The sequence below is a fragment of the Rhizobium sp. NFR07 genome (genome assembly GCF_900111905.1).
Classification (GTDB): Bacteria; Pseudomonadota; Alphaproteobacteria; order Rhizobiales; family Rhizobiaceae; genus Neorhizobium.
In genome coordinates this window covers 110,110-223,805 of sequence record NZ_FOKM01000008.1, presented here as the reverse complement: position 1 = coordinate 223,805, position 113,696 = coordinate 110,110, and the positions used below count along the sequence as shown (strand labels likewise).

Annotated in this window: 112 protein-coding genes and 6 tRNA genes (2 of these 118 only partly in view); 43 read left to right on the top strand and 75 right to left on the bottom strand. The window is 61.3% G+C overall.

Going from position 1 to position 113,696, the window contains the following annotated elements:
- The 6 genes from BM216_RS18595 to BM216_RS18570 all read right to left on the bottom strand — a co-directional run.
- Nucleotides 1-657 carry the 5' portion of a cysteine desulfurase gene (locus tag BM216_RS18595; RefSeq protein ID WP_093000692.1) on the bottom strand. Its footprint begins 588 nt before the window's first position, so 657 of the gene's 1,245 nt are visible here — the first part of the coding sequence; its start codon is at nt 655-657; the stop codon falls past the left edge of the window.
- Between the two features lie 211 nt (nt 658-868).
- Nucleotides 869-2,152, bottom strand: coding sequence for a Fe-S cluster assembly protein SufD (gene sufD, locus BM216_RS18590; RefSeq protein ID WP_093000691.1), 1,284 nt, complete (start codon nt 2,150-2,152; stop codon nt 869-871).
- A gap of 19 nt (nt 2,153-2,171) precedes the next feature.
- Nucleotides 2,172-2,927, bottom strand: coding sequence for a Fe-S cluster assembly ATPase SufC (gene sufC / locus BM216_RS18585; RefSeq protein ID WP_093000690.1), 756 nt, complete (start codon nt 2,925-2,927; stop codon nt 2,172-2,174).
- 39 nt (nt 2,928-2,966) lie between these two features.
- Nucleotides 2,967-3,191, bottom strand: a complete 225-nt coding sequence (locus BM216_RS18580; RefSeq protein WP_093000689.1) for a hypothetical protein — start codon at nt 3,189-3,191, stop codon at nt 2,967-2,969.
- Entirely contained in the window at nt 3,191-4,660 is a 1,470-nt protein-coding gene (gene sufB / locus BM216_RS18575) for a Fe-S cluster assembly protein SufB (protein ID WP_093000753.1), read from the bottom strand. Before sufB ends, BM216_RS18580 begins: the two co-directional genes overlap by 1 nt.
- Before the next feature lie 148 nt (nt 4,661-4,808).
- Entirely contained in the window at nt 4,809-5,975 is a 1,167-nt protein-coding gene (locus BM216_RS18570; RefSeq protein ID WP_093000688.1) for a cysteine desulfurase family protein, read from the bottom strand.
- A 236-nt stretch (nt 5,976-6,211) separates the two neighbouring features.
- Here BM216_RS18570 and BM216_RS18565 point away from each other — a divergent pair, with 236 nt between their 5' ends.
- The 4 genes from BM216_RS18565 to BM216_RS18550 all read left to right on the top strand — a co-directional run bounded on the left by BM216_RS18565 (nt 6,212) and on the right by BM216_RS18550 (nt 10,541).
- Nucleotides 6,212-6,889, top strand: coding sequence for an alpha/beta hydrolase (locus tag BM216_RS18565; RefSeq protein ID WP_093000687.1), 678 nt, complete (start codon nt 6,212-6,214; stop codon nt 6,887-6,889).
- 112 nt (nt 6,890-7,001) lie between these two features.
- On the top strand, nt 7,002-7,406 hold the full coding sequence (locus BM216_RS18560; protein ID WP_143102796.1) for a hypothetical protein: 405 nt from the start codon (nt 7,002-7,004) through the stop codon (nt 7,404-7,406).
- An 82-nt stretch (nt 7,407-7,488) separates the two neighbouring features.
- Nucleotides 7,489-10,020, top strand: a complete 2,532-nt coding sequence (secD, locus tag BM216_RS18555; protein WP_093000685.1) for a protein translocase subunit SecD — start codon at nt 7,489-7,491, stop codon at nt 10,018-10,020.
- Nucleotides 10,021-10,103: 83 nt separating this feature from the next.
- The gene (locus tag BM216_RS18550; protein WP_093000684.1) at nt 10,104-10,541 is read left to right on the top strand and encodes a YqaA family protein; all 438 of its coding nucleotides are present in this window, start codon (nt 10,104-10,106) and stop codon (nt 10,539-10,541) included.
- Here BM216_RS18550 and BM216_RS18545 read toward each other — a convergent pair.
- Complete coding sequence (locus BM216_RS18545) at nt 10,522-11,190, bottom strand: class I SAM-dependent methyltransferase (RefSeq protein ID WP_244530226.1); 669 nt, start codon at nt 11,188-11,190, stop codon at nt 10,522-10,524. The genes BM216_RS18550 and BM216_RS18545 overlap by 20 nt on opposite strands.
- Nucleotides 11,191-11,373: 183 nt before the next feature.
- Between BM216_RS18545 and BM216_RS18540 the strand changes: the two genes are divergently transcribed.
- Entirely contained in the window at nt 11,374-12,744 is a 1,371-nt protein-coding gene (locus BM216_RS18540; protein WP_093000683.1) for an APC family permease, read from the top strand.
- Between the two features lie 7 nt (nt 12,745-12,751).
- Here BM216_RS18540 and BM216_RS18535 read toward each other — a convergent pair whose 3' ends face one another.
- The gene (locus tag BM216_RS18535) at nt 12,752-13,447 is read right to left on the bottom strand and encodes an HAD-IA family hydrolase (protein ID WP_280141688.1); all 696 of its coding nucleotides are present in this window, start codon (nt 13,445-13,447) and stop codon (nt 12,752-12,754) included.
- Nucleotides 13,448-13,584: 137 nt separating this feature from the next.
- On the opposite strand from BM216_RS18535, the gene BM216_RS18530 reads away from it, so the two are divergent.
- Nucleotides 13,585-14,355 carry an SDR family NAD(P)-dependent oxidoreductase gene (locus BM216_RS18530; RefSeq protein ID WP_177230832.1) on the top strand — a complete coding sequence of 257 codons (771 nt, stop codon included), beginning with the start codon at nt 13,585-13,587 and terminating at the stop codon, nt 14,353-14,355.
- 51 nt (nt 14,356-14,406) lie between these two features.
- Here BM216_RS18530 and BM216_RS18525 read toward each other — a convergent pair whose 3' ends face one another.
- The 3 genes from BM216_RS18525 to BM216_RS18515 form a co-directional block, all read right to left on the bottom strand.
- A complete protein-coding gene (locus BM216_RS18525) occupies nt 14,407-17,589 on the bottom strand; it encodes an efflux RND transporter permease subunit (protein WP_093000681.1) in 3,183 nt (1,060 codons plus the stop codon).
- 137 nt (nt 17,590-17,726) lie between these two features.
- The gene (locus tag BM216_RS18520; RefSeq protein ID WP_093000680.1) at nt 17,727-18,911 is read right to left on the bottom strand and encodes an efflux RND transporter periplasmic adaptor subunit; all 1,185 of its coding nucleotides are present in this window, start codon (nt 18,909-18,911) and stop codon (nt 17,727-17,729) included.
- A gap of 247 nt (nt 18,912-19,158) precedes the next feature.
- Nucleotides 19,159-19,956: an alpha/beta hydrolase fold domain-containing protein gene (locus BM216_RS18515; protein ID WP_093000679.1), complete on the bottom strand. Its 798-nt coding sequence runs from the start codon at nt 19,954-19,956 to the stop codon at nt 19,159-19,161.
- Nucleotides 19,957-20,095: 139 nt separating this feature from the next.
- Here BM216_RS18515 and BM216_RS18510 point away from each other — a divergent pair, with 139 nt between their 5' ends.
- The gene (locus BM216_RS18510) at nt 20,096-21,031 is read left to right on the top strand and encodes a LysR family transcriptional regulator (protein ID WP_093000678.1); all 936 of its coding nucleotides are present in this window, start codon (nt 20,096-20,098) and stop codon (nt 21,029-21,031) included.
- A gap of 25 nt (nt 21,032-21,056) precedes the next feature.
- Here BM216_RS18510 and BM216_RS18505 read toward each other — a convergent pair whose 3' ends face one another.
- The gene (locus BM216_RS18505; RefSeq protein WP_093000677.1) at nt 21,057-21,797 is read right to left on the bottom strand and encodes a BA14K family protein; all 741 of its coding nucleotides are present in this window, start codon (nt 21,795-21,797) and stop codon (nt 21,057-21,059) included.
- A 271-nt stretch (nt 21,798-22,068) separates the two neighbouring features.
- On the opposite strand from BM216_RS18505, the gene BM216_RS18500 reads away from it, so the two are divergent.
- On the top strand, nt 22,069-23,445 hold the full coding sequence (locus BM216_RS18500; protein WP_093000676.1) for an aminotransferase-like domain-containing protein: 1,377 nt from the start codon (nt 22,069-22,071) through the stop codon (nt 23,443-23,445).
- Here BM216_RS18500 and BM216_RS18495 read toward each other — a convergent pair.
- Complete coding sequence (locus BM216_RS18495; protein ID WP_093000675.1) at nt 23,440-24,309, bottom strand: metallophosphoesterase family protein; 870 nt, start codon at nt 24,307-24,309, stop codon at nt 23,440-23,442. The genes BM216_RS18500 and BM216_RS18495 overlap by 6 nt on opposite strands.
- Nucleotides 24,310-24,539: 230 nt before the next feature.
- Between BM216_RS18495 and BM216_RS18490 the strand changes: the two genes are divergently transcribed.
- The 10 genes from BM216_RS18490 (at nt 24,540) to BM216_RS18445 (ending at nt 35,395) form a co-directional block, all read left to right on the top strand.
- Nucleotides 24,540-25,628 carry a uroporphyrinogen decarboxylase/cobalamine-independent methonine synthase family protein gene (locus tag BM216_RS18490; RefSeq protein ID WP_093000674.1) on the top strand — a complete coding sequence of 363 codons (1,089 nt, stop codon included), beginning with the start codon at nt 24,540-24,542 and terminating at the stop codon, nt 25,626-25,628.
- A gap of 41 nt (nt 25,629-25,669) precedes the next feature.
- Complete coding sequence (locus BM216_RS18485; RefSeq protein ID WP_093000673.1) at nt 25,670-27,004, top strand: sugar ABC transporter substrate-binding protein; 1,335 nt, start codon at nt 25,670-25,672, stop codon at nt 27,002-27,004.
- 24 nt (nt 27,005-27,028) lie between these two features.
- Entirely contained in the window at nt 27,029-27,952 is a 924-nt protein-coding gene (locus BM216_RS18480; protein WP_177230831.1) for a carbohydrate ABC transporter permease, read from the top strand.
- Nucleotides 27,949-28,773 carry a carbohydrate ABC transporter permease gene (locus BM216_RS18475; protein ID WP_093000671.1) on the top strand — a complete coding sequence of 275 codons (825 nt, stop codon included), beginning with the start codon at nt 27,949-27,951 and terminating at the stop codon, nt 28,771-28,773. The genes BM216_RS18480 and BM216_RS18475 overlap by 4 nt, the downstream gene beginning before the upstream one ends.
- A gap of 5 nt (nt 28,774-28,778) precedes the next feature.
- Nucleotides 28,779-29,927: an ABC transporter ATP-binding protein gene (locus BM216_RS18470; protein WP_093000670.1), complete on the top strand. Its 1,149-nt coding sequence runs from the start codon at nt 28,779-28,781 to the stop codon at nt 29,925-29,927.
- A 149-nt stretch (nt 29,928-30,076) separates the two neighbouring features.
- Complete coding sequence (locus BM216_RS18465) at nt 30,077-31,234, top strand: ABC transporter ATP-binding protein (protein ID WP_093000669.1); 1,158 nt, start codon at nt 30,077-30,079, stop codon at nt 31,232-31,234.
- On the top strand, nt 31,231-32,124 hold the full coding sequence (locus BM216_RS18460; protein WP_093000668.1) for a carbohydrate ABC transporter permease: 894 nt from the start codon (nt 31,231-31,233) through the stop codon (nt 32,122-32,124). Before BM216_RS18465 ends, BM216_RS18460 begins: the two co-directional genes overlap by 4 nt.
- Nucleotides 32,121-32,954 carry a carbohydrate ABC transporter permease gene (locus BM216_RS18455; protein WP_093000667.1) on the top strand — a complete coding sequence of 278 codons (834 nt, stop codon included), beginning with the start codon at nt 32,121-32,123 and terminating at the stop codon, nt 32,952-32,954. Before BM216_RS18460 ends, BM216_RS18455 begins: the two co-directional genes overlap by 4 nt.
- Before the next feature lie 24 nt (nt 32,955-32,978).
- Nucleotides 32,979-34,253, top strand: a complete 1,275-nt coding sequence (locus BM216_RS18450) for an ABC transporter substrate-binding protein (protein ID WP_093000666.1) — start codon at nt 32,979-32,981, stop codon at nt 34,251-34,253.
- A 71-nt stretch (nt 34,254-34,324) separates the two neighbouring features.
- On the top strand, nt 34,325-35,395 hold the full coding sequence (locus tag BM216_RS18445) for a uroporphyrinogen decarboxylase/cobalamine-independent methonine synthase family protein (RefSeq protein ID WP_093000665.1): 1,071 nt from the start codon (nt 34,325-34,327) through the stop codon (nt 35,393-35,395).
- A gap of 55 nt (nt 35,396-35,450) precedes the next feature.
- Here BM216_RS18445 and BM216_RS18440 read toward each other — a convergent pair whose 3' ends face one another.
- The 13 genes from BM216_RS18440 to BM216_RS18380 all read right to left on the bottom strand — a co-directional run bounded on the left by BM216_RS18440 (nt 35,451) and on the right by BM216_RS18380 (nt 48,349).
- On the bottom strand, nt 35,451-36,194 hold the full coding sequence (locus BM216_RS18440) for a tyrosine-protein phosphatase (protein WP_093000664.1): 744 nt from the start codon (nt 36,192-36,194) through the stop codon (nt 35,451-35,453).
- 2 nt (nt 36,195-36,196) lie between these two features.
- Complete coding sequence (locus tag BM216_RS18435; protein WP_093000663.1) at nt 36,197-37,057, bottom strand: carbohydrate ABC transporter permease; 861 nt, start codon at nt 37,055-37,057, stop codon at nt 36,197-36,199.
- Nucleotides 37,047-38,000, bottom strand: a complete 954-nt coding sequence (locus BM216_RS18430; RefSeq protein ID WP_093000750.1) for a carbohydrate ABC transporter permease — start codon at nt 37,998-38,000, stop codon at nt 37,047-37,049. The genes BM216_RS18435 and BM216_RS18430 overlap by 11 nt, the downstream gene beginning before the upstream one ends.
- 88 nt (nt 38,001-38,088) lie before the next feature.
- The gene (locus BM216_RS18425) at nt 38,089-39,384 is read right to left on the bottom strand and encodes an ABC transporter substrate-binding protein (RefSeq protein ID WP_093000662.1); all 1,296 of its coding nucleotides are present in this window, start codon (nt 39,382-39,384) and stop codon (nt 38,089-38,091) included.
- A gap of 19 nt (nt 39,385-39,403) precedes the next feature.
- Nucleotides 39,404-40,246, bottom strand: a complete 843-nt coding sequence (locus BM216_RS18420; RefSeq protein WP_093000661.1) for a metallophosphoesterase family protein — start codon at nt 40,244-40,246, stop codon at nt 39,404-39,406.
- 105 nt (nt 40,247-40,351) lie between these two features.
- Entirely contained in the window at nt 40,352-40,993 is a 642-nt protein-coding gene (locus BM216_RS18415) for a TetR/AcrR family transcriptional regulator (protein ID WP_093000660.1), read from the bottom strand.
- Nucleotides 40,994-41,192: 199 nt separating this feature from the next.
- Nucleotides 41,193-41,268: transfer RNA gene (locus BM216_RS18410), tRNA-Lys, on the bottom strand.
- 225 nt (nt 41,269-41,493) lie between these two features.
- Nucleotides 41,494-42,411, bottom strand: a complete 918-nt coding sequence (locus BM216_RS18405; protein ID WP_093000659.1) for a PhzF family phenazine biosynthesis protein — start codon at nt 42,409-42,411, stop codon at nt 41,494-41,496.
- 67 nt (nt 42,412-42,478) lie between these two features.
- The gene (locus tag BM216_RS18400) at nt 42,479-43,231 is read right to left on the bottom strand and encodes an NUDIX hydrolase (RefSeq protein WP_093000658.1); all 753 of its coding nucleotides are present in this window, start codon (nt 43,229-43,231) and stop codon (nt 42,479-42,481) included.
- A gap of 35 nt (nt 43,232-43,266) precedes the next feature.
- Nucleotides 43,267-44,295, bottom strand: a complete 1,029-nt coding sequence (locus BM216_RS18395; protein ID WP_093000657.1) for an ABC transporter ATP-binding protein — start codon at nt 44,293-44,295, stop codon at nt 43,267-43,269.
- Nucleotides 44,283-45,977 carry an ABC transporter permease gene (locus BM216_RS18390; protein ID WP_093000656.1) on the bottom strand — a complete coding sequence of 565 codons (1,695 nt, stop codon included), beginning with the start codon at nt 45,975-45,977 and terminating at the stop codon, nt 44,283-44,285. The genes BM216_RS18395 and BM216_RS18390 overlap by 13 nt, the downstream gene beginning before the upstream one ends.
- Nucleotides 45,978-45,988: 11 nt before the next feature.
- Nucleotides 45,989-46,969, bottom strand: a complete 981-nt coding sequence (locus BM216_RS18385) for an ABC transporter substrate-binding protein (RefSeq protein WP_093000655.1) — start codon at nt 46,967-46,969, stop codon at nt 45,989-45,991.
- 135 nt (nt 46,970-47,104) lie between these two features.
- Nucleotides 47,105-48,349: an aminotransferase-like domain-containing protein gene (locus BM216_RS18380; protein WP_093000654.1), complete on the bottom strand. Its 1,245-nt coding sequence runs from the start codon at nt 48,347-48,349 to the stop codon at nt 47,105-47,107.
- 186 nt (nt 48,350-48,535) lie between these two features.
- On the opposite strand from BM216_RS18380, the gene BM216_RS18375 reads away from it, so the two are divergent.
- Entirely contained in the window at nt 48,536-48,988 is a 453-nt protein-coding gene (locus BM216_RS18375) for an RbsD/FucU family protein (RefSeq protein WP_093000653.1), read from the top strand.
- Between the two features lie 86 nt (nt 48,989-49,074).
- Here the strand turns inward: BM216_RS18375 and BM216_RS18370 are convergent, their stop codons facing one another.
- From BM216_RS18370 to BM216_RS18350, 5 genes are all read right to left on the bottom strand, one after another.
- A complete protein-coding gene (locus BM216_RS18370) occupies nt 49,075-49,455 on the bottom strand; it encodes a cupin domain-containing protein (RefSeq protein WP_244530225.1) in 381 nt (126 codons plus the stop codon).
- A 216-nt stretch (nt 49,456-49,671) separates the two neighbouring features.
- Nucleotides 49,672-50,121, bottom strand: a complete 450-nt coding sequence (locus tag BM216_RS18365; protein ID WP_143102795.1) for a cupin domain-containing protein — start codon at nt 50,119-50,121, stop codon at nt 49,672-49,674.
- A 205-nt stretch (nt 50,122-50,326) separates the two neighbouring features.
- Nucleotides 50,327-51,346 (bottom strand): ketol-acid reductoisomerase, encoded by a 1,020-nt coding sequence (gene ilvC, locus BM216_RS18360; RefSeq protein ID WP_093000651.1) that lies wholly within the window; start codon nt 51,344-51,346, stop codon nt 50,327-50,329.
- Nucleotides 51,347-51,384: 38 nt separating this feature from the next.
- Entirely contained in the window at nt 51,385-52,044 is a 660-nt protein-coding gene (locus BM216_RS18355) for a TetR/AcrR family transcriptional regulator C-terminal domain-containing protein (protein ID WP_093000650.1), read from the bottom strand.
- A gap of 116 nt (nt 52,045-52,160) precedes the next feature.
- Nucleotides 52,161-53,066, bottom strand: a complete 906-nt coding sequence (locus BM216_RS18350; protein WP_093000649.1) for an AraC family transcriptional regulator — start codon at nt 53,064-53,066, stop codon at nt 52,161-52,163.
- A 195-nt stretch (nt 53,067-53,261) separates the two neighbouring features.
- On the opposite strand from BM216_RS18350, the gene BM216_RS18345 reads away from it, so the two are divergent.
- Nucleotides 53,262-54,311, top strand: a complete 1,050-nt coding sequence (locus tag BM216_RS18345) for an NAD(P)-dependent alcohol dehydrogenase (protein ID WP_093000648.1) — start codon at nt 53,262-53,264, stop codon at nt 54,309-54,311.
- A 56-nt stretch (nt 54,312-54,367) separates the two neighbouring features.
- On the opposite strand, the gene BM216_RS18340 is transcribed toward BM216_RS18345, so the two are convergent.
- Nucleotides 54,368-54,778 (bottom strand): winged helix-turn-helix transcriptional regulator, encoded by a 411-nt coding sequence (locus tag BM216_RS18340; RefSeq protein WP_093000647.1) that lies wholly within the window; start codon nt 54,776-54,778, stop codon nt 54,368-54,370.
- 140 nt (nt 54,779-54,918) lie between these two features.
- On the opposite strand from BM216_RS18340, the gene BM216_RS18335 reads away from it, so the two are divergent.
- Entirely contained in the window at nt 54,919-55,803 is an 885-nt protein-coding gene (locus tag BM216_RS18335) for an SDR family oxidoreductase (protein ID WP_093000646.1), read from the top strand.
- 65 nt (nt 55,804-55,868) lie between these two features.
- On the opposite strand, the gene BM216_RS18330 is transcribed toward BM216_RS18335, so the two are convergent.
- The 5 genes from BM216_RS18330 to BM216_RS18310 all read right to left on the bottom strand — a co-directional run bounded on the left by BM216_RS18330 (nt 55,869) and on the right by BM216_RS18310 (nt 59,752).
- Nucleotides 55,869-57,134: an NAD(P)/FAD-dependent oxidoreductase gene (locus BM216_RS18330; RefSeq protein ID WP_093000645.1), complete on the bottom strand. Its 1,266-nt coding sequence runs from the start codon at nt 57,132-57,134 to the stop codon at nt 55,869-55,871.
- Between the two features lie 170 nt (nt 57,135-57,304).
- The gene (locus tag BM216_RS18325; RefSeq protein WP_093000644.1) at nt 57,305-58,057 is read right to left on the bottom strand and encodes a pyridoxine 5'-phosphate synthase; all 753 of its coding nucleotides are present in this window, start codon (nt 58,055-58,057) and stop codon (nt 57,305-57,307) included.
- Nucleotides 58,058-58,505: 448 nt separating this feature from the next.
- A tRNA-Pro gene (locus BM216_RS18320) sits at nt 58,506-58,582 on the bottom strand.
- 97 nt (nt 58,583-58,679) lie between these two features.
- A complete protein-coding gene (locus tag BM216_RS18315) occupies nt 58,680-59,171 on the bottom strand; it encodes a DUF192 domain-containing protein (protein WP_093000643.1) in 492 nt (163 codons plus the stop codon).
- A gap of 2 nt (nt 59,172-59,173) precedes the next feature.
- Entirely contained in the window at nt 59,174-59,752 is a 579-nt protein-coding gene (locus tag BM216_RS18310; RefSeq protein ID WP_093000642.1) for a cold-shock protein, read from the bottom strand.
- A gap of 197 nt (nt 59,753-59,949) precedes the next feature.
- Between BM216_RS18310 and gloA the strand changes: the two genes are divergently transcribed.
- The 5 genes from gloA to BM216_RS18285 all read left to right on the top strand — a co-directional run bounded on the left by gloA (nt 59,950) and on the right by BM216_RS18285 (nt 61,717).
- The gene (gene gloA, locus BM216_RS18305) at nt 59,950-60,390 is read left to right on the top strand and encodes a lactoylglutathione lyase (protein ID WP_093000641.1); all 441 of its coding nucleotides are present in this window, start codon (nt 59,950-59,952) and stop codon (nt 60,388-60,390) included.
- Nucleotides 60,391-60,515: 125 nt separating this feature from the next.
- Nucleotides 60,516-61,085 (top strand): hypothetical protein, encoded by a 570-nt coding sequence (locus BM216_RS18300; protein WP_143102794.1) that lies wholly within the window; start codon nt 60,516-60,518, stop codon nt 61,083-61,085.
- Between the two features lie 120 nt (nt 61,086-61,205).
- Nucleotides 61,206-61,280, top strand: a tRNA-Glu gene (locus BM216_RS18295).
- Between the two features lie 144 nt (nt 61,281-61,424).
- Nucleotides 61,425-61,499, top strand: a tRNA-Glu gene (locus BM216_RS18290).
- A gap of 143 nt (nt 61,500-61,642) precedes the next feature.
- A tRNA-Glu gene (locus BM216_RS18285) sits at nt 61,643-61,717 on the top strand.
- Between the two features lie 44 nt (nt 61,718-61,761).
- Here BM216_RS18285 and recJ read toward each other — a convergent pair.
- The 5 genes from recJ to BM216_RS18260 all read right to left on the bottom strand — a co-directional run bounded on the left by recJ (nt 61,762) and on the right by BM216_RS18260 (nt 67,238).
- Nucleotides 61,762-63,594, bottom strand: coding sequence for a single-stranded-DNA-specific exonuclease RecJ (recJ, locus tag BM216_RS18280; protein ID WP_093000639.1), 1,833 nt, complete (start codon nt 63,592-63,594; stop codon nt 61,762-61,764).
- A 72-nt stretch (nt 63,595-63,666) separates the two neighbouring features.
- Complete coding sequence (locus BM216_RS18275; protein ID WP_093000638.1) at nt 63,667-63,876, bottom strand: hypothetical protein; 210 nt, start codon at nt 63,874-63,876, stop codon at nt 63,667-63,669.
- 223 nt (nt 63,877-64,099) lie between these two features.
- Nucleotides 64,100-65,419 carry a homoserine dehydrogenase gene (locus BM216_RS18270; RefSeq protein WP_093000637.1) on the bottom strand — a complete coding sequence of 440 codons (1,320 nt, stop codon included), beginning with the start codon at nt 65,417-65,419 and terminating at the stop codon, nt 64,100-64,102.
- Between the two features lie 61 nt (nt 65,420-65,480).
- Nucleotides 65,481-66,698: an LL-diaminopimelate aminotransferase gene (locus BM216_RS18265; RefSeq protein ID WP_093000636.1), complete on the bottom strand. Its 1,218-nt coding sequence runs from the start codon at nt 66,696-66,698 to the stop codon at nt 65,481-65,483.
- A 126-nt stretch (nt 66,699-66,824) separates the two neighbouring features.
- Nucleotides 66,825-67,238: a hypothetical protein gene (locus BM216_RS18260; RefSeq protein ID WP_093000635.1), complete on the bottom strand. Its 414-nt coding sequence runs from the start codon at nt 67,236-67,238 to the stop codon at nt 66,825-66,827.
- A gap of 151 nt (nt 67,239-67,389) precedes the next feature.
- Here BM216_RS18260 and phaC point away from each other — a divergent pair, with 151 nt between their 5' ends.
- The 4 genes from phaC to radC all read left to right on the top strand — a co-directional run bounded on the left by phaC (nt 67,390) and on the right by radC (nt 71,710).
- Nucleotides 67,390-69,243 carry a PHA/PHB synthase family protein gene (gene phaC / locus BM216_RS18255; protein WP_244530224.1) on the top strand — a complete coding sequence of 618 codons (1,854 nt, stop codon included), beginning with the start codon at nt 67,390-67,392 and terminating at the stop codon, nt 69,241-69,243.
- A 14-nt stretch (nt 69,244-69,257) separates the two neighbouring features.
- Nucleotides 69,258-69,965, top strand: coding sequence for a DNA/RNA nuclease SfsA (gene sfsA / locus BM216_RS18250; protein ID WP_093000633.1), 708 nt, complete (start codon nt 69,258-69,260; stop codon nt 69,963-69,965).
- An 83-nt stretch (nt 69,966-70,048) separates the two neighbouring features.
- Nucleotides 70,049-70,888: a type I methionyl aminopeptidase gene (gene map, locus BM216_RS18245; protein WP_177230830.1), complete on the top strand. Its 840-nt coding sequence runs from the start codon at nt 70,049-70,051 to the stop codon at nt 70,886-70,888.
- A gap of 3 nt (nt 70,889-70,891) precedes the next feature.
- Nucleotides 70,892-71,710: a RadC family protein gene (gene radC, locus BM216_RS18240; RefSeq protein WP_093000631.1), complete on the top strand. Its 819-nt coding sequence runs from the start codon at nt 70,892-70,894 to the stop codon at nt 71,708-71,710.
- Between the two features lie 88 nt (nt 71,711-71,798).
- On the opposite strand, the gene BM216_RS18235 is transcribed toward radC, so the two are convergent.
- The 11 genes from BM216_RS18235 to BM216_RS18185 form a co-directional block, all read right to left on the bottom strand.
- Nucleotides 71,799-72,122 carry a hypothetical protein gene (locus tag BM216_RS18235; RefSeq protein WP_093000748.1) on the bottom strand — a complete coding sequence of 108 codons (324 nt, stop codon included), beginning with the start codon at nt 72,120-72,122 and terminating at the stop codon, nt 71,799-71,801.
- A gap of 167 nt (nt 72,123-72,289) precedes the next feature.
- Complete coding sequence (locus tag BM216_RS18230; protein ID WP_093000630.1) at nt 72,290-73,204, bottom strand: SDR family oxidoreductase; 915 nt, start codon at nt 73,202-73,204, stop codon at nt 72,290-72,292.
- 29 nt (nt 73,205-73,233) lie between these two features.
- Nucleotides 73,234-73,974, bottom strand: coding sequence for an SDR family oxidoreductase (locus tag BM216_RS18225; protein WP_093000629.1), 741 nt, complete (start codon nt 73,972-73,974; stop codon nt 73,234-73,236).
- A 254-nt stretch (nt 73,975-74,228) separates the two neighbouring features.
- Nucleotides 74,229-75,137, bottom strand: coding sequence for an AraC family transcriptional regulator (locus BM216_RS18220; RefSeq protein ID WP_177230829.1), 909 nt, complete (start codon nt 75,135-75,137; stop codon nt 74,229-74,231).
- 290 nt (nt 75,138-75,427) lie between these two features.
- On the bottom strand, nt 75,428-77,239 hold the full coding sequence (locus BM216_RS18215) for an ABC transporter ATP-binding protein (RefSeq protein ID WP_093000627.1): 1,812 nt from the start codon (nt 77,237-77,239) through the stop codon (nt 75,428-75,430).
- Entirely contained in the window at nt 77,236-78,000 is a 765-nt protein-coding gene (locus tag BM216_RS18210; RefSeq protein WP_093000626.1) for a DUF1028 domain-containing protein, read from the bottom strand. The genes BM216_RS18215 and BM216_RS18210 overlap by 4 nt, the downstream gene beginning before the upstream one ends.
- Nucleotides 78,001-78,003: 3 nt before the next feature.
- Nucleotides 78,004-79,788: a gamma-glutamyltransferase family protein gene (locus BM216_RS18205; RefSeq protein ID WP_093000625.1), complete on the bottom strand. Its 1,785-nt coding sequence runs from the start codon at nt 79,786-79,788 to the stop codon at nt 78,004-78,006.
- A gap of 18 nt (nt 79,789-79,806) precedes the next feature.
- Complete coding sequence (locus tag BM216_RS18200) at nt 79,807-80,679, bottom strand: ABC transporter permease (RefSeq protein WP_177230828.1); 873 nt, start codon at nt 80,677-80,679, stop codon at nt 79,807-79,809.
- Between the two features lie 10 nt (nt 80,680-80,689).
- Nucleotides 80,690-81,637, bottom strand: coding sequence for an ABC transporter permease (locus BM216_RS18195; RefSeq protein WP_093000624.1), 948 nt, complete (start codon nt 81,635-81,637; stop codon nt 80,690-80,692).
- A gap of 79 nt (nt 81,638-81,716) precedes the next feature.
- Nucleotides 81,717-83,225, bottom strand: a complete 1,509-nt coding sequence (locus tag BM216_RS18190; RefSeq protein WP_093000623.1) for an ABC transporter substrate-binding protein — start codon at nt 83,223-83,225, stop codon at nt 81,717-81,719.
- 82 nt (nt 83,226-83,307) lie between these two features.
- Nucleotides 83,308-84,102, bottom strand: coding sequence for a FadR/GntR family transcriptional regulator (locus tag BM216_RS18185; protein WP_177230827.1), 795 nt, complete (start codon nt 84,100-84,102; stop codon nt 83,308-83,310).
- A gap of 198 nt (nt 84,103-84,300) precedes the next feature.
- On the opposite strand from BM216_RS18185, the gene sthA reads away from it, so the two are divergent.
- Nucleotides 84,301-85,794: a Si-specific NAD(P)(+) transhydrogenase gene (sthA, locus tag BM216_RS18180; RefSeq protein ID WP_093000622.1), complete on the top strand. Its 1,494-nt coding sequence runs from the start codon at nt 84,301-84,303 to the stop codon at nt 85,792-85,794.
- A gap of 25 nt (nt 85,795-85,819) precedes the next feature.
- Nucleotides 85,820-86,125, top strand: a complete 306-nt coding sequence (locus BM216_RS18175) for a hypothetical protein (RefSeq protein WP_093000621.1) — start codon at nt 85,820-85,822, stop codon at nt 86,123-86,125.
- Here the strand turns inward: BM216_RS18175 and BM216_RS18170 are convergent.
- Nucleotides 86,085-86,624: a P-loop nucleotide/nucleoside kinase family protein gene (locus BM216_RS18170; protein WP_093000620.1), complete on the bottom strand. Its 540-nt coding sequence runs from the start codon at nt 86,622-86,624 to the stop codon at nt 86,085-86,087. The two genes, BM216_RS18175 and BM216_RS18170, sit on opposite strands and share 41 nt — an antisense overlap.
- 154 nt (nt 86,625-86,778) lie before the next feature.
- On the bottom strand, nt 86,779-87,396 hold the full coding sequence (gene rpsD, locus BM216_RS18165) for a 30S ribosomal protein S4 (RefSeq protein ID WP_093000619.1): 618 nt from the start codon (nt 87,394-87,396) through the stop codon (nt 86,779-86,781).
- A gap of 336 nt (nt 87,397-87,732) precedes the next feature.
- Between rpsD and BM216_RS18160 the strand changes: the two genes are divergently transcribed.
- A complete protein-coding gene (locus BM216_RS18160; RefSeq protein ID WP_093000618.1) occupies nt 87,733-88,713 on the top strand; it encodes a TerC family protein in 981 nt (326 codons plus the stop codon).
- A gap of 82 nt (nt 88,714-88,795) precedes the next feature.
- On the opposite strand, the gene BM216_RS18155 is transcribed toward BM216_RS18160, so the two are convergent.
- The 8 genes from BM216_RS18155 to BM216_RS18120 all read right to left on the bottom strand — a co-directional run bounded on the left by BM216_RS18155 (nt 88,796) and on the right by BM216_RS18120 (nt 96,591).
- On the bottom strand, nt 88,796-90,319 hold the full coding sequence (locus BM216_RS18155) for a helicase HerA domain-containing protein (protein ID WP_177230826.1): 1,524 nt from the start codon (nt 90,317-90,319) through the stop codon (nt 88,796-88,798).
- Nucleotides 90,320-90,454: 135 nt separating this feature from the next.
- Nucleotides 90,455-91,093 carry a LysE family translocator gene (locus BM216_RS18150; RefSeq protein WP_093000617.1) on the bottom strand — a complete coding sequence of 213 codons (639 nt, stop codon included), beginning with the start codon at nt 91,091-91,093 and terminating at the stop codon, nt 90,455-90,457.
- 64 nt (nt 91,094-91,157) lie between these two features.
- Nucleotides 91,158-91,571 carry a GNAT family N-acetyltransferase gene (locus BM216_RS18145; protein ID WP_093000744.1) on the bottom strand — a complete coding sequence of 138 codons (414 nt, stop codon included), beginning with the start codon at nt 91,569-91,571 and terminating at the stop codon, nt 91,158-91,160.
- Between the two features lie 38 nt (nt 91,572-91,609).
- The gene (locus BM216_RS18140) at nt 91,610-91,861 is read right to left on the bottom strand and encodes a hypothetical protein (protein WP_143102793.1); all 252 of its coding nucleotides are present in this window, start codon (nt 91,859-91,861) and stop codon (nt 91,610-91,612) included.
- 396 nt (nt 91,862-92,257) lie between these two features.
- Nucleotides 92,258-93,058, bottom strand: coding sequence for a glutamate racemase (gene murI / locus BM216_RS18135; RefSeq protein WP_093000615.1), 801 nt, complete (start codon nt 93,056-93,058; stop codon nt 92,258-92,260).
- Entirely contained in the window at nt 93,042-93,881 is an 840-nt protein-coding gene (locus BM216_RS18130; protein ID WP_093000614.1) for an RNA methyltransferase, read from the bottom strand. Before BM216_RS18130 ends, murI begins: the two co-directional genes overlap by 17 nt.
- Nucleotides 93,882-93,943: 62 nt before the next feature.
- Entirely contained in the window at nt 93,944-95,959 is a 2,016-nt protein-coding gene (locus BM216_RS18125) for an FUSC family protein (protein WP_093000613.1), read from the bottom strand.
- A gap of 101 nt (nt 95,960-96,060) precedes the next feature.
- Nucleotides 96,061-96,591, bottom strand: a complete 531-nt coding sequence (locus BM216_RS18120) for a hypothetical protein (protein ID WP_093000743.1) — start codon at nt 96,589-96,591, stop codon at nt 96,061-96,063.
- Between the two features lie 257 nt (nt 96,592-96,848).
- On the opposite strand from BM216_RS18120, the gene BM216_RS18115 reads away from it, so the two are divergent.
- Nucleotides 96,849-98,063: an NADP-dependent isocitrate dehydrogenase gene (locus tag BM216_RS18115; RefSeq protein ID WP_093000612.1), complete on the top strand. Its 1,215-nt coding sequence runs from the start codon at nt 96,849-96,851 to the stop codon at nt 98,061-98,063.
- A 62-nt stretch (nt 98,064-98,125) separates the two neighbouring features.
- Here BM216_RS18115 and BM216_RS18110 read toward each other — a convergent pair whose 3' ends face one another.
- Complete coding sequence (locus BM216_RS18110; RefSeq protein WP_177230825.1) at nt 98,126-98,710, bottom strand: hypothetical protein; 585 nt, start codon at nt 98,708-98,710, stop codon at nt 98,126-98,128.
- A gap of 138 nt (nt 98,711-98,848) precedes the next feature.
- Here BM216_RS18110 and BM216_RS18105 point away from each other — a divergent pair, with 138 nt between their 5' ends.
- From BM216_RS18105 to BM216_RS18090, 4 genes are all read left to right on the top strand, one after another.
- Nucleotides 98,849-99,298, top strand: a complete 450-nt coding sequence (locus tag BM216_RS18105; RefSeq protein ID WP_093000610.1) for a GNAT family N-acetyltransferase — start codon at nt 98,849-98,851, stop codon at nt 99,296-99,298.
- A gap of 91 nt (nt 99,299-99,389) precedes the next feature.
- Entirely contained in the window at nt 99,390-100,025 is a 636-nt protein-coding gene (locus BM216_RS18100) for a glutathione S-transferase family protein (RefSeq protein ID WP_093000609.1), read from the top strand.
- Nucleotides 100,026-100,120: 95 nt separating this feature from the next.
- Nucleotides 100,121-100,459, top strand: a complete 339-nt coding sequence (locus BM216_RS18095) for a hypothetical protein (protein ID WP_093000608.1) — start codon at nt 100,121-100,123, stop codon at nt 100,457-100,459.
- 144 nt (nt 100,460-100,603) lie between these two features.
- Nucleotides 100,604-100,981, top strand: coding sequence for a hypothetical protein (locus BM216_RS18090; protein WP_093000607.1), 378 nt, complete (start codon nt 100,604-100,606; stop codon nt 100,979-100,981).
- A 60-nt stretch (nt 100,982-101,041) separates the two neighbouring features.
- On the opposite strand, the gene BM216_RS18085 is transcribed toward BM216_RS18090, so the two are convergent.
- Nucleotides 101,042-101,527: a hypothetical protein gene (locus BM216_RS18085; protein ID WP_143102792.1), complete on the bottom strand. Its 486-nt coding sequence runs from the start codon at nt 101,525-101,527 to the stop codon at nt 101,042-101,044.
- A gap of 180 nt (nt 101,528-101,707) precedes the next feature.
- Here BM216_RS18085 and BM216_RS18080 point away from each other — a divergent pair, with 180 nt between their 5' ends.
- Nucleotides 101,708-102,466, top strand: a complete 759-nt coding sequence (locus tag BM216_RS18080; protein ID WP_093000605.1) for a bestrophin-like domain — start codon at nt 101,708-101,710, stop codon at nt 102,464-102,466.
- A 1-nt stretch (nt 102,467) separates the two neighbouring features.
- Here the strand turns inward: BM216_RS18080 and BM216_RS18075 are convergent, their stop codons facing one another.
- The 5 genes from BM216_RS18075 to BM216_RS18055 form a co-directional block, all read right to left on the bottom strand.
- Nucleotides 102,468-102,971, bottom strand: coding sequence for a lipocalin-like domain-containing protein (locus BM216_RS18075; protein WP_093000604.1), 504 nt, complete (start codon nt 102,969-102,971; stop codon nt 102,468-102,470).
- A 138-nt stretch (nt 102,972-103,109) separates the two neighbouring features.
- Entirely contained in the window at nt 103,110-104,732 is a 1,623-nt protein-coding gene (locus BM216_RS18070) for an ABC-F family ATP-binding cassette domain-containing protein (protein WP_093000603.1), read from the bottom strand.
- An 84-nt stretch (nt 104,733-104,816) separates the two neighbouring features.
- Nucleotides 104,817-104,945: a hypothetical protein gene (locus tag BM216_RS35030; RefSeq protein WP_280141687.1), complete on the bottom strand. Its 129-nt coding sequence runs from the start codon at nt 104,943-104,945 to the stop codon at nt 104,817-104,819.
- Nucleotides 104,946-105,284: 339 nt separating this feature from the next.
- Complete coding sequence (gene tig / locus BM216_RS18060; RefSeq protein WP_093000602.1) at nt 105,285-106,763, bottom strand: trigger factor; 1,479 nt, start codon at nt 106,761-106,763, stop codon at nt 105,285-105,287.
- A gap of 155 nt (nt 106,764-106,918) precedes the next feature.
- A tRNA-Leu gene (locus BM216_RS18055) sits at nt 106,919-107,003 on the bottom strand.
- A gap of 655 nt (nt 107,004-107,658) precedes the next feature.
- On the opposite strand from BM216_RS18055, the gene BM216_RS18050 reads away from it, so the two are divergent.
- The 3 genes from BM216_RS18050 (at nt 107,659) to trmFO (ending at nt 109,782) form a co-directional block, all read left to right on the top strand.
- Nucleotides 107,659-107,805 (top strand): DUF1127 domain-containing protein, encoded by a 147-nt coding sequence (locus BM216_RS18050; RefSeq protein WP_093000601.1) that lies wholly within the window; start codon nt 107,659-107,661, stop codon nt 107,803-107,805.
- A 253-nt stretch (nt 107,806-108,058) separates the two neighbouring features.
- Entirely contained in the window at nt 108,059-108,202 is a 144-nt protein-coding gene (locus BM216_RS35200; protein WP_093000600.1) for a DUF1127 domain-containing protein, read from the top strand.
- A 170-nt stretch (nt 108,203-108,372) separates the two neighbouring features.
- Nucleotides 108,373-109,782 carry a methylenetetrahydrofolate--tRNA-(uracil(54)-C(5))-methyltransferase (FADH(2)-oxidizing) TrmFO gene (gene trmFO, locus BM216_RS18040; protein ID WP_093000599.1) on the top strand — a complete coding sequence of 470 codons (1,410 nt, stop codon included), beginning with the start codon at nt 108,373-108,375 and terminating at the stop codon, nt 109,780-109,782.
- Here trmFO and BM216_RS18035 read toward each other — a convergent pair.
- From BM216_RS18035 to yajC, 4 genes are all read right to left on the bottom strand, one after another.
- A complete protein-coding gene (locus tag BM216_RS18035) occupies nt 109,760-110,221 on the bottom strand; it encodes a hypothetical protein (protein ID WP_244530230.1) in 462 nt (153 codons plus the stop codon). The two genes, trmFO and BM216_RS18035, sit on opposite strands and share 23 nt — an antisense overlap.
- Nucleotides 110,222-110,324: 103 nt before the next feature.
- Nucleotides 110,325-111,179, bottom strand: a complete 855-nt coding sequence (locus BM216_RS18030) for a phytoene/squalene synthase family protein (RefSeq protein ID WP_093000598.1) — start codon at nt 111,177-111,179, stop codon at nt 110,325-110,327.
- A gap of 2 nt (nt 111,180-111,181) precedes the next feature.
- Complete coding sequence (locus BM216_RS18025; RefSeq protein WP_093000740.1) at nt 111,182-111,568, bottom strand: Mth938-like domain-containing protein; 387 nt, start codon at nt 111,566-111,568, stop codon at nt 111,182-111,184.
- Between the two features lie 96 nt (nt 111,569-111,664).
- On the bottom strand, nt 111,665-112,021 hold the full coding sequence (yajC, locus tag BM216_RS18020) for a preprotein translocase subunit YajC (RefSeq protein ID WP_093000597.1): 357 nt from the start codon (nt 112,019-112,021) through the stop codon (nt 111,665-111,667).
- 190 nt (nt 112,022-112,211) lie between these two features.
- Between yajC and BM216_RS18015 the strand changes: the two genes are divergently transcribed.
- Nucleotides 112,212-113,084 (top strand): ATP-binding protein, encoded by an 873-nt coding sequence (locus BM216_RS18015; protein WP_093000596.1) that lies wholly within the window; start codon nt 112,212-112,214, stop codon nt 113,082-113,084.
- Nucleotides 113,085-113,162: 78 nt separating this feature from the next.
- Here BM216_RS18015 and BM216_RS18010 read toward each other — a convergent pair whose 3' ends face one another.
- On the bottom strand, nt 113,163-113,696 hold the 3' portion of the coding sequence (locus BM216_RS18010) for a peptidoglycan DD-metalloendopeptidase family protein (RefSeq protein ID WP_093000595.1). The gene runs 1,005 nt beyond the window's last position; 534 of the gene's 1,539 nt are visible here — the last part of the coding sequence; the start codon falls outside the window, past its right edge; its stop codon occupies nt 113,163-113,165.

The window sequence follows — 113,696 nt, the reverse complement described above, 5'->3', positions numbered from 1 at the left end:
GTCGATCGGCATGTGCACAGCGCTCTGGCTGCCGTCGACGAGGACGGGAATGCCGCGCTCATGGGCAATGCGGCAGATGTCCTTGACCGGCACGACGGTGCCGAGCGCATTCGACATATGGGTGACGGCGACCATCTTGGTCTTCTCCGTCAGCGCACCCACGAAATCCTCGATATGGAAGGCGCCGTTGTCATCGACAGGCACCCAGGTGATCTTGGCGCCCTGGCGCTCGCGGATGAAATGCCAGGGCACGATGTTGGAGTGGTGCTCCATGATCGTGATGACGATCTCGTCGCCCTCGCCGATATGCGGCATGCCATAACCATAGGCGACCGTGTTGATCGCAGCCGTGGAATTGCTGGTGAAGACGATCTCGTCCACCGAGCCGGCATTGAGGAAGCGACGCACTTTTTCACGCGCTGCCTCGTAGGCGTCGGTCGCGGCATTGGAGAGGAAGTGAAGGCCGCGATGCACATTGGCGTATTCGTTGGAATAAGCATGGCTGATCGCGTCTATCACGGCCTGCGGCTTCTGCGCCGAGGCTCCGTTGTCCAGATACACGAGCGGCTTGTTGCCGTGCACCATGGTCGACAGGATCGGAAAATCCCGCCTTATGGCGTCAACGTCATAGGCGGCTAATGGTGTCTTCTGGTCCATATGAGACCCTCTTTCTAACGCCTTTGGGCGGAAGCCCGTAAAGATCGCAGTACGCGGAGACAGTCACAGTATCCACTGCGTCATCCTCGGCCTTGTGCCGAGGATCTATTCACGTTGCGACCTGATCGACGGTCGTAGATGCTCGGGAGATCCTCGGGTCAAGCCCCAGGACGAGCATGACGGAGGAGTTTACGCCCCTCCGTCACTCACATCAGGCGTGCTTTTCGAGCCAGGTCGAGATCACGTCTTCCAGCGCCTCGACCAGATTTTCCTCTTCCAGTTCCTCGACGATCTCGGCGACGAAGGCGTTGACCAGCATGGCGCGCGCCTTGTTCTCCGGCACGCCGCGGGCCATCAGGTAGAAGAGATGGTTGCGGTCGGTATCGGCCACGGTGGCGCCATGGCCGCAGATGACGTCGTCGGCGAAGATTTCCAGTTCCGGCTTGACCGAGAAATCGGCGTCGTCGGACATGAGCAGCGTGTTGCACGCCATCTTCGCGTCGGTCTTCTGGGCGTCCGGCGCGACCTTGATCATGCCCTGGAACACGCCGCTTGCCTTGTCGAACACGACGTTGCGGAAGGTTTCCGTCGAATTGGTGTGCGGCACGTTGTGGCCGAGTACCAGCGTCACGTCCGTATGGCTGTCGCCGCCGAGCAGGTTGACGCCGCGCAGCGTCAGTTCGGCGCCCTCGCCCTGAACCTCGATGCGAAGCTCCTGACGCACCAGCTTGCCGCCGGCATTGACGACATAAAGACGAAGCTTTGACTCGGCACCGAGCGTGACACGGATCTGGCCGAGATGCGTGTCCATCGGGCCCTGCTGCTGCAGGATGATCCAGGTGATGTCCGCACCGTCTTCGAGCGCGATATCGCTGACGGACGAGACAAGTGCGGCATCCTCGGTCACCGCCAGGTGACGCTCAACGATCGTCGCCTTGGAACCGGCACCGAAAGAGACCGGGAAGCGCGTGTGGATCTGGCCGGCGCCATGCAGCGCCTGCAGTTCGATCGGTGCTTCGATCTCGGCATTGGCCGCAACCGCCAGCGCCAGACCGTCGCGGACGAAACTGCCGTTGAGGCGGCCGATCGCGTCGTCCTTGTCGAGTGCGGTGAGGCCCTTGACAGCAGAGCCGTCGGCGAGCTGATCGCGATATGCAGTGACGGTGACGTCGTCGATCGATGCGCTCGCATCGGCTTCACCCTGCAGGACAGCAAGAACCTTGGATCCCTTGACCAGTGCATCGACGGAGTCGCCGGCGCCGCCGGTAACGCGCTCCGGTACGGAGCGGAACAGGTTCTTCAGGTCCGTATAGTGCCAGGATTCGATCCGACGGGTCGGAAGGCCGGCCTTTTTCAGGTCGTCGAGCAGTCTATCGCGGGTGCCGGTGACGGCGCCGTCGCCGGGCAGTTCGCCGATCTGGGCGGCGAAAGCCTCGACGAGCGCCGTTTCAGCGGCCGTGAGCCTGCTGGCGGGCTGGTTTGCTTGGATGTTCATGCCAAAATCCTTCCCGGTCTCAGGCCGCAGTCCCGATCACGTCGGCATAGCCGTTGGCTTCCAGTTCCTGGGCCAGTTCCTTGTCACCCGAACGGATGATCTGGCCCTTGTAGAGAACATGGACGGTATCCGGCACGATGTAGTCGAGCAGGCGCTGGTAGTGGGTGATGACAATCACGGCGCGATCCGGCGAGCGCAGCGCGTTGACGCCATCTGCAACGATCTTCAGGGCGTCGATGTCGAGGCCGGAATCGGTCTCGTCGAGAACGCAGAGCGTAGGCTCGAGCAGCGCCATCTGCAGGATTTCGGCGCGCTTCTTCTCACCGCCGGAGAAGCCGACATTGAGCGGACGGCGCAGCATGGCCTGGTCGATTTTCAAGCCGTCGGCAGCTTCCTTGACGCGGCGCATGAAGTCCGGCGTCGTCAGTTCTTCCTCGCCGCGCGCCTTGCGCTGTTGGTCCATGGCGACCTTGAGGAACTGCATGGTGGCGACGCCCGGGATTTCGACCGGGTACTGGAAGGCGAGGAAGATGCCCTTGGAGGCGCGTTCGGCCGGATCGAGCTCAAGAATACTCTCGCCGTTATAGGTGATGTCACCCTCGGTGACTTCATAGTCCTCGCGGCCAGACAGGATGTAGGACAGCGTCGACTTGCCGGAGCCGTTCGGGCCCATGATGGCTGCGATCTCGCCCGGCTTCACGGTCAGGTTCAGGCCGCGAATGATCTCGGTGCCGTCTTCGGCGATGCGGGCGTGCAGGTTCTTGATCTCAAGCATTTCGTTTTCCTCTGAATGTTCGTCTTGCGGCGGGCGAGCTCAATCGTCGCTCAGCTCAAGCCGCTTCTCTATGCGATCCATGCGGACCTTGAGTTCCGCAATGTCTCCGTCCTGGTTGATCTCATGGGTCATGAACCCCGCCATATGCTGTTTCATCGACCGCATTTCACTGCGGATCCCGCGTATCTCGTCGTTGATCGACGCGATGTCGGCGCGCATGACACGCAGATGCTCCAGAATGAGGTTCTCGACCTTTTCGTTCATTACCCCACGCTACCCTCTAGCGAGATGCCGATCAGCTTCTGGGCTTCGACGGCAAATTCCATCGGCAGCTGCTGGATGACGTCCTTGACGAAGCCGTTAACGATCAGCGCGATCGCCTCTTCTTCCGGGATGCCGCGCTGCATGGCGTAGAACTTCTGGTCGTCGGAGATCTTCGAGGTAGTTGCCTCGTGTTCGATCTGCGCCGACTGGTTCTTCGCCTCGATATAAGGCACCGTATGCGCACCGCACTTGTCGCCGATCAGGAGCGAGTCGCAGTTGGTGAAGTTGCGGGCGTTTTCCGCCCGGCGATTGATCGACACCTGACCGCGATAGGTGTTCTGCGACACGCCGGCGGAAATGCCCTTGGAGATGATGCGGCTCGACGTGTTCTTGCCGAGATGGATCATCTTGGTGCCGCTGTCGATCTGCTGGTGACCGTTCGACACGGCGATCGAATAGAACTCGCCGCGGCTGTCGTCGCCGCGCAGGATGCAGGACGGGTATTTCCAGGTGATCGCTGAACCGGTTTCGACCTGGGTCCAGGAGATCTTGGAGCGGTGACCGCGGCAATCGCCACGCTTGGTGACGAAGTTGTAGATGCCGCCCTTGCCTTCCTTGTCGCCCGGGAACCAGTTCTGGACGGTGGAATACTTGATCTCGGCATCATCCAGCGCAACCAGTTCGACGACGGCAGCGTGAAGCTGGTTTTCGTCGCGCTGAGGCGCGGTGCAGCCTTCGAGGTAGGACACGTAGGCGCCTTCCTCGGCGATGATCAGCGTGCGTTCGAACTGGCCGGTGTTCTTCTCGTTGATACGGAAGTAGGTGGACAGCTCCATCGGGCAGCGGACGCCCTTCGGTACGAACACGAAGGAGCCGTCGGTGAAGACCGCCGCATTCAGCGTCGCATAGTAGTTGTCGGTCGTCGGAACCACCGAGCCGAGATACTGCTTGATCAGTTCGGGATGCTCGCGAATGGCTTCCGAGATCGACATGAAGATCACGCCGGCCTTCTGCAGCTCCTTCTTGAAGGTCGTGACGACCGAGACCGAATCGAAGACGGCGTCGACGGCGACCTTGGAGGTCTGCACGCCGGCGAGAATTTCCTGCTCGCGCAGCGGAATGCCGAGCTTCTCATAGGTCTTCAACAGTTCCGGGTCGACTTCATCCAACGACACAGGGCCCGTGATGTTCTTCGGCGCGGCGTAATAATAAATATCGTTGAAGTCGATCTTCGGATAATCGACGCGCGCCCAGGTCGGCTCTTCCATGGTCAGCCAACGCTTATAGGCGTCGAGACGCCATTCCAGCATCCAGTCCGGCTCCTGCTTCTTGGCCGAAATGAAGCGAATGATGTCTTCCGAAAGGCCCTTGGGCGCCTTGTCCACTTCGATGAATGTCTCGAAGCCATACTTGTACTGATCGATATCGATCCCACGGACCTGATCGATCGTTTCCTGGACAGCAGGCATCTTTAAAACTCCCTGTGTTGCCGGTTCAAATTCCGGCAATTCCGTCATTCGAGCGGGGAAAACAATGCCTCCCCCATGTAGGCGCCAAAAGGCGGTTTTCACACCTCTTGGCAAGCGGAAATTTGCCATTCCGCAAATTTGGCGCCGCTTAAGCGGCCTGGCCCGGCGCCTTTCGGCGCATGGCAATTTTTCCGAAGGCGGTGATCGCCTTTTCTATATCCGCTTCCGTCGTATCCGGGCCGAGCGAGATGCGCAGCGCACCGACATCCGGATCACGCCCCATCGCCGTCAGCACATGGCTCTGGCCGACCTTGCCGGACGAGCAGGCGGAGCCCGCCGAGAGTGCGACGCCTTCCAGATCGAAAGCGATCTGGCCGGTCTCTCCCTTCAATCCCGGGAGGGTGAAAAAGCTGGTATTGGCGACCCGCGTCACCTCGTCGCCATAAATGACGACGTCGGGGGCGACATCCTTCATCGACCGCTCCAGGCGATCGCGCAGAGCACCGATTCGTTCGATGCGCGCCTCGATATTCTGAGACATCACTTCAGCAGCTGCGCCGAAGCCTATGATCGCATGAAAATTTTCCGTCCCAGAGCGATGGCCCTTTTCCTGTCCGCCGCCACGGATGAGGGGCTTCGGCATGAGCACCTCTCCGCGCGAAATCAGGGCGCCGACGCCCTTGGGACCACCGATCTTGTGAGAGGAGATGATCAGGAAATCCGCATCCAGAGCACTGATATCGAGCAGCAAGCGGCCGGCAGCCTGAACTGCGTCGACAACCATCAGCCCGCGATATTTATGCGCAAGCGCCGCCGCTTCCGCGACCGGCTGGACTATACCGGTTTCATTGTTGACGAGCATGACCGCCACCATCGGCATTCCGGATGCGTGGTCATGACGAGCGAGCAGATCTTCCAAAGCGGACAGATCGAGCGTTCCGGCTGATGTCACCGGCACTTCGGTCACATTTTCGGCAGAAAAGCGTCCGCCTTCGCGGATTGCCGGATGCTCGATCGCGGAGACGTAAAGATGCCAGATCGCGATGGGCGCACGTCCCATGCGGTAGTCCGGCGTCAGAACGTGGTTGGCAGCTTCCGTCGCACCGCTGGTAAAGGTCACATGCGCAGGTTCGGCGCCGACGAGGGCGGCGACCTGACGTCGCGCCTTTTCCACGCCGGTGCGGGCCGAGCGTCCCTCTGCATGGACGGAAGACGCATTGCCCGGCAGCGCCAGCGCATCGAGCATGGCAATGCGAGCCGGCTCTGACAAAGGAGCAGTCGCATTCCAGTCCAGATATGTTCGCTGCAACGCCATTGCCTGATCGCGCTTTCGTTCCAAATTAGCACATCATCAAAGGCAAGCCGCCCCAAGCCGCATTTTCCTTGAAATTTCGACCGGGCTTGCCTTAAGAGACTTCGCAACGGGCAATGCGTCTGCTTGCCCAATTTCGAATGGTTCTAAACTGAGTTCTAGAAAAGCTGAGCGAGTTCGTCAAGTCAAACCCGACGTGATGAACAGGTTGGAACCGGACACGATTGACCGGAGTACCGATGCCCGAAGTGATTTTCAACGGCCCAGCCGGCCGCCTGGAAGGACGCTACCAGCCGTCCAAGGAAAAGAGCGCCCCGATCGCCATCATCCTGCACCCGCACCCTCAGTTCGGCGGCACGATGAACAACCAGATCGTCTACCAGCTCTTCTACATGTTCCAGAAGCGCGGTTTCACGACACTGCGGTTCAACTTCCGCGGCATCGGGCGTAGCCAGGGCGAATTCGACCACGGCGCGGGCGAACTTTCGGATGCGGCATCGGCGCTCGACTGGGTGCAGAGCCTGCATCCCGATTCGAAGAGCTGTTGGGTCGCCGGCTATTCGTTCGGCGCCTGGATAGGCATGCAGCTTCTGATGCGCCGTCCGGAAATCGAAGGCTTCATGTCGATTGCGCCGCAGCCGAACACCTACGACTTCTCCTTCCTCGCCCCCTGCCCGTCCTCCGGACTGATCATCAACGGCGATTCAGACAAGGTTGCGCCCGAAAAGGACGTGAACGGCCTCGTCGAAAAGCTGAAGACGCAGAAGGGCATTCTCATCACGCACAAGACCGTGGAGAACGCCAACCACTTCTTCAACGGCCAGGTTGAGACGCTGATGGGCGAATGCGAGGACTATCTCGACCGTCGCCTTAATGGCGAACTGGTGCCGGAACCCGCTGCAAAGCGGATCCGCTAAGCCCCTCGCGCCTCTTTGATGGCCCGTTTTGTTGACCCGGATGACGCTCTCCTTTAGAAGGCGGCGTCATCCGAGGACAATTCGGACACTCTAATATCCGGAGTCGATGCGGATGGCGGTATTGCCGCTACCAAGACGGAAAAAGGGCCACCGCGCGCAGAGCGATCTCGCGCGCGTGCCAGTTCTTGCCGCAGCATTCCTCATCGCCCTCTTCGGCCTTCTCGCCGGCGCTCCGCGCAATCTGGATCTCGCCGCTGCAGCACGCCCGATCGACGATCGCTCCGACAGATCACCGACGCTCACAAAACGTGACGGCCTGCGCGCCGTCACCATTGCCGAACGCAAGGACAATTCCGGCGGCCATATCGCCACCGATGACGGCCTGCCGCCTCCGGCATTCTTCGAAATTGCGACGCATCACTATGCGGCCGCCCGGGCTCTCGACTATCGGCGCCCGTCCATCAAGCGCATCAACTGGCCGGGCGCCCTGCCCCGTGCCCCACCGCTTGTCGCCTGATTAAGGCATGTGTTGCCTGGCAGCATGAAATTTGACGGCCTTACGATCCGAGCATCGGTCGGGGCCTAACAGGATTTGAACAATGAGAAATTCACCGTGGCTGGTGGGGACCTATGTCTTCATCATCATCATCGGCATACTGGTCGCCCTGCCGAACGTGCTTCCGCAGTCGGTACTCGACCGCGTGCCGTCCTGGCTCCCGCACAGCCGGGTCTCGCTCGGTCTCGACCTGAGGGGCGGTTCGCACCTCGTGCTTGAAGTCGATCGGGCCGACCTGATCAACGAGCGCATCCAGAGCCTGACCCAGGACACCCGACGCGTCCTGCGCGACAAGAACATCAATACGTCGGCAATCCGCCGCGCAGGCGATGCCATCCTCGTCACGCTGCGTGACGGTACCCAGCGCGACGCGGCCGTTACCGAACTGCAGACGCTGGCCAATCCGGTCGGCTTCGGCACCGTCGGCGGAACCGATCTCTCGATCACCACGCCAAGCGAGAATTCCATCTCGATCGCGCAGACCGAGGCCGGCATCGACGCCCATATCACTGCGGCGGTCGAGCAGAGCCTCGAGATCATCCGCCAGCGCGTCGACCAGGTCGGCGTTGCCGAACCGACGATCCAGCGCGTCGGCTCTGACCGCGTCCTCGTCCAGCTGCCCGGCGAGCAGGATCCGTCCCGCCTTCGCCAGCTTCTCGGTTCGACCGCGAAGATGAGCTTCCACCTGCTCGGCAATCCGGGCGAACCGGGCGTCACCATGATCCCCGACGAGCGTGGCCAGGAATATCCGGTTCTCGACCGCGTCGAACTTTCCGGCGACCGTCTGACGGATGCCCGCGCCGCCTTCGAACAGCAGACCCAGCGGCCGATCGTCTCGTTCCGCTTCGACAGCGCCGGTGCGACACGTTTCGCGCAGATCACCACCGCAAATGTCGGCCGTCCTTTCGCCATCGTCCTCGACAACAAGGTGCTCAGCGCCCCAGTCATTCAGACGCCGATCACCCAGGGCTCCGGGCAGATCTCCGGCGACTTCACGCCTCAGCAGACCTCGACGCTGGCCGCCCTGCTGCGCGCAGGCTCGCTGCCGGCCAAGCTCACCGTCATCGAAGAACGCACCGTCGGCGCCGACCTCGGGTCCGACGCCATCGAGATGGGCATCTTCACCGGCTTCATCGGCTTCGTGCTCGTCGTCGGCTTCATGTTCTTCCTCTATGGCTTCTGGGGCATTCTCGCCAACACGGCACTGCTCATCAACGTCATCCTGACATTCGCAGGCCTGACGCTGATCGGATCGACACTGACTCTACCCGGCATTGCCGGTGTCGTGCTCGGTATCGGCCTTGCCGTCGACGCAAACGTTCTCATCAACGAGCGCATCAAGGAAGAAACCCGCAAGGGCAAGAGCGCCTTTGCCGCAATCGATGCGGGCTTCGCCCGTGCCTATTCGACCATCGTCGACTCCAACGTCACCGCCCTCATCGCCACCGTGCTGCTCTTCTGGTTCGGCTCCGGCCCGGTTCGCGGCTTTGCCGTGACCATGGGCCTTGGCATCATGATCTCGATGTTCACCGCCGTTTCGGTCGTGCGCGTCGCCATGATCGCGATCACCGCCCGCCGCAAGCTGAAGAAGATCGAGATCAAGCCGCTTCTGCCGATCAATCTGGTTCCGGACGGCACGAAGATCCGTTTCATGCGTGGCCGCTTCGTCGGTATCGGCGTCTCGGTCATCCTGTCGATCGCTTCCGTCTTCCTGTTCTTCAAGCCTGGCCTGAACTACGGCGTCGATTTCCGCGGCGGCATCCAGATGGAAGTCGTCACCCAGAACGAAGCCGATCTTGCGGCCTTCCGTTCCGGTCTCAGCGAACTCGGCTTCGGCGAAGTCGGCCTGCAGGAATTCGGTGCGCATAATCGCGTTCTCGTGCGCGTCGAGCGTCAGGAAGGCGGCGAAGAGGCGCAGACCGTTGCCGTCGAAAGACTGAAGACAGAGGTCACCAAGATCGATCCGACCGCCAAGGTGGAACGCACCGAAGTCGTCGGCCCGAAGGTTTCGGGAGAACTGGCGATTGCCGGCTTCCTCTCGCTCTTCCTGGCCTCCATCGCGATGATGATCTACATCTGGGTCCGCTTCGAATGGCCGTTCGCGGTCGGAGCGATCGTGACGCTGATCCTCGACATCACCAAGACCGTCGGTTTCTTCGCGATCACCGGGCTGGACTTCAACCTGACCGCCATCGCGGCCGTGCTGACGCTCGTCGGCTACTCGGTCAACGACAAGGTCGTCGTCTATGACCGCATGCGCGAAAACATGCGCATCTACAAGAAGATGCCGCTGCGTGACCTGATCGACCTGTCGATCAACGAAACGCTGGCACGAAGCCTCTACACCTCGGCAACGGCATTCCTCTGCATGCTGCCGATGGCGATCTGGGGCGGCAGCGCCGTGTCGAGCTTCGCCATCCCGATGGTGTTCGGCATCGCGGTCGCAGCTCTCTCGTCGGTCTTCATCGCTGCTCCGATCCTGCTCTTCCTCGGCGACTGGCGCACCCGTCACCAGGCACAGAAGCCGGCGGAAGATGCGGTGGCAGACGACACCAAGGGCATCAGCAAGGCCTGAGGCACGCTGACAGACACATAGAAAAAGGGCGGATCTTTTCCGCCCTTTTTTGTGATGTTTCATGGAGAAAGATACCCGGATCGATGTTCGATTTCGCAGCCTATGCCGGGCTTTTCTCGGCGGCCTTCATCGCAGCGACGCTGTTTCCGATGCAATCGGAGGCAATCCTGGTCGGGCTGATCCTCACCGGGGACTATTCGGTAGCGGCGCTGCTGCTGACGGCTTCGGTCGGCAATACGCTTGGCGCGGCGGTGAACTGGCTGCTCGGGCGCGGCGTCGAGCGGTTCAAGGATAAGCGATGGTTTCCGGTCAAGCCGCATCAGCTCGAGCGCGCGCAGCGCTGGTATGGCCGCTACGGCAAGTGGTCGCTGCTCCTGAGCTGGTTGCCGATAGGCGGGGATGCGCTGACGGTTGCGGCCGGCGTGATGCGCGAGCCGCTGCCGACATTTCTGGCACTGGTCTTTGTCGGCAAGGGGCTGCGCTACGTGGTGCTCGCCTGGATCACTCTGAACCTGAGCTGAAATCGAACGGACGTCGCCGCGAAATCCGGTAGACGGCGGCAGGCGGAATGTTGCGAACGGTTCCGCCGACGCGCACGGCCTTCAGCCCGAGCCTGTCGAGAATGCGGCGCGGCACCGGGCATCGCGGGCCATAGGTGAACTGGTAAAGCGAGGCGCCGGGACGCAGATAAGCGAATACGCCCGCAAGGATCGCCGTCTGCTTGCGCGGCGACATGGACAGAAGCGGAAGACCGCTGACGGCGGCACCGGCCACCTGTCCCTCGAATACGTTGGCCTTGCGAAGCCTGGAGGCGTCCATGCGCATCACGCGTGCCTTGGGGAAACGGCGCGTCAGGGCGGGCATGAACTCCTCGCCATATTCGATCAGCGTCAGATCTTGTTCGGCCACACCATTGGCCAGAAGCGCTCGTGTAAAGACACCGGTTCCCGGCCCAAGTTCGATGACCTTGCCCGCATCGCTACCGATTTCGCGGGTGATCAGCCTTGCCAGCGTTTCTCCGGAAGCGGCAACAGCCCCGACGCGAAGCGGGTTGCTCGCCCAGGATCGGAGGAAATGCCAGACGTCGGATCTGCCCGTGTCGGCCGCCGCGATGAGATCAGGACCATCGGCCAAGGCGGCAGTTTCACAATTGGAGCAGAACCAGCGCATAGATAACTCTCCGTCTCGAAGGGCAGCGAGCGACAGGTGGTGCGCCTGTGCGCCGAACACAATGGCAGGACCTAATTGTTGCAAAATAATGGCAGCGCGCCGGTAAACGCCCGTTACAACTGGAACAATTGAGGCCTTGCCGCCATTGATGCGTTCAATATGTGCGCATGTGGAGGAGCCGCAATGGAGAAGACGATCGATCCGGCCAAGCTTGGGGACGAGAAGGAAGGCGAGCTGAAACGGGTCATGGGACCCGGCCTGCTGCTTCTCTTCATCGTCGGCGATATTCTCGGGACCGGCATCTACGCGCTCACCGGTCAGGTCGCAGCCGAAGTCGGCGGCGTTGTCTGGCTGCCGTTCCTGATTGCCTTCATCGTCGCACTGCTGACCGCCTGCAGCTATCTGGAACTGGTAACGAAATATCCGCAGGCCGCGGGCGCAGCTCTCTACACTCACAAGGCCTTCGGCATCCATTTCGTGACATTCCTGGTCGCTTTCGCCGTCATGTCCTCGGGCATTACTTCGGCCGCCACCGCGTCGCGCGCCTTTGCCGCCAATTTCTCCACGTCACTCGGCCTCGATTTCGGTGCCTGGGGCGTGCCGCTGATTGCGGTCGGCTTCATTGCGCTGGTTGCCGCCATCAATTTCCGTGGGGTCGGCGAAAGCGTGAAGATGAACGTGGTTCTGACCATGGTCGAGCTCACGGGTCTGCTGATCATCATCGGTATCGGCTTCTGGGCCATCATGGGCGGCCAGGGCGATGTCTCGCGCGCCTGGACCTTCACCACGCCGGAAGGCAGCGGCACCTTCTGGCCGGTGATCGCGGCGACCACCCTCGCCTTCTTCGCCATGGTCGGCTTCGAGGACTCGGTCAACATGGCAGAGGAATGCAAGAAGCCGAGCAAGATCTTTCCCAAGGTCCTGTTGGGCGGTCTGCTGATCACCGGCGTAATCTACATCCTGGTGGCCATCTCGGCGATCACGCTGGTCCCGGCCAATGAACTGGGCGAAGGCGAAACACCGCTTCTGAAGGTCATCCAGGCCGGTGCGCCGGGTTTCCCGATCGGCATCTTCGCCGTGATCACCATGTTTGCCGTTGCCAATTCGGCGTTGATCAACATGATGATGGCAAGCCGCCTGCTTTACGGCATGGCCCGCCAGAACGTGCTGCCGGACGTGCTTGGCAAGGTGCATTCCGGCCGCCGCACGCCGTATGTCGCGATCATCTTCACGTCACTGCTGGCAGTAGCGCTGATCGTTTTTGCGGGCGGTGTAAAGGAGCTTGGCGGCACGACGGCACTGCTGCTGCTCTGCGTCTTTGCCATCGTCAACGTCGCCGTGCTGATCCTGCGCAAGGACAAGGTCGAGCACAAACATTTCCGCACGCCGACGATCCTGCCGGTGCTCGGTGCGCTCTCCTGCGCCTTCCTGACCGGGCCGTGGACCGGTCGCGATCCGGTGCAGTATGTGATCGCCGGCGCGCTGATCGTGCTTGGTACCGTGCTCTGGTTCGCGACGGTACAATTCATGAAGAGCGCAAACCAGCCAGCCTAACGCGCTGCTATTTGCTGCGGATCGACAAACGGCCGTCATCGCCCACGTGGGCGGCGACGGTCTGGTAATCGGCCATCCGGTACTGGCCGCCGTCGATCGGATGGCTGTGGGTCGCGGTGATGACCATGACCTCGGCACCTGCCGCCTCACCTGCCCTGATACCGGCAACGACATCCTCAAAAACAAGAACATCTTCCGGCTTTGCGCCCAGACGCTCGGCCCCGAGACGGTAACCCTGGGGATTGGGCTTGCCGATCGTCACGTCTTCGGCAGAGACCAGATATTTCGGGATGGGGATGCCGGCGGCCGCGAGCCGTGCCTTGGCAAGCTCCAGCGGCGACGATGTGACGATCGCCCAGCGCTCCTGCGGCAGGCTTGCCAGGAATTCGGCCGCGCCGCCGAGGGCAACCACGCCTTCGACATCCTCGATCTCACCCTGCAGGATCTTTTCAGCCTCAACGACCGGATCGACGCCGGGAAGGGCGAGATCCGTGATCGTGTCGATCCCGCGGCGGCCATGCATGGTCGGCAGAAAAGCTTCGACGTCCAGCCCCTTCTCGGCAGCCCAGCGCCCCCAGACGCGTTCGGCAGCGGCGGTCGAGGTCAGGATCGTGCCGTCCATGTCGAACAGGAAGGCGGCATAGTCCTTTGTCGGCAGGACTGGGGTTGGCAGGACAGAGCTTGCGGAAGACGAAGACGACAAGGGAGATCCTCTCGGAACGAGTGGCAAAGGCAGGTGTGCATGACTACCCCGCAATATCAGCAGGCGCAAACCTTCGAGTGACTTTTTCACCGGTGACAATAAGTTCGAAAGCCGAAATGGAGCGTTGGGAGGAGCATTTGACATATCCATCCGTACGGCACGCCGATCTTGAAGATACAGGCGTGCTCATCACCGGCGGAGGTTCCGGCATCGGTGCCGATCTCGTCGAAGGATTCGCCAGGCAGGGGGCCAAGGTCGCATTCATCGATATCGCGGAAGAGCCGAGCCGGGCACTGGTCGAAAGACTGGCAGCAGGCAACGTTCATGCACCGCGCTTCTTCCGTGCCGATCTCTCCGACGTCGCAGAGGCTCAAACAGCCGTAAGGGACGCGGCCGCAGCCCTCGGATCACTGACCGTGCTGATCAACAATGCGGGCTGGGACGACCGGCATGATCTGGAGGATGTGACGGAAGACTATTGGGACAGGAGCCAGGCGATCAACCTGAAGCAGATGTTCTTCGTTTCGCAGGCCGCAGCCCCCTTCATGAAGAAGGAAGGCCGTGGCGCGATCGTCAACTTCTCGTCGATTTCCTACCTGCTCAACATGGGAGGGATGCCGGCCTATACGACGGCCAAAGCTGGGATCATCGGGTTGACGAAAAGCCTCGCGGGCGCTCTCGGACCGGATGGGATCAGGGCCAATGCAATCCTGCCGGGAATGATCGTCACGGAGCGGCAAAAGCGCCTTTGGCTGAGCGATGAAGGCATGGCGGCGATGATCGACCGGCAGTGCCTGAAGCGGAATCTCGACGGAACCGACCTCGTGGGCCCATGCCTGTTCCTTGCCTCAAACGCCTCCGCCGCCATGACAGCTCAGACGCTGGTCATCGACGGCGGTGCATTATGAGATGAAGAAAAGTGCCGCGCGGGCCGGGAAACACCCGCGCGGCATTGCGCCCTATTCCGCTGGAGAGAGAGCGGGCGCAACCTCGCTGCCGTGATGCACGAGCGGGCGGTTGCCCGTCAGCAATCGCGCCAGCAAGTAGAAGACGGGCGTCATGAAGATGCCGAAGAAGGTGACGCCGATCATGCCGGAGAAGACGGCGACGCCCATTGCGGCACGCATCTCGGCACCGGCACCGGTCGAGATGACCAGCGGCACAACGCCCATGATGAAGGCCATCGACGTCATCAGGATCGGACGCAGACGCAGGCGGCTGGCTTCCACCGCAGCCTCGAAGGGCTTGCGGCCGGCAAGTTCCAGCTCTCGGGCGAATTCGACGATCAGGATCGCGTTCTTCGCCGATAGCCCCACCAACACCACCAACCCGATCTGGGTGAAGATGTTGTTGTCACCTCCCGTCAGCCAGACACCGGTCAAAGCCGCCAGCACGCCCATCGGCACGATCATGATGATCGCGATCGGCAGTGTCAGGCTTTCATACTGGGCGGCGAGCACGAGGTAGACCAGCAGCAGGGCCAGCGGGAAGACGATGATGCTCGAATTGCCCGCAAGGATCTGCTGATAGGTCAGGTCGGTCCATTCGAATTCGACACCGGACGGCAGGGTCTCGGCCAGGATCTTGGTGATCGCAGCCTCAGCTTGACCGGAGGAGAAACCCGGTGCCGGCGCTCCACTGATGTCCGACGACAGGAAGCCGTTGTAACGGGTCGTCCGCTCAGGGCCTGCCGAGGCATCGACCTTGAGGAGCGCCGATAGCGGGATCATCTCGCCAGACTGCGAACGAACCTTCAGATTGCCGATATCCTCGGCCTTGGCTCGATACTGCGCATCCGCCTGGACACGGACGCTGTAGGTGCGGCCGAAGGCGTTGAAATCGTTCACGTAGAGCGATCCCAGATAGATCTGCAGCGTTTCGAAGACGTCGGTAACGGAGACGCCCAGCTGTTCGGCGCGGGCACGATCCAGATCCGCATAGAGCTGCGGCACGTTGATCTGGAAGCTGGAGAAGACACCCGTCAGCTCCGGAGCCGTGGCGGCCTTCGCCATGACAGCCTTGGTGGCTTCATCGAGCGTCTTGTATCCGTAGCCGGCACGGTCCTCGATCTGCAGCTTGAAGCCGCCCGTCGTGCCGAGGCCGTTGACCGGCGGCGGCGGGAACATGGCGATGAAGGCATCCTGGATGCCGGCATATTTCTGGTTCAGCGCCATGGCGATGGCACCACCCGAAAGCTCCGGCGTCTTGCGGTTTTCAAAGTCATCCAGAACCGCAAAGACGATGCCGGAGTTGGAGCCGATTGTGAAGCCGTTGATCGACAGGCCCGGGAAGGCAATCGCATGTTCGACGCCCGGCTGTTCCAGCGCGATATCGCTCATGCGCTTGATGACGTCTTCCGTCCGGTCGAGCGTTGCACCGTCAGGCAACTGTGCGAAGCCGATCAGGTACTGCTTGTCCTGCGCCGGCACGAAACCGCCCGGCACCATGTTGAACATGCCGTAGGTCGCGCCGACCAGAGCCAGGTAGATCACCATGACGATGCTCTTGCGCGACAGCAGCCCGCCGACGCCGCGGCCATAGCCGTTTGCGGCGGCCCCGAAACCACGGTTGAAGCCACGGAAGAACCAGCCGAGTACCTTGTCCATGCCGCGGGTCAGCCAGTCCTTCGGAGCATGATGGTCCTTCAGGAGAAGAGCCGCAAGCGCCGGCGACAGCGTCAGCGAGTTGATCGCGGAAATGACCGTCGAGATGGCGATCGTCAACGCGAACTGGCGATAGAACTGGCCCGACAGGCCGGAGATGAAGGCGAGCGGCACGAAGACGGCCACCAGCACGAGCGCGATGGCGACGATCGGGCCTGAGACTTCTTTCATTGCACGATAAGTCGCGTCACGCGGCGAGAGCCCGTTCTCGATATTTCGCTCGACGTTCTCCACCACCACGATCGCATCGTCGACGACGATACCGATCGCCAGCACGAGGCCGAACAATGTCAGCGCGTTGATCGAGAAGCCGAAGGCATACATGACCGCGAACGTGCCGATGACCGAGACCGGAACCGCGATCAGCGGAATGATCGAGGCGCGCCACGTCTGCAGGAAGATGATGACGACGAGAACGACGAGCGCGACGGCTTCCAGAAGCGTATCGACGACCTTTTCGATCGACGACCGGACGAACTTCGTCGTGTCATAGACGATCTCGTATTTCACGCCTTCCGGCATGGCCTTCTGCAGCTCGTCCATGGTCGAGACGACTTCGTCGGCGATCTCGATCGCGTTCGAGCCGGGTGCCTGGAGAACCGGGATTGCGACGGCAGGCTCGCCGTCGAGAAGCGAACGCAGCGAATAGTCAGCTGCTCCGAGTTCGATGCGGGCCACGTCGCGCAGGCGGGTGATTTCGCCGTTGGCGCCGGTCTTGACGATGATGTTGCCGAATTCCTCCGGCGTCGTCAGGCGGCCCTGAGCATTGACGTTCAGCTGCAGGTCGACGCCGGGCACCGACGGCGAAGCGCCGATGATACCGGCAGCTGCCTGCACGTTCTGGGCACGCACCGCGTTGGTGATGTCGCTGGCGGCCAGCGAAAGCGCCGCCGCCTTCTGCGGGTCGATCCAGACGCGCATGGAATAGTCACCGGCGCCGAAGATCTGCACCTGGCCGACACCTTCGATACGGGCGAGCCTGTCCTTGATGTTCAAGGTCGCGTAGTTGCGCAGGTATGTCAGGTCATAGCGGTCGTTGCTCGAGACGAGGTTGACCACCATGATGAAGTCCGGCGAGCTTTTCACCGTCGTGATGCCGAGCGCGCGTACTTCTTCCGGCAATCTCGGCTCGGCCTGCGACACCCGGTTCTGCACCAGCTGCTGCGCCTTGTCGGGATCGGTACCCAGCTTGAAGGTTACGGTCAGCGTCATCACGCCGTCGGACGTCGCCTGGCTGGACATGTAGAGCATGTCCTCGACGCCGTTGATCTGCTCTTCCAGAGGCGTCGCGACGGTCTCGGCGATGACGGTCGGGTTGGCGCCCGGATAGGTGGCCTTGACCACCACCGACGGCGGCACGACGTTGGGATATTCCGAGATCGGCAATGCGCGCAGACCAAGCAGGCCGGCGACGACGATCAGAACGGACAGGACACCCGCAAACACGGGTCTGTCGATAAAGAAACGGGATATGTTCATCTTGAAGCCCTCTCTCCTGGGCAAAATCCAACGGGCAACAGCCCTCTTGCGCCCGCGGCACAAGGCCACGGGCGAACATCAGTGATTTCCATTGAGGCCGGTTCCCGGCCGGCTAATCAGTCAAAAGTCGGCCAATCTTACTTGGCGGCGACCTTCGCTTCGTCTTGCGGGTCGACCACGGCGCCGGGGCGGACACGCTGCAAACCGTTGACGATGACGCGGTCGCCGGGATTCAGTCCCTTTTCGACGATCCGCATGCCGTCAACCGCCTCGCCAAGGTCGACCGGGCGATAGGTGACCTTGTTGGCGTCATCGACGACCAGGACGAACTTCTTGTCCTGGTCGTTGCCGAGGGCGCGTTCGCTCACCAGCATGCGGCTCATCGGCTCAGGCTCACCCATTCGCACACGGACGAACTGGCCCGGAATCATGCGGCCACCCGGATTGTCGAATACCGCCCTCACCCGGATCGTGCCGGTTCCGGCATTGACCTGGTTGTCGATGAGCTGGAGATGCCCCTTGATGAGCGCCGACCCCGAAGCGAGCGTTGCGATCTCGACAGGCACATGCTCGATCGCCGGCTGGCCGTTGTCGAGCGGAAGCTCGGCGAGCGTACGGGTGACGAGCTCTTCACTGGCGTCGAAGCTCGCATAGATCGGATCAGAAGATACCAGCGTGGTCAGAGGCGCCGATGAGGAGCCCGCGGCCACCAGATTGCCGATGGTGACTTCGATCCTGCCGACACGACCGGCAATCGGTGCCCGGATTTCGGTGTAGCCGAGGTTGAGTTCAGCCACCCTCAGGCCGGCCTTGGCCGACTGCAGGTTTGCGACTGCTTCGCGCTGATTGCTCTGGCGCTGGGACAGATCGCTCTGCGGGATGGTGTTGCGGGCAAGAAGAGTGCGGCCACGCTCGAGTTCCGTCTCGGCATATTCGAGCTTGGCCTCCGCGGAAGCAACCAGGCCCTGGGCTTCGGCAAGAGCCGCCTTGAAGGGCTCCGGATCGATCGTCACGAGGAGATCACCGGCCTTGACCAATCCGCCTTCACGGAAATGCACCGATTGCACGGCGCCGGCCACTCTGGTGCGCACATCGACCCGGTCGACGGCTTCGAGTCGGCCGGAAAATTCCTGCCAGGTCGCGACGCTGCGCGGCTGGATGATGGCGACGGTCACGGGAATTGCAGCCGGGGCAGCCGCTTCCGGCGAGGAAGCCGCATTGGCGCCTTGCGGCAGATCCAGATAGATCCCTGCGCCCACGATGAGCACAGACGTAGCCAGGCCGGCGCCCCACAGGGCCCAGCGGTTAGATTTCGCAGTCATGTTGTTCTCTCCTGGCGGTCTATCGCCCGCCGATTGGCTCAATTCAGAAACGCAATATGCTCAAACGCATTGTTGGCAGTGGTTCGCCGGGGAAGACCGAGTGAAGCTGCCGCACCTGCGGATGCCTTTTACCGCCCCGTCTTCCCGAATCCCCGTCAAACTTTCTCATCACAGACCATACAACTGCTCCCTGTGAACTGGTTATGATCCTGTAGTTGCAGATGTATCCGACTTCGAAGCCTTCGTATTACAATCGTAACCCGGCCACGAATTCCCTGAATTCCGAACAGAGAGAGGGCAGCCATCTGCCGACACCCTGACGGTAGACATCCGTCCAGCCGCATTCGGCCGAAAAGATGCGCTGGCGCACCGCCACGCCGGATTCCCGCAGGCGGTTTGCATATCCGACAACCTCGTCGCGTAGCGGATCGTCTTCAGACGTCACCACGAGTGCAGGCGCCAGGCCGGACAATCTCGAGCATAGGCACGGCGCAGCATAGGGATGCTGCATCACACAGGCGGTGCCGAGATAACGGCTCCAGCCGTCCGACCACTTTTCGCGCATGCCGATCTCGTCCGCCCGGCGAATCGAAGCCGATGTCATCAGCGGGTCGATCATCGGCGAGAGCAGCACCTGGCCGGCAAGCTGCCCGGGCATCTGGTCCCTCGCCTTCAGCGCGGCACCGGCGGCCACATTGCCACCGGCTTCATCGCCGGCAATCAGAAGGAGCGACTTGCCGCTGCCGAACTGCTTCAACTTGGCATTCAGCCCGTAAAGGGCCATGAAGGCGCATTCCATCGCCTTTGGAAAGACATTCTGCGACACACGGCCGTAGTCGGCCTCGACGACCACGGCACCGGCATCCTCAAATGCCTGCACGACAGGCGACTGCGTGACGCCCTGACCTGGATCCTGGAACGCATCGCCCTTGAGGTAGAGGACGACAGGCGGCTTGGCATCCTGAACATGCGCGCGATGGATGCGCACGGGTATCGCGGCCTTCCATGGCCCGTCGATCTCCAGTGTTTCCCAGCGCAGCGCCATTACAAAAACTTTCCGTTCCGCCACAGGTCTTGCGGCAAATTCTGATTCAGATATTATTGTTCGGGATCGCAAGCGCAATACGCTCCGATCGGCAACACTTTTCCATTTTTCGGGACAATCGCATCGCAAGGAGCTTGCCATGGACCAGTTGTCGGCAATGCGGGTATTCGTCAGGGTCGTGGAGACGGGCAATTTCACCCGGGCTGCAACGACGCTGAACATCCCCAAGACAACCGTGACAAACATGGTGCAGGCGCTGGAAGCGCACCTGCATACGACGCTGCTCAACCGCACGACGCGGCGGGTCATGGTGACCACCGATGGCGCTCTCTATTACGAGCGCGCCATCCAGATCCTGGGCGAGATCGCCGAACTCGACGGCAGCATGTCCAACTCTCAGACCCAGCCCAGCGGGCGGGTGCGCGTCGAGATGGCAGGCGCCTTCGCCGACCTCATCATCATCCCGCATCTGTGCGAGTTTCACGAACGTTATCCGCAGATCAAGCTCGATATCGGTGTCGGCGACCGGCTGGTGGACTACATCGCCGAGAACGTCGATTGCGCACTGCGCGGCGGCACGCCGACGGACCAGTCGCTGATAGCCAGGAAGGTGGGCGAAATCGGCATGCAGGCCTATGCCGCGCCGCGATATCTGGAAAAATTTGGCGAGCCGGCACATCCGGAGGAAATCAGGGGCGACCATTTCTGTGTCGGCTATCTGCAGGCGCCGTCAGGACGAATCATGCCGATGAATTTCAAGAGAGGCGATGAAGAGATCGAGATCGACCCGAACTATGTCATCTCCGTCAACGATGCCCGCTCCTATCTCGACGCCGCCATGGCGGGCATCGGGATTGCACAGGTGCCGCGGTTCATGGCGAAGGAGCCGGTCGAGAAAGGCAGGCTTGTGCCGATACTGTCCGATTGGACCTGTGAATCATTTCCGCTCTACATCGTCTATCCGCAGACCCGGCACCTCAGCAACAAGGTGCGCGTCGTCGTCGATTGGCTCGCCAAGCGCGTCCAAACGCTCAAGGTAGAAGAGAACAGACAGGCGATGCGGGAGGCCAGCTAGGAGGCTCCCCCGCCGGAGCCGAGCCTCAGCCATAAGGCGAAGAGCATACCCTGCGGGGACCGCCTTCGAACGGCTGGTAACTGTTGTCGTCCACGCGGTAGGAGCGATAGCGCGCGTAGCACCATTCCTCATGGGCGCCGACGGGCGCGGATGATGCATGCTCTGCGGGCACGCGCGCAGCCGACTGCTGACCCTGGCCCGTTGCGTAAGTCACGCTCCCGGCCTCTACGCCCATCTTCTGGTTATAGGCATCGCCGGAAGCATTGGCCTGCGCGTCCTCGGCCATCGGCGTCCATGGCGACTGGCACTGCTGCCTCGGACCTCCGCCATAGGGCTGATAGCTGTTATCTTCCGGCGTGTAGGACCGGTAACGGTCATAACACCATTCCGCATGCGCAGGGTCCGTCACGGCAGCGGGCGGCATGTCATCGCGCAGAAGAGCAGCCGTCTGCATCCCGTCGACGGATCCGTTGTCTGCGCCCTGATCAATAGCATTTCCATCATCACCGCTGCGCGCGGCGACGTCCTGCTTCGTGGATTCGACCGCCGGCAGCGAGGCAATGGCAGGCGCTGCCGCGATCCTTTCATAGCTCTGCCTTGAAGGGTCGATTACGACCGGCTCCGACGTCCAGAGGTCAGGCGTATCGAGATGGGCAAAGCGATGAGGCTCCGGCTCCGCGATCAGGTAGGCGGTGACCGCCATGCCGGCGCAGAAGATGACAACAGCAAAAACAAGGGTGGTCAGAAGTAGCAATATCGCGCGCACGATCGAGGTACCTGCAGTTGGCTGGATTTATCCAACAAAATGCGCAGCTGGCGATCGAGTTCCCTCATAAACGCAAGCACTTGTCGATCCTCGGAAACGTGACGGACAGATCGCAAACTGCACCAAGACGAGGTTACACGAGCGGAAAGAACCGAATGGCTGGGAATTCTCGTGGCGATGGCGCAACCGTCATCCTGCTGAAACATCCCGGGACTAGTCAAACCTGTCATCCTCAGTCTCCCAATGGCTGAATACCGCGGAGGGGCATTGGATGCAGTTTCAGCTCGATCGCGACGCCTCCCTGCCTCTGGCCGAGCAGATTGCCCGATCCATAGAGACCCGCATCCTGAGTGGCGCCTATAAGCCGGGCCAGCGCCTGCCGTCGACACGTCAGCTCAGCCAGGAACTCGGCGTCTCCCGCAGCACCGTGTCTGACGCTTTCGACATGCTGATGGCCGAGGGCCTGATCATCGGTGTCACCGGCTCGGGTACATTCGTCAATTCCGTCCGTTATCTCGAACAGCGCCGTGCCCTGCCGGGGCGCGTCACGCCGATCGCGGAACTGCCCGCCGCGCCGCGCGCCGTCGTCAACGCACTCGCCTGGGGCCCGACGCTCGACTATTTCCCTTTCGACGTCTGGCAAAGGATCGGCACGGAACAGGCCGCGCGGATGCGCGAACTGATGAGCGAAGGCGATCCCGCCGGCTTCGCCCCACTGCGGGAGCAGATTGCCGCCTACCTGAAGCGCCGCCGCGCGCTCGTTTGCCACCCCGATCAGATCATCGTCACCTCAGGCATGACCCAGGGGCTTGATCTCGTCGCGCGCACGCTTCTGCGCACCGGCGATGTGGCGCTGATGGAAGATCCCGCTGAACTGCGCATACGCACCACCCTAACGCTTGCCGGGGCCAACGTCGTTCCACTGCCGGTGGACGGAGAAGGCTTGCGGATCGACACGGCGCCCGAGCGCTTTCGGCTCGTTCACCTGTCGCCTGTCCGCCAGTTTCCGTCCGGGTCGATGCTGAGCGATGCCCGCGAGCGGGATATTCAACAGCGCGCCGAGGCGAACGATGCCTATGTTGTGGAGATGGACAACACCGCACTGCTGCCCGAGCCGCGGCCACCCATCTTCGCCGACGAGGCGAGCCGCGACCGCACCATCTACCTCTCCACATGGAGCTGGACGATGTTCCGCTCGCTGCGGATCGGCTATATCGTCGCCCAGCCCGCGATGATCGACCGACTGGTCGCCACCCGCGCGGCGATGGATTTCCGCCCGCCGCTGATCGAGCAATACATGCTGGAACAGTTCATGCGGGAGGGACATCTCGACCGTTATATCGACAGGATGCGCGCCGTTCTGGCGGTGCGCCGGCAGTCGCTGGTCGGCTCTTGGCCGGATGACATGCCGGCCGCAGTGCAGCTGTCTCCCGAACCGGGCGGGCTCGGTCACATGCTGATGCTTCCCGATGGCATGGATGTCGAGCGGCTTTTACGCCAATCGGCTGCGCGCGGACTGGAACCACGCAACATCTCGCCCTGGTACGCCGACCCGCAGCGCCGCGCGCTGCTGCTCGGCTTCGCCTATGCCGGCGAGTTCACCACCATCAAGGGCATGCGGGATCTCGCCGACATCCTCCGCTCATAGGGCGGCAGCGGCCATGGCCTTCCGGCGCATCTCGTGAAAATTGCCGTGCGGCTGCGGCCAACGCTGTGCCGTCGATGCGGCATCGACCTCGAAACCGAAGCGCTGCCGGCCGAAGGCTGACCAGCGCACCATGTCGCCGAGATCGAGTACGCCCCAGGCCTCCGCCGCTTCCGGCATTGTCGTGAAGGTCTCTGTCAGCGATTGCAGCGTCACATGGGGTATGCCGTCGACGAAGGTGAGCGTATTCCAATGGACATGGCCGGATATGCAGATGACCGGCACCTTCGCCGCGCGAACCACGGCTTGGATCTCGGCCGTTTCCGGATAGCGTGCGATATGCGGATTGTTCTCGAAATAATAATTGCTGGTCTGCGACTGGCCGGAGAGCGGCACATGCGTGGCGATCACGGTCGGCTTTAAAAGGGCCTTCATCTGCGCGGCCAGCCATTCGAGATCGCCATCCGCGAGCCTGAAGGTCGAATGCGTTTCTAGCCTGTGGATATGGGTATCGGCCCGCCACAGGATGACCTGCCACTCGCCGAGATCAACGATCTGGTGCCCGAGGCTCTGACCGAGGATCTGCTCGTTGTCGGCGACCTCCAGAAAGTCGCGATCGTGATTGCCGTTAAGGTGAAACACCGGCACGTCGATCGCCTTGAACGCTTCGGCGACCTGGCGCTCCAGCAGCAGATCCCGCTCGCGGTTTTCGTCCGAGATGCGGTCACCGAGATCGATGACGATGTCCGGTCGCTCCTGACGCACGAAATCCGCGAACCTGGCGAGCAAGGGCAGGCCGAGCGAGCTCTTCTTGGTCATCACGTCCCGCCCGTGATGAATATCGGCGATAAAAGCAATCCTGGTCATCCGCATCTCCTGAAACACTTTCGGCACCGACATTAACGCCGCGCCGATGGCCGATCGAAGAGCCACTTCGGTGACCCGGTCATGCCAGTTGTCACATAGCTGCGCCTTCAACGAGGTTTTGTGACAAGTGGCAGGGCGACGGCCGGAAAGTGGCCCTGTCAGGCGCGCCTGCCCCGGCTTTAGAAGGGTGATGGCGGTGTCTCTCTGCCAACAGGATACAGGAAATTTCCATGCAGCCGCTCAGCACCCAGATCGTCGGAAGCTATGTGAAGCCGCAATGGCTGGTACGGCACGGGCATGAACACCACCATGACGGCAGCTGGTGGCGGCCGGAACCCGACGTGCTGCAGGACGCGATGGACGACGCGGTGCTCCTGGCCATCGATGAGCAGGAGCGAGCCGGCCTCGATGTCGTGACCGATGGCGAGATACGCCGCCAGCATTACGACCGGCATTTCGTCCAGGGGATCGGCGGCATCAGCCGGAAGACGATCCGGGACAAAGAGTTCACCAGCGAACTCAAGAGCAAGACCGCCCGCACCGATTTCGGCGAACTCTGGCAGAATTTTCGCCTGTCTCCGACGATCACCGGGCCGCTGGAATGGATTTCCTCGCCGGCAGTCAATGAGCTGCGTTTCCTCAAAAAACATGCGCGGCGGCCGGTAAAGGCGCCGATCGTCGGTCCGTTTACGCTCTATGATCGGCTGGCCGACGAATACTACCAGCGCCCCGAGGATGCCATCTTGGCACTAGCCGAGGTACTGAACCGTGAGCTCAAGGAACTGGAGGCGGAGGGGACGGATGTCCTCATGGTCGCCGACCCTGCCCTGCATTTCAAGCTGAGCCGCTCGCGCGAGATCGGCAAAGCGGCGATCGAACGACTGCTGGAAGGCGTGACCACGCCGGTCGTGCTGCATGTCTGTTATGGCTATGCGAAATATTCGACCTCCAAGATGATCAATCCCTCCTACCCGGAGGTCCTTCGCCTCCTGTCGGAGACCCCGATCCAGGCGATGAGCATCGAATATGAACAGCCCGGCCACTCACCCGATCTCCTGACGGAGGCCGGCGGCAAGCATGTGCATCTCGGCCTGATCGGTATGGGAACGCATGAGATCGAGACACCCGAACATATCGCCGACCGTCTGCGCGAAGCGCTGAAGATCGTGCCGCCGGAGCGGCTTCATCCCTCGACGGATTGCGGCATGTGGTTCCTGCCGCGCCATGTCGCCCGCGGCAAGATCGAGGCGCTGGTCAAGGGCACGAACATCATACGCCGCGAACTCAGCATCGATATTCCCGAATACGCATCCCGCTGACACCGCCATTCCGATCCGCCGCTTCACGAAGGACGAGACCGATGACCAGATCCGCAATCCCTTTCGAGCCGAGCCGTCGCGATGTCCTCAAAGGCCTTTCCGCCGGTCTTGCGGCCACGGCCTTAGGCGGCCTTTCCCCGGCCTTCGCGCAGGCCGATCCCTATGCCGGGCTCAAGGGCGAAGAACTGGAGCTGCTCATCTGGGACGGCGGCGCCTTCGTCGACAACATGATGGCGCGGGTTCAAGAGAGATGGAGCGCCGTCGGCGGTGGCGCGCTGAAATTCCGCAAGGTCCCGTTCGGCGACCTGGATCGCGCCGTCCGCTCCGCCAACCAGGGCGGCATTGGTCCGGACGTTTTTCTCGCCAATGCGCCAAATGTCATCACCTATAAAAAGCTCGGCCTGATCGAACCGGTCACCGACATGTTCACCAAGGAAGATCTCGAGGATTTTTTTCCGACGGTGCGGCTCGGCAGCGAGATCGACGGCGAGTTCTACGGCCCTTCCACCAACGAGAACGGCCAGGCGCTCTATTACGATCGCCAGCTGACCGAGCGCTATGGTCTGAAGCTGCCCGAAACGCTGGCCGATGCATGGACATGGGACGAATGGCTGCGGGTCTTCACCGAAATCCAGGCGGCCGAGCGCAAGCGCCGCGGCAACGAGCAGTTCTTCGCCCTCTATCCGAACATGGGCAATACCGGCCTGTTCTTCTCCGGCAGCTATCCGCGCAGCGCCGGAGAAAAGGGCTCGGATGCCTGGAAGATGGTGAGTGACGACGGACTGAAGAGCAGCGGCTGTCTCAACTCTCCAGAGGCGATCAAAGGCCTGCAGCTCATCCAGGACATCCACCACAGGCACGGCATCGCCCCGGTTTCCACCCAGAAGGACATGTTCTACAACGACCAGGTCGCCTTCTTCTGCGGCGTGCCGCTTTACCTTGCGCCGATCAGAAAGGCGCGGCCGGATATCGACCTCGCCACCGCGCCGGTTCCCTATATCCGGACGCCGATCATCCATACCGGCTCCTTCGCCTGGCTGGTCAATCGCCAGACGGCGAAGATAGGTGACGCCAAGCTTTTCTTGAAATTCATGGGCTCGCCCCAAGGCAACGATGTCGTCGCGCGCGGCTGGACATCACCGCCGATCCGCAAATCGATGGTCGCCGACCGTCCGGAATTCCAGACGAAACCCATGGCACTGTTCATCGACAGCATCACCGAATGGTCGGTGCCGCGCCCCAAGGTGCCGGGCTTTTCCGAACTCGACACGATGTGGAGCCGGCTTGAGGCCGACATCGTCAGCGGCGGCGACGTGAAACCGCTGGCCGACGATGCCACGCGGCGCATCGACGCCCAGCTGCGCCGCTACGGTTAGGACAAGACCACAAGCGCGATGCCTATGGATACAACAATCGCAATCAGACCGGTCAGGCTCAAGCCTCGATTGCCCGCCCTTCTGGAAGGTTGGGGGCCGGCGCTCGTGTTTCTTGCGCCCGCCCTCGTCATGCTGTGCCTGTTCAAGCTCTGGCTGATTGCCGAGGCGGTCTACACGAGTACCGGAACATTCGATCCCGGTGGCCAGAGGATCGGCAACGCCGGGCTGGATAATTTCGGCTTCGCCCTCTCCGACAGCCGCTTCCAGTGGGGGCTCTGGCTCAGCCTGTTCGCAGCAGTCGCAAAGGTCCCTGTGCAGCTTGCGCTGGGGCTCGCCGCGGCGCTGATGCTGCGGGCCAATACCGGCGGCAATGCCGTCGTGCGGGCCATGGTCATCTCGCCGATGTTCTTCGGCCTTCCTGTCACCACCTTCATCTTCGCCTATATGTTCGACGCCAATGTCGGGGCGGTCAACGCCATCCTGTCCGGCATCGGCCTGCCGCGCGTCGCCTGGCTGTCGACGGAAGCGCCGGCGCAGATGCTGGTGCTCGGCCTGTCCATCTGGCGCGATGTCGGCGTCACCATGCTGGTATTCCTCGCCGGGCTTTCCGCCATCCCGCCGCAGATCGCTAACGCTGCGAAGCTCGATGGCGCGGGTCCGTTCGCCCTGTTCTTCACCATCACGCTGCCGCTTCTCGCTAGAAGCTTTCAGTTCGCCGTCGTGCTGGCGACGCTCGCCTCGTTCCAGATCCTGGTGCCCGTGCTGATGCTGACGAAGGGCGGCCCGACCGGGGCGACGGACCTTGCTAGCTTCCAGATCTACGAGACCGCTTTCAGCTATTTCGATCTCGGCACCGCAAGCGCCATGTCGCTCGCGCTGCTCTTCGGGCTCATCGTCATCATCGCGCTGGAGCTGCGCTGGCTTGCCGTGAAGTGGACCTATGAATGAAACGGCCGCTCCGCTTCATGCTCCGACTTGTGCTGGCGGCACTGTTCGTGGCGCCGATCCTGCTCGCGCTCGCCGCCTCCTTCCGCGACAACAGCGACATGTACCGATATGCCGGCAGCCTGTCGCTCTGGACCTTTCTGCCGGCCGAACCGGGCATCGATGCCTATCGTCGTGCATTCACGCTTCCACTTTTGCAGACCCAGCTCTTTAATACCGTACTGCTCGGCTTCGTCATGGCGACAGGAACGACGGTTTCCAGCCTGCTTGCCGGTTACGCGCTCTCGCGATTTCGCTTCCGTGGCCGACAGGCGCTTTTTCTCCTGATGCTATTTACCCTTTTCATTCCCGTCGACGTCATCCTGCCGCCGCTTTTCTTCGTGGTTCGGGATCTCGGGCTGATCGACAGTTTCTGGGGGCTTGCCCTGCCCTTCATCTTTTCGCCGATCGGCGTTTACCTCATCCGTCAGGCGATCGAGGAAGTGCCGCGCGAGCTCGACCATGCCGCATCCCTTGACGGTGCGGGCCTATGGGAAGTGCTGCGCACCGCGATCCTGCCCAATATCCGCGGCGCACTGATCGCCTGCTGGCTGATGCATTTCGTCTTCGTCTGGGAATGGTATCTCTGGCCTCTCACGGCGATGCGCAGCGACGATGGCCAGCTCGCCCAAGTCGCCATTGCGAGCCTGATCGATCCACTACGCTCCACCGACTATGCGCTGGTCTTCGCAGCCGCCATCCTCACCATCCTGCCCGCCTTCGTCGTCTTCGCCATCCTCCAGCGCTTCCTGACGTCGAGCCAGGCAACAACCGGCGGAAAGTGAACGCCATGCACAAACTCGTCCTCCGGTCCGTCACCAAGAGCTATGCCGCCGGCAGCGCGGTGCTGAAACCGTTCGATCTCGTCGCCCAGGCCGGCGAGCTGGTCGTTCTCGTCGGCCCGTCCGGCTGCGGAAAATCCACACTCCTGAAACTCATCGCCGGGCTGGAGAAACTCGATGATGGCCAGATCCTGCTCGGCGAACGGGATATTACCAATGTCGAGCCCCGCCACCGACGCATTGCCATGGTGTTCCAGAACTACGCGCTCTATCCGCATCTGAGCGTGCGCGAAAATCTGGCCTACCCCCTGCGCCGCCAGAAACTGCGTGCGGCCGATATCGTCCTGAAAGTTTCCGCCGTGGCCCGGCAGCTGCGACTGGACGAGCTGCTGGATCGCCGGCCATCGCAGCTTTCCGGCGGCCAGAAGCAGCGCGTCGCGATGGGCCGGGCGATCATCCGCGAGCCCGACCTCTTCCTGCTCGACGAGCCGCTGTCCAATCTCGATGCCGCGCTTCGCACCCATGTGCGCGGCGAGATCCGCGACCTGCAGCGGCGTCTCGGCACGACGATGATCTACGTAACCCACGACCAGGTCGAGGCACAGACGCTGGCCGACCGTCTGGTGATTATGCGCAACGGCGAAGTCCAGCAGGTCGGTCCGCCGCAAGAGATTTACGAGCGCCCGGCAAACATCTTCGCCGCCGCCTTTCTGGGTACTGCACCGCCGAATTTTCTCGCCGGCCGCATCGTCGATGACAGGGTCGAGATCGGGCAGGCATCGCTGCCGCTCGCCGATCTGCCGGGCGAATGCCGGACAGCACTTGCCGGCCGCGAGCAGATCTATGTCGGATTGCGGCCGGAAATGCTTCGGCCCACCTGTGATCTCGACCGGGATCATTTCGTCCTGCGCGGAAAGGTCATCCGCCGGGAAATCGTCGGCAATTCCCAGAACGTCCATTTCCGCAGCGAAGCAGGCTCGGCAGACGCGGCAAAGCTTTCGGCACTCGCGGGACGGCATCTGAGCGACGAGCTCGTCTGGACGACCGAGCGGGCCGGAACCGATGACGCCGTGGAGCTCGGAATCCGGCCGGAAAGCATCCTGTTCTTCGATACGGACGGTGTGGCCATCGGCGCCCACGGCAGCGACGCGCTCTAGCCGCTGCGGCATGGCTGCGACACCGAACCGTTGCGCGACCGAATTGTGACAAGTGGCCGGGTGAGCCCGCCGGCAGTGGCTCTGTCTTGGCCATCTCTGCCTGCCTATGGTCGTAGTGATTTCGAAACAGGCTGCGGGCATTTATCGACATGGCATCCATCACCGTCAGGGACATCAGCAAGGGATTTTCGGGCCAGCCGATCCTGCGCAATGTGTCGCTCGACATCCGGGACGGCGAGTTCCTCTCGCTGGTCGGCCCGTCCGGCTGCGGCAAATCCACCCTCTTGCGGATCATCGCCGGCCTCGAGGATCAGGATGGCGGTGCGATCGAGATCGGCGGCCGTTCAGTCGATGCCGAGCGTCCGGGACGCCGGGACGTTGCCATGGTGTTCCAGTCCTATGCGCTCTATCCGCATCTCTCGGTCTACGACAACATGGCCGCTCCGCTGCGGCAGCGATCGCTGACGCAGTTGCAGCGCGGCTTCGGCCTTGCCCGGCTGCTGCCCGAGGCGCGGCGCAAGGAGGCGGAATTCCGCCGGGAGATCGAGGCCACCGCGGCCATGCTCGGGATAACGGCCCTGCTTCAGCGCAAGCCGGCGCAACTGTCCGGCGGCCAGCGGCAGCGCGTCGCGCTCGGCCATGCCATCGTCCGCCATCCCAAGGCCTTCCTGATGGACGAGCCCCTCTCCAATCTCGACGCCAAGCTTCGCGACACGGTGCGGGCCGAGATCTCGGCCCTGCAACGAAGGCTCGGCGCGACCTTCCTCTACGTCACCCATGATCAGGCGGAGGCGATGACGATGTCCGACCGGATCGCGGTCATCATGGAAGGCCGGGTCCTTCAGATCGGCACGCCGTCCGAGGTCTATCACGATCCCGCCGACCTGCGTGTCGCCCGCTTCATCGGCAGCCCACGGATCAACGTGTTGCCGGGCGAGGTCGACAGCACCGGCCGTCCGACGCTGCTCGGTCACGCGGTCGACTTCAAGGTTCCATCATCTGCCGGTAGCAGGGTCCAAGTCGCCTTCCGTCCGCATGATGCGCTGATCTGCAGTGCCGATGATGCGCGGCTCACCGGCACGATCCAGCACATGGAAAATCTCGGCTCGGACATTCTGATGCATCTCGCTCTGCCCGGCGCAGACGAGCCGATCATCGTCCGGGAAAGTTACGAGACAGCAGCCCGGAGACGTCTCGGGGACAAGGTCGGCCTGAAACTCGACCCGCAAAAGCTCCTGGTGTTCGATGAAGCCGGCAGCGCGCGACTGGGACAAGACGCGCCCGTAAAAACGAAGGCTGCATCATGACGCCGCTTTCCGCTCAGAAACGGGCTGAGGCGCGGGTCGGCCTGATGCTCGCCGCACCGGCCATATTGCTGCTCGTCCTGCTCGTCGTCCTGCCTGTGCTGGCGACGGCCGGCTTTTCGCTCACCGACTATAGGCTCGGCACGCAGGCGATCGGCTTTGCCGGTTTCGACAATTACGCAGCGCTCTGGAACGATCCACGCTTCTGGCAGAGCGTGGCCAACACCGCCACCTATACGCTGATCGTCGTTCCCGGCTCGGTCGGGCTCGGGCTCGGCGCAGCGTTGCTCATCGAGAGCCGCGGCTGGCTGAAGCCGTTCTATCGCGTCGCCTATTTCCTGCCCGTCGCATCCACCTTCATCGCCATGGCGATCGTCTGGGAATTCCTGATGAACCCCTCCGTCGGGCTGTTCAATCAGATCCTCGCTGCCCTCGGCCTGCCCTCGGTAAATTTTCTCGGCAATCCGCAGACGGCACTCTATTCCATGGCGGCAATCGGCATCTGGGAACTGACCGGGTTCAACATGGTGCTGTTCATGGCGGGTCTCTCCGCGATCCCACGCGACCTCTATGACGCCTCAGCCGTCGACGGCGCCGAAAGCGGCTGGGACCGGTTCCGCATGGTGACCTGGCCTATGCTCGGCCCGACGACATTCTTCGTCGTCATCATCACGATGATCCGCGCCGTGAGGGTTTTCGAAGTCGCCGCCGTCATTACGCAGGGGCGGCCGGAGGGAGCGACGGAAGTTCTTCTCTATTCGATCTACGTGCAGGCGTTTCAGTATTTCAACATCGGCTATGCCGCGGCCCTGATTGTCGTCTTCCTTGCCGTCACGGCACTTATCGCACTGGCTCAGGCCCGCTTCGGCGGCCAGCGGGAGGCGAACCGATGAGACGGCGCAGCTCCTCCAGTCTCGTGTCAAGTATCGCATCCCATGCCGTGCTGATGCTCGGGGCGCTTGTCATGCTGCTGCCTTTCCTGTGGATGGCGCTGACATCGCTGAAGCCGCCGCAGGAAATCTTCCGGTTCGGCCTGCATATCCTTCCCGAACAATGGGGCGGGGCCGAAAACTACGGCCGCGTCTTTTCCGACACGCCGATGCTGCGCTTCCTCGTCAACGGCATCGTCGTCTGCAGCGCGATCGTCGTGCTGCAGGTGCTGATCGCCGTGCCGGCGGCCTATGCGCTGGCCAGAATCCCGTTCCGTGGCCGCAGCCTGTTCTTTTCGCTGATCCTGATCAGTCTGCTGGTGCCGATCCAGGTTCCGTCGCTGTTCCTCTATCTCGGCTTTGCCCATGCGGGCCTGCTCGATACCTATGCCAGCCTCGTTCTGCCCTTCATCATCTCCGCGTTCGCCATTTTCCTGCTGCGCCAGCATTTCCTGCATTTTCCGCAGGAGGTGATAGAGGCGGCCCGGCTCGACAATTTCGGCGAGTTCGAAATTGCCTGGCGCATCGTGCTGCCCTCGGCGCGGCCAGCGATCGGTGCCTTTGCAGTGTTTTCCATGGTCGCGCACTGGAACGATCTCTACTGGCCGCTGGTCGTCGTCACCGATCCCGCCATGGCCACCCCGCCGCTCGGCGTCGTCTTCTTCCGCAACCAGGAGAGCGGTTCGGATTTCGGCGCGCTGATGGCGGCGGCCACTGTAATCAGTGCACCGCTCATCCTCGCATTCCTGCTTGCACAGCGAACCTTCGTGCGCGGCCTCACCAGCATCCGATAAGCCCTCGAACCCAGGACTTGAGCCATGTCGAAAACATCCTTGAAACTGATCACTGCCCTTGCCCTCACCCTGTCCACCAGCGCCGCCTCGGCCTTCGCCAAGACCGAGATCGTCGTTGATTACGCCTTCGGCGGCCGCACCAAGGTCTATCAGGGCATCGCCGATGCCTTCATGGCCGAGCATCCCGATGTAACGGTCAAGTTGCGCGTCCCCAGCAACAATTACGAGGAAGGCCAGGAGGCGATCATCCGCCAGTCCATGGTCAACCAGCTGCCGGACGTGCATTTTTCCAGTTACAACCAGTATCCCGACCTGGTGAAGCGCGGCCTCGTCGCCAATCTCTCCAAGCTGAACGAGGGCCAGCCGGCCTTCGAGGCGCAGGGCTATATCCCGGCCGCGATGAACCTCGTAACGATGGATGGCGACGTCTACGGCCTGCCCTTTTTGACCGGTACGCCGATCCTGATCGCCAATGGCGAACTGGTCCGCAAGGCAGGCGGCGACTGCAAGAACCTGCCGACCGACTGGAAGGGCTATACGGATCTCGCCGCCCGCATCCACGCGCTCGACCCGCAGATCTGGGGCGGCATGATCACCACCAATGACGACTGGCAGTTCCAGTCGCTGGTCTACAGCGCCGGCGGCGACATTCTCACCAAGGACGGCAAGGACATCGGCTTCGACAACGAGACCGGGCTCAAGGTCATGCAGGCGATCGACGCCTTCGTGAAGGCGAGCGGCATGCAGCAGCAGACCTATACGTCTACGTCGGCGCCGCAGAGCTTTGCCACCGGTCGCGTCGGCATGTTCGTCAACGCCGCCGAATATCTCTCGCTGCTCAGCGGTCAGGTCGGCAAGGATTTCGAGTTCTGCACCGGCGTCTTCCCGGCCATCGATCCGGAAAAATCACGCGGCACCCCGGTTGGCGGCGCGGCTGCCGTCATTCTCTCCAAGGATGTTGAAAAGCAGAGGATCGCCTTCGATTTCATCCGCTTCGCCACCGGCCCCAAGGGTCAGGCCATTCTCGTCGACGGCAAGGGCTATCCGCCGGTCAATTCGGCGGCCTATAAAATCCCCTCGGTCAAGGCGTACTTCGAGAAGAATCCGCTGCGCGCGCCCGATGTCGCCCAGGTCCCGGACGGCATGCCCTGGGTCGTTTTCCCCGGCGACAACAGCGTCAAGATCGTCCGCACCATTCGCGACAATGTCGATCGCCTGCTGCAGCAGAACGTCACCCCGGAAGAGGCGCTGAAGGACATGACCACCGAGGTCCGCGCCCAGATGCCGGCAGCCAAGTAACAACGCTTCACGCAGAGATCGCCGCAGGGTGCGGCGGTCCCTTGCTCCATTTTCTTACAGAGGACAGACCAATGCTGCGCCCGCTCTCCACCCAGATCGTCGGTTCCTATGCCAAGCCCCATTGGCTCGGCCGCCATGAACGCATCCACCATCTCGACGGCAGCTGGTGGCGGCCCGAAGCGGAAATTCTGGAAGAAGCGAAGCAGGATGCGGCATTGCTCGCAATCTACGAACAGGAACGCGCCGGCCTCGACATCGTCACCGACGGCGAGGCGCAGCGTGTCGCCTATATCCGGCATTTCCTCGCCGGCCTGTCAGGTATCGACATCATGGACACCGAAAAGCAGGCCTATGTCTCGGAGGTTGAGACGCGCAAGCGCAATGCCGACGTCACCGAACTGATGGAGCATTTCCAGCTCAACCCGAAGATTGTCGGACCGATCGAATGGGTTCGGTCCAGCGCCGCGGAACATCTGCAGTTCCTGATCGCGCACGCCCGAAGGCCGGTGAAGGTGAATGTCGTCGGCCCGCTCACCCTGCTCGACCGGCTGGCTGACCATCATTATGGCAATCCGCGCGAAGCCGCGATGGCGCTCGCCGCTGCCATCAACCGGGAAATGCTGGCGCTTGAAAAGCTCGGCCCGGCCGTTATCCAGATCGACGAGCCGGCCTTCCATTTCAAACTCTCCCGCGCCAGGGAATTCGGCGTCGAGCTGCTGGCCCGGCTGGTAGAGGATCTGTCGACGCCGGTCATCGTGCATGCCTGCTACGGCTATTCGCTCTATGCCGAATCCAAGACCGCCAATCCGACCTATCACGAAGTCGCCGAAATCATCGCCGCCTCGCCCGTCCAGGGCATGAGCCTGGAATACGAACAGCCGGGACATGGCCCCGAATTGCTGACGCATACCGGCGACAAGCATGTGCTGATCGGGCTCGTCAATCTCGGCAGCCGCGAGATCGAAACGCCGGAGCATGTGGCGGCACGGCTGCGCGCCGCGTTGAAGGTCGTTCCGTCCGAGCGTCTGCATCCTTCGACCGATTGCGGTATGTGGTTCCTGCCGCGCCATATCGCCTACGGCAAGATCCGCGCGCTGGCGGAAGGCACGAAGATCGTGAAGCGGGAACTGGGCATGATCTGAGAACCGGCGGCGCGTATCGCGCGCCCCGCCTACTTCGGCCAGCGCCAATGCGACCTCAGGCAAGCAATCGGCGCTTCAGGCTTTCGATCTCGTCGACACTCAGCCCGATCCGCGTCATGTAGCGATGGACGCCGCCATGGGCGTCGTCGAGATGCGCCAATGCGCGAGCCATGCTGTGGGGAGCGGAGGCAAGGACGATATCGGCGAGCTCGCCGGGGATGCCGCGTGCCAGCGCCCGTGTGCGGAGATTGGCGATCAGCGGCCCGGAAATCGTTCCGGTCAAAGCATAATCCTCGATGATCGTCGTCTCGTTGACGCCGGCATTGGCCAGCAGCAGAGCCGCGATGATGCCGGTGCGATCCTTGCCGGCGCTGCAGTGAAAGAGCACCGCTCCTTCCGGTGCCGCGGCGATCGTACCCAGCACTTCGGCGATAGATGCCTGGCATTTGTCGAGCGCCTGGCAGTAGCGGTCGCCCATGTCGAAGGCGGCATAGTCCGCAGCCATCATCTCGACCGGTGCGAGCGCGGAAAACACCGACGTGTTGATGTAGTGCACCTGCGCGTGTCCATCGAAAGGGTTTGCTTCCGAGGCGATTTCCGCCGCATTGCGCAGGTCGATCACGGTCGAAAGGTCATGGTCGCGAAGGACCGCCATATCGGCCTCGCTTAGAGCATGCAGAGCGTCGCCCCTGAAGATCGAATGCCAGCGGGTCAGGCCTCCGTCGCGGGTCCTGTAGCCGCCGAGGTCGCGCACGTTATGGGCGCCATCGAGCGCGATCAGACGGTCATAAGCTAACATATTCAACGGATTCCGGATTTCATGAAGGATTCGATGACGTGGCGCTGCAGCAAGAGGTAGATGACGAGGATCGGCAGGCTGGCGAGTGCTGCGGCCGCCATCAGCGGCCCCCAGAGATTGCCCTCCTGGGTCATGAACATCTGCAGACCGATCTGGACGACGGAGTTTTCCGGCTTGCGCGACAGAAGCAGCGGCCAGAAATATTCGTTCCAGGCAGAGATGAAGGCGATGATCGAGAGCGAGGCGATCGGTGCGCCCATATTGGGCGTGATGATCTGCCAGAGGATCTTCCAGCTTTTCGCACCGTCGATGCGCGCCGCTTCCAGGATCTCGACCGGAAAGGAGCGCATGCCGTGATAGAGCAGCAGGATGGCGAAGGCATGCGCGGCGTTGGGCACAATCAGGCCCGTCAGCGTGTCGAGCAGACCCAGCCGCGAGGCGAGTACGTAGTTCGGGATCATCGTCACCTGGAACGGCACCAGCCAGGAGAGCGCGATCAAGCCATGCACGACGCCGGCAAGCCGCATGCGCCAGCGCACCAGCGCATAGGCGGCGAAAAGGCCGGTGACCACCTGCAGCGCCGCCGTCGCGGCAGCAACGATGGTGGTGTTGGCCAGCATCTGCAGCATCGGCACGCGGGTCAGCACGAAGACGTAGTTTTCGAGCGTCGGGTCCGATGGCCAGAGTGTGGTCGAAAAAATCTCGTTCTCCGGCCGAAGCGAGGTGACGATCATCCAGTAGATCGGGAAGATCGACACGAGCGACAGGAAGATCATCACGCCGTGGACGGCCACCTTGCGCAGGGCACCACTGCCGGAGGAAACGCCTGACGGGGAATGATCGCGGGAAGTATCAGTCGTCATAGACCGCGAACCTCTTTGTCAGCCCCATGCAGACGGCGGCGAGCAGCGCAAACCCTGCAAACGCGATCATGCCGGCCGCCGAGCTCCATCCGGCGGACATGGTCTCGAAACCGTATTCCCACAGCAGGTAGAAGATGTTGGTGGTGGATTTTAGCGGGCCGCCATTGGTCAGAACGTTGATATAGGCAAAGCTCCACTGCGCGCCGAAGAGGATCGTCATCATCGACAGCAGCAGGATGGTCGGCGACAGGAGCGGCAGGCGGATATCACGGATGATTGCCCAGCGGCTGGCGCCGTCGATGCGCGCCGCCTCGATATAGGACGGGTTGATGCCGGCATTGGCGGCGGAAAACAGGAGCGTCGAAAAACCGATCAGCTTCCAGCCGGTAATCCAGGTGAGCGTCGCCAGCGCATAATTCGGATCGGTGAGGAAGCCGATGCGATCGAAACCGAGCCATTCCAGCCCGAGCGTGATCAGCCCCTGGTCTTCGTTCAGGAGCCAGCGCCAGAGGATGGCGGCGACGACGGGAGCGACGATCATCGGCACGAAGATCATGGCGCGGTAGATCATCCGCGCGCGGCCGGTCAGATCCTGTGTCCAGATCGCCACGAAAAGCGGCAGGATAACGGACAGCGGGAAAAGGCCGAGGATGTAGTAGAGCGTGTTCCAGAGCGCATTGCGCATTTCCGGCAGGGCCAGCAGGCGCTCGTAGTTCTTCAGGCCGACATAGCGCTGAGGCGCGGTCGGCAGCATGTTCCATTGATAGAAGGACAGCTTGAAGGCCTCGATCAGCGGGATATAGGTCCAGACCATCAGCAGCACGAGCGCCGGCGCGAGATAGATCCAGGGGGCGATCGAGATCTTTTCCCGCTGGTATCTGATCCTCGCAACGGGTGCCGTTTTCACGAGCGGCCCGGCGAGATCGGCCTGAATGTCGGTCATCGGCATGAGCCCTTCGATTGTGTGATGACGGGCGGCAAGCGCGAAACCCGCCCGTCATCGTCCTCGTGAGTTCTGGCAGAAACCCACTTTATGGCATCAGTTCCTGGCCCTGCTCCTGGGCAGCCTTCAGCGTTGCGACCGGATCGCCGCTGCCGAAGATCGCTTCGCGCACCGAATCCATCATCATCTTTTCCACCTGCCGGTAGTTGGGGCCGGGGAAAGCGATATTGGCGGTCAAGTGGTCCAGCTGCTTGAGATTGGCGCGAAACATCGGGTTGTCCTTGACCCACTGGCCGAGATAGGCCGGGTCGTCGACGATATCGAGCCGCAGCGGCAGGTAGCCGATCTTGCTGGTGATGATCGTGTAGGCTTCCTTGCTCGTCAGGTATTTGAGCAGCTCATAGGAGGCCCGCTGCTTTTCGGGGTCCTGGCTGAAGACGAAGAGAGCGCTGCCGGAATTGGTCGGCGCGGTCGGCTTTTCACCGAAGGACGGCATCGGCGCCAGCCGGAGGTCGAACTTGCCGGCAGCCGATTTCTTGATGCTGGATAGAAGCGCGCTCGTATAGAGGAACATGCCCATATTGCCGGCGGCGAACGTGTCGCCGGCGCTTGCCGGGTCGATCTTCGCATGAGCGCCGCTGTCGACCATTTCGCGCAGCATCTTCACAGCGTCGGCGGCATTGCTGCCGGCAAAGGTCAGCGTGTCGCCGTCACGCACCTTGCCACCGTTCGACATGACGATCGCCTGATAGACGAATGTACCGTCGACCGGGCCGTAGGCGCCGGGGAAGAAGCCGTTCTTGCCGGTCTTGTCCTTGATCGCCTTGCCGGCGAGCGCGACATCATCCCAGGTCTTCGGAGCCTGATCGGGGTCGAGGCCCGCCTGCTTGAACAGGTCGGCATTGTAATAGAGGATCGGCGTCGAGAACGTATAGGCGAGACCATAGGTCTTGCCGTCAACCTTGCCGAGTTCCAGCCCCTGCGGCAGCATGCCGGTGAAATGGGTCTTCAGCTCATCCGCGCTCACCATGTCTTCCAGCGCATTGGCGCCGAGATCGTTGGCGATGTAGATCAGGTCGCGGAAGACGAGCTGGGCGACATCCGGCTGCTGGCCGGCGACGATATCCGCCTGCACCCGCGACATGATCTCGTTCGAGGGAACGGCAACCGGCTCCACCTTGATATTGGGAAACTTCTTCTCGAAACCGGCGATCAATTCCTTGGTCGCATCGGCACCGGCGCTCGCGGAGGCGAGATTGTAGTTGTAAAAGGTGATGGTGATCGGCTTGTCGACCGCAGCCGGCATTTCGGCAAAGGCGCCGAAGGGCAGCAGCGATGCGGCGGTGAAGGCGGCCGTCAGCTTGAGCGTGGTTCTGCGCAGCATGTCTGTTCTCCGGACAGGATTATTCGGCGGCGACGGGCATCGCCCGCGCCAAAAGCATTTCGAGCGGATAGGTGTTGAGTTCGGCGCGATCGGACGGCAGCGGCACGAAGGCCATGGTCAGACCGGACGGCCGGATGGTGCCGATGCCGAAGGAGGCGCCGCGCACCATGCGCAGGATATCGGTGCGTAGAATGTCGGTTGCCGCATGCTGACCGGTACCGACGACCACCGGAATGCCGTGCCAGACGGAAACGCGGTCGTGATGGATATGGCCGCTGATGATGCCGATGATGTTGCGGCCGGCAAGAAGCGTGCGGAACCGCTCCGACTGCGGGAAATGAATCGTCCGCCAATGCGTGACGTCGGGCTCTTCACCCAATGCCGGCGGGTGATGCACGACGATCAGTTTCGGCAGGTCCGGATGCGTGTCGAGCGTCGTGGCCAGCCAGTCGAACTGTTCGGGATCGATCGTGCCGCCGATCAGGCCGGGCGTGGAGGAATCAATCGTGATGATGTGGATGCCGTCGATGACCTTGTCGTGGTCGTAAGGCGCGTCCGGATCATCCGTCGCCACCCCCATGCCCTCGTAAAAGCCGGGGCGGGTATCGTGGTTGCCGAGCGCATAGATGACCGGCACGTCGATGCGGGCATCCATGATCTCCTTCAGCCGGCGAAAACTGTCGGCATCGCCTGCATTGGTCAGGTCGCCGCTGGCGATGACGAATTGCGGCTTCGGCGTCACCGTGGCAACGAGATCGAGCACCTTGTGCAGCGTCTCGGTCGTGTCGCTGTGCAGGTGATCGTCATCGGCAGTACCGATATGCAGATCGGTCATATGGATGAAAGTGGTTTCGCGGCGCACCGGATCTCTCCATGACGTGTTGATAGTCTGGAGCGTTAGAAGCGATGTGTTTCGCGGACGTGACGGATTTCGAATGCTGTTCGAAATCCACAGAGGCAAAGATCGTCAGCAGCCGCGGCGAAACATCGGCGCGATAACATCCACCATGCGCGCAATGACAAGGTCAGCATCGTCGAGATCCATGCCGTAATTGGTCAGAAGCTCGGTGCGATGCCGGCTACGTGTGACCTGCGAGCGGATACCGAGCGCGCAGTTCATGCGCCAGCCGATCTCAACGTCGTCCAGCCAGGGCGCGATCCGCCTGAGTTGCGGGATGAAGACCCGGTGATGCTCCACATCCTCGATGATCCGCCGATAATGAGATGCGCCGTCACGATGCGTGTGTGCCATGGAAGTAAAATGAGCGAGAACCGGATAGCTGGAATTGGGATCGGTCGCCCAGCGGATGGAAGGACCGACAAGCGCCGCAATGACCTCTTCCAGTTCCGGCGGTTTCGGAGCCCGCCGATCGACAGCCTTCTGCAAAAGGGTGAGACGCTCCGCATTCAGACGGCGATAGACGCGCTCCGCCACCGCGGTGATCAGCTCTTCCTGCGAGCCGAAATGATAGGCAATGGCCGACGGCGTCGCCTGGGCCTGCACGGCGATTTTTCGCGCCGTCAGCTCTTCAAGCGCATCTGCTTCGCATAGCAGCGTTTCGCACGCATCCATGAGGCGTCGTGCAGTGACATTGGCTCGATTCGACATGAGAGACCTCTATGGCGCATAGCATAGTCTCCGATTGTGAAATGCGAATGATGCCCCGAAGACGTCTCTGACAGAAGCGGGATGAGCCTGAAAAGCCTATCGAACCATTACGTCCGGCGGGAGCTCATCAGTGAGGCCTTTGTGACCGCAATTTTGATCTTCTGCCGAGGCAGAAGCCATTGATATCTATAAGGAAGTTTGGTGGGTGATGTAGGGCTCGAACCTACGACCCGCTGATTAAGAGTCAGCTGCTCTACCAACTGAGCTAATCACCCGAACCAGTCTGGCGTTTGGTGTGCGCCGGTGGTGTGAAGGGGCGTATAATGGGGAAAGTTCGGCTTGTCTAGCGACCAAAATGAAATTCTTTGTGCAAGTGCTCAAAAAAATTCTGGATGTGGAAAAACCCAGCCGCCTCATGCGCTGAAAACACCAGGCCGAGGACATTCAGACGCCTTATATTTCAGTGCTTTCAAGCTGTTGCGGCTGGTTCTTCCCCGATGCTAGACGGCGAGCGTGCCTTCGGCGACCTTTATCGCCTGGCCGCCGATCCGCGCTCTGGCGATCTCGCCCCCGGCGGAATCGATATGAAGATGGATGAAGGAAGGTCGCGCCATCTCGACGCCCTGCTCCACGACAAGCGGATGATGGCCATCCGGCAATGCATCGAATTTCTGGATCGCGCCTGCCAGGGCCGCGACCGCCGCACCGGTTGCCGGATCCTCGGATATCCCCATTTCCGGCGAAAACATGCGTGCGTGGAACTTGGCCTGGTGGTGAACTCCTCCACGACAGTAGACATATGCCGAGGCAAGCGCACCATCGACGAAGGGTGCCACGCGCTCCCAGAGGGTCGCCTCGAATTCCAGATTCTGCACCGTGGAGAGATTGCGCAGAGGAATAAGCAGGAAAGGTACGCCGGCACTCCAGATCGAAAGCACATGGTTTTCAAACGCCATGTCGGTCGATTTCAGGGTCAGCGCATCCGCGATCCCGTTGCGATCCAGCGGTATGTCGATGCATCTCGGCGTCTTCGGCAGTTCGAATTCGGCAAAGGTCGCCCCGCCTCGCCGCATCTTGATCGCACAGCGAACCGGACCGACCTGCTCCTCCAGAACGCTGACGACATCGATATCGATGGTGCCGACATCATGCTCCTGCTCTGCAAGGGCGATCGCGGCGCCAACGGTCGGATGGCCTGCGAACGGCAATTCTTTCGCCGGCGTGAAAATGCGGATCCGTGCTGCATGGCCGCTTGATTCCGGCGGCAGGAGAAAAACCGTTTCCGACAGGTTCATTTCGCGCGCGATCGCCTGCATCGCCTGGTCTGAAAGATCGTCGGTATCGAAGATTACGGCAAGCGGATTGCCGGCAAGTCGCCGGTCGGTGAAAACATCATAGATGGCATAACGTCTCGGCACCTGGATCCTCCCGTTCAAGTCCGAGCAGCACCCTGCCCGACCGAAGGCCCTGGCGCAAGGCAACCGATCAGGTTCGTACGGTTGCGAAATACCAATCGATGACCGGCAGCATTGCCGCATTGTACCGGTAGGCGGACGGATCGGCGGAGCGGATGATGACGGCGCCCGCGATCTCGTCGTCCTCGGCGACCTCCATATGGGCTTCGATGCTGGCGACGATCTGTTCGGCGGTCTCTTCAAAATAATAGAGCTTGCAAAGCGCGATCGTCCGATCGAGCCGCACCGCGTGAAAGCCCGCGTCGCTGCGGCATGTCAACAGATCAAGGCCCGTTTCCTCTCGCACCTCGCGTCGCATGTTCTCCTCCATGTCACAGCGCCCGTCGACGATGTCCACGGGTTCGAGCGAACCGGCGGCGAAATAGACCTGACCCGGATTGGCGGTGTGGCTGCCCATCGTCACGGCTATGAGAGCCCCGTCGGCGCTGACGAGAACCGGATAGCAGAAAAGATGCACGCCACCACGGCGATCGGCCTTGCGACGCCACCAAAGGAAGGCGGAATAGGGCACGACATGCGCCTCGCCCTCTATCGCGCCCCCGCTCACGCGAAGCTGCCGGTGAAAGACCATCTGCCCATCGAAAAGTGCCGGATTGGCCGTCACCTCGCGCTGCCAGTTGGCCGCGATCTCGTCGGCGTCGGAAAGGCAGAAGGGATGAGGGCCATCCAGAACCTGGATGTTGGCGGAGGACGCCGGGAAAACGCGCCCCTCTTCCGGCCAGTCGCGAAAATCATCGAGGCCGTGGCTATCGTTATCTGTCATCAAATATCCATCGCAAAAATCGGAAGGCTATACGATCAAAGCCGCCATGCCGAGCGGATAACGACCGACACCGCGTCCCCGACCTTGACCGGCCGGCGAGAGAAGGCGCGCAGCACCTGATCGTCCCCCAGCGTCAGCTTCAGGGAATATCGCTCGCCTTCGAACAGGACAGATGTCACGGTCGCCGGCATGCCTTCCACACCGATCTCGACGTCCTGTGGGCGGACGAGGATATCGGCACAATCTGTACCATGCGACAGGCTGAGAAGCTGCTGCAGCGTCGCCCAGTCGAGTAGCCGCTCGTTCACGGACGCGGCCGGCCAGGTGAGGATTGCCCCCTGCCCCACCAGCCCGCCGACCAGCCGGCCTTCCGGCCGCGCATAGATTTCCTGCGGGCTCGCCACCTGCAGCAGCCGACCTTCGGACATTACCGCGACGTCTGTCGCGAGCGCCATGGCCTCGGCCTGATCATGGGTAACATAGATCATTGTCGCGCCGGACCGGGCATGGAACTCGCGGAACGTCTCTTCCATCTCCTGGCGTAGATGCCGGTCGAGATTGGCGAGCGGTTCATCGAGGAGGACCACGTCCGGCTCGGTAACTAGGCAGCGGGCGAGCGCGACGCGCTGCCGCTGGCCGCCGGAAAGATCTGCGGGCCGGCGATCGGCATAGTCCTCGAGACGCACCGCGGCGAGCGCTTCGCGAATCTTGCTTGTACGTCTCTCACCGGTGACACCGCGCACCTTCAGCGGATAACCGACATTGTCGGCGACACTCATATGCGGCCACAGGGCATAGGACTGGAACACCATCGCCATGTTGCGATGCTCCGGCGCCACCATCTCGCCAGCATCGGCCAGCACCCGGTCGCCGAGCAATATGGAACCGTCGGTCGGTTGCTCGAAACCGGCGATCATCCTGAGCACCGTCGTCTTGCCGCAGCCGGATGGTCCGAGCAGGGCCAGAAAACCGCCATCACGCACTTCCAGCGACACGTCGTTGACGGCCGGACGGCCACCGGTTTCGAACGCCTTGGAAAGGCGGTTGAGGATCAGCTTCGCCACGGTACCACACCTTTCGGCAGTCTTTTCGCCATCAGTTCCAGCACCAGCATCATCGCGATCACCATGATCACGACGAGGACGGACAGTGCTGCAGCGAGGTTGAAGCTGCCGCTGTCATCGAGATTGTAGATCGCCACACCGAGCGTCTGCGTGCCGGCCGACCAGAGAATGGCCGAGACGGTGAGCTCGTTGCAGGCAATGAGAAAGACGAGAATGACGGACGCGCCGGCCGCCGGTGCCACGAGAGGCACGACGATATCCGTCAGTCGGCGTCCGAAGCCTGCACCGGAGAGGCGCGCGGCCTCTTCCAGCGACGGATCGAGCTGCCGGAACGCGCTCACTACCGGCTTCAGGCTGACGGCGAAGAAGCTGGAGAAATAGGCAAGCAGGATGATCCAGATCGTGCCGTAGATGGAAATGCCGATGATCGAGATGGGTGCGGCGAAGACGAGGATCAGAGCGACCGCCAGAACGATGCCCGGCAGGGCATAAGGGATCTCCGCCAAGGCCGAGAGGACCGGCGCCAGACGACTTTTCGAGCGGACGAGATAATAGCCCGTCAGCACTGTCACCACGAGGAGACCGAGGGCGGTCGCCAGCGAAAGGAATATGGAATTGAAGAAGGCCGTGCGGGTGATCGCCTGCCGGAACAGCACTTCTCGATAGGCATCGAGTGTTGCGGTCGCAGGCGTCAGCGGAACGCCATAGGCGGGCGCCAGCGAGCTTGCCACGAGTGCCGTCAGCGGCATGACCAGCGTCACGAAGATTGCAAGCCAGAGAACAAACTCGCCAACCAGACGCCAATTGCCGAGGCGGAACATCGCGACCTGACCCGACAGTCCGATGACGCGATAATCGCGGCCGCGCAGAACCCGTTCCTCGACCGTCAGGCCGATGACCGAGAGGATGGCGATGAGGCCGGAGAGCAGCGAGACATCGGCGAATGTGCCGGGGCCGAAGGCGGCGAATTTTGTGTAGATGAGGGTCGGCAGCGTGTAGATCGAAGCCGGGATGCCGAGGATTGCGGGAATACCGAAATTGCCGACGCAGGAAACGAAGGCAATCGCCGCGCCGGCGACAAAACCGGGTAGAGACAACGGAAGAATGATGTCCTTCAGCACCTGCCAGGACGAAGCGCCGGACAGCCGTGCCGCCTCGACGCCATCGCGGGGCAGCGCCAGAAGGCCGGCGCGCAGCGACAGGAAGACGAGAGGTGCGTTCTGCACGCCATAAAGCAGCGCGATGCCGCCGATCGAATAGAGCGGCTGCGGCGAGCCGAGCGGCGGTGCCATGCCGATAGCCTTCAGGAGCGCGCTGGAAGGGCCCGTCATGCCGATCCAGGACAGCGCCGTTACCTGCGGCGGGATCATCGTCGGCAGCATGAAGAGGAAGCCGAGAGCCGTCTTGCCGCGCACGTCGAACAGCGTTAGCAGCAGCGCGAAGCCGCCACCGAGGATGACGGCCGCGATCATGCCGAGGAAGGACGTGGTCAGCGTATCATAGACCGCCTGCCAGACGGCGGGATCGGAAAGCAGTTCCCGTGCGCCGCCCTGCAAGGCAGAGGAAATGCCGGTCGCAGCGAGCCGTCCGAGCGGCAATACGCTCAGAAAGAAGATCACCACGACGACAAAGGAAAACAGCCAGCGGGGCTGGCTGTTTCCTCGATTGAGAGATCGGGACATGGAGCTTTATATCAGCCCTTGGTTCCGAAGATATCGGAGAACGTCTTGACGTCCTTTTCCGAGTTCTTGAGCGCGTCTGCGGCATTCAGCGGCAGGACCTTGATCTCGCTGCGGGCCGGATAACCTGCCGGCAGGTCGATGCCGTTGCGTGCCGGGATGTAGCCGAGGCCAGCGGCGATCTTCTGGCCGTTTTCGGACAGGAGATAGTCGATGAACTTCTTGGCATTGTCCTGATGCTTGGTCGACGACAGGATCGCGGCCGGTTCGGTGACGGCAGACACGCCTTCCTTCGGGAAGACGAACTCGACCGGAGCGCCCTTGGCCTTTTCGCGGATCGGCATGTAGTCGACGACGACGCCGTAGGCCTTTTCGCCCGAAGCGACGGCCTTCAGGACGCCACCATTACCGCCGGCAGCAACCGCACCATTGTCCTTCAGCTGCTTGTAGTAATCCCAGCCGAGACCGTCCACGGCCGCCAGCGTCTGTGCGTGGATGAGGGCTGCACCCGAAGCGACCGGGCTTGGCATGGTGACGAGACCCTTGGCCTCCGGCTTGGCGAGATCCGCCCAGCTTTCCGGCTTCATCGCGGCCTGGGTGTTGTACATGATGCCGGTGGTGATCAGCTTCGTCGAATAATAGTAGCCGTCGGCGTCATACAGTGTGGCGTCGAAATTCTTGGCTTCCGGCGACTTGTAGGCCAGCAGCTGACCGGCCTGCTTCATGCGCTCGAAGGTCACCGTGTCGGCGATCAGGAGAACGTCGGCGACCGGGTTGCCGGCAGCAATCTCGGCATTCAGCTTTGCCATGATCTGCGGGGTTCCGTCGCGCACCCATTCTACGTCGACGCCTGGATTGGCGGCCTTGAAGCCATCGATCGTCGCCTGGGCGTCGGCATTCGGCTGGCTGGTGTAGACGACGAGGTCGGCGGCGTTGACGATGCCGGAGAGACCGAGCGCGACCAGCGCGGTAAAGGTGGACAGAAGCGTTTTCATGGATGGCCATCCTGTTGGAGATGACCGCTAAAAACACACGTCAACGACACTCCTGTGACAGTATCTGACCTACACGTAAGTATTATAAGAAAAAGGGCGGAAACTCTGAATTTCCGCCCTTTTTATGACTCTCGATCAGATGATGGGGAGGCTTTCCTGCTCGGCCACCGAGGCGGTGGCGATCAGCCTGCCGAGGCGCTTGATGCCCTCGTCGATGAGTTTATCGTCTGCGCAGGAGAAGCTGACCCGCAGCGTGTTGGCGTTGCTGCCATCCGCATAGAAAGCCTTGCCCGGCACGAAGGCGACCTTTTCCGTCGCCAGAGACTTCGCCAGAAGCTCGGCGCCGTCCATGCCTTCCGGCAGCGTCACCCAGACGAACATGCCGCCTTCCGGCTTCGTCCAGCTCGTGTTCTTCGGCATGTATTTCTGAAGCGCTGCGAGCATGGCGTCGCGGCGGCCGCTATAGACGCGCTTGATCTTGGCGACCTGATCGGCAAAACCGCGCGATGCGACATGCTCGACGGCGATCTGGTTGATCGTCGAGGAATGCAGGTCGGCCGCCTGCTTCATCAGGACCAGCTTGCGGATGACCGGCATGGCAGCGATGACGAAGCCGACGCGCAGGCCCGGTGCAAGCGTTTTGGAGAAGCTGCCGCTGTAGATCGTGCGGGTATTCTCGATACCGCCGTTGCGGGCAATGTCGAGCGCCATTATCGGCGAGATCGCCTCGCCGTTGAAGCGCAGGTTCTGGTAAGCCGCATCTTCGAGGATGGCGATATCCAGCTCATCGGCCAGTTCCAGCAGTTTTTCGCGGCCTGCGAGGTCGATCGTCTCGCCGGTCGGGTTGGAAAAGTCCGCGGACAGATAGGCAAACTTGACCGATCCGCCCAGCTTTGCGGCCGTATCCCGGTAAGCGGCGGGCGTACGATTGCCATTCAGCGAAAGCTGGTCGTAGTTCGGCTCATAGGCATTGAAGGCCGAAAGCGCGCCGAGATAGGTCGGCCAGGTAACAAGCGCGGTGTCCTTCGGTGACAGGAACAGCTTCCCGAGATAATCGAGTGCCTGCTGCGAGCCCGAGGTGATGAAGACGTTGTCGGCGGTACAGTCGATGCCGATCTTGGCGACGTCCTCGACGATCCAGTCGCGCAGCGGCTTGTAGCCTTCGCTGACCGAATACTGCAGAGCGGAGTTTACCTGGGCGCTGGAGAAGATGTCGGCATAGGCCTGCTGGAAGGCTTCGGCAGGAAACAGCGCAGGATCGGGAATGCCGCCGGCGAACGAGATGATGTCCGGCTGTTCCAGTAGCTTCAGGAGTTCGCGGATCTCCGACGCCTTCATGCGGCTGGAGCGCGTTGCAAAGATATGTTCCCAATCAAGCACGGGACGTTTCCTCTTATTTCAAATTTTGTTGGTTTTGCTTTACATAAGTTTCGACAGGTCAGCAATACTGACCTATCGCCGGTATCGGATTTTTTTGTCCCCGCGACATTTCGTCAGCGAAGGCTTTCCCCGCTTATGCTAGCAAAAGTCATCCGGGCTGTCGCCCGGCACCTGAGGAGGGATAGCATGCTGAAAAACCTGGACCCCACGCTCAATGCCGATGTTCTTTATGCGCTGAGATCGATGGGGCACGGCGACACGCTCGTGATTGCCGACACAAACTTTCCGGCCGATTCGATTGCTCGCCAGACCACGTTCGGCCGCCTGATCAGGATAGACAATGTAACCGCCAGCCGCGCCATGCGGGCGGTCCTTTCCGTATTCCCCCTCGATACACCGCTACAGCCATCCGTGGGCCGGATGGAAATCATGGGCGAGCCCGACACGATCCCGGAGATCCAGCGCGAAGTGCAGGCAGAAATCGACGCTGCCGAAGGTCAATCCGCGCGGATGTACGGGATTGAGCGCTTCGCGTTCTACGAAAAGGCAAAGCAGGCCTATTGCGTTATCGCGACGGGAGAGACGCGCTTCTACGGCTGCTTCATTCTGACCAAGGGCGTGGTTCCGCCCGCTTCCTGATCTGCCCGTGCCGCGCTGGAGTTTTCGCGCGGCACATCGAACGCCCTGTCGTCATGAGGCGTTGGATCAACTGGTTTTGGTATCAGTCAGCTCTTGGGCTCGACATTACTGGTCCCGGCAGGCGCCTGGTCTATCACCAGAAGCCTCAGGGGAACATCTCCCGGATTTTCCCCGACATGCCACTGCTGGAGCGCTTCCACCACGAAATCACCTGCGGAGAAATCCGATACCTGACCGGTATCGGTATTCGTCACGCGCAACTGGCCTGATAGCATATAGCCGTAACGCGGATGAGGATGCCTGTGCGGAGGCATGCGCGTCTTCGGCGGAATTTCGTAGATCGTAGCCGTCACCTCCGGACTTGACTGCGGAAGCACAATCGCCTGACCGGTTATGGTGGATGTCGTCTTGGCTAGCGGAGTGATAACCAGCTTATTCTGCTCCGCATTGGCTGTAGTCGCTGTCATGGCAATCACTGCTCCAGCAATCATTTCATCATGAATTTGTCTGCGGTCTCTATCGGCATCAGCGTTGATCGCGATGCAGAGCCCGTGAAGTCGAACATAAGCACCAGCCATAGGAATTGAGAGCGGGGGGTGGTTTCAAATGACATCGGCTGACCGGTCTCGGCCGATAACCATATTCGGACCGCTGGGCTCTTTCCGCTTCCGCACTTCGGAGCGTTAGTCCGGCATGGGCATCAGGAAATAACCGTTTCCGGTGCGCAGCCACCTGCGGCCGGTCTTGTCGAACGGTGCCTGGCGGATAACGAGAAGCTTCATCGTCGTTTCATCCGGATTTTCCGCAGTGCGCCACTGGCCGGGCCGGCCGACAACGAAATCGCCTTGAGAAAAATTGAATATCGCACCGGTCTCGGGGTTGGTAATGCGCAGGTGCCCGGAGAGTACATAGTCATACCGGATCCCCGCTTCGCTGCTCTGCGGCACGGCTGCGCCGGGAGGAACTTCATAGATCAGAACCGTCACTTCAGGCTCTTCCTGCGGCAATGCGATCGGCTGACCGGTAATGGTATGGGCCGTCTTCGTGACCGGTATGACGTTCACCTTGTTGCCGCCTGCCTGGGCCGTACCGGCCGCAATCATGATCATCGCCGTGGCAATCGCTTTCAACATTGGTTCCTCCGAATTCACCGGCGAAGGCTGCTCGCCGCTTGCAAAACCAATCTTGAAATCCCGGAATTGCAGCTCGATGACCTGGCGCAGGCATTCGGTTTCAAATGACGCCCGCGGCTGGCAATCTCCCACGTCACTCGCCCTGAAACGCAAAAGGCCGGAGCTTGCGCCCCGGCCCTTCTCTTTCGCCAGAGTGGCGAAAAGCTTAGTTGACGGCCTTGTCGACCAGCTTGTTCTTGCCGATCCAGGGCATCATGGCGCGCAGCTTGGTGCCGACTTCCTCGATCTGGTGGCTGTCGTTGTTGCGGCGGATGCCCTTGAAGCGGGCGCCACCGGCGCGATATTCCTGCATCCAGTCCGAGGTGAACTTGCCGGTCTGGATATCGGTCAGGACGCGCTTCATCTCGGCCTTGGTTTCAGCAGTGATGATGCGCGGGCCGGTAACGTATTCGCCCCATTCCGCCGTGTTGGAGATCGAGTAGTTCATGTTGGCGATGCCGCCTTCATAGATCAGGTCGACGATCAGCTTCACTTCGTGCAGGCACTCGAAATAGGCCATTTCCGGCGCGTAGCCACCTTCGACCAGCGTCTCGAAGCCGGCGCGGATCAGCTCGACCAGACCGCCGCAGAGAACGACCTGTTCGCCGAAGAGGTCGGTTTCGCACTCTTCCTTGAACGAGGTTTCGATGATGCCCGAACGGCCGCCGCCAACGCCACAGGCGTAGGAGAGAGCTAGTTCAAGTGCGTTGGCGGATGCGTTCTGGTGGATGGCAACGAGGCAAGGAACGCCGCCGCCCTTCTGGTATTCGCCGCGAACCGTGTGACCGGGGCCCTTCGGCGCGATCATGACGACGTCGACGGATGCCTTCGGCTCGATCAGGCCGAAATGGACGTTGAGGCCGTGGGCGAAGGCGATCGCTGCGCCGTCACGGATGTTGTCGGCGATCTCGGCCTTGTAGATGTCGGCCTGCAGTTCGTCCGGGGTCGCCATCATCATCAGGTCAGCCCACTTGGCAGCCTCGGCGACGGTCATGACCTTGAAGCCGTCGGCTTCGGCCTTCTTGACGGTCGGCGAACCGGCCTTCAGGGCAATCACGACGTTCTTGGCGCCGGAATCCTTGAGGTTCAGCGCATGAGCGCGGCCCTGCGAACCGTAGCCGATGATGGCGACGTTCTTGGACTTGATGAGGTTGAGGTCGGCATCCCTGTCGTAATAAACGCGCATCTTAAAGTTCCTTCCCTATGCGTGTGTTCGTTGAGTTTTCAGCGCCCGGCGGAGGCACGAAGCGTATCCGCCGGATGTTTGGGTGCGCCATGCAGCGCGAGGAAGGCGTCGACCGCCCTCTCCGCCTGGCGTGTGCTGTCCTTCATGCCTGGTTCGCCGAGCAGCATGCGCACATGCAGGTCGGAAACGATCAGGCCGTAGAATGTGTGATAGGCGACATCGGCATTGTCGAAACGCAGCAGACCGGCGCGCTTACCCGCCTCCATCAGCGCCATAGCGCGGCGGTCGATCTGCCGGCGCCCATGCTCGACCAGAAGCTTGCCGAGCTTGGAACCGTCGCGGCTGGTCTGGCCGATCGCAAGCCGGTTGAGCGCGAGCGAGACGTCTCCGCCGAGGACATCCAGAAGATCATGGGCAAAGAGCTGCAGGTGATGCCGCAGATGGTCGTCCGTCAGCCGCTCGCCCGTTCTCTCGGCGGTGCGAACCTTGCTCGCCTGATGGGCGATCATCGCGGCCAGAAGACCGTCGCGATCACCGAACCACTTGTAGAGGCTTTCCTTGGAACAGTTGGCGGCACGGGCCAGGCCAGATGTCGTCAGGGCCTTGTCGCCACCCTCGACAAGCAATCGCAATGCCTGGTCCAGAACGGCAACCTGGCGCGGCGAAAATTGGGGCGTGTCGGCGGTATCGGCTCTCAAGGCTCATTCCTCTAAAGTACCGTACGGTACGGTTCTGTCGTATAACGCATTTCGACGGCCCGTCAAGCCTGTCGCAACGGGCATCTCATTTCACCTGCAATTGCTGACGACCAGGATCAGTCGGACGCGCCCTCGCGCACGGCCTCGACGTCCCTGGCCGGAGATAGGCCGTAGAGCCGGCTGTATTCGCGGCTGAACTGGGATGGGCTCTGGTAGCCGACGCGATGCCCAGCATTGCCGACATCCAGTCCATCCACGACCATCAGGCGGCGGGCCTCGTGGAGCCGCAAATGCTTCTGATACTGGATCGGCGTCATGGCAGTGATCGACTTGAAGTGATGATGGAAGGACGACACGCTCATGCCGACATGATCGGCCAGTTCATCGATCCGCAGCATGCTGGCATAGTTCTCCCTCAGCCAGGCGATTGCACGGGCAATCCTGTTGCCGTGGCTTTCCGAAACGACGAGGTTGATCAACTGCCCGCCCGCCGGGCCGGTGAGAATACGGTAGAGGATTTCCTGCTCGATCAGCGGCGCCATAGCCGGGATGTCTTGCGGACGATCGAGCAAGCGCAACAGGCGCACAGCACCGTCGAGAAGTTCCGGCGTTGCTGCATTGACGACGATGCCACGCTGGCCCTTTGCCGCTTCCGGGCGCGGTGCAAGCTTGGCGCGCACCATCAGATCGAGAACCTTCTCGCTGCTGATGGCCATCGTGATGCAGAAATGCGGCATCTCGGCGCTCGCCTCTACCACCCGCCAGGCGACGGGAAGATCCAACGAGGTAAGAAGGTAATCGCCGGCACCGTAATTGATCGTATCAGCGCCCAATTGCAGGCTTTTGGCGCCCTGGATGACCATGGCAAAACACGGCCTGTAGCTGCCATGGCATGGCGCGCTCGGCGCGGTCCGCCGGCTGATCCCAACTCCATTGATGGCGGTGGGAGTATCGCCGTCACCCGTCGCAAAGCGTGCAGCGATGGAGACAATCTCTTGGTAGGGACTGAAAGGCAATGTCATGAGTGGTTCTCGATCATCAGGCAGAAGCAGGTGATTGTGACCTCACCCTAAAAAGCATTTGGTTTCAGCCGTTAAGTCGCCCTCGGCCACTTTTGCAGGATCGTGCAAGAAGGCTGGAGGATCGATCTACCGCTCGCCGACAGGGTGCAGCATATTCCACCGGCAATTACATCTGTAACATGAATGGAGCATTTCATGGCTATTGCAAGAGGCTATGCAGCCACGGACGCATCGAAGCCGTTGACGCCCTTTACCTTCGAGCGCCGCGAACCGAACGATGACGACGTCGTCATCGACATCAAGTATGCCGGCATCTGCCACTCCGACATTCATACCGTTCGTAACGAATGGAAGAATGCCGTCTATCCGATCGTGCCGGGTCATGAGATTGCCGGTGTCGTCAAGGCAGTCGGCTCCAAAGTGACGAAGTTCAAGGTCGGCGATCATGTCGGCGTCGGCTGCTTCGTCGATAGCTGCGTCGGCTGCGCCACCCGCGACCTCGACAACGAGCATTACATGCCGGGCCTCGTACAGACCTATAACGACGTCGACACCCTGAACGGCAATGCCCCGACCCACGGCGGCTATTCCGACTCGATCGTCGTCAAGGAAGGTTATGTCCTTTCGATCCCGAACAACCTGCCGCTCGACGCTTCGGCACCGCTGCTTTGCGCCGGCATTACGCTTTACTCGCCCCTGCGCCGCTGGGGCGCCGGCCCGGGCAAGAAGGTGGCGATCGTCGGCATGGGTGGCCTCGGCCACATGGGCGTCAAGTTGGGCGCAGCAATGGGCGCCGACGTCACCGTGCTCAGCCAGTCCCTGTCCAAGAAGGGAGACGGCCTGAAGCTCGGCGCCAAGGACTACTACGCCACGAGCGATGCCTCGACCTTCGAAAAGCTTGCAGGCACTTTCGACCTGATCATCTGCACGGTCAGCGCGGAGATCGACTGGAACGCCTATCTCGGCCTGCTGAAGCCGAAGGGCAGCATGGTCGTCGTCGGCGCCCCTGAAAACCCGATCCCGGTCCATGCTTTCGCACTGATCTTCGGCGCCAAGGAACTCTCCGGCTCGATGATCGGCTCGATCAAGGAAACCCAGGAAATGCTGGATTTCTGCGGCGAGAAGGGCATCGTCTCGGAAATCGAGACGATCAACATCCAGCAGGTCAACGAAGCCTATGAGCGCGTACTGAAGAGCGACGTCCGCTACCGCTTCGTCATCGACATGGCTTCGCTCGACACCTGATCGGCCGGACATCAGCATCGGAAAAGGGCGGCTCAGGCCGCCCTTTTTTGTTGGCTTCAGGCAAGTTCCGTTTCGTCGAATTTCACCCGCGCGGCCCTGACCGCGGCATGATTGTCCGTCGCCCAGGTCAGCACCTTTGACAGGGGCTCAAACAGAGACCGACCGAGATCGGTCATGCTGTATTCGACGCTCGGCGGTTTGGTCGGAAAAACCTGCCTGTCGATGTATCCATCGCGCTGCAGGTCGCGCAGCGTCTGGGTCAACATGCGCTGCGAAATGTCCGGCACAAGCCGCCGCAGCTCGCCGAAACGATATGGCCGCTCGGCCAGTGCCTGCAGCAGCAGGGTAGACCATTTTCCGGCAATCTGGTTCATCACGTCGCGGACGGGACAGTTGCCCGCATCCCAAGTCGACATGTCGCATTCCTGCCCGTCAAGCGTGGGCACGCGTGCAGCGCCAGTCTTCATGGTGGTTCCCTTTTGGTAACGATCTCCCGCAAACCTGCCTCCTTTACAGCACCCCGTCAATTCCTATTCTAGTGCTAGTCTCTTTTTGAGACTTAAAATCATGCCGCATAAATCGGTCGGCATCTGAAAAGGGAAACGACATGACCAAACTTCTCGTGACGGGCGCTGCCGGTCAGCTGGGCCGCGCAGTGCTGCATCACCTGCTGGAGACATCCAAGGTCGCCGCCGGCGATATCATTGCCGCAAGCCGCGACACGGCCAAGCTTACGGATATCGCCTCCAGGGGCGTCGAGACACGCAGGGCGGATTTCAGCGACGAAGCCGGCCTCGCTGCCGCTTTTGCAGGTGTCGATCGCGTGCTCATCATCTCGACGGACGAGCTTGCAACGCCGGGTGGCCGCCTGAAGCAGCACAAGGCGGCGGTTGCCGCTGCAGCCAAGGCCGGCGTCAAGCACATCCTCTATACGTCGATGCCGAACCCGGACAAATCGCTGGTCAGCTTCGCGCCGGACCACCTGGGAACCGAGGAAGCGATCAAGGCAACCGGCATTCCCTACACCATCCTGCGCAATGCCTGGTATGACGACAATTACCTGCTCTCGATGCCGCATAATCTGCAGAGCGGTACCTGGTACACGGCAACAGGTGACGGCAAGGTCGCCAATATCAGCCGTGACGATTGCGCACGCGCGGCCGCTGCAGCGCTGGCCAAACCGCCGGCAGGAAACAGGACCGTGACACTGACCGGCCCGGAAAGCCTGAACGCCGAAGAGATCGCCGCGCTCGTCTCGAAGGCTGCAGGCAAGCCCCTCAACGTCGTACAGGTCAACGACGAGCAGCTAGCCGGCGGCATGGCCGCGGCAGGCCTTCCCGATTTCGTCGTCAAGATGCTGGTTTCGGCCGATGCCAATATCAGGGCCGGCAATTTCGATCTCGTCACCGGTGACTACGAAGCGCTGACCGGCACGAAGCCGCAATCACTCGAGGCCTATCTGGCGAGCCAGAAAACTGCTCTCGCCGGCTGAAAGCAAAATCCGTAGCCGGCTACTACACCGGCTACGGATCTTTTCAAACCGGCCTGGAAGAAAACTCAGGATTCGTCCTTGAGCGTTTCCTTCTGGGTGATGAGGCGGGCGCTGTGCTGGCCCGAGAGATAGATCCACAGCCAGCTCCAGGCGACGGCGAAACGCGAGCGCGTGCCGATCAGGAAATAGATGTGGGCAAGGCCCCATATCCACCAGGCAATTCCACCGGTGAGCTTGATCTTGCCAAAGTCGATGACGGCCGCACGCTTGCCGATGGTCGCGAGGCTGCCCTGGTGCTTGTAGTGAAACGGCGCCGGCGCCGGCTTGTTCTCCAGCCGTGCCTTGATCACCTTGGCCACATACGAGCCCTGCTGCTTTGCCGCCGGCGCGATACCCGGCACCGGCTTGCCGTCATCCTGCTTGACGAAGGCCGTGTCGCCGATGACGAAAATGCTCGGATCCTTTTCGACCGAGAGGTCGGGGCCGACGATGGCGCGCCCCGCCCGGTCGGCTTCGGAGCCGATCCAGCGGGCAGCCGGCGAGGCCTGAACGCCTGCGGCCCAGATCACGGTCTTGCAGGGAATGAAGGTTTCACCCACCGTCACGCCTTCTTCGGTAATTGCCGTCACCGGCTTGCCGACGTGAACCTCCACGCCGAGCTTTTCCAGCGCGCCCTTGGCATAGGCGGAAAGATCCTCGGTGAAGGCAGGCAGGACGCGCGGGCCTGCCTCGATCAGCATAACGCGGGTGCGGGTCGTGTCGATCTTGCGAAATTCACGCGGCAGCACCTTGTTGGCGAGTTCGGCGATCATGCCGGCCATTTCGACGCCGGTCGGGCCGGCGCCGATGATCGCAAATGTCAGATCTGCATCGAGTTCGGCGGTCTTCTCCGCCATCTCGGCACGCTCGAAAGCAAGCAGGATGCGGCGGCGCAACGTCGTGGCATCTTCCAGCGTCTTCAGGCCCGGCGCCACCTTTTCCCATTCGTCGCGGCCGAAATAGGCATGGCGCGCGCCGGTCGCGAGAACCAGCGTGTCATAAGGAATCTGATGGCCCGAAGCGAGCTTGACGATCTTCGCCTCGGTGTCGACGCCCAGAACCTCGTCGAGCATGGTCGTGACGTCCCGGCGATCGCGATATAGCCGGCGGATAGGCCAGGCTATCTCGGAGGTCGCCAGCACGGTCGTCGCGACCTGGTAAAGAAGCGGCTGGAACAGATGGTGATTGCGCCGGTCAATCAGCGTGATGTCGGCCGAGACACCGTCGAGGCCATGCACGGTCTGCAATCCCCCGAAACCTCCCCCAACGACAACGATCCTATGCTTGGACACCTTCTGCGCCTTCCTGATTGACGAATGACAAGATAATGTTGCGATGCAACATGCTCATATGCGAGTTCTGCCGGAACGGAACTGCGTCACTTTGTCTTATCGTGATTGACGGCGGCGACAAATGCGCCGAGCGCATAGCAGCGGTCCCGTGAACGGGATTGCGCGGCGCTTTATAGGGCCTGTCCGCAGGCGCGGCGGAAACGCTTCACGGTTTCGGCCATGCCATATTCAAGCGCGTCGGCGGTCAGGCCGTGACCGATCGAGACCTCCGCGAGCGCGGGAATGCGAGCGACCAGCGCCGGCAGGTTGGCGACGGTCAGATCGTGCCCCGCATTGACGCCCATACCCTCGGCAAAGGCAGCATCAGCCGTGCGCCCGAGACGATCGAGCATATCGGCCGCCTTCAGAGGGTCATCGAAACATCCGCCGTAAGGGCCGGTATAGAGTTCGATGCGATCGGCGCCGGTCGCCTTGGCGAGCCTCACCGCCTCGACGTCGCCATCGCCATCGGCGAATAGCGAGACGCGCATACCTGACTTCTTCAGGCGGGCAACGATGGGCTTCAATTTCTCGCCTGTGGTGCGGAAGTCAAACCCGTGATCGGACGTTGCCTGGGCCGGATCGTCGGGAACAAGCGTGACCTGTTCGGGCTCGATCCTTTCGCAAAGCTCGAGGAAATCTTCGCTCGGATAACCTTCGATGTTGAATTCCGCCTGCGGAAACTCGTCATCGATCAGGGCGCGGATCACCGGCAGGTCGGAAAAGCGGATATGGCGCTGGTCGGGGCGTGGATGTACCGTCAACCCGGCTGCCCCCGCCAGTAGCGCGATCCGTCCAAGCCCCTCGACACTCGGCCAAGGCAGGTCGCGGCGATTGCGCAACATGGCGACGGCGTTGAGGTTGACGGACAATGACGTGGGCATGGGCGCAATCCGATCGTGAAACAGGTCGAGCCTTCATAAGCGAAGCGCCACCGGAAAACCATCTATCCGGAGAGATCAAAACCATGAAGAATTTTCATGGCGATTTCGGCAGCGCCGACACTTGCGTTTCATCAAGTTTTATTTTAGTTTTTCCTAATGGAATTCGCCGAGTTGGTCCACCAAGCTGAGGCGGCGGCTGAGGATCAACTTGGCGAATTCTATCCCCGTTTCGCAGCCCCCGGGGCAACGCGACTTCCCCCAAATTCGGATAGCTTATCGGCGAGTGGAAGCTAGTATTGTGGAGACGTGCTGAGCGCCACGCGAGCGGCAGATTGCAGAAGACAGGGATGGCTGGCCATCTGAAGCTGTCTTCTCTCACAACGCATTAGCGGCAAGATGAAATCAATGAAGGGGAAATTTGGAAATCCTTTTGTTTCAAGGATTTCCATGGTCGGAGTGGAGAGATTCGAACTCCCGACCCTCTGGTCCCAAACCAGATGCGCTACCAGACTGCGCTACACTCCGTTCCAAGGGTGTTGGCGAGATACACGGTTCCTGTGAAGGCCGCAACAGCAAAAACGACGAAATCTTTGGATAGCGATTGACGACTTGCTGCTGAGGCTCAGCCGCTGGTGCCGAGCGGGGCGCCGATTACCTTGTCGCCGACCCTGATGCCGAGCGCTCGCGTGCGGCCAGCGTTCAATTCCAGCACGTATTTCACCGGCCCGTGCGAATCGATGATGTCGCGGGAATACGGAACAGCATTCTGATGGATGTGGGAAATCGTGCCATCGGACCGGATGAAGACCATGTCGAGCGCGAGAACCGTATTTTCCATCCACATCGACACGCGACGTATCGAGCCGAAATCAAACAGCATGCCGTGGTCGGCGTCCATCTTCTCGCGGAACATCAGTCCGTGTGCGCGTTGCGCGTCGTCGAGAGCCAGTTCCACGCTGAAGGGATAATAACGGCCGCCGGCCGTCTTGATCGTCAATTCCGCTTTCGAGAACTTGACGTCCTGCGTGGCATCCTGAGCTGACGCCGCGAAGGCGAACACCAGGAAAAACGCCAGAGCGACGCCCCTCACCAGGCAAGAAGCGATCGCGCCCATCGTCAGTGCGACCGGCCTACGGGCGCGACGTTATCCGGATGAATCTCCGCCGCCATCAACCCCTTGTCGCCAGGCCCGAAGCGCACGAGAACCACCTGTCCGGGCCGCAATTCGGTGAGACCGAAGCGACGCAGCGTCTCCATGTGAACGAAGATGTCCTCGGTTCCCTCGCCGCGCGTCAGGAAGCCGAACCCCTTGGTGCGGTTGAACCACTTGACCAATGCCCGTTCCAGGCCACTCGTCGGCGTCACCTGAACATGCGTGCGGATCGGAGGCAATTGCGACGGATGGACAGCCGTCGACTGGTCCATCGAGAGAATGCGGAAAGCCTGATAGCCGCGATCCCGTTTCTGGATCATCGCGACGATGCGCGTGCCTTCCAGGATCGTCTGATAGCCGTCCCGGCGCAGGCAGGTGACGTGCAACAACACGTCCTGCATTCCATTGTCGGGTACGATGAAGCCAAAGCCCTTGGCGACATCGAACCATTTCACGACGCCCGTGATTTCGATGAGGTCCACAGGCTCGCCTGCAAGCTCCTCGAAACTGACGACGCCCTTCGATGACATCCTGTCTGCCATATCCCTGTCGGCCCCTCGGTTACGCGCCACTACCTGACGGTTAACTGATTCTTAGAGGATAGATTAACATCGCGCCAACCGTCCAGCGCAAGTCCCGTCTTCTTCTTATTCATCCTCTTTCTATTGCTGGTGGCTTGCTCCAAACTGGTGCCTGCTCCATATCCCCAGCGGCCAAACCGCATCATCAGGGGGCAGAAATGCGCTATCTTCATACCATGGTCCGGGTCAAAGATCTGGATGCTTCTCTTCATTTCTACACAACGATCTTCGGACTGAAAGAGATCCGCAGAATCGACAACGAGCAGGGCCGCTTCACGCTCGTCTTCCTCGCCGCGCGCGACGATCTCGGCGAGGCGAAGGAGAAACTCGCGCCCTGTATCGAGCTCACATTCAACTGGGATACCGAGGACTATACGGGCGGGCGCAACTTCGGCCACCTCGCCTATGAAGTCGATAATATCTACGAATTCTGCGAGCACCTGCAGAAGAACGGCGTGACGATCAACCGCCCGCCGCGGGACGGCCGCATGGCCTTCGTTCGCTCGCCGGACGGCATCTCGATCGAGATCCTGCAGAAGGACGGCAGCCTTCCTTCTGCCGAGCCCTGGGCATCGATGCCGAACACCGGCAGCTGGTAACATTCTGGCGGCGGCGGCCCGTTTGCCGCCGCCGCCATCCCCAGGCAATTGCCCTGCCCGCCCCTTGCCATCAGATGTCATCGCGGTGATTCTTGCCGCGTGATTCGCGCATCAGGGGCATGCCAGTGGACAAGGCCGTCGCCGGGAAAAACATCATTCGCCTCCGTGGTCGGCACGCCCGCATCGCGCTAACCGCGTGCTGCGTCGTGATTCTCACCTCATGCAGCACGACCGGCAAGACGGCCGATGCCGGGGATGGCACGGCCGAAGCAGCTGCCGCCGATTCCAGGGAAGTTCCCGCCAAGGGCGGCACCGCTGTCTCCGGCAAGTATGTAGACCCTATGGTCTCGACGGGCACGCGCCAGGCGCAGACTGGAAATCGCATGCCTGCCGGCGGACAGGCCAACGCTGCCGGCCTGCCGGAGGGCACGATGCCCGGGCAGGCATCCCCATCCATCTCGGGCCTTGCAACCCAGCCCACCGGAGTTCGGGCCGGAAGCTTCAGCATCTTCTCCTCACCGACGGCACCAGCGCCTCCACCAACACAAATGAGCGACGGCACCGCTGCATCAGCGGCAGGAGGGACGGTATCGGCTCCGCCGAGCGGCCATCTGAATGCCGCAAACAAGAGCGTCTTCAGCGCACAGCCGACCAATTGCGGCACCGACGCCAACGGCGCCCCGCTAAGCTGCTGATTTCTCGTCTTTTTCTTGCTGGACGATACTTTCGTTCACAGCTGTCATTTTTTTGCAAAAAACCGCGTTTTCCGGCTTGCCGGAAAGAAATCACCTCTCTATAAGGGCGCTCACCAACACGCGCCCTTCGTCTATCGGTTAGGACGTCAGATTTTCATTCTGAAAAGAGGGGTTCGACTCCCCTAGGGCGTGCCACTTATCCTCCTCTCAAGTCATTGTTTGAAATCGCGGAATCGGATTTTTCCGAGACGATTCATTTTGAGATGCCGGCGGTAAAAAAAGTGCATTTTAGCGCTTGCGGTCTTTGATCCTCGCCCCTATAAGGGCGCTCACCAACACGCGCCCTTCGTCTATCGGTTAGGACGTCAGATTTTCATTCTGAAAAGAGGGGTTCGACTCCCCTAGGGCGTGCCACTTCTCCTTCTCTCAAGTCATTGTTTGCGCGATCCAATTCGCCACCTGCGAACGCGCGATATTTCCCCGTCGATCCTGGGGAAAAGCTGCATTTTTCGCTTGCGGTCTTCGATCCATCCCCCTAATAGAGCGCTCACCAGCACGCGCCCTTCGTCTATCGGTTAGGACGTCAGATTTTCATTCTGAAAAGAGGGGTTCGACTCCCCTAGGGCGTGCCACCTCCCCCTCATGTTTTCAGCCACGACGCGCCTCGACGCAGTCATCAATTCGATGGCGCGGCATCCAGAAGCCGAAGCTGGACGCGTCTGTTGCCCTGCCAGTAATCGGCGCTCAGGCTTCCGGCGGCATGAATCTGCAAACCACGGGCCTTGAGCAGAAGGTTGCCGAGCGGCGTATCAACGGCGCGGAACGCGATTCCGTCAAGACGCGTGCCGTCGGCCGCCTCCAGCGTGATCTTGATATGTGCCGTCCCGACCTGACGCGCATCCTTCAATCTATGAGCAGGAAGAGCGAAGACCGGCTGCGGATGTCCCGATCCATAAGGTCCGGCCTTTTCCAGTTGATCGAAAAGCTCGACCGTCGCGCCCGACGCGGAAAGCGCGCCGTCGATCTTCAAGGAATGGCTGGCGACCAGCGAGGGAACACGTTCGGATGCCTTCTCCTCGAAGAAGGCACGCAGAGCGCCAAGTTTTGATCGCTCGACGGTCAATCCAGCTGCCATGGCGTGGCCGCCCCCCTTGACCAGCAGCCCCGTCTCAACGGCTTCGCGCACCATATGCCCCATGTCGAAACCATTGATGGACCGGCCGGAACCGGTTCCCTTGCCCGACGGATCGAAGGCGATTGCGAAGGCCGGCCGCTTGAACTTCTCCTTCAGGCGCGCCGCAAGCAGGCCGACGATGCCCGGGTGCCAGTTCTCGCGGGCAGTCACGAGAACACTCGCCCCCTCCCCGTCGCCATATTCCGCCAGCACTTCGGCCTCGGCCTCGGCGAGCATCGCTGCCTCCATGGCCTGGCGCTCGCGATTGAGTTCATCGAGGCGCGCCGCAATTTCCTCCGCTTCCACCGTATCGTCGAGCGTCAGCAGGCGGCTTCCAAGCGCCGCATCGCTGATGCGCCCGCCGGCGTTGATTCGCGGACCGATGAGGAAGCCGAAATGATAGGGCGTGACGGGCCCGGCCAGGCCGGCCTTGCGGAACAGTGCCGCGAGACCGGCATTGGACATATGGCGCGCGGCAACAAGGCCCTTGACCACATAGGCGCGGTTCAGCCCCTTCAACGGCACGACATCGCAGACGGTCGCGAGCGCCACGAGATCAATCCACGAAAGCAGGTCGAGGCTTGCCGCGCGCCGGTCTCCCGCTTCGCGCAACATGCGAGCCGTCCCCACCAGCACCATGAACACGACGCCGGCGGCGCAGAGATGGCCCTGGCCGGAAAGGTCGTCCTCTCGGTTCGGATTGACGAGCGCAACGGCTGTCGGGAGTTCGTGTCCCATCTGGTGGTGATCGATCACCACGACATCGCAGCCCCTCGCGGCCGCCGCGGCAAGCGATTCATGGCTTGTGGAGCCGCAATCGACGGTGACGATCAGGCCGGCACCGCGATCGATAAGCTGTTCCATGGCCGCAACGTTCGGCCCGTAGCCTTCGAATATGCGATCGGGAATGTAGATTTCGGCGTCCACATCGAAATGCTTGAGGAAGCGATAGAGAAGCGCCGAGGATGACGCGCCGTCGACATCGTAGTCGCCGAAGATCGCTACCCTTTCCCGATTGCGGATGGCGGCCATGATCCGCGCGGCCGCTTTGCTGCAATCCGTCAGCGAAAAAGGCTCGGGCATCAGCGACCGGATCGTCGGATCGAGGAAAGCGAGGGCATCGTCGAGGCCAACGCCTCGTCCCGCCAGCACCCTTGCGACGATTTCGGGGATACCGTGGACCTGGGCCATGGCAAGAGCCCTGTTCTGGGCTGCCTGATCGAGGCGCGACACCCAGCGCTGGTCGCCAGCCGATCGCTCGACGCCGAGAAAGGCCCGCTGGACGGGATCGGCCGGCTCCGGAGGATAGAGTGGGGAAAAAGGCTTCGTGGTCATCGGCTATCCTTAGCCGATGACGCGCAGAACCGGAATGTTTTTCATCTCACCGCCGAGGCGGCGAAAAACACGTCATGTCAGCCATAGCGCCGCCAGACCGATGATGGCAATTGCGGTAGCGCCAATGACCAGAGCAAAGGGGATATTGCGACCACCCTCCTCCTGCTCGTCAGCGGTTTGGCTTCTTTCCGCCGAGTGGACCAGCTTGAGATAGGGGACCGACCGCGGCTTGCCCGCCGCCGGCGGCCTTTCGTAGGACCGTTCCGTCAGATCGATGGACATCACACAAACGCCTCCTCCTGCGATGGTGACCATGCGGGGAAGTGTAGGGCGATTTCATCGCATCGACCAGTCATGGAAACGTCATTCGGGCGATATTTTTGGTGCAAGTCATGGCGCGAATGCATCGCCCCGAAAGTCTATAAGGACTTCCGGGGCGTATGCTGTGGAGACGCTAAAGTGTCAGGACATGCGTCGGCATGATGCATGCCGACGCTCTCGACGATCAGAACGCTTTCGGACGCTCGATGCGGATCACCTGCGGCTCTCCGACCAGATAGGTTTCCTGCTTGATCGCATCGACCGCCTTGCGGATGGCCGCCTCGGTTGTCGCATGGGTCACAAGAATGATGGTCTTGTCGCTATCGGCTTCCGACGGCTTGGCGCGCTGCACGATCGATTCCAGCGAAATTGCATTCTCCGCCATGCGGGTCGCGACGCTTGCGAAAACACCGGCCCTGTCAGCGACGGTTAGGCGGATGAAGTAGCCGCCTTCATGGCTGCGCATTTGCGCGCGGCGATAGTCTGCGAGTGCTGCAGCAGGTGTTCCGAGCACGGGCACGCGCTGGGCGCCGGGCTGGCTTTTGGCGATATCGGCAATGTCGCCGAGCACTGCCGAAGCCGTGGCGTTTCCGCCGGCCCCCGGGCCGACCATCAGCAACTCGCCGAGAATGTCCGATTCGATCGCGACCGCATTCGTCACGCCATCGACCTGAGCGATGACGCTGTCATGCGGCACCATGGTCGGATGAACGCGCTGTTCGATGCCGCTTTCGGTGCGCTGCGCAACGCCGAGCAGCTTGATGCGATAGCCGAGATCGGATGCCGCATGGATATCGTCGATCGAGATGTTGGTGATGCCTTCGAGATAGATTTCGTCCGCCGCGATCTTGGTGCCGAAGGCAAGCGTGGTCAGGATCGCGAGCTTGTGGGCCGTATCATTGCCCTCGATGTCGAAGGCCGGGTCGGCTTCGGCATAACCGAGGCGCTGGGCTTCCTTCAGGCACTCTGCGAAGGAAAGGCCTTCCTTCTCCATCTTGGTCAGGATGTAGTTGCAGGTACCGTTCATGATGCCGTAGACGCGCGAGATCGTGTTGCCCGTCAGGGATTCACGCAGCGCCTTGATGACCGGGATGCCGCCGGCGACCGCGGCCTCGAAGTTCAGCAGCGCGCCCTTTTCCTCGGCGATCTTGGCCAGCTCGACGCCGGAAGCCGCGAGCAGCGCCTTGTTGGCGGTCACCACATGGAGACCGCGCTGCAGCGCCGTGCGGACGGAGTCTGCCGCAGCGCCGTTAGCGCCGCCCACAAGCTCGACGAAGACGTCGATATCGGCTTCAGCCGCCAGCTTCTCCGGCGTGTCGAACCAGGCCATGCCGGACATGTCGAAGCCGCGATCGCGGCTGCGGTTGCGGGCGGTGACGGCCGTAATCTCGATCGGGCGCCCGCATGTCGTGGCCAGTTCGCTGGCACGGCTCTGGATGATCTTGACGAGCGAGGCACCCACGGTACCAAGACCCGCAATGCCGACTTTGAGGGCGTCTGTCATTCTGGCATTCCCGATGTTTGATGAAGGCGGCCGCGAACGGGCCGCCCAGGAGGTCTCGACGTCAGCGACGGGTGTTCAACGAAATGACGTTGTGCATCGTGTCGTCGGCGGTCGAGAAGAACTTCTTGATGTTGCGCGCGGCCTGGCGGATGCGGTGCTCGTTCTCGACGAGCGCCAGACGAACATAATCGTCGCCCATCTCGCCGAAACCGATGCCCGGAGCAACGGCAACGTCCGCCTTCTCGACGAGAAGCTTGGAGAATTCCAGGCTGCCGAGGTGACGGAACTTTTCCGGAATTTTTGCCCAGGCGAACATGGTCGCGGCCGGCGGCGGAACTTCGAAGCCCGCCTTGCCAAACGTGTCGACCATGACATCGCGGCGACGCTTGTAAACATTGCGGACTTCCGCGATGTCGGAACCGTCACCGTTCAGCGCGTGGGTCGCGGCCACCTGGATCGGCGTGAACGCGCCGTAGTCGAGATAGGATTTTACGCGGGTCAGTGCGGCGATCAGCCGTTCGTTGCCGACTGCAAAGCCCATGCGCCAGCCGGGCATGGAGAAAGTCTTCGACATGGAGGTGAACTCGACACAGACATCCATCGCGCCCGGCACTTCCAGCACCGACGGCGGCGGGGTGTCGTCAAAGTAGATTTCCGAATAGGCGAGGTCGGAAAGCACGATGATGTCGTGCTTCTTCGCGAACGCGATGACGTCCTTGTAGAAGTCGAGCGTCGCCACATAGGCCGTCGGGTTGGACGGATAGTTGAGGATCAGCGCCAGCGGCTTCGGGATCGAATGCTTGACCGCGCGCTCGAGCGGCGGAAAGAAGCTCTCGTCCGGCTCGACCGACATGGAGCGGATCACGCCGCCCGCCATCAAGAAGCCGAAGGCGTGGATCGGATAGGTCGGGTTCGGGCAGAGGATCACGTCACCGGGTGCGGTGATCGCCTGCGCCATATTGGCAAAGCCTTCCTTGGAGCCGAGCGTCGCGACGACCTGCGTGTCCGGGTTCAGCTTCACACCGAAACGGCGCGCGTAATAGGCGGCCTGGGCGCGACGGAGACCAGGAATGCCCTTGGAGGACGAATAGCGGTGGGTGCGCGGGTCCTGGACCACTTCACAAAGCTTGTCTACGATCGCCTTCGGCGTCGGAAGATCGGGATTACCCATGCCGAGATCGATAATGTCCGCGCCACCCGCTCGCGCGCTTGCTTTCAAACGGTTGACCTGTTCGAAAACGTAGGGCGGCAGACGCCGGACTTTATGAAACTCTTCCATGGTGTTCCTCGATATAAGATACGAAGCGAGCCTCTTCCTGCTGCTTCGCGGCGCATTTTAGGCCAGATTCGGTTTGCGGCCAATCAGCGCGAAAGGCAAGTGCATTTAGCGCCGATGTCGGGCTGCTTACTGCTGCGGCTGCTTGGAAATATTCGTCTGCGCATCGGTGCCGTGATCGGCAGCAAGCTTGCGATATTCCGCCACGCGGCGCTGGTACTCGGCTTCGGAAATCGAGCCGGTCTGGCGCGCCTTGGCCAGAGCCGCCATGCGCGGCTCGGTCTTCTGGTAATCCGCATCCTCGATCTGCTCGTTGGCGGCAGTCAGCGTGCGGTCGAAGGTCGGATATGTTCCGGTGTTCTTTCGCGTCAGCGGATGCGGTGCCGGCTCACTGGACGACTGGGTGATCACGGCGGGCGGCGCGGTATTGGGAATACCGTCGTCCAGCGCAAAACTCTGGCTGTTGCAGGATGCAAGCAGAGGAAGCGCCGCCAGCGGTGCCAGAACGGTCGCGCATCTGATCGCTTGCCTTACAATTCCCATAACCCTGCCCCATCTCCGTCTCAGCTGCATTTGGGCCGCGTCTCAGCCGTGCCCGATCGGTCGCCGATTGCGGTCGGCCAGTCGGGCACTTGTATTCGCTTTCGGGCCCGATGTACAAACGAAAACAACGGTCATGCACGGGAGGCTGCGTTTGGCGCACAAGTCCGACGATCACGGGCCCGCCGGGCAGGATTTTCCGGGCTTCGATCCTGCCTTTTTCGAGGCTTATTTTATCAAGGACCCGCAGTCCCTGACGATGAATGTCGCCCGGGCGATGGAGAATCTCGGCCGCGCTGCATCCGAATGGCTGCAGCCGCGGGAGCGCGGGGAAATCGAAGCCGACGCTTTTTCGGCACCGATCGGCGATTTCATCAGGACCATGTCGGCGCTGACCGAATACTGGATGTCGGACCCCAGGCGGACGCTCGAAGCGCAGACGCTTCTACTAACCCGTTATTTCGAGATCTGGGCGAAGACGGCACAGCAGGTCGCCGGCGATACTGATGCGTCCAGGGATGAAGCGACAAACAACAAGGATCGCCGCTTTGCCGATCCGGACTGGTTCGCCAATCCCTTCTTTTCGTTCTTGCGCCAGGTCTACCAGGCAAGCGCATCCTGGGCCGATGCCCTTATTACCCAAGCGGATGGGCTGGACGAGATCACCAAATACAAGGCACGCTTTTACGTTCGGCAGATCACGGCAGCGCTTTCGCCCGCCAATTTCGCGGTCACCAATCCGGAAGTCTATCGCGAGACGGTGTCGAGCAATGGCATGAACCTCGTCGCGGGCATGAAGATGCTGGCCGAGGATATCATGGCCGGCGGCGGACATCTGAAACTGCGCCAGACCGATGCCAGCCATTTCGCGGTCGGGACCAACCTCGCGCTGACGCCCGGCAAGGTCGTCGCGCGCAACGAGCTCTGCGAGATCATCCAGTACGAGCCTTCAACGGAAACGGTGCTGAAGCGGCCACTCGTCATCGTGCCGCCATGGATCAACAAGTTCTACATTCTCGACCTGACGCCGGAAAAGAGCTTCATCAAATGGTGTGTCGACCAGGGGCACACCGTCTTCGTCGTGTCCTGGGTCAATCCCGACAGCAGCCATGCCGCCAAGGACTGGGAAGCCTATATCCACGAAGGCATCGAGTTTGCGATCGACACGGCTGCGAAGGCGACCGGCGAGAAACAGGTGAATGCGATCGGCTATTGCGTTGGCGGCACATTGCTCGCAGCAACCCTCGCCCTCCATGCGCAGACCAGGGACGAACGGATAGCCTCCGCGACATTCCTCACCGCCCAGGTGGATTTCACTCAGGCGGGTGACCTCAAGGTCTTCGTTGATGAGGAGCAGATCGCGGCGATAGAAAAGCAGATGAAGGCGAGTGGTTATCTCGGCGCGCCGCAGATGGCCGCAGCCTTCAATCTGCTGCGCTCATCGGAGTTGATCTGGCCCTACATGGTCAACAACTATTTGCGGGGCAAGGAACCCCTGCCCTTCGACCTGCTCTACTGGAATTCCGATTCGACCCGTGTCGCGGCGGCCAACCACGCCTACTACCTGCGCAATTGCTATCTCGATAACGCCCTCAGCGCCGGCGAAATGCAGCTCGGCGGGAAGACAGTCAATCTGCGCGACATCACGGTTCCGGTCTACAATCTCGCCACCCGGGAAGACCACATTGCCCCTGCACGCTCGGTCTATCACGGCAACGGCTTCTTCGGGGGGCCTGTCGAATTCGTGCTTTCCGGCTCGGGCCACATAGCCGGCGTCGTCAATCCGCCGGGCCGGAAGAAATACCGCCATTGGACGAATGGAACGGCCGCAGAAACGCTGGACGGCTGGCTCGAAGGCGCGACGGAGGAGCCCGGCTCCTGGTGGCCGCACTGGCAGGAGTGGGTGACCGAGAAGGATCCTCGACGTGTTGCCGCGCGCAAGCCGGGAAGCAAAACCATGCCGTCACTCGGCGACGCACCCGGCACCTATGTCCTTGCGCGTGCCTGAGGAAAGCCTGCCCTTTGCGATTTGATCCGCCTCTTGTTTCCGCCACCCTGGTGCAGCGCTACAAGCGCTTCCTGTTCGACGCCGTCCTGGACGACGGCACGCCGATCACCGGCTTCTGCCCCAATACCGGCTCGATGCGCGGATTGACGGCACCGGGTTCCCGCATCTGGCTGTCCCAGCACGACTCGCCGACCCGCAAATACCGCTACGTCTTCGAGATGATCGAGACGGATGGAAAGATGGTGGGCGTCAATACAGGCTTGCCGAACCGGCTTGCCGAGGAAGCGATCCGTACCGGCATCCTGCCGAGCCTTTCCAGCTACGGCACGATCCTGCGCGAGCAGAAATACGGCCGCAATTCGCGCATCGACTTCCTGCTCAGGCAGGATGGCCTGCCGGATGCCTATGTCGAGGTGAAGAACGTCCATTTCAGCCGCGCGCCGAAGCTGGCGGAATTCCCGGACACCGTGACCAAACGGGGCGCCAAGCATCTGGAGGAACTCGGCGACATGGCCGAAGCCGGTCACCGGGCGGTGATGATCTATCTGATCCAGCGGGCGGACTGCGAGCAGTTTGCGATCTGCGCCGATCTTGATCCGCTCTATGCCATCGCTTTCCGGCGCGCGCGGCAGCGTGGCGTCGAGGCCTATGCGGTAACATGCAGGGTGACGGCGCAGGCGATAGAGCCGACCAGGCTTATCGAGATCTCCGATCTGGACTGAGGAAACCAGCCCCGAAACGCTGATCGGCATGGACGAATAGCCGCCTGCTGCATTATGAACGGGGGAGTTGAGAGAGAAATATCATGGTCAATTACATCGAGGCGGTTTCCGCCCCCCTTAAAAATACGGGTGCTATCCGCCTCTACGACACGACCGACGATTTTGCCGGCATGCGCAAGGCCTGCCTGCTGACGGCGCGCTGCCTCGACGAACTGGCATCGATCGTCCAGCCCGGCATCACCACCGGTGCGATTGACCGGTTCGTCTTCGAATTCGGCATGGATCACGGCGCGCTGCCCGCGACGCTGAACTATCGCGGCTACAAATATTCCGTCTGCACCTCGATCAATCACGTCGTCTGTCATGGCATGCCCGATGACAAGCCGCTGCGCGAGGGTGACATCGTCAATATCGACGTCACCTACATACTCGACGGCTGGCACGGTGACTCGAGCCGCATGTATCCTGTCGGGACGGTGAAGCGCGCTGCCGAACGCCTGATGGAAGTGACTTACGAATGCCTTTTGCGCGGCATCGCAGTCGTCAAGCCCGGCGTGCGCACCGGAGCGATCGGCGAAGCGATCCAGACATATGCGGAGGCAGAACGCTGCTCGGTCGTACGGGACTTCTGCGGCCATGGCGTCGGCCGCCTGTTCCACGATTCGCCGAACATCCTGCATTACGGCCGCGCCGACGAAGGCCCGGAACTGAAGGAAGGCATGATCTTCACCATCGAGCCGATGATCAACCTCGGCAAGCCGCATGTGAAGGTGCTTTCCGACGGCTGGACGGCGGTCACCCGCGACCGGTCTCTTTCCGCCCAATACGAACATGCCGTCGGCGTTACCGCTACCGGATGCGAGGTCTTTACCCTTTCTCCCGGCGGCTTCGATCGCCCGGGCCTTCCGCCACTCAAAGGCTAATCGATGAACAAGCGCCCCGCATCCTCGCCAGATTCGAATGAACCAGCCGAGGATGCGGCGCTTGGTGATCTTTTTCCCGATGAACGCGCCTATTTCGCCGAACAACCGGCAGGTCGGGTATCGCTGAAGCCTGACGCCACGCCCCACAGTGCAGAACACTATCATGGCCACCGCGAGCGCCTTCGAGAGAAGTATCGCGACCACGGCGACACATCGCTGGCGGACTATGAAATTCTCGAGCTCCTCCTGTTCCGCTCCATCCCCTGGCGCGACACCAAGCCTCTCGCCAAGGCGCTGCTCGCGCGCTTCGGCACGCTTGCCGGTGTGTTCGGCGCGCCGCTCGGCCTGCTGCAGGAAGTGAAGGGCATTGGCGAGAACGTCGCGCTGGACCTCAAGCTCGTCGCCACCGTCGGCCAACGCAGCCTGAAGAGCGAGCTGCGTGAGAAGCAGGTCCTTTCCTCCTGGTCATCGGTCATCGACTATTGCCATGCGGCGATGGCCTACGAATCCCGCGAACAGTTCCGCATCCTCTTTCTCGACAAGCGCAATGCACTGATCGCCGACGAAGTGCAGAGCAAGGGTACGGTCGATCACACCCCGGTCTATCCACGCGAAGTGGTGCGGCGGGCGCTGGAGCTGTCGGCCACCGCGATCATCCTCGTGCACAACCATCCGAGCGGAGACCCGACGCCGTCGCGCGCCGATATCGACATGACGAAGACGATCGTCGATACGGCAAAGCCGCTCGGCATCACCGTTCACGACCACATCATCATCGGCAAGGATGGCCATGCCAGTCTCAAGGGGCTGAGGCTTATCTGAGCTGATTTCAGGCCGAAGTGTCGCTTGCGCGCCTAACGATCAAAAAAGACTTCGCAACGAAGTAAGCGCGTTCCTAGCCTGCGGCCATCTACTCCGCCTGCCCGATATCAAGCTGACCGAATTTTCCGTCCGCAGCGGGATGAAATCGGAAGTAAGTTCTGAAATCACCCCACTGATCAGAGTGAAACTGGCCGACAATGAAGAGACCGCCATCTTCAACCTCCTCCAGGCTGGTGAACCACTCGTGCCCGAGAGCGTCATTTGTGAAGTCGGCAAAGCTGCGCGGTTCACCGTCATCGGTCAGCTTTGCGTTCGGTTCGAACGCCTCGAGCCAACCTGTTCTATCCCCCGTCTGAAACGCCTGGATTGCCGCTTTCACGGCGGGATTGGTGATCTTGTTCAAATCGATCATGGCTCGCTCCGTTGTCGAACTCTGCGCCCCGCATGTAAACTGGTGACACTCGCATGGCATCGGAGTTTCCGACAGCACCGAAGACTGCCAATCGGCCACACGCGGCGGTGTTACCCGAGAAAAGCCAGTCGCCGCTCGTTTGGGGAACGGCGCGGCGACCATGAAATCTATTTCCACATGCCCGCCGGTTGCTCGCCGATATGTGCCAGTTCCGGGAAGCCGATGCGGTGAAGAAACTCATTGCGGATTCGGTCAACGACCGGCGAGCTTATGGCTGAACCGTCATCCGCAGGGTCGATTACCGTGCGGAAAGGACGGGTGCCGGGCTTCATGGTGGCAATGCGGGCCACCGCGCGTCCGATCTCAGTCGGATCCGAATCTTCCGGGTCGGTCGCGGCGAGCGCCTTCAGCATGCGGTCGGAAAAGTCCTTCGGCCAGCCGGCCGTGTATTCGCTCGCACGCAACGTATCCGCGGGACTGCCGGCATGGGCAAAGTGATTGGTCCCCTTGGTATAGGCACCCGGGACCATGATCGAGGTCTCAATGCCAAATGGGGCGAGTTCTCGCGCGTAAGAGACCGCGATCTGATCCATTCCCGCCTTGGCCGCAAAATACGGCCCCAGCATAGGAGGGATGCCACCCATCGTGCTGCTGCTCGACACCCAGATCAAAAGCCCGCTCCGCGCCTTGCGCATGTGGGGCAGAACTGCCCGATTGACGCGCTGCGAACCAAGCACGTTGACGTCGTAGAGTTCGGCCAGCTGCTCCGGCGTGAAAGCTTCGAGAGGCCCCCACACCATATGGCCGGCATTGTGGACGAGAATGTCGAGCCTGCCGTGCTCGGCGATGATCTTTTCGATCGCCGTGTCAATCGAACCCTGGTCCTGCACGTCGAGCTCGATCGTGCGAAAATCGGTGCCCTTTTCCTTCGCTTCTGCCGCGATCTCGCTTACCGCCTGCGCATTCCTGCCTTTGGTGTGGCGCATCGATGCGTAGCTGGTGATACCGGCTGCGGCCAGGTCAGACGCGATCATCCGGCCGAAGCCGCTCGATGCGCCCGTTACAAGTGCGATCTGTGTCATGTCGAACTTCCTTCTGACTATCGGATTGATCAGACCACGCCGCCATTGGCGCGAATGGTTTGGCCATTGACCCAGCCGCCATCCGGCCCGGCCAGAAAGGCGATCACCGAGGCGATATCGTCAGGCTGGCCCAGCCGACCGAAGGGATTCATCTTCTCGATGGCGGCGATCTGTTCAGGCGATTTGCCGTGCCTGAACAGCCCGGTATCCACGGGACCCGGGGCGACCGCGTTGACGGTGATGCCACGGGGAGCAAGTTCCTTGGCGAGGATGTGGGTCATCGCTTCGATTGCCGCCTTGGTGGCTGCGTAGACACCGTAAGTGGGCTGATAGAGGCCAACGACGGTCGACGAGAAGCTGATCACGCGACCGCCTTCCCGCATCCGCCGGGCGGCCTCGCGCATGCCGCGAAAGACACCGCCGAGATTAAGCCCGACGATGCGGTCGAACTGATCATCGTCCACATCCGCGAGCGGGCTGAGCGGCATGGTACCGGCATTGTTGACCAGCACGTCGACGCCGCCGAATATCTGTTCCGCCGCGTTGAACAACGTCGCCATGCTGCTGCGGTCGGCGAGATCCGCCTGAACCGCGATGGCCTGCCCACCGGATTGGATGATTTCCGCGACCACCGCTTCCGCCGCATCCCGGTCATGCCCGTAGTTGACGCTGACGGCAAACCCGTCCCGCGCGAGCCTTCTGGCGATCGCGGCGCCTATACCCTTCGAGCCACCGGTTACGATTGCATTTCTCTGATGCGCATTGCTCATGATGTTTCTCCCATAAACTGCGGTAGGACCCACTGCTGGTTCAGGCTTGAAAGCGGCGATGACGGCGCGGTGCGTCCCGAGATACCGCCGCTAGTCCCGAGGAGCTGAAGCTACAATCGGACAGTGAGAAACGGAGCATCCGAACGACCGCCGGCGGCACTGCTGAAACCAGCGAGAGAGCTACTATGAATAGCCATACCAGCCATGGTTTCGGCACGCTTCCGGCTTATTGCCTTATGCTTTCGCAGAATTGCTCAATCCTGTGAATCTGCCGCGCAGAACTTGTAAAACTGGCCGCGATACTCGCTTGGAGAGGCTCCGACCCATCGGCGAAAGGCCGAAGCGAAGTGAGCCGGATTTTCATAGCCGCAGATGAACGCTATTTCCGTGACGCTTTCCCGGCCCTGCGCAAGCTGCCGCTTCGCTTCTTCGATCCGCATGCGGGTCAGCCGCCGATACGGAGTTTCACCGTGGATCTTGCGGAACAGCCGCACGAGATGAAAGCGGCTGATGCCGGCGACTGTCGCAGCATCTTCCAGCGAGATGGCACTGCCGAGGTTTTCCCGCATGAATTCATCCAGACGACGGATCCGGGGGTCATCGATGTTTTTCGTCGCCACCGGTGACGCCTCCGCATGGCGTATGAAGAGGTGGCTTGCGAGAAAATGCGCCACCGTCTCGGCATAGAGATCCGGTGCGCCTTCCGACATTGCGGCAGATAGCGACAGAAGCGACTGGGCGATCAGCTGATCATCGTAGCTCAGCCGATGGGGCATCGGAGAAGGACGCATGCCGCGATCGACCAGATCGTCGTGAACGCTGCGAATGATGGCTTCCGGCAGGTGCAGCTGGAGCGTGGTGTGCATGCCATTGTCACGCCAGCGCAGGGTTACCTCCTCGCCAGGCGCGGTCATGCCGATGCTGCCTGCGCGATAGCTCGTCTCATGCCATCTGCCATGATAGCGACCCTCGATATCGCAAGCCCCATCCACGACAAGGACGATCAGGTGTTCAGTGGTCGGGCGTGTGGTGAACTCCTCGGCCGCCGGCGGCTCCTCATAGCGACGCAGAAGAAGCGAGCGCCAGCCTGCCCGCAAGCTGCATTCCTTCATCGCGCCGGGCAGGTCATTGTGGGCGTTCAGAGCAACGTGGGACAGAGGCATCAATATTCCGATCCTGTAGGGTGGCATCAGTCCATTGATCACAAACGGCACGACGCCCGGATGAGCGTCATCCAAGCGCCTGTATTCGTCGATCCATGATAGCTGCGACCTTGTTATTGTCGGCCAAGCGAAATGATGTTCGTGTACAATTCAACCGGGAAAGTAGCGTCCTTCAATCAACAAAAACTCGGCAGCCTGAACCAACACAGAGCCTATCTAGTCCGGCTGACGATAGGGACTACCGCGCGCCTAGCAAAAAGCCGGCACGAAGGCCGGCTTTTCGATTATCCTCATGCCACCTGAACAAGGTGACCTTCCGAGACCTCGCGATACTCCCTGACCGGCGGCTTGTAATCCATGCCGCGGATCGGGCTTTTGAGTTCGTCGTTGGAAATGCCCCGGCGGATGCCGCGGCGGGCGGGATCCGGCACCGGCACGGCCGACATCAGCTTCTTCGTATAGGGATGCTGCGGGTTGTCGAAAACTGCGGCACGCGGGCCGATCTCGACGATTTCGCCAAGATACATGACCGCAACGCGGTGGCTCACACGCTCGACCACGGCCATGTCATGCGAGATGAACAGGAAAGCGAGGTTGAGGCTCTGCTGCAGTTCTAGCAGCAGATTGCAGACCTGCGCTTTGATCGAGACGTCGAGAGCCGAGACGCTTTCGTCGGCGACGATCACCTTCGGGTCGAGGGCGAGCGCACGGGCGATGGCGATACGCTGACGCTGGCCGCCGGAGAATTCGTGCGGGTAGCGCGACGCCATGTCAGCGGAGAGACCTACCTTTTCGAGCAGATCGGCGGTCTTCTCCTTCGCCTGCCTGGCGGTGCCGAGCTTGTGCTTGATGAAGGGTTCGGAGATGGCGGTACCGACCGTCATCCGCGGGTTGAGCGAGGAGAATGGATCCTGGAAGATCATCTGGACGGACTTGCGCATGTTGCGCAGGGCGACCGTATCAAGCTTCATGACATCATAGCCGTCGAGCGACACGTCGCCGGCGGTCGGCTCGACGAGGCGCATGATCGAGCGGCCTGTCGTCGACTTGCCGCAGCCGGATTCACCGACCAGTGACAGGGTCTCTCCCTGGAAGAGATCGAAGGAGACGTTTTCGACTGCATGCACGGCGCCGGTCTGGCGCGACAGGAGGCCCGAGCGGATCGGGAAACGGGTGACGAGGTTCTTCACCTGCAGGACCGGTGTCTTGCCGCCGGCAACGGTGTCGGCGACCTCGACCGGCTCCGCCGTCTCGCCGGTCGTCGCATCGAGCACCGGGAAGCGCGTCGGCCACTGGCGGCCCTGCATCGAGCCGAGCTTCGGCACGGCCGACAGAAGGGCTCGGGTGTAAGGATGCTTGCCGCGGTGAAAAATGTCTTCGGTCGGGCCGGTCTCGACTTCATCGCCGCGGAACATGACGATGGTGCGGTCGGCGATCTCGGCGACAACGCCCATGTCGTGGGTGATAAAGAGGACCGACATGCCCTCCTCTTCCTGCAGGATCTTGATCAGGTCAAGGATCTGTCCCTGGATGGTGACGTCGAGCGCCGTCGTCGGCTCGTCGGCGATCAGGAGCTTGGGACGTGAAGCGAGCGCCATCGCGATCATCACGCGTTGGCGCATGCCGCCGGAAAACTGGTGAGGATATTCGTCGAAGCGGCCGGCGGCATTCGGGATGCGTACCTTTTCGAGAAGGCGGATCGTCTCGGCGCGCGCCTCGGTCTTCGACATCGCCTTGTGGCGGACGAGGACCTCCGAGATCTGCCGGCCGATGGTGAAGATCGGATTGAGCGAGGTCATCGGCTCCTGGAAGATCATCGAGACTTCGTTGCCGCGCACGGCACGCATTTCCTGCTCGGAGAGAGCGAGGAGATTGCGGCCATTCAGCATGACCTCGCCTTCGATGCGGCTCGATGCCGGCGCCAGGAGACGCATCAGCGACAGAGACGTGACGGACTTGCCGGAGCCGCTTTCACCGACGATGGCAACGGTTTCACCCGGCGCGACGTCGAAGGACATGTTGCGCACCACGCTCTTCCATTGGCCGTCAACCAGGAAGGAAGTGGAGAGGTTCTTGACGGAAAGGACGGGAGCTTGGGTCATAGTGGTTTCCACGCGGTAGCAAAGGATGCGGAGGCACGGCCTTCCGCGTCGCGGACAGCCTCGAGGGCTGCGATTTTCTGATCGATGACAGTCCGGTCGATCATGCCGTGCGGGTTGTCGCGGGTCGGCATGGTCTCGGCCACGTGCAGGTAGCGCTCCTGAGCCACGGCATAGAGCCGGCGCAGTTCCACCAGCGGTTCGGCGTGGTCATCGGCATGGATGCGCAGCCAGGGGTAATCCTGATCGCGATAGATGACGACCGCCGCCGACTGCCGGCCGCGCTTGTCGCCACCGGCCGCCTCGCCGGCATCCATGGCGTCCAGCAGGCATTCGGCCATTGGCGCACCAGATGAAGCACGGTCCTTGTAGACCCGCAGTGTCGCGGCAATCACCTCGGGACCGGCTAGCATGTTGCCGGCGACCGAGACGTTTTCATCCACAAGATGGCCGGCCCAATCGACGCATTTTTCACCGGTAAAGGCGGCGTTGCGGCCGTCGGCGTCTATCAGATGCATCTGGCGCTGGCGAAAGCCGACGTCGCGGGAGGTGAGCGTCGCGATGATCTCGTCCGGCGACTTGCCTTCAGCGAGAAGCGTCAGGCCATCAGTGCCGTAAAGCGGGCTGACAAAGGCCTGGGTGGCGATTGCCCCCACCCTGCCCTTGATATGCGGCACCGTGCCGCCGACCGCGAAGAAGCGGCTGGCGACGGCGATGCCCATATGGCCCGTCCTTGGATCGCGTGCGACGATCGACCAGGTCATGGATCAGCGCCCGATCGCATAGGCCTGCATCAGGCGCGGGGTTGCGGCGGCACGCAGCAGGCCGTCGGCATCGCGGCGGGCAGCCGTGAGACGACCAACCGTCCACGGATCGGCGACCTTGACCTTGTGGCCGCGACGACGAAGCTCTTCGAGCGTCGCCTCGCCGATCGAGCTTTCCACCATGATCTCGCCCGGCGAACTGGTGCGCGGGTAGAACGAACCCGGGAAGTGGGACGTATGGAAGAGCGGCATGTCGATGGCCGCCTGCAGGTTCTTGCCGTGATGGGCATAACGCAGGAAGAAGGGCAACTGCCACTGGTCCTGCTGGTCGCCACCCGGCGTACCGAAGACCATCGAGGGCCTGCCCTGATGCAGCGCCAGCGAAGGCGTCAGTGTCGTGCGCGGGCGCTTGCCCGGAGCGAGCGAGGTCGGCAGGCCTTCCTTCAGCCAGAACATCTGAGCGCGGGAATTGAGCGCAAAGCCGAGACCCGGCACGATCGGCGACGACTGCAGCCAGCCGCCCGACGGCGTGGTCGAAACCATGTTGCCCCAGCGGTCGATGACGTCGATATGGACGGTATCGCCGCGCTTTTCGGTAAGATGCGACATGGTCGGCTCGTAGACCGTGCCGGTGCCGCTCATCTCCGCGAGCATGGCCATGGTCGCGTCTACCTGACGATCATAGCCGGGCACGGTGCCCGGACGCAGCTCCATCGAGGCGGTCGGGCCGATCAGCTTGCGGCGCTCCGAATTGTAGCCTTCCGAGAGCAGATACTCGGCCGGGATCTGGCCGAATTCCGGATCGCCGTAATAGACCTCGCGGTCGGCATAGGCGAGCTTCATGGCTTCCACGATCGTGTGGACGAAATCCGGGCCTGACGGGTCCATCGCCGCGAGATCGAAGCCCTTCAGCAATGCGAGAGACTGCAGAAGGACAGGCCCCTGCCCCCAGGCCGGCGTCTTGGCGATCGTCCAGTCCTGGTAGTCGAGCGTCTGCGGCGCTTCGACCGTGGCGCTCCAGCCGGCCATGTCCTCGGCCGTCAGCACGCCCTTGTGCTTGGAGCCGCTGGCATCCATGACTTCGGCGGTCTTGAGGTAGGTGTCGATCGTCTCGGCGACGAAGCCGCGATAGAAGGCGTCGCGCGCTGCTTCCACCTGGTTTTCTCGGCCGGTTCTGGCTTCCGACTCGGCGATGATGCGCTTGTAGGTTTCCGCCAGAACCGGATTCTTGAAGTTGGCGAGCGGCTCAGGCGCGGAACCGCCCGGAAGCCAGGTCTCATAGGAGGTCGGCCATTCCTTCTGGAAGAAATCGGCCAGGCCCTTGATGGTGTTCGATACCCGCGGCAGCGTCGGGTGGCCGTGCTCGGCGTAATAGATCGCCGGTTCCAACACGTCGCGGACGGTCATCGTGCCGTAGTCGCGCAGCATCAGCATCCAGCCGTCGAAGGCGCCCGGAATGACGGTGGCGAGCAGGCCGTCGCCGGGGATCAGCTTCAGCCCTTCGTCGGTATAGTGCTCGATCGTGGCGCCTGCCGGAGCCGGGCCCTGGGCGCAGATGACTTCCACCTTGTCAGTCTTCTTCGAGTAGAAGACGGCCGGCATGTCGCCACCCGGACCGCAGAGATGCGGCTCGACGATCTGCAGCACGAAGCCGGTCGCGACAGCCGCGTCGAAGGCATTGCCACCTTTTTCGAGGATCGCCATGCCGACGGCGGACGCAATCCAGTGGGTGGAGGTGACGACGCCAAAGGTGCCAAGGATTTCGGGTCGTGTCGTAAAGTCACTCATTATCGCATTCCTTGAGAATTAATTTTCACGCGGGTCGAGCGCATCGCGCAGACCGTCGCCGAGCAGGTTGAAGCCGATAACGACGAGGAAGATCGCGATACCGGGCCACAGCGTCATCCACGGCGCCTGGCTGAGGAAGTTCTTGGCGGTGTTGAGCATCGAGCCCCAGGAAGGCGCCGGCGCCTGCTGGCCGAGGCCGAGGAAGGACAGGCTTGCTTCCGCGATGATGGCGGTCGCCACCGTCAACGTCGCCTGAACGATGATCGGAGCAAAGACGTTGGGCAGGATGTAGCGAGTCATGATGTCGACGTGGTTGAGACCGATCGAACGGGCACCCTCGACATAATCCTCCGTCTTGACGGCAAGCACCTGGCCGCGGGTCAGCCGCACGAAGATCGGCATGGCCGAAAGGCCGATGGCAATCATCGCATTGGTCAGACTCGGGCCAAGGAAGGCCGCGAGCGCGATCGCCATGATGAGGAACGGCATGGCGAGAAGTGCTTCGGTGACACGGGAAATCACCATGTCGACCCAGCCGCCGAAATAACCGGAGATCAGGCCGAAGGGCACGCCGATGACGACGGCGATGAGGACGGAGATGACGCCGGCCATCAGCGAGGCCTGCGCACCCCAGATCATGCGCGAAAGGATGTCGCGGCCGAGATCGTCCGTGCCGAGCCAGTGAGCGGCAGACGGCGCCTTGCGGATCGCACCCCAGCTGGTGGCGACCGGATCGGGGATCGGCAGGATCGGAGCGGCAGCGGCGAGGATGGTGAAGAAAAGGACGACGACAAGGCCGACGAGCGCCGACTTGTTGCGCTTCATCTTCTTCCAGGCGCGGCTTTCCTGTCGCTTGACCGGGACGGGAATGGTGGAATTGAGTGCAGTCATATCATCAGCCTCAGATAGTCGCCCTGAGGCGCGGATTGAGCAGGACATAGGCGATGTCCGCGAGCAGGTTCATCAGGATGAAGCCGACAGCGGTGCACAGAACGATGCCCTGGACGACGGCGTAGTCGCGGGTGAACACGGCATCGACGGTCATCTTGCCGAAGCCTGGAATGGTGAAGATCTGTTCGGTCAGGACCGCGCCGGCGAGCAATTCGCCGAAGAGCAGTGCGAGAAGCGTGATGACGGGCAGAAGCGCATTGCGGAAGCTGTGCGACATGACGACTTCCCAGGGAGAAAGTCCCTTGGCGCGCGCGGTGCGGATGTAATCCGAGCTCAGGACCGCGACCATGGCCGAGCGCGTATGGCGCATCAGGGTGGCGGCCAGCGCATTGCCGAGCACGAAGGCCGGCATGATCATCGTCTCGATCGAGCGGACCGGATCGACGAAGATCGATTCGTAGCCCGAGGCCGGCAGCCAGCCGAGCTGAACCGAGACAAGCAGGATCAGCATGATGCCGAGCCAGAAATTGGGAATGGAAAGACCGGACAGCGCAATGATGTTGGCGGTGTAATCGATCCAGGTGTTCTTCTTGACCGCTGCGAGAATGCCGATCGGGATACCGATGATCATCGCGAAGAACATGGCCATGACGGCGAGCTGGATGGTGACCGGCAGCTTCTGGCCGATCAGCTCCAGCACCGGCTGGTTGGTCCTGAGGGAAATGCCGAAATCGCCGGTCACGACACCGCCCAGCCAGTTGATATACTGGATCGGCATGGGATCGTTGAGGCGATACTTCTCGCGCAGGAACTCGATGGTTGCCGGATCACGCTCTTCACCGGCCATGGCCAGGATAGGATCGCCGGGCAGCAGTTTCTGCAGGGAGAAGACGAAGATCGAGATGATCAACAGGGTCGGGATCGCGACCAGCAGTCGCTTGCCGATATAGACAGGCATGGCATTGCCCTCGTTCGTGCTTGTTCAGGCGCAGCCGCACGGGTTTTCCCGTGCGGCCATCTTAGAGGTGGTCTGGAGATCAGTCCTTGCTGACGCCGAGCAGGCGGATCATGCCGTCCGGCGAAGGCTTCCAGCCCTTGACCTTGTTGGAGATCGCGTAGGCGTAAGGCTGGTGGCCGAGGTAGATGATCGGCATGTCCTCGTTCAGCAGGACGGAGGCCGCATCGTACTTTTCCTTGCGGACGGCGTCATCGGTCGAGGCGCGGGCATCGTTGAGCAGCTTGTCGACTTCCGGGTTGCAGTATTTCACGTCGTTGATGCCGCCCTTGCAAGTGACGAACTGGTGAATGTTGCCGTCCGGATCGATACGGCCGGACCAGTCGGAACGCGACAGCTGATAGTTGCCGGCGGTCTGCTCGGAAAGGAGCGTCGCGAATTCGGTCGCCTTCAGCGTGACGTTGAAACCGGCCTCGGCCACCATAGACTGGATGACCTGCATCATCTGGGTCTGCGTGGTGTTGTTGGCGTGCTGCAACTCGATGTCGAGCGTTTCGTAGCCCGCTTCCTTCATCAGCTGCTTGGCCTTTTCGATGTCGCGGGCGGGAACCGGAAGGTTCTGGTTGAACCAAGGGCTCGTCGGCGGGTAAGGCTGGTTGCCGGCCTTGGACGTGCCTTCGAAGACGATCTGGCCGATGGCTTCACGGTCGATGGCAAGCGAGAAGGCCTGGCGCAGGCGCTTGTCCTTGCCGAGCGGGTTGTCTGCACGCGGACCGTTGCCGATGTTGACATACATGGCCATGTAGCCCGGGCCGATGACGTCGGCATAGGTGAGGTTCGAGTCGCTCTTCACCGATTCAGCGTCGGAGGCCGAAATGCGCTCGGCCATGTCGAGGTCACCCGAACGCAGGTTGGCGAGCTTCACGGTCGTGTCCGGGATCGGCAGGTAGGTCACCTTGTCGACGAGGACCTTGTCCTTGTCCCAGTAGTCGGCGAACTTTTCCAGCACGATACGGTCCTGCTGGATGCGCTCGACAAACTTGAACGGACCGGCGCAGGACGGCTTGGAGCCGAAATTGGCGCCGAGTTCCTTGGCGACCTTCGGCGCGACGATCATGCCGGCGCGGTCGGTCAGCTGAGCGAGCAGCGTGACGTCAGCGGTCTTCAGCGTGAACTTGACTTCCAGGGGACCGGTTGCCTCGACCTTCTCGACGGAGGACAGCTCGCTCTTACGGCGCGATTCCGGCAGCGTCATGTTGCGTTCGATCGTGGCGACGACGGCAGCGGCATCGAGTGTTTCGCCGTCATGGAATTTGACGCCGTCGCGGATCTTCATCGTCAAAACCTTGCCCTCTTCGGACCAGGCCCATTCGGTGGCAAGCTGCGGGACGATCTTCATGTTCTCATCGATGTCGACGAGCTTGTCGCACATCGCGGTATAGACGATGCGGCCGACGAAGGTGCGCGACTGCGCCGGGTCCAGCACGTCGGCATCATCGTTGAGGCCGATACGCAGTTCGCTGGCCATCGCCGGGAAAGCCAGGAAGGCTCCGGCAAGCAGTGCTGCGGTCAGGGTAGACAATTTCTTCATGTTCAATCCTCTGGTCTGGCTATCTCTGGGTGGCATTTTTCTTGTTGGCCGGCCACACGGGCCAGGCGGTATCGGAAACGGATCAGGACGCGGCGCTCAGCACGTCGTCATCCCCCTCTCCTGTCTTTGAACTTCTTGGACCACTCGCCTCGTCGAGACTTTCGAGAGAGGTGGCGCGGATCAGGCGTTCCTGGTGCATCAGCAAGTGCGTGCGCATGGCCTCGCCCGCCCTGCCGGGATCGCGTGCGGCAATCGCATCGACGATCGCCATGTGCTGTTCGTAGGATGTCCGGCCATTGGTTCCGGTGCGGCGGGCGCGCTCGCGGATCGACTGCCAGGCATCATCCTGACGGATGCGGTTGATAACGTCGAAGATGGAGAGAAACAGCTTGTTGCCGGCGCTCTGGGCGATCTGGCGATGCAGCGCACCGTCCCACAACTCCTTGGAATCGGCGTCGGTACTCTGGCCGGTCTTCTCGGCCAGCGCGCGCATGCGCTCGACTTCGGATGGCTTGGCGCGCATCGCGGCGAGCTGGGCCAATTGCGGCTCCATACGCAGACGCACTTCCATGATTTCCATGATGTCGGTGCCGGCCACCAATGCCTCGACATGGCCGCTCCAGTCATCCGGGCGCTCGCCGACAAAGGTACCGGCACCCTGCCGGCGCCAGATCAGGCCTTCGGACTCAAGAACCTCCAGAGCACGCCTTACCGCGCGGCGGCTGACGCCAAGGCTGTCGGTCAACGCCCGCTCGGTCGGCAAGCGTCCCTCGCTGCCGAATTCGCCCGAGGAGATCATCTCCCGCAGGCGTCCCAGGGCATAATTGGAGTTATTGGCGGCGGCGCTCACTGCGGGACCATTTCCTGAACCAATCATTAATTGGTCACAAGAAAGAATATCTAAGTTCGGCCGTCAAGACATTTTTTCGGCACTTTCCACATGTGCTCATTTTTTGACCTTCTGCTGATTTTTTCGGACTTTCCCCCATGCAATCAAAATTTTAGAATGGGAGTGTAGAGTGGGTTCCAGTTGTTCCGGCTGACTGCGGTCGGCAAAGCGCAAGCGGAGAAATTCATGAACCAGTACGACCTCATCGTGGTTGGCAGTGGTCCGGCAGGACGCCGGGCAGCCATCCAGGCGGCAAAGCTCGACAAGAAGGTACTCGTCGTCGAACAGGGCCGCAGGGTCGGTGGCGTCTCGGTCCATACCGGCACGATCCCGTCGAAGACGCTGCGCGAAACAGCCCTCAACCTTTCCGGCTGGCGTGAGCGCGGCTTTTACGGCCAGTCCTACCGCGTCAAGCAGGAGATCAGCGCGGAAGACCTGCGCCGCCGCCTGCTCATCACACTGGACCACGAGGTCGAGGTGCTCGAGCACCAGTTCTCCCGCAACCGCGTCCAGCACATCCGCGGCAAGGCGAGCTTTGTCGCACCGGATACGATGCAGATCGTCAAGGATGACGACGACATCATTCATGTCTCAGGCAAAAGCATTCTGCTTGCCGTCGGCACACGTCCTTACCGACCCGAATCGATCCCCTTCGACAACAAGACGGTGCTGGATAGCGACGAACTGCTCGAAATCCACTCCCTGCCCCGCTCCATGGTCGTCATCGGCGCCGGCGTCATCGGCATCGAATATGCGACGATCTTCAGTGCGCTCGATACGGCCGTAACGGTGATCGACCCGAAATCGACCATGCTCGATTTCATCGACAAGGAGATCGTCGAGGACTTCACCTATCAGTTGCGCGACCGCAACATGAAGCTGCTGCTTGGTCAGAAGGCCGAGAAGGTGGAGAAGCTGCCGGACGGCAAAGTTGCCGTGACCGTCGACAGCGGCCGCAAGATCATTACCGACATGGTGCTCTACGCGGCCGGCCGGATGGGTGCGACCGATACGCTCAACCTCGCTGCAGCGGGCCTCGAGGCAGACAGCCGCGGACGCCTGAGGGTCAATCCGGAAACCTTCGAGACCTCGGTCCCCGGCATCTTTGCGGCAGGCGATGTTGTCGGCTTCCCGAGCCTCGCCTCCACCTCGATGGAACAGGGTCGCATCGCAGCCCGCGTCGCCGTCGGCGCGATCGCGATGGAACCGCAGAAATACTTCCCCTACGGCATCTATGCCGTGCCGGAGATTTCCACCTGCGGTCTGACGGAAGAGGAAATGAAGGAGCGCGGCATTCCGTATGAATGTGGCATTGCCCGCTTCCGGGAAACCTCGCGCGGCCACATCATGGGTCTCGACACGGGTATGTTGAAACTGATCTTCTCCCTAAAGACCCGCCGCCTGCTCGGCGTCCATATCGTCGGCGAAGGCGCGACCGAGCTCGTCCACATCGGCCAGGCCGTGCTCAACCTCAAGGGAACGGTCGAGTATTTCGTCGAGAACACGTTCAACTATCCGACGCTCGCCGAAGCCTACAAGATCGCCGGCCTCGACGCCTGGAACCGCATGGGCGAGAAGAAGGACGCGCCTGCCGATACGGTCAAGCTGACCGATACGACGACATCGACGACCGTCGAGGAAAGCGTCAAATCGGAAAAGAAGAAAGCCTCATCGAAATGATGCGGCCTCATCAGAGGCAAGCCTAGTGGCAGGGCGGCGGCGCAGCCTGATTTCGATCTACGGGGTCAGCCTCGCCGCCATTCTTCTGTTTGCAACCTTTCCGTTGATCTCGGCGCTTGGAGCTGGAGCAATCGCAGATGCGGCAGGTTGCCAGCTTGATGAAAGCCGCAGCTACCCTTGCGTGATCGGCGGGACCGACTACGGGGAAGCACTATATGCTCTGGGCGTGCTGGGATGGCTGGGGCTTATCACCGTTCCTTACGGCGCAACTGCCCTCGGGCTTTGGCTGATCATCCTTGTCGTCCACCTGATAGTGCGGCTCTACCGCTGAGACCGTCGATCGCGGCCTCGATTCGCTCGACACAATCTTCAACCGAAACAACGGCAGTATCGACCACGAGACGGTCGCCCGACCAGGGCAGATAGTCGCGAGAGCGGACCTCGCTCCATGTCGGCGGTCGCAATCCCTCAATATCCAGAACGCGGGTTTCGACCCGCCGGCGATGCTCGTCTTCATCACCGCAGATGATCTCGACATCAAGGCTGGGGAGTCCGTGACGCGCCGCAACCTCCCGCCATCCGGCGCGGCTCTCGGCTACCGGATTGACGCTGTCCGCGATGACCATATTGCCGATTTTCAGGTTGGATGATGCGATGGCATGGGCGATCACATAGCCAGCCGCGCCGATCTCCCTAACGTCCGACAGATCACGCCTAAGCACATGCTCGATCTCGTCGACGCGGATGTAGGTAGCCACAAAATGCGCAGCCAGCGCCTTGCCGACGGTCGTCTTGCCGCTTCCCGGCAGCCCACTCAGGATGATCAGCATGGCAACTCCCGGCCGCGATTCCATCGTCGTCGGAGAGACTATCGGCTCAAGACGAATCCTGCACGACAATCCTGACAGGATGAACCGCTCTTTGCCGGAGTGCAGACACAAAAATGGCCCCTTGCGGGGCCATTTTCGAGAATTTTCGTCGCGATTAACGCGAGTAGAATTCGACGACCAGCGACGGTTCCATGATGACCGGGTACGGTACATCCGAGAGAGACGGGATGCGTGCGAAGGTGGCAACCATCTTGTTGTGGTCGACTTCGACGTAGTCCGGAACGTCGCGTTCAGCGAGCGAAACGGCTTCGAGAACCGTGACGAGCTGCTTGGACTTCTGACGGACTTCGATAACGTCGCCGGCCTTGCAACGGTAGGAACCGATGTTGACCTTGACGCCGTTGACCGTGACGTGACCGTGGTTGACGAACTGACGGGCAGCGAAGACCGTCGGAACGAACTTGGCGCGGTAGACGATGGCGTCCAGACGCGATTCCAGCAGACCGATCAGGTTTTCACCGGTGTCGCCCTTGCGGCGGTTGGCTTCTTCGTAGATCGCGCGGAACTGCTTCTCGCGGATGTCGCCATAGTAGCCCTTCAGCTTCTGCTTGGCGCGGAGCTGAACACCGAAGTCGGAGAGCTTGCCCTTGCGGCGCTGGCCGTGCTGGCCCGGGCCGTATTCGCGGCGGTTAACCGGGGACTTCGGACGGCCCCAGATGTTTTCGCCCATACGGCGGTCAATTTTGTACTTGGACGATTCGCGCTTGCTCATCGCATTTCCTTTCGAACAGTTACACCGGTTTGTTGCCAAACCGGATGAAGGAAACACGCCCTCCTCTGAACCTCGATTTAGAAGTTCTGACAGGCTTCTCACGAAAGCGATCGGAGAGTGCCACGGGACATGTCAACAAAAACACCGGGCTTTACGACCCGGCGCTGGCGGGTCTTTAGGCGGCTGTCATGGAAATGTCAACTGCAGGCCCCTTGAAATCGGCGGTACCCTGCCCCCATTTACGCGACCATGGATCCGGGCCCCTCTGGCGCATTCCGGACACTGCGTGATGTCGGATCCTGTTTAAAGCCAACCTCGTCCGGATAAGGTTGACTGATGGATCTCCTCTACACGGATTTTCTCGGCACGCCCACATGGATGTGGGCGATCTTCATTACACTCGTCCTCTCCCTTCTCGCCCTTGATCTTGGCGTCCTGCACAAGGATTCCAAGGAGATCGGGGTGAAGGAGAGCCTCCTGATGTCGGCGTTCTATATCGCGATCGGCGTCACCTTTGGCGGCTGGATCTGGTTCCAGCAGGGGCAGCAGCCCGCGGTGGAATATCTCACCGGCTTCGTCGTCGAAAAGAGCCTTGCGATGGACAATATCTTCATCATCGCGATGATCTTCTCCTACTTCGCCATTCCGCGACAGTATCAGCACCGGGTCCTGCTCTATGGCATTCTCGGCGTCATCGTGCTGCGCGGCATCATGATCGCCGGCGGCGCGATGATCGTGGAAAATTTCCATTGGGTTCTCTATCTCTTCGCCGCCTTCCTGGTGTTCACCGGCATCAAGATGCTGGTGTCGTCCGATCATGACGAGAGCGACATCGGCAACAATGCGATGCTGAAATTCCTGCGTCGCAAGCTGCCGGTGACGAAGGAACTGCATGGCGAGAATTTCTTCGTCAAGCAGAAGGACGACAAGACCGGCAAGCTCAAGACCTTCGTCACGCCGCTCTTCCTGGCGCTGATCATGGTGGAACTGGCCGACCTCGTCTTCGCCGTCGACTCGATCCCGGCGATCTTTGCGATCACCACGGATCCGTTCCTCGTCTACACGTCGAACATCTTCGCGATCCTCGGCCTTCGTGCGCTCTATTTCGCACTGGCTGCCCTGATGCACCGCTTCGCCTATCTCAAATATTCGCTGGCTGCGGTGCTGATCTTCGTCGGCTCGAAAATCTTCGTCGCCGACATGCTGGGCATTTCGAAGATACCGCCATCCGTCTCGCTCGGCGTGACGGTCGCCATCCTCGCCACCGGCATCCTCGGTTCGCTCTGGGCGACGAGGAAGGAAAGCGAAGCGACCTGACGCAAGAGATCGCTTCTGCGGCAAACAAAAAAGCCCTCCGGCGCGATCTGTGCCGGAGGGCTTTTTATCTTTGAGGAATGGATTATTCCGCGGCGATCTTGAGATCGCCTTCGTCGGGCGCATCTGCACTGCCGGGCGCGGTCTCCGCCTGGAGGTCGGGGAAAGCCACGATGCGCTTGCCGGCGAAATCGGCATGGACGATGATCAGCCCCTGCTCTTCGAAGTAACCGAGAAGACGACGGGCGCGGCGGGCGGAATGGGTTCCGTAGGCCCGAGCGATACGGGCATCCGACGGGCATGCCTCGCCGCCGAGGGCCGCCTTCGCCATCATTAGGAAGACGCCCTGAAGATCGTCGGAAACGCCGTTTGACAGCGAAAGAACCGTTGCCCAAGCATCGCTTGACGCCATCGCGGCATCGACGCCGGAGCGTGCGATCGCGGTGCGGCGACGGAAATCGCTGAGCGAGACCGGCGGTCCCGGCAGGCGGCGCATGCGGGCACGGACGAGAAAGTCCTGATAAAGCACGGCATCGGTGCGGTAAGCAGACTGCGGATCGTCGAGAATTTCCGACAGGACCGCCATCAGGCGCTCCTCATGCTCTTCGGGCGAAAGCTCCGGCATCGGCGTGCGCGCTTCATTGGCGGCCGGCTGGATGGCCGCCGGCGTGGAGCGCGACAACTCGGCCAGGATATCAGTGGTCGGCCGCGGTGCCGGCGTCGGACGGCGCACGGCCGTGATTGGACGCGCGAACTCTTCCGGATCCGGCGTGAAGATCAGGTCTTCGACATCCTGCGGCGCATCCGGCAGCGGCATCAGCTTCGGGCTCGATGAACGCGCGGAAGTCTCGACCGCACCTATGACGATCGGCAGCGGACGACGCGACAGAGCCGGGCCGAGCGCAACGAAATTACCGCGCTTAAGGTCGCGGAACATTTCGGCCTGGCGGCGATCCATACCGAGAAGATCGGCGGCGCGGGCCATGTCGATATCGAGGAAGGTACGGCCCATCAGAAAGTTCGAGGCTTCCGCGGCAACGTTCTTGGCAAGCTTCGCCAGGCGCTGGGTGGCGATGACGCCGGCGAGACCACGCTTACGGCCGCGGCACATGAGGTTGGTCATCGCGCCGAGCGACATTTTGCGTGCATCTTCGGAGACATCGCCGCCGACGGAGGGCGCGAACATCTGCGCCTCGTCGACCACGACGAGAACCGGATACCAGTGATCGCGATCGGCATCGAACATGCCGTTGAGAAAAGCAGCCGCGGCCCGCATCTGCTCTTCGAGATCGAGGCCTTCCAGCGTCAGGACACAGGAGACGCGGTTCTTGCGGATACGGTTGGCAATGCCGGCAAGCTCCGCTTCCGTGCGCTCGCCATCGACGACCACATGGCCGAACTTGTCGGAGAGCGTGACGAAATCGCCTTCGGGATCGATGACGACCTGCTGAACCCAGGGCGCCGACTGTTCCAAGAGACGGCGCAGAAGATGCGACTTGCCGGAACCGGAATTGCCCTGCACGAGCAGACGCGTGGCCAGCAGCTCTTCGATATCGAGCTTGGCCGGCTGGCCGCCGGTCACAGTTCCCATATCGATTCCGACCTGCAATGCCTTACCTCGTATGCCGTCTTGTGATGATCTGTCGGCGGTCTCTTCGCGGTGACGCAATTCGCCGAACCGTCCCCATAACAGAGAATAGGATTCGTTTCGCCGGGCAAGTGCGAAAATCAACAGGCTTTGCGATTAAGCCGCAGCTCGCTTGAAACCGAGCGACAGGAGCCCTGCCCCGATCATCAGCGAACCGCCGGTGCGGTTGACGATGCGCTGGACCTTCGGCTTGCGGATCGTGTTGCGCGCCATCGATGCCAGCAAGCCGTAAAGCGCCGCATTGATCGTCGCCAGAACCAGGAAGGTCACTTCGAACACGGCCATCTGGAAGAAGAGCGGCTTCGTCAGGTCGAGAAACTGCGGCAGGAAGGCAACGAAGAAGACGATGCTCTTCGGATTCAGCGCGGTGACTGCATAGGTATGGAGGAAGACGCGGAAAGGCCGGACGGCCGGCACATCCGAGTCATCGGCCGCGGCGGCCTGCTCGGAAACCGGCGCGCGCCAGAGCTTAATGCCGAGATAGATCAGATAACCAGCCCCTACCCATTTCAGCACAGTGAACAGCATCGCCGAAGTAGCCAGCAGCGCGCCCAGACCGAGCATGGAAGCGGTCATGGCGGTAAAATCGCCGAGCGCCACGCCGGCGACGGTCGCGCTCGCCACCTTGCGGCCGTGGCTCAGCGCGTAGGAAATGACGAGAAGGATGGTCGGCCCGGGGATCGCCAGCAGGATCGCCGATGCCGCCACGAAGGCGAGCCAGTGTTCAACGGACATGTGATTTCCTCCTCATGATATATCGACCAAGCCACGGAAATTCAGACTTGGCAAGCGACGAGATTCAGTCAGCGCGGCGCCATGATAATAGGACGTCCGGCTCCTTTTCCTCGTTGCCGGAACCATCCGTTTCGGTGACGACGGCAAAGCCGTTCGAATGGTAGAAGTGCCGAGCGCCGGCGTTCTTCTGGAACGTCCAGAGAAACAGTTCACCGTTCACCGTCTTGGCGACATCCAGCAATCGGGTGCCTATCCCTCGCCCCTGGGCGGCCGGCAGGACATAGAGCTGTTCGATCCAGTCCTTGCGGAACGCGATGACGCCGAGCAGTTCACCCGCCCGTTCGGCGCCCCAGATCTCGCAGGTCGCATGCAGATGGTCCTGCCAGAATCCCCGGTCCTCAGCCGGCGTGTGGAGCCCGGCAAGCCATGGCAGCCGCGCATCGAACGCGCTTCGAAACACGTTCGCGGCGGCTGCCATGTCGTTTCTTGCGAGCCGGCGATAGCCGACATCGGCACTCACAGGTAATGCCTCCAATGCTCGAAGCGGGCTTCGAGAACACGATCGACCTCCGGAGAGATCGGCGGCAGACCGATATCCCTGCGCATATGATTGTCGAGATCGACCGAGCGATTGACTGCCCGGCCGACGGATCGACGGGCAACAGTGACAACGAGTGCCCGCATCAGGCTCCACGGTCCGTGCCGCCTGTAGAGTGCGTCCATTTCTGCCGACAGGACGTCAGCAACCATTACGTGCATTTCACGCATAGCTTTTCCGCCCCGGCACGCGCGAGCGGCCAGGTCCTTTCGAGGTTGGAAGCGACGCGCGCGAAAATGCGAACGGCAAACGCCGTTACGCGGTCAGATCGGGCACGTCAGGTTGAGACAGAGAAAGATGCCAGAAGGCGGATTCCGAGGGCAATCAGCCCCAGAATGCCATCCCGATCACAGGTCGCGGACGATAGCCGCAGGTGGCTCGGGTGGATCCGCCAAGGAGGCGCGTATAGGCATAAAATACGGTCATGAATGCGCTCCCTTCGTGTGAGTTGCGGATGATGGGAACATGGCACGGTCTTTTGAAACGCGCAAGCGCTCACAATCGAAAATTGCATTCAAGGGCAAGATCGTTGCACAATGGCAACAATCGTTGACGCGGCTAAGGATTCAGGCGGTGCGCAAACCGAATCCCTGCATCAGTCGGCGGGTGGCGAAATCCGGGTTACCGGATGTGAAAATGGCGAAGTCGTATTCGTCCGGATGTTCCGCGCCATCGACGACCGGCACCTTGCGTCGCGCCTGCCGGGCGATCGCCTCTGCCGGATCAAGCCAATCAACCGGCCAGGGAGACAGGCGTCGGAACACATTGGCCATGAACGGATAGTGCGTGCAGGCAAGAACGACGATGTCTGTCTTCTCACCATCCTTTTCCACGAAGCACGGCGCGATCTCCGCCAGCACAGCCTCATCGGATATGGCTTCGCCGCGGATATAACTTTCCGCCATGCGTGCGAGGTTTTCGGAGCCGACGAGCCGGACATGACACTGGCTGGCAAAGGACTGGATGAGATCGCGGGTATAGGCGCGCTTGACAGTGCCCGGCGTCGCCAACACGGAGACGAGACCGGACCGCGTGCGTTCCGCGGCCGGCTTGATCGCCGGCACCGTGCCGACGAAGGTCATCTCCGGAAACTCCTCCCGCAAGGCTGCACCGGCCAGGGTGAAGGCGGTGTTGCAGGCAATGACGCAGACTTCAGGCCGGTGTTCGTCCAGAAGCTCTTTGAAGAGACTCAGGATGCGCTCCTGCAGGGCGCCCTCCTCCCAACTGCCATAGGGAAACGCCTTGTCATCGGCGACATAGATGAAACCGCGCTCCGGCATCAGAACGCGTGCCTCGCGCAAAACCGTCAGCCCGCCAATGCCCGAATCGAACATCAGGACCGGCTTCAGCTCATTCGTCGATGTCATTCCCCTCGCGCTCCCCTGCGTCACTTGCCTTCTGCTGTCTCGGAACAATTTTTTCCGGCCATTGACGCGGAAAGCGATCGAGCGAGCGGATCACGCCGCGGAAAACGCTGATTTCCTGTTCGGAAAAAGCCCGCCGCGACAATACCGCGCGAAGGTTGTCGATCATTTTGGGCTTTTTTTCCGGCGGGTGAAAATAACCTCTGGCATCGAGCGCTTCCTCGACATGCTCGAACATTCCCAGGACCTGCTCCTTCGTCGACGGGCGCTGCTCGATCGGCTGGAAGCGCGTCTCGTCGAGATCCTCCATGCCGGATTTCATCCAGTCATAGGACATGAGAAGGACGGCCTGAGCGATATTCAGAGAGGCGAAGGCAGGATTGACCGGGAAAGTAACGATCTCGTCGGCAAGCGCCACTTCCTCATTGTTCAGACCCCAGCGCTCGCGACCGAAGAGGATGCCGGTCCTTTCGCCCGCCCTGAACTTTTCGCGCAGAGTGGAAGCCGCGAAAGTCGGCGAGCGGACCGGCTTGAAGCCGTAGCGTTCGCGGGCCGTCGTGGCATAGACGAAATTCAGGTCGCGGATCGCGTCTTCGAGCGTCTCGTAGACCTTGGTGCTGTCGATGACGTGATCGGCCTTGGAGGCGGCGGAGCGCGCCTTCTCGCTTGGCCAACCATCGCGCGGGTTGACGAGGCGAAGCTCCGCCAGGCCGAAATTGGCCATGGCGCGCGCCACCATCCCGATATTTTCTCCGAGTTGCGGCTCGACCAGAATGATGGCCGGTCCTTCGGCGATCAGTTCTAGCTCGCTGTTTGTTCCTGACATATTCGCTTCCGCTTGTTCTTTTGCCGGGCAAATAGCCCCCATAGGCGGCGACGGCAAGCCGGTTATTGGTACTTCGGCCCATCGGCAGCGGCCGGATACAGGCGATTGAGCAGATTGGCGACCATATCCGCGCCGAGTGCCGCACTTTCCTGGGAGGCCGGAAGCATCGCGGCGGCGGTCGCCGCGTGCCTCGGCCTCTTGGACGAGAAACAGTCGGCGCCCCGCGCCGCCGCCTTGTCTAGGGCCGTCCTCGCCTCGTCGATTGCCCTCAGAAGTTCGGCATCGGCGGGCTTTGCGGCATCGGCGAAATCCCTCGCGAGGATGCGAGCCCAGTAGGACGTGGCCAGAAACACCGCCAATGTCTGGCGGATCGGCCCCGGCCGGGTGACCAGCGACCATGCGCTGCCGAGCGGGCGGGCAGCCACCGTCAGATCACGATAGGCCGCATCCAGCCGGTTTGCGAGTTCGATAAGCCTGTAACGTCCCTCACCTTCCCTTACCGCGTCGAGCAACTGTCCCAGGTTGTCGTACCAGCGAGCCAATGCGAGCTCGACCGTCGATCGGGTCGAAGCCGGAAAGATGACGAAGGCGACGAATATGCCTGCAAGGGCGCCGATCATCGTCTCCTCGACGCGCAGCAGCAGCACTTCCAGCGTCAACTGGCCGATCAGGCCGTAGACGAGGCAAAGCACGATGGTGACGAAGAAGCTCATCACCGCGTAGGACACCTGGAGATAATAGAAGGCGAGGAACACGCCGGCCGAGGCAAGCAAGACGGTTGCCGCAGTGTTGCCTGCAAGAAGTGTCGCGGCAGCAAGCCCGATGACGATGCCGAGCAGCGTTCCGACGGACCGCTGAACCGCACGGATCGCGGCATCGCCGCGAGATCTGGTGTTGTTGAAGACAAGAAAGGCCGTGAGAACCGCCCAGAACCAGCGTTCCCGCGACAGCGCCAAGCCAAATACCATAGCAATGCCGGAAGCGATCGTGATCTGCACCGCGGCCCGAACAAGTGGATTGCGCCAGGAAAAATCCGGCTTCTCCTGCCCCTTCGCGGCACTGGCGCCATCCGTGTTCATCAGTTGCCGCAATGCGCCGTCGTCGACCGTCCTTGTTAGGGTCGAGGATGCGCGCTGCAACCAGAGCAGAGCCTTGACGCTTTCGGCCTCCTGCGGACTTCGCGCCTGACTCGCGTATACCTCCGCAACGTCGTTCGCCAGAGCGGCGTCGCCTCGCATCACCGCTTTGACGAGGCTGCGGGGCGCAAGCGCTTCGGAGGCGGTCACAATGACGCTTTCGGCCGCGAGGTGGATGTCGAAAAGCGCGACCGAAAGCGCTGTCAGCGGTCCATCCTCGGACGCGTCAGCACCTTCCGATCGGCGGGGCAGAAGCCCGTCGGCCATCAGCACGACGTCTTTCAGGCGCTCTTCGCGGCTGCGCAGGTCCAGGCGGTCCTTCTCCGTCATGGTTCCGGCAACGGAAAGCTCCGAAAGGCGCTCCAGGATATCCGAGACCCTGTGCTGGATCACCTTCAGCGCTTCGCCAAGGTCGCGCCGCCAATCGTCCGGCAGGAGATAGGTTCTAATCAGGTGCCCGAATGCCACGGCGAAAAGCGGGCCAAGCGCTGCAAGCGGAAGCTCGGCGAACGACGGCTTGAGATAGGCGCCGATGAAATAGGAAATGAACGCAAACATGCCGACCGCAAAGCCGCGCGGGCCGTAGACACGGGCCAGACTGGCAAAGAGGATCACGCAGAGAAACACCAGGTCGGCCACTAGGCGATAGTCTTCCAGAAGCGCGGCAAGCGTGATGCAGAAGAGACTGGCGACACAGCCCATCAGCCGGGTCCTGAGCTGATCGGCCGCCGTCCGGTCGCGGACGGCCACACCTCCCTCGATCGAAAGCACGATCGCCAGCGCATAGGAAATCGGCGGCAGGGGAACGAAAGCCAGGTGAACGCCGATCAGGGCGAGGATCGAAACGAGGATGGCGAGCGTCACCCTCGCGCCCATCTTCACGCGCGACAGCGCCGGATCGGATGCCAGGAGGCGGTTCAGGAGCGGGGAAAACCGCCCCATGGCAGCTTGCCGTGACTCAGATCGAAACAAACGCGTCTGCCTCGCAAGATGACGATATGGTTGGCATATTGGGACGCCCGGCCAGTGTCATCAAGTCGGCGTTATTCGCCCTTCGCGATCGACTGCATTTCCTCGATGAGAGAATCGCTTTCGCCATCGGCGACGCGGTGGATGTCGTCGATCACCGGCTTGCCATCCTCGTCGATCACGTCGAACTGCACCTCCGAGAGACTATCCTTGAGCTCGGTGTCATCGACACAGGTCCATTGCTTGAATGTGACCTTCACGCCGGTCTTGCCGTCGGCCGGTGCCGAAGGGACGATCGTGACGTCCTGCAGCGGGCAGCCGTCCTGCGAGGCGGTCACGACGTCATAACCGAAGGGGTCACCGGGACCATTGTTCTCCGTTTCGTAGGCGGGATGCTTGGAAGCCTCCGCATAGGCAGCCTGGAACCGCTTGCTGAAAAGGCGGGCAAGCGGATCGGCGTCGAATATGAACTTCCAGTCGCTGTCGTTGCTCTTCCAGTTGTCCTCGGTGATCTTCATCACCTCCTTGACCGGATCGGCGGCTTCGGCCGCCAGGGAGACCGTAGAGAGGAGCGATAGGGTGAGCGCGAGCAGCAACGAGCGCATGATGGCAATCCAATTCCTGGCCAATCCGGTGGCCGATTTTCAGGGCAATGTCGGCCGGACATTACCCCCCCGCCGTCATTTGGCAATGGCCAATCTGATTGTACCCGCAGTCGTCTTCCGGCGCATCCGGAAATCTCGTTCAATTGGGCGGGAATCCCGGCGTCATGCCTTTGCACCACCGTCCTGCGATGCTATAGCGCACCCCGTATTGATCATTTTTGGGCCGGATGTGGCCCGCTTACGACAAGAGGAAGTCCATGCAGAAGATCAAGGTAGCGAACCCGGTCGTCGATCTCGACGGCGACGAGATGACCCGCATCATCTGGCAGCTCATCAAGGACAAGCTGATCCTTCCCTATCTCGATCTCGACATCGAATATTACGACCTCTCCGTCGAGAACCGTGACGCCACCAGCGACCAGGTCACCGTCGACGCAGCACATGCGATCAAGAAGCACGGCGTCGGCATCAAGTGCGCGACGATCACGCCGGACGAAGGACGCGTCGAGGAATTCGGCCTGAAGCAGATGTGGAAGAGCCCGAACGGCACGATCCGCAACATCCTGGGCGGCGTCATCTTCCGCGAGCCGATCATCTGCAAGAACGTTCCGCGCCTGGTTCCCGGCTGGACCAAGCCGATCGTCGTCGGACGTCATGCCTTCGGCGACCAGTACAAGGCCACCGATTTCAAGTTCCCGGGCAAGGGCAAGCTGTCGATCAAGTTCGTCGGTGAAGACGGCCAGGTCATCGAGAAGGACGTATTCGACGCCCCCGGCGCCGGCGTTGCCATGGCGATGTACAACCTCGACGAATCGATCCGCGAATTCGCCCGCGCCTCGATGATGTACGGCCTGATGCGCAAGTGGCCGGTCTACCTGTCGACCAAGAACACGATCCTCAAGGCCTATGACGGCCGCTTCAAGGACATCTTCGAGGAAGTCTACCAGACCGAGTTCAAGGCGAAATTCGACGAAGTCGGCATCATCTACGAACACCGCCTGATCGACGACATGGTCGCTTCCGCCCTCAAGTGGTCCGGCGGATATGTCTGGGCCTGCAAGAACTATGACGGCGACGTCCAGTCCGACACCGTTGCCCAGGGCTTCGGCTCGCTCGGCCTGATGACCTCGGTCCTTCTGTCCCCGGATGGTCGCACGGTGGAAGCCGAAGCGGCTCACGGCACGGTGACCCGTCACTATCGCCAGCACCAGAAGGGTCAGGAGACCTCGACCAACTCGATCGCCTCGATCTTCGCATGGACCCGCGGTCTCGCACATCGTGCAAAGCTCGACGACAATGCGGAACTGGCAAAGTTCGCAACGACCCTCGAAACGGTCTGCGTCGACACGGTCGAAGCCGGCTTCATGACCAAGGACCTTGCGCTCCTCATCGGTCCGGACCAGCCGTGGCTCTCGACCACCGCCTTCCTCGACAAGATCGACGAAAACCTCAAGAAGGCAATGGCTGCCTAAGCCTGCCTTCTCCGGACTACCGAAGCGGCGGGACGCAAATCCCGCCGTTTTTCGTTCCCGTGCTATCCGATCCAGTTGCGTCCACCGAGGAAAAGCAGCACGGCGTCGACCGGCCCCGGCCGATAGCGTGGCTTTGGCGCCTGCCTTGTCTCATAGCGAATCCAGTCGTCGATGGCATGGACGACTGCCTTGTCGCTGCGATCATGCAATCCGTTGACATATCTGCCCTTCAACCCGATCAAACTGTCGATCATGAAAAAGAAGCGGATCAGCCGATTCATGCGCAGCTTCGTCTCGAATTCGGCGGTAAAGACAAGGCGGATGCCCGTACCCTTGCCGATGTAGCTCAGGGTTACACTTTCCACGCAGCTCCAGGGAATGACCTCCGGATGAAGCTGCGGGCAAAATAGTCCCCGCTTGAATGCGACAAGCACCACGTCTCGTCGCCAGGCAACCCTCAGCCCCAGCGGCACACCGCACACAAGCAGCGCCGTGAATGCCGGCAACACGATATCTCCGCCGGAAAACTGGCCGTCCGACAGTGTCTTGAAGCTCGATGGCAGCAGCACAACGAGCAAGGCTGTGCAAAGCAACGCCATTAAAAGGTGCAGACCACGGGATTCCCTGACGATCATATCTTCCGGCAATGGAGCCCCGCGAGCCGACAATTCCGGCTCTTCCTAGCATCAGCCGGTGAACATTCTCCCTCAACTGCGGTTTCGGCATTGAAGGGTGATGGAATATATTGGCATGTTGTCGCCTATACGTTTCAAGGAGATGCCTCAATGGCCGCTGGTGTTGTAATTCGTCCTCTGACGCAGTCCGACCGCGAGGCGTGGCAGCCGCTGTTCGAGGCCTATATCGGCTTCTATGAATCGGAACTGCCGAAAGAGCAGTATGACATTACCTGGTCGCGTTTCCACGACGATGCGGAACCGATGCATGCGCTCGGGGCCTTCGACGATGGCAAGCTGGTGGGCATTGTGCACGCGTTATTCCATCGTTCGACATGGCTGCCGGACACGACCTGCTACCTGCAGGATCTCTATGTCGATTCGAGCCAGCGCGGCCGCGGCGTGGGCGAGGCGCTGATCGAGAAGGTCGCGCTTCTGGCGCGCGACAAGAATGCCGGCCGTCTCTACTGGCTGACCCAGGAGAAGAACGATGCGGCGCGCCGACTCTATGACCGCGTCGCCGTTGCCCCGGGCTTTATCCAGTACCGCAAGCCGCTGTAGTAGAGCCGACGGTTTCACGCCTCATCTTGCTGTCCATCTTGAATGTATCGCCCAGCGCTCCAAAACAAAGGCGATCACAGGAGGAAGATGTATGGCAGATGATCTGGTGTTCTATACAAACCCGCTCTCGCGCGGGCGCATCGCGCGCTGGATGCTGGAAGAGGTGGGCGCGCCCTACCGGACCGAGATCCTGCATTTCGGCACGACGATGAAGTCGGATGGCTACAAGGCCTTCAACCCGATGGGCAAGGTTCCGACGGTCCTGCATGGCAAGCGGATCGTGACGGAATGCGCCGCCATCTGCGCCTACCTGGCCAGTGCCTTTCCGGAGGCAGGTCTCGCCCCGGCGGCCGCCGATCGCGCCGATTATTATCGCTGGATGTTCTTCGCCGCCGGCCCGCTGGAGGCCGCCGTGAGCAACCGAGCGCTCGGCTTCGAGGTTCCCCCGGGCCGGGAGCGAATGGTCGGTTACGGAAGTTACGCCGACGTGATGGACGCCCTGGAACTCGCAGTCAGGGCAAATCCATACATTGCCGGCGAAAAATTCTCGGCGGCCGATGTGTATGTCGGCTCGCAGATCGGCTGGGGCCTGCAATTCGGATCGATCGAGAAGCGTCCCGCCTTCGAGCAATATTTCGGCCGGCTCGCGCTGCGAGATGCCTATCGGCGCGCGACCGAAAAGGATGACGAGGCGGCAACCGAAATGCAGGCCAAACAACAGGCATGATATCGCGATTCATCATGAATCCACGGTCGGATTGCCGCTTAAAAAGACGGTGCTAATACTCATCCTGTCCAAGATCGGACAGGGAGGGCTTCACCATGATCAGATCCGCATCCATTGCCGCGGGCGCGCTTGCGGCAATTCTTCTGTCTTCCACCGCCGGCCGCGCGGAAGATCTCGTATTCAACCTCGTCAACAAGACAGATGCGACGCTTGAGCGCTTCTACACCTCACCCACCGGCGTCGAGGATTGGGAGGAAGACGTGTTCGGCAAGGACGTTCTCGAGCCGGGAGAGAGCGTCAAGATCACCATCGCCGATGGTCGTCGTGTCTGTGAGTATGATCTGCGCTTCGAATTCACCGAGGAATCGGGTTACGAGAACCTCGAGGATAGCCAGGATCTCTGCAAGATGGGCACCTATACCATACACGACTGAAGCCGCATCCCGGCTCGATCCGCGCTGTGGCGAAAGGACAAGCGCCTCCAGCCACAGCGATATCGTTCAAGTTCCGTTAACACGGACGGATGCATTGTGTCGCATCGAAGCGCCGCGTAAGGCCGGCGCCCAGGGACACTTTCGATGAAGAAGACTGCTCTTTCCGCGCTCTCCGCCGTAATGCTCGTCAGCGCCGCGCTCGCACCGACCAGCAGCGCCATGGCGCAATATTATGACGGACACCGCCCGCATTGGGATCGCCGCGGACCTCCACCACCACCGCCCCGCTGGCGCGAGGAACGCCGCCACCATCATCACCACAGCGACAAGGGTGGCGTGATTGCCGGCGGCCTGGCTGCCGGCGTCATCGGCGGCCTGATCGGCGGTGCGCTCGCCAATGGCGGCCCGCGCTATGTCGAGCCCCCGCCGCCACCACCACCGCGCTGCTGGTTCGAAGACCGGCGCGTGCCGAATGCCTATGACGGCGGCTGGCACATGGAATCCATCCGCGTCTGCCGCTGAGACAGACTAGACGCATCAGATGAAAAGAGCCGCGCATTGCGCGGCTCGTTGATTTTCCCATCATCTTGATTTCTGATTTCGGGCGTACACGACGCAATTATCGACCATGCTCACGCACAGCCCGTTGATGTCGGTCGCCGTATTGTTGTCGCCGGCAAACTCCACCTGCTTGAGCTTGCCCTCTGCGAAACGAAACTGGGTGCTGCAATTGCCGCCCGACGAGCCGCTTCGCGACGTGTTGACGGCGGGAATGGAACCGAACAGCGTGAACGACGGATTGACGACATTCCAGTTTCCACGCGGCATGTCACGTCGATAAGCCCAGATGGAGCCGCCATCGGCCGTCGAGCTGCTGGCGCTCGGAAAGCCCGCGCACATGCGCACGTCATCCTCGTCGAGACCGACCAACTCGTTCCTTGCTGCCGAGACGGTCGAGTTCTCCCCGACCACGCGCGACGTATCCGCCGGGATCGTACATCCTGCCAACGCGGCACACAAAATCACTAGTCCGGTAAATCCCGGCAAAATCGACATATGAAAAACCATACTTAGACATCGCCCTGTTTTCTCCTCCCAAGGCCTCCTCAGGCCTAGCTAGAGGCGAGCCCGGATCGATCAAGGCATTTTCCTCGCGGAAATATCGAGACCTGCAATGCGGCTTGCGGAGCCATCAGGTCTCGGCTACGCAAAAGCACTGGCTTTGCGGCTGATCAAGGATTGCCGTTCATGGCTTCGGAAATCGTCATCGGCGTCATCACCTTTGCGCTTCTCAGTGCGGTATCCCTCGCGTCGGTCAGCCTGTATCCCCGCCTGCGTGCCTCCCATCGCGACGACGAGACCAACACCGTCGTGCGGCTCGTCGCCAACATCTTCGTCGTCATGACCTCACTCGTCTTCGGTCTGATGCTGAACTCGTCGAAAAACACGTTCGAGTCGCTGGATACGAATGTGCATACCTACGCCACCCAGATCATCCTGTTCGACCGTTCTCTCGAATTCTACGGGCCCGCCGCCGAGGAAGTCCGAAGCGCTCTTGTCACCTATGTCGAACATGCCCTGACGGATCCCAGCCGCGCCGACGACACGCTTCAGCACCGACGCTCGGATGCCGAAGACCGCCTCAACGCTGTCGGGACGATGCTGAATGGGGTGGAAGGCGCCGGTGCAGACCAGGCCGCGCAACTCGGCGACCTGCGGCAGCAATACCGGCAGATCGTCGAGCACCGCTGGATGATCGTCGAACAGCAGGCAGGCACGATCCCGGTACCGATCATCGGAATGCTGATCGCATGGCTTGCGATGATCTTCGCAAGCTTCGGGTATCGTGCACCGAAAAATGCTGTCGTGCTTGTCGCCTTCAACGTCGCCGCGCTCCTGATGGCCTTCTCGCTCTATCTGGTGCTCGACATGGATTCGCCCTTCAGCGGGCTGATCCAGATCTCCGATGCGCCGTTGCATCGCGCGCTGGCGGAAATGCTGCGATAGATCAGCGGACGCGTTCGAAGATGATTTCCACCTCGGTGCCTTCGGGGCGGCGGAAGTTTTCGGTCATCCTGTCACCACTCACCACGATCTGCAGATCGTCTCGCGTACGGACGCTGCCGACCCAGTTCGGAAAGGTGGAGCCTTCGACGCGGTTGCCGCTGAAATTGCCGTCCTCGTCTACACTATAGCGACCGAAAAAGCCTATGCCGCCCGCCATCGCGGCGCGGTTCTCCGCATCGGTTCCCTCACCCCGAACACCGGAGACAAATCTCGGCACGCGGGGATCGGTCAGAACCTCCACGAATGTCAGCTCTTCCGTGAAGACCAGCCAGCCGTGCGGGCTCGGGCCGTAAGCGGGCCTTCTGACACCGTCGGGATCGAGATAGGCGGAAACCATCCGCCATGTACCAACCATTCGATTGGGACTGTCGGCCCACGCGGGAGCGCCAGCGATGCTCAATGCAACAGCCAAGCCCAACGAAACAGCGATCGATTTCTTATTCATCAGCCTTTTCTCCTGTGTCATGGAGAAAATCTGGGCCGGCTTCGGAGGCCGAACAATGGCTCGGTCTCCGTATTGATCAGTGAAAAACGACCATCAATGCGACGACCGGTCACCAAGCGGTGAATTGCCCTGCGGCGATCAAGCCGCCAGACCGGGCGCCTCGTAGCCGGTGCGTTCGACATATTCGCGGTAACCGCCGTCATAGCGGTGTACACCGTCCGCCGAGACTTCCAGCACGCGGTTCGACAGTTCGGACAGGAAATGGCGGTCGTGGCTGACGAAGAGCATGGTGCCCTCATATTCAGAAAGCGCCTTGATCAGCATTTCCTTGGTGTCGAGGTCAAGGTGGTTGGTCGGCTCGTCGAGGACGAGGAAGTTCGGCGGGTCGAAAAGCATTGCCGCCATGACGAGGCGGGCCTTTTCGCCGCCCGAAAGGACGCGGCACTTCTTCTCGACATCATCACCGGAAAAGCCGAAACACCCGGCGAGGGTGCGCAAAGCGCCCTGCCCGGCGCGCGGAAATTCCGATTCCAGCCATTCAAACACGGTCTGCTCGCCATCGAGCACGTCCATGGCATGCTGGGCGAAATAGCCCATCTTGACGCTGGCGCCGATAGCGACCGAGCCCTGGTCCGGTTCCGCCGAACCGGCGATCAGCTTCAACAGCGTCGACTTTCCGGCGCCGTTGACGCCCATGATGCACCAGCGTTCCCTGCGGCGGATGGAGAAATCCAGCCCGTCATAGATCGTGCGGCTGCCATAGGCCTTATGCACGCCCTTGAGGTTTGCCACATCCTCGCCCGAGCGCGGCGGCGCCTGGAATTCGAAGGCGACCGACTGACGGCGCTTCGGCGGCTCGACGCGCTCGATCTTGTCGAGCTTCTTCACCCGGCTCTGGACCTGGGCCGCGTGGGAAGCGCGCGCCTTGAAACGTTCGATGAACTTGATTTCCTTGGCGAGCATCGCCTGCTGGCGCTCGAACTGCGCCTGCTGCTGCTTTTCGTTCTGCGCCCGCTGCTGCTCGTAGAAGCCGTAGTCGCCAGCGTAGGAGTTTAGCGATCCGGCATCGATCTCGATGATCTTGTTGACGATGCGGTTCATGAACTCGCGGTCGTGCGAGGTCATCAGCAGCGCGCCATCATATCCCTTGAGGAACTGCTCCAGCCAGATCAGGCTCTCGAGATCCAGATGGTTCGACGGTTCGTCGAGCAGCATCACGTCCGGGCGCATCAGCAGGATGCGGGCGAGCGCCACGCGCATCTTCCAGCCGCCGGAAAGCTTGCCGACATCGCCGTCCATCATTTCCTGGCTGAAGGAGAGGCCAGCGAGCACTTCGCGCGCGCGGCTTTCGAGACCATAACCGTCGAGTTCCTCATAACGCGCCTGAACCTCGCCGTAGCGCTCGATGATGGCGTCCATTTCGTCCATCCGGTCCGGATCGACCATGGCTGCCTCGAGTTCGCGCAGCTCCGCTGCAACGGTGCTGACCGGCCCTGCCCCGTCCATCACTTCGGTGACGGCGCTGACACCGGACATCTCGCCGACATCCTGGTTGAAATAGCCGATGGTGACGTTCTTCTCGACCGACACCTGTCCCTCGTCGGGAACCTCGCCGCCGGTGATCATCCGGAACAGCGTTGTCTTGCCGGCGCCGTTCGGGCCGACGAGACCAATCTTCTCGCCGCGATTCAACGCGGCGGACGCCTCGATATACAGAATGCGGTGGCTGTTCGACTTGCTGATGTTTTCGATGCGGATCATGACTGCCGGTCTTCTTGGGAGAATTCGGCCTGCCTTATGTCATGAGATGCGGGGAATGTCGCGGGGTTTCGGAGGGAAAACGATTTACTCGCCGGGATGACGGTTGGGGCGCGTCTTTTTTTCCAGGTAGCGGGAATAGAAAGCGATCGCCAAGCCGAGGGCACCAACAATCAGAGGCAAAACATACCAGAAGAAGAAGTATGCGGATGTCATGGCCTGAGACCTCCGAGTACGATCCGACCCGCAGAATGTAATATCAAAGCCGCTAGAATCCAACTGCCAACGGCCGTCAAGACCATCCAGTCGATGTTGGGTGACATGAGTGATGCAGATTGCCCTATCGCACCAACCGCCAAACACGCGGTTGATGCGCGATCCAGCGCCGCAGCAAGATATTTCGTCCGCTCGTTATGCACCAATTCCATAGCCGCCCCGATAATGCGATCAATAATCACATTAACTCCAGTTACGGCGTTGTTTTCAAGCTGGTGTCTAACGCAAAAGGCCGGGGCGTTTCCGACCCGGCCTTTTGTCATTCACGATCCGAAAAGATTATTCGGCGCTGTCTTCAGCGGCCTTCTTCTTCGGAGCAGCCTTCTTCTTCGGGGCTGCGGCTTCTTCGCCTTCTGCGGCTTCAGCCTTGGCAGCCTTCTTCGGAGCGGCCTTCTTCTTGGCCGGCTTGTCGGAGGCTTCGTCTTCGTCCTCGGCCATCAGCTCTTCCTTGCTGACGGTCTTGTCGGTGACCTTCACTTCGGACAGCAGCTTGTCGATGACCTTCTCTTCGAAGATCGGCGCGCGCAGCGAGTTGGAAGCGCCGGGCGTGTTGCGGAAGAAGTCGAGGATTTCCTTCTGCTGGCCAGGGAACTGCTGCAGCTGTGCGTAGAGGGCGCGCTGCAGTTCTTCCTCGGTCACTTCGACGCCGGCCTTTTCGCCGATTTCGGAAAGTACCAGGCCGAGACGAACGCGACGTTCAGCAAGCTTGCGGTATTCGGCGCGCGCTTCTTCTTCGGTCGTATCTTCGTCTTCGAAGGTCTTGCCCGACTGCTGCAGATCGGTGTTGATCTGGCGCCAGATGTTATCGAACTCGGCGTCGACCAGGCCCTGCGGGGTGTCGAACTGGTACATCTCGTCGAGCTGGTCGAGGATCTGACGCTTGACCTTCTGGCGGGTGATGTTGCCGTACTGGCCTTCGATCTGACCGCGAACGATCTCCTTCAGGCGATCGACCGATTCGATGCCGAGCTTGGAAGCGAGTTCGTCGTTGATCTCGACTTCAGCGGCAGCAGCCACGTCCTTGACGGTGATGTCGAAGGTGGCTTCCTTGCCTGCGAGGTTCGCAGCCGGGTACTGTTCCGGGAAGGTGACCGTGATGACCTTCTCGTCGCCGGCCTTGACGCCGACCAGCTGGTCTTCGAAGCCCGGGATGAACTGGCCGAAACCGAGAACCAGTTCGGCATCTTCGGCAGCGCCGCCATCAAAGGCTTCGCCGTCAACCTTGCCGAGGTAGTTCATGGTGACGCGGTCGCCGTTGGCTGCCTTGCCCTTCTTGGTTTCGAAGGTGCGCGCGCTTTCAGCGATCTTGAGGATCTGCTCGTTGACTTCCTCGTCGGCGATTTCGACGACTTCACGGGTGACCGTGATCTTGTCGTTCGACTTCAGCTCGATCGGCGGGATGACTTCGTAGGACAGCGTGAACTCGAAGTCGGCCTGAGCGGACAGGATCTTTTCGGCTTCAGCTTCGTCCTCGGTCATCGAGATCGACGGCTGGGTCGCGGACTTTTCGCCACGCTCGGACAGGATCTTGGTCGGGCGCTCGCGAACGATTTCGTTGACGAGGTCGGCCATGATCGACTTGCCGTAGGTCTTCTTCAGGTGCGAGAGCGGCACCTTGCCGGGGCGGAAGCCGTTGATACGGACCTTATCCTTGGCGTCGGCGAGGCGAACGTTGAGCTCGGCCTCCATGTCCTGCTTCGGGATTACGACCTTGATTTCGCGCTTCAGCCCTTCAGCGAGCGTTTCGGTAACCTGCATTTTCAAACCTTCATATCGTGGCGGCGGTGCCCGGACCCGGCAGCTACAGCCGTTGTTTCAATGAGCACATCGCCGGAACTTCTAAGAGACCAGCCGCGGTATCAATGGCGCCTGTCAACTGCCGCTTTCGGCTGAGGACCGCACCCTGGCGGTGCTGGTGCGGGTAGAGAGACTTGAACTCCCACGCCTTGCGGCACCAGAACCTAAATCTGGCGTGTCTACCAATTTCACCATACCCGCGCCCCAACCGCGTCGAAAATCCTCGTCGCCAGAGGCCTTCCGGAGCGCGCGTCTCTATATCACCCGTTTTCATGGGCGCAAAGGAAAAATGACAGTCTTCCAACGGAACTCGACGGCTGCCGGCAAACGATGCCATGGGCATTCCTGATTGCGGCCGCACCGGAAATGAATCGCGACATTCGCCCCCTGAGAGAGCAAGAACTCGGCCTTCCAGCAAAGCCATGCGCTCATCGCATGACATCCATTCGACGTTTGCAGTGCACAAAACCCCCAGTATTCGTTAATAAGTCATCAACGAACTGGCGAGCGCCGCGACGCAAAAAAGCATCGGAGCCACGCCGAACAAAGTTCATTATAATTCGGGTCACGCACTCCTCCTCCCAGCGTGTGCCCGTGGAGACTGGCGGTACTCCTCCTCCCAATCGCCAGTCGCTCATATGACGCCCACCGGATCTCCTCCCCCGGTGGGCGTTATTTTTTGGGCTTCCTGCCTGTCTTTTCCTCAGCTCGTGATTACCGATTTCGCTGCAATGCACGCAGCGCATAGGTGGCATACCTAACCGGCGCTGTTTTTTAGGCGCGAAAGAATTTAAAACGATTAGCAGATGACGAGGGGCAAAGAATTGCACTCTCAGGGTTCAAAAGGGATACGACCATGAATATCGCAAACAAGTTCAACAGCTGGCGCAAGTATCGCGAAACCGTAACGGAACTCGGCCGCATGACCGACCGCGAACTTTCCGATCTCGGCATCGGCCGCGCAGACATCCGTCGCGTTGCACGCACGGCAGTCGGCTTCTAAGACATTTCGACATTCAAGTCGTTCGAAAGCGCCTCCTTCGGGAGGCGTTTTTCGTTTGTGGGCATGCACTTAGCTCAAAAGTGAGAAAATGCCGCTTTTTCGCGCTTAGCCCTTTAAATCGGCAATGACCTGCACAAATGCATATCAGTCGCACATTTTTTGCACTGCAAATTCTTATTATGCGGATGTATAAGAACGTCATCGCCGGGGCCGAAACGAGCACCGGGAAAAAGATGATCTTGAGGAAACCACCATGAACCCGATCCGCATCGCAAAGAACTGGATCAGCTACCGCCGCACGATGAACGAGCTTGGCAATCTTTCGAACCAGGCACTCTCGGACATCGGTCTGACCCGCTACGACATTCGCAACATTGCGTCGCGTTCCTTCCGCTAATTTCTAGCGGACGGCGGCATCCCACCGCTCGACGAACGATGGTCTGGCGACCGAAATGCCCAAGGATGATCAAAGGCACCTTCTCAGGTGCCTTTTTGATTCTGACGCGCAGTAAATCATGCTCGCTTTTTAATTCCGGTCCGTCACCGCCCGTGATATTGAGCCGCCCCATGACAGATAAATCCTATTCCCCCATCCACGTCGTCGGCGGCGGGCTCGCCGGCTCCGAGGCTGCCTGGCAGATCGCGCAGGCCGGCATACCGGTCGTTCTCCACGAGATGCGCGGCGTTCGCGGAACCGATGCCCACAAGACCGACGGCCTTGCCGAACTCGTCTGTTCCAATTCCTTCCGCTCCGATGACGCAACGGCCAATGCCGTCGGTGTCATCCATGCCGAGATGCGGCTTGCCGGCTCGCTGATCATGGCGTGTGCAGACAAGAACCAGGTTCCGGCCGGCGGCGCGCTTGCGGTCGATCGTGATGGATTCTCGGATGCCGTGACTGAGGCGATCGAAAAGAACCCGCTGATCACCGTCGTGCGCGAGGAAATCCAGGGACTGCCGCCGAAGGAATGGGATCTGGCGATCGTTGCCACCGGTCCCCTCACCTCGCCTTCGCTTGCCGCCTCCATCCAGGCCGAGACCGGCGAAGACCAGCTCGCCTTCTTCGACGCGATTGCCCCGATCGTGCATCGCGATTCGATCGACATGGATATCTGCTGGTATCAGTCGCGCTACGACAAGGTCGGCCCGGGCGGCAACGGCAAGGACTATATCAACTGCCCGCTCGACGAGCAGCAATACAATGCTTTCGTCGATGCGTTGATCGCCGGTGATACGGTCGGCTTCAAGGAATGGGAGGGCACCCCCTATTTCGACGGCTGCCTGCCGATCGAAGTCATGGCGGAACGCGGCCGCGAAACGCTTCGTCACGGCCCGATGAAACCGATGGGGCTGACCAACGCCCATAACCCGACCGTCAAGGCCTATGCCGTCGTGCAGCTTCGCCAGGACAATGCGCTCGGCACGCTCTACAACATGGTCGGTTTCCAGACGAAGCTGAAATACGGCGCCCAGGCTGAGATCTTCCGTATGATCCCCGGCCTGCAGAACGCAGAATTCGCGCGCCTCGGCGGCCTGCATCGCAATACCTATATCCAATCGCCGATTCTGCTCGACCGGTCCCTGACGTTGAAGAGCCGGCCGGGCTTGCGCTTTGCCGGCCAGATCACCGGCTGCGAAGGCTATGTGGAGAGTTCAGCGATCGGGCTTCTCGCCGGCCGGTTCGCCGCCGCCGAACGCAAGGGCGAAACCATCGTGCCGCCGCCTCCGACGACCGCGTTCGGCTCGCTGCTCGGCCATATCACCGGCGGCCACCTGATACATGACGAAGAGCCTGGCAAGCGGTCTTTCCAGCCGATGAATGTCAATTTCGGGCTTTTTCCGGAGCTGGAGCCGGGTTCGATCGTCAAGCCGGAAGGCGTCAAGCGCTTCCGCGGCAAGGACAAGACCATCATGAAACGGCAGCTTCTGTCGGCACGCGCCCTGCGCGACTGCGCTAGTTGGCTTGATCAGGCTTAGTCGGATCGGCATCCTCGGCGGGCGTTTCGTCGAGGATGCGGTCTTCCACGCTGACATAGTTGTCGAGCAGCCATAGCGACACTTCCGCCGCTTCCTTTTCTGATCGGAAGAAGAAGTCGCCGTTCTGCGTCGGCGCATCCAGAAATTCCGCCGAGAACCCCTTCACGTCAGGCAAGGGCGTGACACGGACGCGGCCCGGATTGATCAGATGGCAGGCGAAATGGTTGCGCCGGTTACGCATGATGCCGGCCTTGCTGTCGTGAAGACGCACGAAGATGCTGTTTCCGTCGGCTGTCGCATGCAAGCTGCGGATCGCTTCCTCAGGAAAGGCACGGCCGAATTCGACTATGGCGAATCCGACGTCGTGATTGCCTTCCTTCTCGCTCGTCCGCAGCACCCGGCCGATGTAGTAGATCAACAGGAGGATCAATCCAACGATCGTTGTCCATACGATGAAAGGACTCAAACCGCTTCTCCTTCAATGCAGCCGGTTCTCAGGTTGCATTCTGCCTAAAGCGCGAGGCTTGCGCGAGTGTTATGTGTTAGAGCCTGCGAAGAAAGGCGGCCCTGACCATGCGAAGCTGGCGGCGCCATTGCGGCTGCTGAAGGCTTGCGTCAAGGGCGCCTGCGCCCAGCTTGCGCGCACGAAAGAGCACTGGATTGGCCAGCGTCGCGGGCAGAAAGGCCGGGAATACAGTTGCGGAGACAGGCCCGGCTCGGCGTGCCTTTTCCAGATGTTCGAGGCCAAGTCCGGCGAGCGCCTCGATGGCCGCGCCGATGCGAGCCTTGTCCTCACCCGCAAGAAAGGTGTCCCGGTCGAGACCAGTCGCCGACAGGATATCGAGAGGCACAAAGAGCTGCCGCCTGTGTGTGTGAATCGGCAGCAGTAGAAGAATGCCGGCGATCGCCTGGGCGACGCCCGCGTGACCGGCAGCCTGAGCCGACTGGGCCGCATCATCGTGAGACAGCACGAGGCTTGCCAACTGGATGAGAGCAGACGCCGTCTCGCCGGCATAGCCTTCGAGCGCATTGCGATCTGGGATCGGGTCGTCATAGAGGTCGAAAATCCGCGCCTCGGTCATGGCAATCAGCGTCTGGCGCGGCAGGCGATATCGCTCGACGGCTTTCAGCAGACCGGCTGCGATCGGGTTGCCGCCGGTGTCACCCTCAGCAGTTCCTTCGAGAAGATCGCGCCACCATTGCAGGCGAATTTCACCCGGCAAGGGCTCGCGGACGACATCACGGACACGGGCGATTTCAGCGTTGAAGGCATAAAGTGCGGCCAGCGCGCCTCGTTTGTCTTCAGGAGACATCAGGCATGCGAGATAGCGGTCGCGATCCGTATCCCGAAGGGTCGCAAGGCACAGCGCGCCGTTGTCGGACACGGTGTCTGTCATTGTCAGACCGCGATAAGAGCTGCGGCCACCGCACGGGATTCGGCCAGCATGATGTTGAATGTGCGGACTGCGGCGCCTGTGCTCATCGGATCGGACGAAATGCCCTTTGCCTTCAAGGCAGCCTTCAGTTCGGCCGGCAGAGGCTTCAGGTTGGCGCCGGTGCCGACCAGCACCACCTCGATATTACCGGCCTCGGCCAGAACGCGCTCGAAAGCTGCCACCGTCAGCGGCTGGCCTTCCTCGATATCCCAGCCATGGATGCCGGAGGGCAGGCACAGGATGGAACCGCGATGCGACATGTCGGCAAAGCGGAAGCCGCCATTGCCATAGGCGTCGATAGGTGCGCGACCGGGAAAATGGGCTTCGCGAATTTCGATGCCTTTTGCCATGTCGCGCATGCTTTCTCTGAATGACTATGCCCGGAGCCGGCAGCCGCCAGATGCAGCGCGCCGGTCCGGGCTTTCGTTAGCCGACTTTTCGGCTTGTTACTTGGCAGCCGTTTCGGTCTTGACCGGCTCGCCCTTCACCTTGACTTCGGCGATATAGGCGCGCTGGGCGCGGATCTTCACGCCTTCGGCGATTTCGACTTCCAGTTCGTTGTCGTCGATGACCTTGCTCACCTTGCCGGTGATGCCGCCACCGAGAACGACCTGGTCACCGCGACGGATGTTGCTGAGCGTTTCCTGGCGCTTCTTGGCCTGGGCGCGCTGCGGGCGAATGAGGAAGAAGTACCACACCACCATCAGGGGCGCGAACAGCATCACCATCTGGAGGATGGAATCCGTTGCGGAACCCGCCGGGGCCGCTCCGGTCGCCTGGGCGAATGCTTCGGTAATGAACATAGAGAACTCCTAAGACGATCGGAGACTCCCCGCCCCCGTTTTTCAAGTCGCCGGAATATAGATGTGCCCGTTTGATTTGCAACACAAAGCGGCAGTTTCCCGTACCAAATCCACGGCTCCGCGCCTTTCTATGCAATGACGAGCGTGTTACCGCGAGGTGAAATGAAGCCGGAACGGCATGAGGAGCACCATGAGCGACGACATCAACGCGCAGATCCTTGCTGAAGTGAGGCGCCTGGCAGAGGCGGTCGAACGCCTTGCCGGCCCTGCTCCTGCGGTCAACGACTGGAACGCGGCCGACTGTTTCGTCTGGGTTCCTGCCAATCAGCGCCTGCAGCCCGTGCCGAAACCGAACCGCATCGCACTGACCTTGATCCGCGGCGTCGATCATGTCCGCGACATCCTGCACGAGAACACGCTGCGCTTTGCCGAAGGCTATCCGGCAAACAATGTGCTTCTCTGGGGCGCCCGCGGCATGGGCAAGTCGTCGCTGGTGAAATCCGTGCACGAGGATGTACGCGCGTCGACCGGCCTTCCGCTGAAGCTCGTCGAGGTTCATCGCGAGGATATCGCATCCCTGCCCGACCTTCTCGATATCCTCAAGCAGTCCGGCGAGCTCGTCATCGTCTTCTGCGACGACCTGTCCTTCGACCATGACGACACCGCATACAAGTCGCTGAAAGCAGCGCTCGACGGCGGTATCGAAGGCCGGCCGGACAATGTCCTCTTCTACGCGACATCCAACCGCCGCCATCTGCTGCCGCGCACGATGATGGAAAACGAGCAGTCGACGGCGATCAATCCGTCGGAAGCGGTCGAAGAGAAAGTGTCTCTGTCGGATCGCTTCGGCCTGTGGCTCGGCTTCCACAAGTGTAGCCAGGACGACTATCTGGCGATGATCGACGGTTATGCCGCCCATTTCGATCTCGGGCTCAACCAGGAAACGCTGCATCACGAGGCGCTCGAATGGGCAACGACCCGCGGCGGCCGTTCGGGCCGCGTCGCCTGGCAATACATACAGGATCTCGCCGGCCGGATGCGCAAGCCGCTCACCCGGAACTGATATCGGACCAGCAAAACTCAAGACGCAAAAAAGCCCGGCATTGCCGGGCTTTTTCGTCGGTCCTTGAAACGCACTACATTATTCAAGGAAACTGATGGGGTTGACCGGGGTCGCATCCTTGCGAACCTCGAAGTGGACCTGCGGACGCTGTGCATCACCGCTCATGCCCGATGCTGCGAGCGTCTGGCCGCGAGTCACCTTCTGGCCGCGGGAGACGTTGATCGAGCCGGCATGGCCGTAGACGGTGACCTTGCCGTCGTCGTGACGGACGAGAACCGTGTTGCCGAGCTGCTTCAGACCGTTGCCGGCATAGATGACGACGCCGTTTTCGGCTGCCTTGATCGGCGTGCCTTCCGGAACCGAGATATCGATACCGTCATTGCGGCTGCCGTTGACGTTGGAGCCGTAGCCGGCGATCACCGCGCCGCTGACCGGCCAGCGATACTTGTCGATGCCCGTGGACTGCGGTGCTGCAGAGGTCATATCGGACTTCTTCTCGACATCACCGAGCGAAGCGGTCTCCGTCGGGGCAGCCTTTGCAGGTGTTGCGGCAGGTGCCGGTTCGGCCTTGGCGACGACCGGCTGCGGAGCGGCCTTCGGCTGTTCTACAGG

Coding starts and splice junctions, on each gene's coding strand:
- sufD (WP_093000691.1), bottom strand. CDS start 2,152: ATGAACATCCAAGCAAACCAGCCCGCCAGCAGGCTCACGGCCGCTGAA.
- sufC (WP_093000690.1), bottom strand. CDS start 2,927: ATGCTTGAGATCAAGAACCTGCACGCCCGCATCGCCGAAGACGGCACC.
- BM216_RS18580 (WP_093000689.1), bottom strand. CDS start 3,191: ATGAACGAAAAGGTCGAGAACCTCATTCTGGAGCATCTGCGTGTCATG.
- sufB (WP_093000753.1), bottom strand. CDS start 4,660: ATGCCTGCTGTCCAGGAAACGATCGATCAGGTCCGTGGGATCGATATC.
- BM216_RS18570 (WP_093000688.1), bottom strand. CDS start 5,975: ATGGCGTTGCAGCGAACATATCTGGACTGGAATGCGACTGCTCCTTTG.
- BM216_RS18565 (WP_093000687.1), top strand. CDS start 6,212: ATGCCCGAAGTGATTTTCAACGGCCCAGCCGGCCGCCTGGAAGGACGC.
- BM216_RS18560 (WP_143102796.1), top strand. CDS start 7,002: ATGGCGGTATTGCCGCTACCAAGACGGAAAAAGGGCCACCGCGCGCAG.
- secD (WP_093000685.1), top strand. CDS start 7,489: ATGAGAAATTCACCGTGGCTGGTGGGGACCTATGTCTTCATCATCATC.
- BM216_RS18550 (WP_093000684.1), top strand. CDS start 10,104: ATGTTCGATTTCGCAGCCTATGCCGGGCTTTTCTCGGCGGCCTTCATC.
- BM216_RS18545 (WP_244530226.1), bottom strand. CDS start 11,190: ATGCGCTGGTTCTGCTCCAATTGTGAAACTGCCGCCTTGGCCGATGGT.
- BM216_RS18540 (WP_093000683.1), top strand. CDS start 11,374: ATGGAGAAGACGATCGATCCGGCCAAGCTTGGGGACGAGAAGGAAGGC.
- BM216_RS18525 (WP_093000681.1), bottom strand. CDS start 17,589: ATGAACATATCCCGTTTCTTTATCGACAGACCCGTGTTTGCGGGTGTC.
- BM216_RS18520 (WP_093000680.1), bottom strand. CDS start 18,911: ATGACTGCGAAATCTAACCGCTGGGCCCTGTGGGGCGCCGGCCTGGCT.
- BM216_RS18515 (WP_093000679.1), bottom strand. CDS start 19,956: ATGGCGCTGCGCTGGGAAACACTGGAGATCGACGGGCCATGGAAGGCC.
- BM216_RS18510 (WP_093000678.1), top strand. CDS start 20,096: ATGGACCAGTTGTCGGCAATGCGGGTATTCGTCAGGGTCGTGGAGACG.
- BM216_RS18500 (WP_093000676.1), top strand. CDS start 22,069: ATGCAGTTTCAGCTCGATCGCGACGCCTCCCTGCCTCTGGCCGAGCAG.
- BM216_RS18495 (WP_093000675.1), bottom strand. CDS start 24,309: ATGACCAGGATTGCTTTTATCGCCGATATTCATCACGGGCGGGACGTG.
- BM216_RS18490 (WP_093000674.1), top strand. CDS start 24,540: ATGCAGCCGCTCAGCACCCAGATCGTCGGAAGCTATGTGAAGCCGCAA.
- BM216_RS18485 (WP_093000673.1), top strand. CDS start 25,670: ATGACCAGATCCGCAATCCCTTTCGAGCCGAGCCGTCGCGATGTCCTC.
- BM216_RS18480 (WP_177230831.1), top strand. CDS start 27,029: ATGGATACAACAATCGCAATCAGACCGGTCAGGCTCAAGCCTCGATTG.
- BM216_RS18475 (WP_093000671.1), top strand. CDS start 27,949: ATGAAACGGCCGCTCCGCTTCATGCTCCGACTTGTGCTGGCGGCACTG.
- BM216_RS18470 (WP_093000670.1), top strand. CDS start 28,779: ATGCACAAACTCGTCCTCCGGTCCGTCACCAAGAGCTATGCCGCCGGC.
- BM216_RS18465 (WP_093000669.1), top strand. CDS start 30,077: ATGGCATCCATCACCGTCAGGGACATCAGCAAGGGATTTTCGGGCCAG.
- BM216_RS18460 (WP_093000668.1), top strand. CDS start 31,231: ATGACGCCGCTTTCCGCTCAGAAACGGGCTGAGGCGCGGGTCGGCCTG.
- BM216_RS18455 (WP_093000667.1), top strand. CDS start 32,121: ATGAGACGGCGCAGCTCCTCCAGTCTCGTGTCAAGTATCGCATCCCAT.
- BM216_RS18450 (WP_093000666.1), top strand. CDS start 32,979: ATGTCGAAAACATCCTTGAAACTGATCACTGCCCTTGCCCTCACCCTG.
- BM216_RS18445 (WP_093000665.1), top strand. CDS start 34,325: ATGCTGCGCCCGCTCTCCACCCAGATCGTCGGTTCCTATGCCAAGCCC.
- BM216_RS18440 (WP_093000664.1), bottom strand. CDS start 36,194: ATGTTAGCTTATGACCGTCTGATCGCGCTCGATGGCGCCCATAACGTG.
- BM216_RS18435 (WP_093000663.1), bottom strand. CDS start 37,057: ATGACGACTGATACTTCCCGCGATCATTCCCCGTCAGGCGTTTCCTCC.
- BM216_RS18430 (WP_093000750.1), bottom strand. CDS start 38,000: ATGACCGACATTCAGGCCGATCTCGCCGGGCCGCTCGTGAAAACGGCA.
- BM216_RS18425 (WP_093000662.1), bottom strand. CDS start 39,384: ATGCTGCGCAGAACCACGCTCAAGCTGACGGCCGCCTTCACCGCCGCA.
- BM216_RS18415 (WP_093000660.1), bottom strand. CDS start 40,993: ATGTCGAATCGAGCCAATGTCACTGCACGACGCCTCATGGATGCGTGC.
- BM216_RS18400 (WP_093000658.1), bottom strand. CDS start 43,231: ATGACAGATAACGATAGCCACGGCCTCGATGATTTTCGCGACTGGCCG.
- BM216_RS18390 (WP_093000656.1), bottom strand. CDS start 45,977: ATGTCCCGATCTCTCAATCGAGGAAACAGCCAGCCCCGCTGGCTGTTT.
- BM216_RS18385 (WP_093000655.1), bottom strand. CDS start 46,969: ATGAAAACGCTTCTGTCCACCTTTACCGCGCTGGTCGCGCTCGGTCTC.
- BM216_RS18375 (WP_093000653.1), top strand. CDS start 48,536: ATGCTGAAAAACCTGGACCCCACGCTCAATGCCGATGTTCTTTATGCG.
- BM216_RS18370 (WP_244530225.1), bottom strand. CDS start 49,455: ATGACAGCGACTACAGCCAATGCGGAGCAGAATAAGCTGGTTATCACT.
- BM216_RS18365 (WP_143102795.1), bottom strand. CDS start 50,121: ATGTTGAAAGCGATTGCCACGGCGATGATCATGATTGCGGCCGGTACG.
- ilvC (WP_093000651.1), bottom strand. CDS start 51,346: ATGCGCGTTTATTACGACAGGGATGCCGACCTCAACCTCATCAAGTCC.
- BM216_RS18350 (WP_093000649.1), bottom strand. CDS start 53,066: ATGACATTGCCTTTCAGTCCCTACCAAGAGATTGTCTCCATCGCTGCA.
- BM216_RS18345 (WP_093000648.1), top strand. CDS start 53,262: ATGGCTATTGCAAGAGGCTATGCAGCCACGGACGCATCGAAGCCGTTG.
- BM216_RS18340 (WP_093000647.1), bottom strand. CDS start 54,778: ATGAAGACTGGCGCTGCACGCGTGCCCACGCTTGACGGGCAGGAATGC.
- BM216_RS18335 (WP_093000646.1), top strand. CDS start 54,919: ATGACCAAACTTCTCGTGACGGGCGCTGCCGGTCAGCTGGGCCGCGCA.
- BM216_RS18325 (WP_093000644.1), bottom strand. CDS start 58,057: ATGCCCACGTCATTGTCCGTCAACCTCAACGCCGTCGCCATGTTGCGC.
- BM216_RS18315 (WP_093000643.1), bottom strand. CDS start 59,171: ATGGGCGCGATCGCTTCTTGCCTGGTGAGGGGCGTCGCTCTGGCGTTT.
- BM216_RS18310 (WP_093000642.1), bottom strand. CDS start 59,752: ATGGCAGACAGGATGTCATCGAAGGGCGTCGTCAGTTTCGAGGAGCTT.
- gloA (WP_093000641.1), top strand. CDS start 59,950: ATGCGCTATCTTCATACCATGGTCCGGGTCAAAGATCTGGATGCTTCT.
- recJ (WP_093000639.1), bottom strand. CDS start 63,594: ATGACCACGAAGCCTTTTTCCCCACTCTATCCTCCGGAGCCGGCCGAT.
- BM216_RS18275 (WP_093000638.1), bottom strand. CDS start 63,876: ATGTCCATCGATCTGACGGAACGGTCCTACGAAAGGCCGCCGGCGGCG.
- BM216_RS18270 (WP_093000637.1), bottom strand. CDS start 65,419: ATGACAGACGCCCTCAAAGTCGGCATTGCGGGTCTTGGTACCGTGGGT.
- BM216_RS18265 (WP_093000636.1), bottom strand. CDS start 66,698: ATGGAAGAGTTTCATAAAGTCCGGCGTCTGCCGCCCTACGTTTTCGAA.
- BM216_RS18260 (WP_093000635.1), bottom strand. CDS start 67,238: ATGGGAATTGTAAGGCAAGCGATCAGATGCGCGACCGTTCTGGCACCG.
- map (WP_177230830.1), top strand. CDS start 70,049: ATGGTCAATTACATCGAGGCGGTTTCCGCCCCCCTTAAAAATACGGGT.
- radC (WP_093000631.1), top strand. CDS start 70,892: ATGAACAAGCGCCCCGCATCCTCGCCAGATTCGAATGAACCAGCCGAG.
- BM216_RS18235 (WP_093000748.1), bottom strand. CDS start 72,122: ATGATCGATTTGAACAAGATCACCAATCCCGCCGTGAAAGCGGCAATC.
- BM216_RS18230 (WP_093000630.1), bottom strand. CDS start 73,204: ATGACACAGATCGCACTTGTAACGGGCGCATCGAGCGGCTTCGGCCGG.
- BM216_RS18225 (WP_093000629.1), bottom strand. CDS start 73,974: ATGAGCAATGCGCATCAGAGAAATGCAATCGTAACCGGTGGCTCGAAG.
- BM216_RS18220 (WP_177230829.1), bottom strand. CDS start 75,137: ATGCCTCTGTCCCACGTTGCTCTGAACGCCCACAATGACCTGCCCGGC.
- BM216_RS18215 (WP_093000627.1), bottom strand. CDS start 77,239: ATGACCCAAGCTCCCGTCCTTTCCGTCAAGAACCTCTCCACTTCCTTC.
- BM216_RS18210 (WP_093000626.1), bottom strand. CDS start 78,000: ATGACCTGGTCGATCGTCGCACGCGATCCAAGGACGGGCCATATGGGC.
- BM216_RS18205 (WP_093000625.1), bottom strand. CDS start 79,788: ATGAGTGACTTTACGACACGACCCGAAATCCTTGGCACCTTTGGCGTC.
- BM216_RS18200 (WP_177230828.1), bottom strand. CDS start 80,679: ATGACTGCACTCAATTCCACCATTCCCGTCCCGGTCAAGCGACAGGAA.
- BM216_RS18195 (WP_093000624.1), bottom strand. CDS start 81,637: ATGCCTGTCTATATCGGCAAGCGACTGCTGGTCGCGATCCCGACCCTG.
- BM216_RS18190 (WP_093000623.1), bottom strand. CDS start 83,225: ATGAAGAAATTGTCTACCCTGACCGCAGCACTGCTTGCCGGAGCCTTC.
- BM216_RS18185 (WP_177230827.1), bottom strand. CDS start 84,102: ATGATTGGTTCAGGAAATGGTCCCGCAGTGAGCGCCGCCGCCAATAAC.
- sthA (WP_093000622.1), top strand. CDS start 84,301: ATGAACCAGTACGACCTCATCGTGGTTGGCAGTGGTCCGGCAGGACGC.
- BM216_RS18170 (WP_093000620.1), bottom strand. CDS start 86,624: ATGCTGATCATCCTGAGTGGGCTGCCGGGAAGCGGCAAGACGACCGTC.
- rpsD (WP_093000619.1), bottom strand. CDS start 87,396: ATGAGCAAGCGCGAATCGTCCAAGTACAAAATTGACCGCCGTATGGGC.
- BM216_RS18160 (WP_093000618.1), top strand. CDS start 87,733: ATGGATCTCCTCTACACGGATTTTCTCGGCACGCCCACATGGATGTGG.
- BM216_RS18150 (WP_093000617.1), bottom strand. CDS start 91,093: ATGTCCGTTGAACACTGGCTCGCCTTCGTGGCGGCATCGGCGATCCTG.
- BM216_RS18145 (WP_093000744.1), bottom strand. CDS start 91,571: ATGGCAGCCGCCGCGAACGTGTTTCGAAGCGCGTTCGATGCGCGGCTG.
- BM216_RS18140 (WP_143102793.1), bottom strand. CDS start 91,861: ATGCGTGAAATGCACGTAATGGTTGCTGACGTCCTGTCGGCAGAAATG.
- murI (WP_093000615.1), bottom strand. CDS start 93,058: ATGACATCGACGAATGAGCTGAAGCCGGTCCTGATGTTCGATTCGGGC.
- BM216_RS18130 (WP_093000614.1), bottom strand. CDS start 93,881: ATGTCAGGAACAAACAGCGAGCTAGAACTGATCGCCGAAGGACCGGCC.
- BM216_RS18125 (WP_093000613.1), bottom strand. CDS start 95,959: ATGGGGCGGTTTTCCCCGCTCCTGAACCGCCTCCTGGCATCCGATCCG.
- BM216_RS18120 (WP_093000743.1), bottom strand. CDS start 96,591: ATGCGCTCGTTGCTGCTCGCGCTCACCCTATCGCTCCTCTCTACGGTC.
- BM216_RS18115 (WP_093000612.1), top strand. CDS start 96,849: ATGCAGAAGATCAAGGTAGCGAACCCGGTCGTCGATCTCGACGGCGAC.
- BM216_RS18105 (WP_093000610.1), top strand. CDS start 98,849: ATGGCCGCTGGTGTTGTAATTCGTCCTCTGACGCAGTCCGACCGCGAG.
- BM216_RS18100 (WP_093000609.1), top strand. CDS start 99,390: ATGGCAGATGATCTGGTGTTCTATACAAACCCGCTCTCGCGCGGGCGC.
- BM216_RS18095 (WP_093000608.1), top strand. CDS start 100,121: ATGATCAGATCCGCATCCATTGCCGCGGGCGCGCTTGCGGCAATTCTT.
- BM216_RS18090 (WP_093000607.1), top strand. CDS start 100,604: ATGAAGAAGACTGCTCTTTCCGCGCTCTCCGCCGTAATGCTCGTCAGC.
- BM216_RS18085 (WP_143102792.1), bottom strand. CDS start 101,527: ATGGTTTTTCATATGTCGATTTTGCCGGGATTTACCGGACTAGTGATT.
- BM216_RS18080 (WP_093000605.1), top strand. CDS start 101,708: ATGGCTTCGGAAATCGTCATCGGCGTCATCACCTTTGCGCTTCTCAGT.
- BM216_RS18075 (WP_093000604.1), bottom strand. CDS start 102,971: ATGAATAAGAAATCGATCGCTGTTTCGTTGGGCTTGGCTGTTGCATTG.
- BM216_RS18070 (WP_093000603.1), bottom strand. CDS start 104,732: ATGATCCGCATCGAAAACATCAGCAAGTCGAACAGCCACCGCATTCTG.
- BM216_RS35030 (WP_280141687.1), bottom strand. CDS start 104,945: ATGACATCCGCATACTTCTTCTTCTGGTATGTTTTGCCTCTGATTGTT.
- tig (WP_093000602.1), bottom strand. CDS start 106,763: ATGCAGGTTACCGAAACGCTCGCTGAAGGGCTGAAGCGCGAAATCAAG.
- BM216_RS18050 (WP_093000601.1), top strand. CDS start 107,659: ATGAATATCGCAAACAAGTTCAACAGCTGGCGCAAGTATCGCGAAACC.
- BM216_RS35200 (WP_093000600.1), top strand. CDS start 108,059: ATGAACCCGATCCGCATCGCAAAGAACTGGATCAGCTACCGCCGCACG.
- trmFO (WP_093000599.1), top strand. CDS start 108,373: ATGACAGATAAATCCTATTCCCCCATCCACGTCGTCGGCGGCGGGCTC.
- BM216_RS18030 (WP_093000598.1), bottom strand. CDS start 111,179: ATGACAGACACCGTGTCCGACAACGGCGCGCTGTGCCTTGCGACCCTT.
- BM216_RS18025 (WP_093000740.1), bottom strand. CDS start 111,568: ATGGCAAAAGGCATCGAAATTCGCGAAGCCCATTTTCCCGGTCGCGCA.
- yajC (WP_093000597.1), bottom strand. CDS start 112,021: ATGTTCATTACCGAAGCATTCGCCCAGGCGACCGGAGCGGCCCCGGCG.
- BM216_RS18015 (WP_093000596.1), top strand. CDS start 112,212: ATGAGCGACGACATCAACGCGCAGATCCTTGCTGAAGTGAGGCGCCTG.